Origin of the sequence: Enterococcus avium ATCC 14025 (assembly GCF_000406965.1) — a bacterium.
Classification (GTDB): Bacteria; Bacillota; Bacilli; order Lactobacillales; family Enterococcaceae; genus Enterococcus_A; species Enterococcus_A avium.
In genome coordinates this window covers 57,672-173,014 of sequence record NZ_KE136368.1, presented here as the reverse complement: position 1 = coordinate 173,014, position 115,343 = coordinate 57,672, and the positions used below count along the sequence as shown (strand labels likewise).

Annotated in this window: 125 protein-coding genes and 1 tRNA gene (2 of these 126 cut by a window edge); 23 read left to right on the top strand and 103 right to left on the bottom strand. The window is 39.0% G+C overall.

Features of this window, described 5'->3' with window-relative positions; genetic code table 11:
* The 3 genes in view from OMU_RS21730 to zapA are tightly spaced (at most 60 nt apart) and all read right to left on the bottom strand, a layout consistent with a single transcriptional unit that may run on beyond the window.
* Positions 1-2,150 carry the 5' portion of an endonuclease MutS2 gene (locus OMU_RS21730; RefSeq protein ID WP_016182000.1) on the bottom strand. The gene continues 211 nt to the left of window position 1, outside the view, so 2,150 of the gene's 2,361 nt are visible here — the first part of the coding sequence; its start codon is at positions 2,148-2,150; its stop codon lies off the left edge, out of view.
* 60 nt (positions 2,151-2,210) lie between these two features.
* Complete coding sequence (locus OMU_RS21725; RefSeq protein WP_016181999.1) at positions 2,211-2,759, bottom strand: CvpA family protein; 549 nt, start codon at positions 2,757-2,759, stop codon at positions 2,211-2,213.
* Positions 2,760-2,771: 12 nt separating this feature from the next.
* A complete protein-coding gene (gene zapA, locus OMU_RS21720) occupies positions 2,772-3,206 on the bottom strand; it encodes a cell division protein ZapA (RefSeq protein WP_016181998.1) in 435 nt (144 codons plus the stop codon).
* A 138-nt stretch (positions 3,207-3,344) separates the two neighbouring features.
* Between zapA and rnhC the strand changes: the two genes are divergently transcribed.
* Positions 3,345-4,247 (top strand): ribonuclease HIII, encoded by a 903-nt coding sequence (gene rnhC, locus OMU_RS21715; RefSeq protein ID WP_016181997.1) that lies wholly within the window; start codon positions 3,345-3,347, stop codon positions 4,245-4,247.
* 52 nt (positions 4,248-4,299) lie between these two features.
* Here the strand turns inward: rnhC and OMU_RS21710 are convergent, their stop codons facing one another.
* The 12 genes from OMU_RS21710 to OMU_RS21650 form a co-directional block, all read right to left on the bottom strand.
* Positions 4,300-5,490 carry an amidohydrolase family protein gene (locus tag OMU_RS21710; RefSeq protein ID WP_016181996.1) on the bottom strand — a complete coding sequence of 397 codons (1,191 nt, stop codon included), beginning with the start codon at positions 5,488-5,490 and terminating at the stop codon, positions 4,300-4,302.
* A 103-nt stretch (positions 5,491-5,593) separates the two neighbouring features.
* Positions 5,594-7,057, bottom strand: coding sequence for an amidase (locus tag OMU_RS21705; protein ID WP_016181995.1), 1,464 nt, complete (start codon positions 7,055-7,057; stop codon positions 5,594-5,596).
* A gap of 377 nt (positions 7,058-7,434) precedes the next feature.
* Positions 7,435-9,909 carry an ABC transporter permease gene (locus tag OMU_RS21700; RefSeq protein WP_016181994.1) on the bottom strand — a complete coding sequence of 825 codons (2,475 nt, stop codon included), beginning with the start codon at positions 9,907-9,909 and terminating at the stop codon, positions 7,435-7,437.
* Complete coding sequence (locus tag OMU_RS21695; protein WP_016181993.1) at positions 9,906-10,598, bottom strand: ABC transporter ATP-binding protein; 693 nt, start codon at positions 10,596-10,598, stop codon at positions 9,906-9,908. Before OMU_RS21695 ends, OMU_RS21700 begins: the two co-directional genes overlap by 4 nt.
* Before the next feature lie 80 nt (positions 10,599-10,678).
* Positions 10,679-11,581: a sensor histidine kinase gene (locus OMU_RS21690; protein WP_016181992.1), complete on the bottom strand. Its 903-nt coding sequence runs from the start codon at positions 11,579-11,581 to the stop codon at positions 10,679-10,681.
* Between the two features lie 6 nt (positions 11,582-11,587).
* Positions 11,588-12,268, bottom strand: coding sequence for a response regulator transcription factor (locus OMU_RS21685; protein WP_016181991.1), 681 nt, complete (start codon positions 12,266-12,268; stop codon positions 11,588-11,590).
* Positions 12,269-12,398: 130 nt separating this feature from the next.
* A complete protein-coding gene (locus tag OMU_RS21680; protein WP_016181990.1) occupies positions 12,399-13,061 on the bottom strand; it encodes an amino acid ABC transporter permease in 663 nt (220 codons plus the stop codon).
* Positions 13,061-13,897, bottom strand: coding sequence for a transporter substrate-binding domain-containing protein (locus OMU_RS21675; protein WP_016181989.1), 837 nt, complete (start codon positions 13,895-13,897; stop codon positions 13,061-13,063). The genes OMU_RS21680 and OMU_RS21675 overlap by 1 nt, the downstream gene beginning before the upstream one ends.
* A 473-nt stretch (positions 13,898-14,370) precedes the next feature.
* Positions 14,371-15,474 (bottom strand): alpha-hydroxy-acid oxidizing protein, encoded by a 1,104-nt coding sequence (locus OMU_RS21670; protein ID WP_016181988.1) that lies wholly within the window; start codon positions 15,472-15,474, stop codon positions 14,371-14,373.
* A 514-nt stretch (positions 15,475-15,988) separates the two neighbouring features.
* Positions 15,989-16,309 (bottom strand): DUF1292 domain-containing protein, encoded by a 321-nt coding sequence (locus tag OMU_RS21660; RefSeq protein ID WP_016181986.1) that lies wholly within the window; start codon positions 16,307-16,309, stop codon positions 15,989-15,991.
* A 15-nt stretch (positions 16,310-16,324) separates the two neighbouring features.
* Positions 16,325-16,753, bottom strand: a complete 429-nt coding sequence (gene ruvX / locus OMU_RS21655) for a Holliday junction resolvase RuvX (RefSeq protein ID WP_016181985.1) — start codon at positions 16,751-16,753, stop codon at positions 16,325-16,327.
* A complete protein-coding gene (locus OMU_RS21650; protein WP_010739601.1) occupies positions 16,750-17,019 on the bottom strand; it encodes an IreB family regulatory phosphoprotein in 270 nt (89 codons plus the stop codon). The genes ruvX and OMU_RS21650 overlap by 4 nt, the downstream gene beginning before the upstream one ends.
* A gap of 247 nt (positions 17,020-17,266) precedes the next feature.
* On the opposite strand from OMU_RS21650, the gene OMU_RS21645 reads away from it, so the two are divergent.
* Positions 17,267-17,734 (top strand): TspO/MBR family protein, encoded by a 468-nt coding sequence (locus OMU_RS21645; RefSeq protein WP_016181984.1) that lies wholly within the window; start codon positions 17,267-17,269, stop codon positions 17,732-17,734.
* 36 nt (positions 17,735-17,770) lie between these two features.
* Here OMU_RS21645 and OMU_RS21640 read toward each other — a convergent pair whose 3' ends face one another.
* The 3 genes from OMU_RS21640 to OMU_RS21630 form a co-directional block, all read right to left on the bottom strand.
* Positions 17,771-18,343 carry a GNAT family N-acetyltransferase gene (locus tag OMU_RS21640; protein WP_016181983.1) on the bottom strand — a complete coding sequence of 191 codons (573 nt, stop codon included), beginning with the start codon at positions 18,341-18,343 and terminating at the stop codon, positions 17,771-17,773.
* A gap of 187 nt (positions 18,344-18,530) precedes the next feature.
* On the bottom strand, positions 18,531-19,871 hold the full coding sequence (gene glnA, locus OMU_RS21635; protein ID WP_016181982.1) for a type I glutamate--ammonia ligase: 1,341 nt from the start codon (positions 19,869-19,871) through the stop codon (positions 18,531-18,533).
* Between the two features lie 48 nt (positions 19,872-19,919).
* Positions 19,920-20,300: a MerR family transcriptional regulator gene (locus OMU_RS21630; protein ID WP_010744471.1), complete on the bottom strand. Its 381-nt coding sequence runs from the start codon at positions 20,298-20,300 to the stop codon at positions 19,920-19,922.
* Between the two features lie 193 nt (positions 20,301-20,493).
* Here OMU_RS21630 and OMU_RS23510 point away from each other — a divergent pair, with 193 nt between their 5' ends.
* Positions 20,494-20,667 (top strand): KOW domain-containing RNA-binding protein, encoded by a 174-nt coding sequence (locus OMU_RS23510; RefSeq protein WP_016181981.1) that lies wholly within the window; start codon positions 20,494-20,496, stop codon positions 20,665-20,667.
* A 28-nt stretch (positions 20,668-20,695) separates the two neighbouring features.
* Here OMU_RS23510 and OMU_RS21625 read toward each other — a convergent pair whose 3' ends face one another.
* The 5 genes from OMU_RS21625 to OMU_RS21605 all read right to left on the bottom strand — a co-directional run bounded on the left by OMU_RS21625 (position 20,696) and on the right by OMU_RS21605 (position 25,532).
* Positions 20,696-21,952 (bottom strand): methionine gamma-lyase family protein, encoded by a 1,257-nt coding sequence (locus tag OMU_RS21625; RefSeq protein ID WP_016181980.1) that lies wholly within the window; start codon positions 21,950-21,952, stop codon positions 20,696-20,698.
* Positions 21,936-23,180, bottom strand: coding sequence for a GTPase HflX (hflX, locus tag OMU_RS21620; RefSeq protein WP_016181979.1), 1,245 nt, complete (start codon positions 23,178-23,180; stop codon positions 21,936-21,938). The genes OMU_RS21625 and hflX overlap by 17 nt, the downstream gene beginning before the upstream one ends.
* Before the next feature lie 87 nt (positions 23,181-23,267).
* Positions 23,268-24,206 carry a tRNA (adenosine(37)-N6)-dimethylallyltransferase MiaA gene (miaA, locus tag OMU_RS21615; RefSeq protein WP_016181978.1) on the bottom strand — a complete coding sequence of 313 codons (939 nt, stop codon included), beginning with the start codon at positions 24,204-24,206 and terminating at the stop codon, positions 23,268-23,270.
* Positions 24,203-24,937, bottom strand: coding sequence for a glycerophosphodiester phosphodiesterase (locus tag OMU_RS21610; protein WP_016181977.1), 735 nt, complete (start codon positions 24,935-24,937; stop codon positions 24,203-24,205). Before OMU_RS21610 ends, miaA begins: the two co-directional genes overlap by 4 nt.
* A 79-nt stretch (positions 24,938-25,016) precedes the next feature.
* Positions 25,017-25,532 carry a hypothetical protein gene (locus OMU_RS21605; RefSeq protein WP_016181976.1) on the bottom strand — a complete coding sequence of 172 codons (516 nt, stop codon included), beginning with the start codon at positions 25,530-25,532 and terminating at the stop codon, positions 25,017-25,019.
* Between the two features lie 308 nt (positions 25,533-25,840).
* Between OMU_RS21605 and clpP the strand changes: the two genes are divergently transcribed.
* The gene (gene clpP, locus OMU_RS21600; protein ID WP_016181975.1) at positions 25,841-26,434 is read left to right on the top strand and encodes an ATP-dependent Clp endopeptidase proteolytic subunit ClpP; all 594 of its coding nucleotides are present in this window, start codon (positions 25,841-25,843) and stop codon (positions 26,432-26,434) included.
* A 256-nt stretch (positions 26,435-26,690) separates the two neighbouring features.
* On the opposite strand, the gene OMU_RS21595 is transcribed toward clpP, so the two are convergent.
* From OMU_RS21595 to OMU_RS21575, 5 genes are all read right to left on the bottom strand, one after another.
* Entirely contained in the window at positions 26,691-27,152 is a 462-nt protein-coding gene (locus OMU_RS21595) for a lactate utilization protein (RefSeq protein ID WP_016181974.1), read from the bottom strand.
* A gap of 84 nt (positions 27,153-27,236) precedes the next feature.
* Positions 27,237-27,698: a DUF3788 domain-containing protein gene (locus OMU_RS21590; protein WP_016181973.1), complete on the bottom strand. Its 462-nt coding sequence runs from the start codon at positions 27,696-27,698 to the stop codon at positions 27,237-27,239.
* A 127-nt stretch (positions 27,699-27,825) separates the two neighbouring features.
* Positions 27,826-28,533, bottom strand: coding sequence for a DNA/RNA non-specific endonuclease (locus OMU_RS21585; protein ID WP_034876696.1), 708 nt, complete (start codon positions 28,531-28,533; stop codon positions 27,826-27,828).
* A gap of 46 nt (positions 28,534-28,579) precedes the next feature.
* Complete coding sequence (locus OMU_RS21580; protein ID WP_016181971.1) at positions 28,580-29,524, bottom strand: SPFH domain-containing protein; 945 nt, start codon at positions 29,522-29,524, stop codon at positions 28,580-28,582.
* Complete coding sequence (locus OMU_RS21575; protein WP_016181970.1) at positions 29,511-29,741, bottom strand: hypothetical protein; 231 nt, start codon at positions 29,739-29,741, stop codon at positions 29,511-29,513. Before OMU_RS21575 ends, OMU_RS21580 begins: the two co-directional genes overlap by 14 nt.
* Before the next feature lie 117 nt (positions 29,742-29,858).
* Between OMU_RS21575 and OMU_RS21570 the strand changes: the two genes are divergently transcribed.
* Entirely contained in the window at positions 29,859-30,548 is a 690-nt protein-coding gene (locus OMU_RS21570; RefSeq protein WP_016181969.1) for a CPBP family intramembrane glutamic endopeptidase, read from the top strand.
* Between the two features lie 20 nt (positions 30,549-30,568).
* Here the strand turns inward: OMU_RS21570 and OMU_RS21565 are convergent, their stop codons facing one another.
* From OMU_RS21565 to OMU_RS21550, 4 genes are all read right to left on the bottom strand, one after another.
* Positions 30,569-30,916, bottom strand: a complete 348-nt coding sequence (locus tag OMU_RS21565; protein WP_016181968.1) for a DUF1648 domain-containing protein — start codon at positions 30,914-30,916, stop codon at positions 30,569-30,571.
* A 625-nt stretch (positions 30,917-31,541) separates the two neighbouring features.
* Positions 31,542-31,850 carry a hypothetical protein gene (locus OMU_RS21560; RefSeq protein WP_016181967.1) on the bottom strand — a complete coding sequence of 103 codons (309 nt, stop codon included), beginning with the start codon at positions 31,848-31,850 and terminating at the stop codon, positions 31,542-31,544.
* A gap of 89 nt (positions 31,851-31,939) precedes the next feature.
* Positions 31,940-32,365, bottom strand: coding sequence for a universal stress protein (locus OMU_RS21555; RefSeq protein ID WP_016181966.1), 426 nt, complete (start codon positions 32,363-32,365; stop codon positions 31,940-31,942).
* A 307-nt stretch (positions 32,366-32,672) separates the two neighbouring features.
* Positions 32,673-32,743 (bottom strand) — tRNA-Gly (locus OMU_RS21550).
* Between the two features lie 197 nt (positions 32,744-32,940).
* Here OMU_RS21550 and OMU_RS21545 point away from each other — a divergent pair.
* On the top strand, positions 32,941-33,615 hold the full coding sequence (locus OMU_RS21545) for a methyltransferase family protein (RefSeq protein ID WP_016181965.1): 675 nt from the start codon (positions 32,941-32,943) through the stop codon (positions 33,613-33,615).
* A gap of 37 nt (positions 33,616-33,652) precedes the next feature.
* Positions 33,653-33,997, top strand: coding sequence for a thioredoxin family protein (locus tag OMU_RS21540; protein WP_016181964.1), 345 nt, complete (start codon positions 33,653-33,655; stop codon positions 33,995-33,997).
* A 92-nt stretch (positions 33,998-34,089) separates the two neighbouring features.
* Here the strand turns inward: OMU_RS21540 and OMU_RS21535 are convergent, their stop codons facing one another.
* Positions 34,090-34,728, bottom strand: coding sequence for a redox-sensing transcriptional repressor Rex (locus tag OMU_RS21535; RefSeq protein ID WP_016181963.1), 639 nt, complete (start codon positions 34,726-34,728; stop codon positions 34,090-34,092).
* A gap of 203 nt (positions 34,729-34,931) precedes the next feature.
* Between OMU_RS21535 and OMU_RS21530 the strand changes: the two genes are divergently transcribed.
* Both OMU_RS21530 and OMU_RS21525 read left to right on the top strand, forming a co-directional pair.
* On the top strand, positions 34,932-36,851 hold the full coding sequence (locus OMU_RS21530) for an ABC-F family ATP-binding cassette domain-containing protein (protein ID WP_016181962.1): 1,920 nt from the start codon (positions 34,932-34,934) through the stop codon (positions 36,849-36,851).
* 67 nt (positions 36,852-36,918) lie between these two features.
* Positions 36,919-37,581, top strand: a complete 663-nt coding sequence (locus OMU_RS21525; RefSeq protein ID WP_016181961.1) for a C39 family peptidase — start codon at positions 36,919-36,921, stop codon at positions 37,579-37,581.
* A 233-nt stretch (positions 37,582-37,814) separates the two neighbouring features.
* On the opposite strand, the gene OMU_RS21520 is transcribed toward OMU_RS21525, so the two are convergent.
* The 9 genes from OMU_RS21520 to OMU_RS21480 all read right to left on the bottom strand — a co-directional run bounded on the left by OMU_RS21520 (position 37,815) and on the right by OMU_RS21480 (position 45,442).
* A complete protein-coding gene (locus tag OMU_RS21520) occupies positions 37,815-38,453 on the bottom strand; it encodes a bifunctional 4-hydroxy-2-oxoglutarate aldolase/2-dehydro-3-deoxy-phosphogluconate aldolase (protein ID WP_016181960.1) in 639 nt (212 codons plus the stop codon).
* 27 nt (positions 38,454-38,480) lie between these two features.
* Positions 38,481-39,548, bottom strand: coding sequence for a mannonate dehydratase (gene uxuA / locus OMU_RS21515; protein ID WP_016181959.1), 1,068 nt, complete (start codon positions 39,546-39,548; stop codon positions 38,481-38,483).
* Positions 39,549-39,596: 48 nt separating this feature from the next.
* On the bottom strand, positions 39,597-40,040 hold the full coding sequence (locus tag OMU_RS21510; protein WP_016181958.1) for a PTS sugar transporter subunit IIA: 444 nt from the start codon (positions 40,038-40,040) through the stop codon (positions 39,597-39,599).
* Between the two features lie 17 nt (positions 40,041-40,057).
* Positions 40,058-40,930 (bottom strand): hypothetical protein, encoded by an 873-nt coding sequence (locus OMU_RS21505; protein WP_016181957.1) that lies wholly within the window; start codon positions 40,928-40,930, stop codon positions 40,058-40,060.
* A gap of 20 nt (positions 40,931-40,950) precedes the next feature.
* Positions 40,951-41,457, bottom strand: a complete 507-nt coding sequence (locus OMU_RS21500) for a PTS sugar transporter subunit IIB (protein ID WP_016181956.1) — start codon at positions 41,455-41,457, stop codon at positions 40,951-40,953.
* 22 nt (positions 41,458-41,479) lie between these two features.
* The gene (locus OMU_RS21495; RefSeq protein WP_016181955.1) at positions 41,480-42,334 is read right to left on the bottom strand and encodes a PTS system mannose/fructose/sorbose family transporter subunit IID; all 855 of its coding nucleotides are present in this window, start codon (positions 42,332-42,334) and stop codon (positions 41,480-41,482) included.
* 25 nt (positions 42,335-42,359) lie between these two features.
* The gene (locus tag OMU_RS21490; RefSeq protein ID WP_016181954.1) at positions 42,360-43,202 is read right to left on the bottom strand and encodes a PTS mannose/fructose/sorbose/N-acetylgalactosamine transporter subunit IIC; all 843 of its coding nucleotides are present in this window, start codon (positions 43,200-43,202) and stop codon (positions 42,360-42,362) included.
* Between the two features lie 124 nt (positions 43,203-43,326).
* Entirely contained in the window at positions 43,327-44,430 is a 1,104-nt protein-coding gene (locus tag OMU_RS21485) for an iron-containing alcohol dehydrogenase family protein (RefSeq protein WP_016181953.1), read from the bottom strand.
* A 13-nt stretch (positions 44,431-44,443) separates the two neighbouring features.
* Positions 44,444-45,442, bottom strand: a complete 999-nt coding sequence (locus OMU_RS21480) for a D-isomer specific 2-hydroxyacid dehydrogenase family protein (RefSeq protein WP_016181952.1) — start codon at positions 45,440-45,442, stop codon at positions 44,444-44,446.
* Between the two features lie 294 nt (positions 45,443-45,736).
* Here OMU_RS21480 and OMU_RS21475 point away from each other — a divergent pair, with 294 nt between their 5' ends.
* Complete coding sequence (locus OMU_RS21475) at positions 45,737-46,585, top strand: MurR/RpiR family transcriptional regulator (RefSeq protein WP_016181951.1); 849 nt, start codon at positions 45,737-45,739, stop codon at positions 46,583-46,585.
* Between the two features lie 133 nt (positions 46,586-46,718).
* On the opposite strand, the gene OMU_RS21470 is transcribed toward OMU_RS21475, so the two are convergent.
* From OMU_RS21470 to OMU_RS21305, 34 genes are all read right to left on the bottom strand, one after another.
* Positions 46,719-47,351: a YczE/YyaS/YitT family protein gene (locus OMU_RS21470; protein WP_016181950.1), complete on the bottom strand. Its 633-nt coding sequence runs from the start codon at positions 47,349-47,351 to the stop codon at positions 46,719-46,721.
* Complete coding sequence (locus OMU_RS21465; protein WP_016181949.1) at positions 47,344-49,239, bottom strand: BglG family transcription antiterminator; 1,896 nt, start codon at positions 49,237-49,239, stop codon at positions 47,344-47,346. Before OMU_RS21465 ends, OMU_RS21470 begins: the two co-directional genes overlap by 8 nt.
* Before the next feature lie 54 nt (positions 49,240-49,293).
* On the bottom strand, positions 49,294-50,736 hold the full coding sequence (locus tag OMU_RS21460; RefSeq protein WP_016181948.1) for a glycoside hydrolase family 1 protein: 1,443 nt from the start codon (positions 50,734-50,736) through the stop codon (positions 49,294-49,296).
* Between the two features lie 29 nt (positions 50,737-50,765).
* A complete protein-coding gene (locus OMU_RS21455) occupies positions 50,766-51,107 on the bottom strand; it encodes a PTS lactose/cellobiose transporter subunit IIA (protein ID WP_016181947.1) in 342 nt (113 codons plus the stop codon).
* 33 nt (positions 51,108-51,140) lie between these two features.
* The gene (locus tag OMU_RS21450; protein WP_016181946.1) at positions 51,141-52,406 is read right to left on the bottom strand and encodes a PTS sugar transporter subunit IIC; all 1,266 of its coding nucleotides are present in this window, start codon (positions 52,404-52,406) and stop codon (positions 51,141-51,143) included.
* A gap of 3 nt (positions 52,407-52,409) precedes the next feature.
* Positions 52,410-52,715: a PTS sugar transporter subunit IIB gene (locus tag OMU_RS21445; protein WP_034876709.1), complete on the bottom strand. Its 306-nt coding sequence runs from the start codon at positions 52,713-52,715 to the stop codon at positions 52,410-52,412.
* A gap of 246 nt (positions 52,716-52,961) precedes the next feature.
* The gene (gene hemC, locus OMU_RS21440; protein ID WP_016181944.1) at positions 52,962-53,858 is read right to left on the bottom strand and encodes a hydroxymethylbilane synthase; all 897 of its coding nucleotides are present in this window, start codon (positions 53,856-53,858) and stop codon (positions 52,962-52,964) included.
* Between the two features lie 16 nt (positions 53,859-53,874).
* The gene (locus tag OMU_RS21435; RefSeq protein WP_016181943.1) at positions 53,875-54,699 is read right to left on the bottom strand and encodes a formate/nitrite transporter family protein; all 825 of its coding nucleotides are present in this window, start codon (positions 54,697-54,699) and stop codon (positions 53,875-53,877) included.
* Positions 54,700-54,703: 4 nt separating this feature from the next.
* A complete protein-coding gene (cobA, locus tag OMU_RS21430) occupies positions 54,704-55,663 on the bottom strand; it encodes a uroporphyrinogen-III C-methyltransferase (protein WP_016181942.1) in 960 nt (319 codons plus the stop codon).
* 2 nt (positions 55,664-55,665) lie between these two features.
* Positions 55,666-55,980, bottom strand: coding sequence for a nitrite reductase (NAD(P)H) small subunit (locus OMU_RS21425; protein ID WP_227150577.1), 315 nt, complete (start codon positions 55,978-55,980; stop codon positions 55,666-55,668).
* Positions 55,973-58,411: a nitrite reductase large subunit NirB gene (nirB, locus tag OMU_RS21420; protein WP_016181940.1), complete on the bottom strand. Its 2,439-nt coding sequence runs from the start codon at positions 58,409-58,411 to the stop codon at positions 55,973-55,975. Before nirB ends, OMU_RS21425 begins: the two co-directional genes overlap by 8 nt.
* A 388-nt stretch (positions 58,412-58,799) precedes the next feature.
* Positions 58,800-59,486, bottom strand: coding sequence for a sirohydrochlorin chelatase (locus OMU_RS21415; RefSeq protein WP_016181939.1), 687 nt, complete (start codon positions 59,484-59,486; stop codon positions 58,800-58,802).
* Positions 59,487-59,539: 53 nt separating this feature from the next.
* A complete protein-coding gene (locus OMU_RS21410; RefSeq protein WP_016181938.1) occupies positions 59,540-60,172 on the bottom strand; it encodes a response regulator transcription factor in 633 nt (210 codons plus the stop codon).
* Positions 60,169-61,152 (bottom strand): sensor histidine kinase, encoded by a 984-nt coding sequence (locus tag OMU_RS21405; RefSeq protein WP_016181937.1) that lies wholly within the window; start codon positions 61,150-61,152, stop codon positions 60,169-60,171. The genes OMU_RS21410 and OMU_RS21405 overlap by 4 nt, the downstream gene beginning before the upstream one ends.
* On the bottom strand, positions 61,145-61,585 hold the full coding sequence (locus OMU_RS21400) for a GAF domain-containing protein (RefSeq protein WP_016181936.1): 441 nt from the start codon (positions 61,583-61,585) through the stop codon (positions 61,145-61,147). Before OMU_RS21400 ends, OMU_RS21405 begins: the two co-directional genes overlap by 8 nt.
* Before the next feature lie 198 nt (positions 61,586-61,783).
* Positions 61,784-62,866 carry a helix-turn-helix domain-containing protein gene (locus tag OMU_RS21395; RefSeq protein WP_016181935.1) on the bottom strand — a complete coding sequence of 361 codons (1,083 nt, stop codon included), beginning with the start codon at positions 62,864-62,866 and terminating at the stop codon, positions 61,784-61,786.
* Between the two features lie 157 nt (positions 62,867-63,023).
* Positions 63,024-64,145, bottom strand: a complete 1,122-nt coding sequence (locus OMU_RS21390) for an aminotransferase (RefSeq protein WP_016181934.1) — start codon at positions 64,143-64,145, stop codon at positions 63,024-63,026.
* A 319-nt stretch (positions 64,146-64,464) separates the two neighbouring features.
* The gene (locus OMU_RS21385) at positions 64,465-65,331 is read right to left on the bottom strand and encodes a class II fructose-bisphosphate aldolase (RefSeq protein WP_016181933.1); all 867 of its coding nucleotides are present in this window, start codon (positions 65,329-65,331) and stop codon (positions 64,465-64,467) included.
* Positions 65,325-65,768 (bottom strand): hypothetical protein, encoded by a 444-nt coding sequence (locus OMU_RS21380; RefSeq protein ID WP_233421633.1) that lies wholly within the window; start codon positions 65,766-65,768, stop codon positions 65,325-65,327. The genes OMU_RS21385 and OMU_RS21380 overlap by 7 nt, the downstream gene beginning before the upstream one ends.
* A 92-nt stretch (positions 65,769-65,860) precedes the next feature.
* On the bottom strand, positions 65,861-67,330 hold the full coding sequence (locus tag OMU_RS21375) for a xylulokinase (RefSeq protein ID WP_016181931.1): 1,470 nt from the start codon (positions 67,328-67,330) through the stop codon (positions 65,861-65,863).
* A gap of 19 nt (positions 67,331-67,349) precedes the next feature.
* On the bottom strand, positions 67,350-68,393 hold the full coding sequence (locus OMU_RS21370; protein ID WP_016181930.1) for a zinc-dependent alcohol dehydrogenase: 1,044 nt from the start codon (positions 68,391-68,393) through the stop codon (positions 67,350-67,352).
* Positions 68,394-68,481: 88 nt separating this feature from the next.
* Positions 68,482-69,312, bottom strand: a complete 831-nt coding sequence (locus OMU_RS21365; RefSeq protein WP_016181929.1) for a PTS system mannose/fructose/sorbose family transporter subunit IID — start codon at positions 69,310-69,312, stop codon at positions 68,482-68,484.
* On the bottom strand, positions 69,305-70,069 hold the full coding sequence (locus OMU_RS21360; protein WP_016181928.1) for a PTS mannose/fructose/sorbose/N-acetylgalactosamine transporter subunit IIC: 765 nt from the start codon (positions 70,067-70,069) through the stop codon (positions 69,305-69,307). The genes OMU_RS21365 and OMU_RS21360 overlap by 8 nt, the downstream gene beginning before the upstream one ends.
* A gap of 454 nt (positions 70,070-70,523) precedes the next feature.
* Positions 70,524-71,000 (bottom strand): PTS sugar transporter subunit IIB, encoded by a 477-nt coding sequence (locus OMU_RS21355; protein WP_016181927.1) that lies wholly within the window; start codon positions 70,998-71,000, stop codon positions 70,524-70,526.
* 31 nt (positions 71,001-71,031) lie between these two features.
* Entirely contained in the window at positions 71,032-71,445 is a 414-nt protein-coding gene (locus tag OMU_RS21350; protein ID WP_016181926.1) for a PTS sugar transporter subunit IIA, read from the bottom strand.
* Between the two features lie 167 nt (positions 71,446-71,612).
* Positions 71,613-73,514 (bottom strand): BglG family transcription antiterminator, encoded by a 1,902-nt coding sequence (locus OMU_RS21345; RefSeq protein WP_016181925.1) that lies wholly within the window; start codon positions 73,512-73,514, stop codon positions 71,613-71,615.
* 24 nt (positions 73,515-73,538) lie between these two features.
* Complete coding sequence (locus OMU_RS21340) at positions 73,539-74,375, bottom strand: class II aldolase (protein ID WP_016181924.1); 837 nt, start codon at positions 74,373-74,375, stop codon at positions 73,539-73,541.
* Between the two features lie 415 nt (positions 74,376-74,790).
* Positions 74,791-76,323, bottom strand: a complete 1,533-nt coding sequence (locus OMU_RS21335) for an FGGY-family carbohydrate kinase (RefSeq protein WP_016181923.1) — start codon at positions 76,321-76,323, stop codon at positions 74,791-74,793.
* Entirely contained in the window at positions 76,316-77,716 is a 1,401-nt protein-coding gene (locus OMU_RS21330; RefSeq protein WP_016181922.1) for a PTS galactitol transporter subunit IIC, read from the bottom strand. The genes OMU_RS21335 and OMU_RS21330 overlap by 8 nt, the downstream gene beginning before the upstream one ends.
* 1 nt (position 77,717) lies before the next feature.
* Entirely contained in the window at positions 77,718-78,005 is a 288-nt protein-coding gene (locus tag OMU_RS21325) for a PTS sugar transporter subunit IIB (RefSeq protein WP_016181921.1), read from the bottom strand.
* Between the two features lie 17 nt (positions 78,006-78,022).
* Positions 78,023-78,505 carry a PTS sugar transporter subunit IIA gene (locus tag OMU_RS21320; RefSeq protein WP_016181920.1) on the bottom strand — a complete coding sequence of 161 codons (483 nt, stop codon included), beginning with the start codon at positions 78,503-78,505 and terminating at the stop codon, positions 78,023-78,025.
* A 2-nt stretch (positions 78,506-78,507) separates the two neighbouring features.
* Complete coding sequence (locus OMU_RS21315) at positions 78,508-79,356, bottom strand: class II aldolase (protein ID WP_016181919.1); 849 nt, start codon at positions 79,354-79,356, stop codon at positions 78,508-78,510.
* Positions 79,357-79,359: 3 nt separating this feature from the next.
* On the bottom strand, positions 79,360-80,100 hold the full coding sequence (locus tag OMU_RS21310; RefSeq protein WP_034876718.1) for a GntR family transcriptional regulator: 741 nt from the start codon (positions 80,098-80,100) through the stop codon (positions 79,360-79,362).
* A 470-nt stretch (positions 80,101-80,570) separates the two neighbouring features.
* Positions 80,571-81,662, bottom strand: coding sequence for a hypothetical protein (locus tag OMU_RS21305; RefSeq protein ID WP_016181917.1), 1,092 nt, complete (start codon positions 81,660-81,662; stop codon positions 80,571-80,573).
* Between the two features lie 803 nt (positions 81,663-82,465).
* Between OMU_RS21305 and OMU_RS21300 the strand changes: the two genes are divergently transcribed.
* From OMU_RS21300 to OMU_RS21270, 7 genes are all read left to right on the top strand, one after another.
* Entirely contained in the window at positions 82,466-83,320 is an 855-nt protein-coding gene (locus OMU_RS21300) for a helix-turn-helix domain-containing protein (RefSeq protein WP_016181916.1), read from the top strand.
* A 110-nt stretch (positions 83,321-83,430) separates the two neighbouring features.
* On the top strand, positions 83,431-84,540 hold the full coding sequence (locus OMU_RS21295) for an ABC transporter ATP-binding protein (RefSeq protein ID WP_016181915.1): 1,110 nt from the start codon (positions 83,431-83,433) through the stop codon (positions 84,538-84,540).
* A 121-nt stretch (positions 84,541-84,661) separates the two neighbouring features.
* Positions 84,662-85,420, top strand: coding sequence for an IclR family transcriptional regulator (locus OMU_RS21290; RefSeq protein ID WP_016181914.1), 759 nt, complete (start codon positions 84,662-84,664; stop codon positions 85,418-85,420).
* A 207-nt stretch (positions 85,421-85,627) separates the two neighbouring features.
* Positions 85,628-86,275 carry a bifunctional 4-hydroxy-2-oxoglutarate aldolase/2-dehydro-3-deoxy-phosphogluconate aldolase gene (locus tag OMU_RS21285; RefSeq protein WP_016181913.1) on the top strand — a complete coding sequence of 216 codons (648 nt, stop codon included), beginning with the start codon at positions 85,628-85,630 and terminating at the stop codon, positions 86,273-86,275.
* A 57-nt stretch (positions 86,276-86,332) separates the two neighbouring features.
* Positions 86,333-87,343, top strand: a complete 1,011-nt coding sequence (locus OMU_RS21280) for a sugar kinase (RefSeq protein ID WP_016181912.1) — start codon at positions 86,333-86,335, stop codon at positions 87,341-87,343.
* 71 nt (positions 87,344-87,414) lie between these two features.
* Entirely contained in the window at positions 87,415-88,254 is an 840-nt protein-coding gene (gene kduI, locus OMU_RS21275) for a 5-dehydro-4-deoxy-D-glucuronate isomerase (RefSeq protein ID WP_016181911.1), read from the top strand.
* A gap of 38 nt (positions 88,255-88,292) precedes the next feature.
* Positions 88,293-89,081, top strand: a complete 789-nt coding sequence (locus tag OMU_RS21270; RefSeq protein ID WP_016181910.1) for a gluconate 5-dehydrogenase — start codon at positions 88,293-88,295, stop codon at positions 89,079-89,081.
* Positions 89,082-89,256: 175 nt separating this feature from the next.
* Here the strand turns inward: OMU_RS21270 and OMU_RS21265 are convergent, their stop codons facing one another.
* The 8 genes from OMU_RS21265 to OMU_RS21230 form a co-directional block, all read right to left on the bottom strand.
* Positions 89,257-89,565 carry an RpnC/YadD family protein gene (locus OMU_RS21265; RefSeq protein ID WP_016181909.1) on the bottom strand — a complete coding sequence of 103 codons (309 nt, stop codon included), beginning with the start codon at positions 89,563-89,565 and terminating at the stop codon, positions 89,257-89,259.
* A gap of 36 nt (positions 89,566-89,601) precedes the next feature.
* Positions 89,602-89,811: a hypothetical protein gene (locus OMU_RS21260; RefSeq protein ID WP_016181908.1), complete on the bottom strand. Its 210-nt coding sequence runs from the start codon at positions 89,809-89,811 to the stop codon at positions 89,602-89,604.
* Positions 89,812-89,916: 105 nt separating this feature from the next.
* Positions 89,917-90,477 (bottom strand): PD-(D/E)XK nuclease family transposase, encoded by a 561-nt coding sequence (locus tag OMU_RS21255; RefSeq protein WP_016181907.1) that lies wholly within the window; start codon positions 90,475-90,477, stop codon positions 89,917-89,919.
* A 297-nt stretch (positions 90,478-90,774) separates the two neighbouring features.
* Positions 90,775-91,737: an L-lactate dehydrogenase gene (locus OMU_RS21250; RefSeq protein ID WP_016181906.1), complete on the bottom strand. Its 963-nt coding sequence runs from the start codon at positions 91,735-91,737 to the stop codon at positions 90,775-90,777.
* 70 nt (positions 91,738-91,807) lie between these two features.
* Positions 91,808-92,062, bottom strand: coding sequence for a hypothetical protein (locus tag OMU_RS21245; protein WP_227131788.1), 255 nt, complete (start codon positions 92,060-92,062; stop codon positions 91,808-91,810).
* Positions 92,047-92,469, bottom strand: a complete 423-nt coding sequence (locus tag OMU_RS21240) for a DUF4809 family protein (protein WP_016181904.1) — start codon at positions 92,467-92,469, stop codon at positions 92,047-92,049. Before OMU_RS21240 ends, OMU_RS21245 begins: the two co-directional genes overlap by 16 nt.
* A gap of 29 nt (positions 92,470-92,498) precedes the next feature.
* Complete coding sequence (gene rfbD / locus OMU_RS21235; RefSeq protein ID WP_016181903.1) at positions 92,499-93,326, bottom strand: dTDP-4-dehydrorhamnose reductase; 828 nt, start codon at positions 93,324-93,326, stop codon at positions 92,499-92,501.
* A 177-nt stretch (positions 93,327-93,503) separates the two neighbouring features.
* Positions 93,504-94,472 carry a TDT family transporter gene (locus OMU_RS21230; protein WP_016181902.1) on the bottom strand — a complete coding sequence of 323 codons (969 nt, stop codon included), beginning with the start codon at positions 94,470-94,472 and terminating at the stop codon, positions 93,504-93,506.
* 148 nt (positions 94,473-94,620) lie between these two features.
* On the opposite strand from OMU_RS21230, the gene OMU_RS21225 reads away from it, so the two are divergent.
* From OMU_RS21225 to OMU_RS21200, 6 genes are all read left to right on the top strand, one after another.
* Positions 94,621-95,460 (top strand): LysR family transcriptional regulator, encoded by an 840-nt coding sequence (locus OMU_RS21225; protein ID WP_016181901.1) that lies wholly within the window; start codon positions 94,621-94,623, stop codon positions 95,458-95,460.
* A gap of 389 nt (positions 95,461-95,849) precedes the next feature.
* Positions 95,850-96,053, top strand: a complete 204-nt coding sequence (locus OMU_RS21220) for a DUF1659 domain-containing protein (protein WP_016181900.1) — start codon at positions 95,850-95,852, stop codon at positions 96,051-96,053.
* A 22-nt stretch (positions 96,054-96,075) separates the two neighbouring features.
* The gene (locus OMU_RS21215) at positions 96,076-96,288 is read left to right on the top strand and encodes a DUF2922 family protein (RefSeq protein ID WP_016181899.1); all 213 of its coding nucleotides are present in this window, start codon (positions 96,076-96,078) and stop codon (positions 96,286-96,288) included.
* Positions 96,289-96,356: 68 nt separating this feature from the next.
* On the top strand, positions 96,357-96,743 hold the full coding sequence (locus OMU_RS21210; RefSeq protein WP_016181898.1) for a hypothetical protein: 387 nt from the start codon (positions 96,357-96,359) through the stop codon (positions 96,741-96,743).
* A gap of 48 nt (positions 96,744-96,791) precedes the next feature.
* Positions 96,792-97,400 (top strand): DUF2922 family protein, encoded by a 609-nt coding sequence (locus tag OMU_RS21205; protein WP_016181897.1) that lies wholly within the window; start codon positions 96,792-96,794, stop codon positions 97,398-97,400.
* Between the two features lie 81 nt (positions 97,401-97,481).
* The gene (locus OMU_RS21200) at positions 97,482-97,895 is read left to right on the top strand and encodes a phage holin family protein (protein WP_016181896.1); all 414 of its coding nucleotides are present in this window, start codon (positions 97,482-97,484) and stop codon (positions 97,893-97,895) included.
* Between the two features lie 313 nt (positions 97,896-98,208).
* On the opposite strand, the gene OMU_RS21195 is transcribed toward OMU_RS21200, so the two are convergent.
* From OMU_RS21195 to OMU_RS21105, 19 genes are all read right to left on the bottom strand, one after another.
* The gene (locus OMU_RS21195; protein ID WP_016181895.1) at positions 98,209-98,472 is read right to left on the bottom strand and encodes a hypothetical protein; all 264 of its coding nucleotides are present in this window, start codon (positions 98,470-98,472) and stop codon (positions 98,209-98,211) included.
* Between the two features lie 396 nt (positions 98,473-98,868).
* On the bottom strand, positions 98,869-99,246 hold the full coding sequence (locus tag OMU_RS21190) for an alcohol dehydrogenase catalytic domain-containing protein (protein ID WP_016181894.1): 378 nt from the start codon (positions 99,244-99,246) through the stop codon (positions 98,869-98,871).
* Between the two features lie 195 nt (positions 99,247-99,441).
* On the bottom strand, positions 99,442-99,651 hold the full coding sequence (locus OMU_RS21185; protein WP_016181893.1) for a winged helix-turn-helix transcriptional regulator: 210 nt from the start codon (positions 99,649-99,651) through the stop codon (positions 99,442-99,444).
* A gap of 216 nt (positions 99,652-99,867) precedes the next feature.
* Complete coding sequence (locus OMU_RS21180) at positions 99,868-100,413, bottom strand: hypothetical protein (protein WP_016181891.1); 546 nt, start codon at positions 100,411-100,413, stop codon at positions 99,868-99,870.
* Between the two features lie 301 nt (positions 100,414-100,714).
* Positions 100,715-101,257, bottom strand: coding sequence for an LbetaH domain-containing protein (locus tag OMU_RS21175; protein WP_016181890.1), 543 nt, complete (start codon positions 101,255-101,257; stop codon positions 100,715-100,717).
* Positions 101,258-101,397: 140 nt separating this feature from the next.
* Entirely contained in the window at positions 101,398-103,077 is a 1,680-nt protein-coding gene (locus tag OMU_RS21170; protein WP_229078695.1) for a MucBP domain-containing protein, read from the bottom strand.
* A gap of 804 nt (positions 103,078-103,881) precedes the next feature.
* A complete protein-coding gene (locus OMU_RS21165) occupies positions 103,882-104,736 on the bottom strand; it encodes a GRP family sugar transporter (RefSeq protein WP_016181887.1) in 855 nt (284 codons plus the stop codon).
* A 71-nt stretch (positions 104,737-104,807) separates the two neighbouring features.
* Positions 104,808-105,266 (bottom strand): PTS sugar transporter subunit IIA, encoded by a 459-nt coding sequence (locus tag OMU_RS21160; protein ID WP_016181886.1) that lies wholly within the window; start codon positions 105,264-105,266, stop codon positions 104,808-104,810.
* A 13-nt stretch (positions 105,267-105,279) separates the two neighbouring features.
* Positions 105,280-106,608: a family 4 glycosyl hydrolase gene (locus OMU_RS21155; protein WP_016181885.1), complete on the bottom strand. Its 1,329-nt coding sequence runs from the start codon at positions 106,606-106,608 to the stop codon at positions 105,280-105,282.
* Positions 106,609-106,622: 14 nt separating this feature from the next.
* Positions 106,623-108,038 carry a PTS transporter subunit EIIC gene (locus OMU_RS21150; RefSeq protein ID WP_016181884.1) on the bottom strand — a complete coding sequence of 472 codons (1,416 nt, stop codon included), beginning with the start codon at positions 108,036-108,038 and terminating at the stop codon, positions 106,623-106,625.
* An 18-nt stretch (positions 108,039-108,056) separates the two neighbouring features.
* The gene (locus OMU_RS21145; protein WP_016181883.1) at positions 108,057-108,821 is read right to left on the bottom strand and encodes a carbohydrate deacetylase; all 765 of its coding nucleotides are present in this window, start codon (positions 108,819-108,821) and stop codon (positions 108,057-108,059) included.
* Positions 108,822-108,932: 111 nt separating this feature from the next.
* Positions 108,933-109,754, bottom strand: coding sequence for a PRD domain-containing protein (locus OMU_RS21140; RefSeq protein ID WP_016181882.1), 822 nt, complete (start codon positions 109,752-109,754; stop codon positions 108,933-108,935).
* 347 nt (positions 109,755-110,101) lie between these two features.
* Positions 110,102-111,019, bottom strand: coding sequence for a ribokinase (rbsK, locus tag OMU_RS21135; RefSeq protein WP_016181881.1), 918 nt, complete (start codon positions 111,017-111,019; stop codon positions 110,102-110,104).
* Between the two features lie 53 nt (positions 111,020-111,072).
* A complete protein-coding gene (locus OMU_RS21130) occupies positions 111,073-112,020 on the bottom strand; it encodes a nucleoside hydrolase (RefSeq protein ID WP_016181880.1) in 948 nt (315 codons plus the stop codon).
* A gap of 27 nt (positions 112,021-112,047) precedes the next feature.
* Positions 112,048-113,496, bottom strand: coding sequence for an MFS transporter (locus OMU_RS21125; RefSeq protein ID WP_016181879.1), 1,449 nt, complete (start codon positions 113,494-113,496; stop codon positions 112,048-112,050).
* A gap of 52 nt (positions 113,497-113,548) precedes the next feature.
* Positions 113,549-113,911 carry an ATP-binding cassette domain-containing protein gene (locus OMU_RS23610; protein ID WP_016181878.1) on the bottom strand — a complete coding sequence of 121 codons (363 nt, stop codon included), beginning with the start codon at positions 113,909-113,911 and terminating at the stop codon, positions 113,549-113,551.
* Positions 113,908-114,363 carry an energy-coupling factor ABC transporter ATP-binding protein gene (locus OMU_RS23605; RefSeq protein ID WP_016181877.1) on the bottom strand — a complete coding sequence of 152 codons (456 nt, stop codon included), beginning with the start codon at positions 114,361-114,363 and terminating at the stop codon, positions 113,908-113,910. Before OMU_RS23605 ends, OMU_RS23610 begins: the two co-directional genes overlap by 4 nt.
* Positions 114,353-115,195 (bottom strand): energy-coupling factor ABC transporter ATP-binding protein, encoded by an 843-nt coding sequence (locus OMU_RS21110; protein ID WP_016181876.1) that lies wholly within the window; start codon positions 115,193-115,195, stop codon positions 114,353-114,355. Before OMU_RS21110 ends, OMU_RS23605 begins: the two co-directional genes overlap by 11 nt.
* A gap of 12 nt (positions 115,196-115,207) precedes the next feature.
* Positions 115,208-115,343 carry the 3' end of an energy-coupling factor transporter transmembrane component T gene (locus OMU_RS21105; RefSeq protein WP_016181875.1) on the bottom strand. The gene runs 629 nt beyond the window's last position, so 136 of the gene's 765 nt are visible here — the last part of the coding sequence; its start codon lies off the right edge, out of view; the stop codon is at positions 115,208-115,210.

Here is a 115,343-nt window from a genome sequence, read left to right as displayed (position 1 = left end):
CGTTTTCCACGTAAATCCAGCTCTGGTTTTACTTTGGAACTAGCACCTCGTTGAATACCAGTGATTACACGCTGCTTTGGTTCTTCTATCGGGGTAGTCAAAGTCATATCATCTTCAGAGACAGTCATCTTTAAAATCCCTAGTTGGACTTGCCATTCATTATCGCTGACTTTTTTAATCAGTGTTCCACGTTGACCATATGTTTCAACGATCACTTCATCGTTGGGTTTAAATTGTTTCTTTGCTTTAGCTTTTTGCAATACTTTATTTTTCTTAAGATTTTCATCTTGTTTAAGATCAGCCAACTGGGTCTTTGCGTCAATCAATTGATGTTCTTTTACATTTCTCTGGCCGTCCAGTTGCATCTGACGGATATCCTTAATGATTTTTTCTGCATTTTCTTCAGCTTCACTAACAATCTTATTAGCTTTCTTACGAGCTTTCTCCATTTCTTTTTCTCGTTCATCGAAGAAATAGGAATAGGCATTTTTCAAATCTCTATATAATTTCTCAGATTCATCTACATAATGACGAATCTCCAAATATTCTGTTTCCGTCGCCTTTCGTTGATTCTCCAAATCAGAAATCATTTCGTTCAGGTCTTGACTTTCTTCATCAATGATTTGTTTAGCATTTTCGATCACTAATGGATCTAATCCAAGTCGACGAGAAATTTCAAAAGCATTACTACGTCCAGGTACACCAATCAATAGTCGGTACGTTGGACTTAATGTATCAACATCAAACTCCATACTTGCATTGATCGTATTTGATCGATTATAACCATAGATCTTTAGTTCTGGATAGTGAGTGGTTGCCATTACATAGGAAGACTTTGCCCCAACTGCATCCAAAATTGCGATTGCTAATGCCGCTCCTTCTTGTGGATCTGTTCCTGCACCTAGTTCGTCAAACAACACTAAACTATGCTCATCAATTTTATCTAAAATTGAAACAATATTCGTCATATGAGAAGAGAAAGTCGATAAGCTTTGTTCAATTGATTGTTCATCACCAATATCCGCAAAAACTTCATCGAAGATCCCCATCTCGCTTTCCTCGCCAACAGGCAGCGGCAGACCCGCTTGTCCCATCAGCTGCAAAAGGCCTAAGGTTTTAAGAGAAATGGTCTTCCCACCAGTATTCGGACCCGTAACAACGACAGCCTGAAAGTCTTCTCCAATCATAAGATCATTAGCTACCGCTTTTTCTTGATCTAATAATGGATGACGTGCTTGTTTGAAAAACACATGATTTTCTTGATTAATCATTGGTACGACTGCTTTTAGAGCTTTGGCAAAGCGTGCTTTAGCGTTCATCAAGTCAAAACGTCCTAATACATAGGCGTTGTGTAAAATGTCTTTACGAGGGGCCACCAATTCTGCAGATAACTCAGCTAAAATACGCTCGATCTCAGTCCGTTCTGCAATTTGCTGCTGTCGTAACCGATTGTTTAACTCAACAACTTGTTTTGGCTCCATGAATAAGGTTTGACCAGAAGCGCTCTGATCGTGAACTACTCCACCAAAAACACCACGGTATTCTTGCTTCACAGGAATCACATATCGATCATTTCGCATTGTGATCAAGCTATCGCTCAAATACTTTGCGTTTTTCCCACGAATTAATCCATCTAATTGTTCACGAATTGTTTGTTCGCTACGCCTTATTTGACTGCGGATTGTACGTAATTCGGGTGAAGCCTCATCTCGTACACGTCCATCTTCTTCCACCGAACGACGGAGTTTTCCACTCAATTCAGGTAAGGTGGTTAATTGGTCTTCCCAGAAATATAAACGCAAAAATTCTAATTCACTATCTTTCAAATCTTCAATAAAACGCACCAATTCACTTGTAGTAGAAAGTACGCGCGAGACTTCAGCCAGCTCTAATCCATTTAGATTAGCTCCGATTTCAATTCGCTTCATATGTGGCTTGATATTGTTTAATTTGGGAATTGGTAATCCTCCGCGTAGGCGTTGAACCTTCATTCCGTCTTCCGTTTCATCCAGCCATGCCTGGATAGTATCCTCATCATTAGAAGGTGTTAATTGACGGATTTCTTCTTCCCCTTGTTCAGTTGTTAAATACTGTTGAATCATTTTTTTTACTTGTTCGAACTCTAACGTTTTTAGAATACGTTCATTCATTTTTTCACCTTCTGTACATAAATAAACCGAAACCTGTCAAACAGCGTCCCGGTTTTTCATTTATCCAATAATATTTGTAACCCATAAATTATTAAAATAAGAACTTAAGAACAGCGAATGTTCGATCATAAACCGAGCATACCAACTTCCTTCGATGTGATTTTGAATTAAGGCCATGGGTACGAAACTTGCTAACTTCAAAATCAGAAAAATACTAACATAGCAAACAATTAATTGTAAGACGCCTGCTACGATGCCATCATATTGAGGAATTAGCACTTTGAATAGTAAATCTTTAAAAAAGATTGCGAACAGATGCGTCACCAACCAACCGATGACTAAAATCATGACAAACGCCACTCCAGCATAAAAAGCTTTATCTAAATTAAAAGCTTGTTCGACAGAGTAATAGACCATTTTTGATTCATTTGTAACGGATGGATAAGGTACAAATAAATCCAAGTGAGATCCTAATTGCTGATAAAACATCCGAGCAACTACGAAGGATATCAAATATCCAATCGAAAATACTATCTGGTAGGCTGTACCGCGACGATAACCCACGTAAAAAGATAGTAATAATGCAAATAAAATTACCAATGTTAACATAGTATCCCTCACTTATTTATTTGCCGCTCTTTTTTGAATCTCACGTTTTCGGTTTTCGTTAACGATTTGCTGCGCTTCTACGTGATTTCGGATTGGAACATTTTCTTTCCCATTTTTCCGCATGATTTCTTTGGCTTCGGCTTCAATTGCTTCGATTTTCTTGATACGATTTTCTAACTCTAGATTATGGGCTGCTTGCCCTTCAAGCGTATTTTGTTGTTTTTCCAACTTCATCAACGCTTCTTGCTTTTTCAATTGATCTGAGACCGCATTGATCGCCAATAACATCGTGGCTTTTTCTTGCGTAATCCCAGGTGATAACGACATGATCTCATTTAACTGTTCATTGACCAACGCGGTAACCATATCCATATGTTGCTTGGATTCTTGTCCAATGATAGTATAAGTCTGACCGGCAACGATTGCCTTATAGCGATTTTGCGCCATATCGATCAACCTTCCTCAAACAATTTTTATAAAAAATATTCTGATAACAAAAACACTAATATATTATATGCTAAAATCTTTCGTATGTACAACTTTCATCAATTGAAAGCCAATTAACTTAAAGAAAAGAGAAAAAATATGAGTTCTGCTGTACTTAAATTATCAAAAACTGAAATCAAAAAACTGAAAAACTACTATGCTGACTATCTTCTAAATAAGAAAGTTCCTTACAGTGAATTTTCTGCTAAAAAAAATGGCACCAGTATTACCGCCTACACATCGGGAAAAGTCCTGTTTCAAGGAAAAAATGCTGAACAAGAAGCCGCACGTTGGGGAAGCTCAGATCCTTCAGCAGCAAAAACAAGCAGTAGCCTACCTAAAAATTTCGCCTCATTAGCTGTGCTTGGCAGTGATGAAGTTGGAAATGGCAGCTACTTCGGTCCATTGTGTGTTTGTGCCGCCTATGCTGATAAAGAACATCTTGATGCTTTAAAACGCTTAGGAGTAAAAGACTCAAAAATGCTTACTGACGATCAAATCCGAAAAATGGCAACAGCGATCAAAGAACTGATTCCTTATCGTTTATTAGTCGTGAGTCCAGAAAAATATAATGAGATTCAACCGAAATATAATGCCGTTCGAATGAAGGTCGCATTGCATAATCAAGCAATCCGTCTCTTGTTAGATCAGATTGCACCAACAAAACCTGAAGCAATCCTTATTGATCAATTCACTTCCGAAGCTAATTACATGAAATACGTTAAACAGGAGTCTCAACGCATCGAGCAAAAAATCTATTTTGTTACTAAAGGAGAACAATATCACCTTTCTGTTGCAGCAGCTTCTATTATTAGTCGTGCAAGCTTTCTTGATGAACTGGACAAAGCTTCATTAGAATTAGGGACAAAAGTTCCTTCTGGAGCAGGCAAACCTTCTGACGAACTTGCTGCTAAACTATTGCGACAGGGTGGAATAGATTTATTAAGCAAGTTTGCAAAGCTCCACTTCGCCAATACAGAAAAAGCAAAAAAAATGATGTAAAGAATTGCCTCGCCAAAATTTCCATTTAATTTGACGAGGCGATTACTTTTTCTTAAACTTCTGCTCCAGCTAAAAATACCTGTCGAACATTTCGTAATGCCTCAATATCTGTAGTTGCATCTCCATCTACAACAAGTATATCTGCCTGTAACCCTGTTTTCAATTCACCTGTAACTTCGGATAAATCAAATACCCGCGCAGGATTTTGTGTAGCTGTTTGAATTGCTTCGATTGGTGTTAATCCATATCTTACCATTAATTCCAACTCTTCCACGATTGGAACACTTGGCGCTTCTAACATCACCATATCGGTTCCGGCAAGAATCGTTACTCCTTCATCATAAATTGCTTTGAAGTTTTCCGAATACGCTTGAACCGAGCTTTCAAAGAAATCTAAGTGATGTGAATAGGTTTCAGTTGACTGATTCGAATGATCGATCCCGACTTCTTGAACCTTTTGGTTATATTCTGCCAAAAAATGATAGGCATACATTGTAGGTGTCCAGGATTGTCGATTTTTCACCATTTGTTTAGCCTGTTCAACAGTTAAAAAGTTTCCGTGCTCAATGGTATCGAATCCAGCATCAATACACATTTGAATCCCTGGCTGTGTCCCTGAATGAACCACACATTTCATTCCAAGTCGATGTGTTTCCTCGACACCTGCATTCAATTCTTCTTGAGTAAACTCGCAAATATCATCGCGATTTGTTGTCAATAGCTTAATCCAATCTGCTCCATCTTTCTTTTGACGACGAATTGTGTGGCGAATATTTTCTGCACCATCAACCTCTTCAATACCATCCTCATGTCCGTGTCCACCGGTGATACAAATTCCTCGATCTGTGTGTAGGATGCGCGGTGCTTTCACAAATCCTTTTTCAGCTGCTAGTCGTAATGTTTCTAACAGAAATTGTGGTCCACAACAATCACGGATCGTCGTTACACCTTTGGCTAGACAAGTCTCGGCTTGTTTTTGCGCATAGTAAGCGATCATAAAATCATTGTACCGATGCAGATCAGGTTGCGTCCAATAATAGCCAAGGTGGATATGAGCATCCATCAATCCAGGGAGAATCGTACCACTGCCATAATCACGAACCTCTGCTTGCGGAAAATCCGCCGATAACGCCTCTGCTTTTCCGACGGCTAAAATTTTGTCCGCAGCATAAACGATACCGCCATCTTCAATAATGGTCTTTCCATCACCAGTAATTACTTTCTGAGCCTTTAACAAAATCATTCTAGTATCCCCTCCGATTATGAAACGTTTTCACTCTATTAGTGTAACAAAAGAACCGACAAAATTGATAGCTAATTTTGTCGGTCTGAACAAATAGTTCTATTTATTTTTCTAAATAATACTCTGGTAAACAGAAGCCATATTCTGTTTCGAACAATTTTCCGATTTGTAACAGCAAGTCTTCGCGGCCTCGTGCTGCCATAAATTGAATTCCTAAAGGCAAATTCTTTTCAGTTAAATAAGTCGGAAGACTGATCGCGGGTTGTCCCGTTAGATTTGCCAATTGGGTATAAGGTGTGATCTCAAGGCTTTTCTCAAACATTTGATTAATCAAATGATGGAGCTCATTTTCGGTTAAGTTTGCTGATGTTTCCAAAGCATCCCGGATCTCAGGACTTTGTAAATCGTCATTTATTTTCGGAGCTGTCGTCGCAACTGTAGGAGTTAGTAATAAATCATATTCAGTAAATAATTGCTCCATTATAAAAGCTGCTCGATCCCACACATTCAGAGCATGAATAAAGTGACTAGCAGGAATTTTTTTACCATACTGGTAAATTCCCCATGTCATCAGCTCCATGTCATTTCTTTCAACCGGACGTCTTAACCCTTGCTCGATTCCAGCAAACATGGCGGCTGTCTCGGCACCGTTCATCATATAATAACTCGCTATTAGCTCTTTTCCGTCTATAGGATAGGAAATCATCTCGATCTGATGACCTTGTTTTAATAAAAAATCATGTGCTTTTTCAACTGCGCTGGCGGCCTCATGAGATACATTTGAATGAATTGGAGAATCAATAACCACCGCAATTTTTAGTTTCTTTTTTTGGGAAGCCTGTTCATGTCTCCATGCTTTTTCAGGAGCTTGATACGGTGCTGCACTATCAATTCCACGCATTCCATAAAAAAGTTTTTCCGTGTCCCGCATCGAAACTGTTAATGCGAAATCAATCGCTGCTCCTTGCCAACCGCGCCAACCGCTTGGCCCTACAGGCATCGTTCCGCGAGTCGGTTTCAAGCCAATCAGACCGCAAAAAGAAGCGGGAATACGAATTGAGCCGCCTCCATCACTAGCTCCTGCTATTGGAACAATACCGGAAGCAACAGCACTGGCGGCTCCACCACTTGATCCACCAGAGTAATAATCAAGATTCCATGGATTCCTAGCCGGACCATAAAGCTCGGCGTCGGTGATGTTTTTAAAGCCAAACTCTGGCGTATTAGTCTGAGCAAATGGCACCAATCCATTTTCTATTAGTTTATTGGTGAAATGACTGTTGCGACTTGAACGATGGTCTCTCAGTAGCTTAGATCCCGATGTACTCAACCAACCTTTTTTCTCTTGACCTAACATTTTCAGCGGGATTGGCAAACCGGCGAATGGACGTTTTAACAGGTCAGTATCTTTTTGATGCTCTTCTCGCGCTTCATTGCCCATCAGAGTAACAAAAGCATTAAGCATCGAATTTTGTTTACGTGCTTTCTCCTCAAAATTCGTTAATAGCTCCTGAAAACTGACTTCTTTCTTACGTAATTTTTCTGCCCAGTACAATCCATCTTTCACCGCAAACACCTCTTCTTTTTTTTATTTTATTATCACAAATATTCTTCTAGAAGACCAGCCACAGACGATTATCCTTCACAAATAAGAGGTTGTGACAGAAGTGGTCAGCTTCAAGAAATAAGAAGGAATTTCCGAAAATTGTTTCTCAAATTTTTGTGAAATTTCGGCTTATTTCCGAAGAAGCTACTTCTGGAACACCGTTTATTCGGAAAAAGAAGCTATGACAAGTCTTTTGTCACAGCTCCTTTCTTCATCTCGTTTTTAAGTTATAATTTTTTAATATGTGCACATCTTCTGATCGGATATTCAGATAGAACACTTACAAAATAGTACACTTTTGAAGATTCAAAATGTTTCATATACTTGAGTTTTTAGAATTATTCTTTGATTCTTTCGGCCAAACTTCGCTTTCCCGAAGACCTCATCACTAAGTATGGGGTCAGTAAACAAATCATGAGCATTAGTAATAACGAGACACTGATTTCTACTATTGGCAAATCAAAGCTAGCGTATGTAGCTGATCGTTTAACAATCGAATACAAAGCATAGGTAATGCCTAGGCCGAAAGTCAGCACGAGACCTCCAACAATCAATGCATAATAACTCCCTTCAAACATTAAAACCTTATTCGTTTGCTTACGAGTCATACCGATACTTTCTAAAGTTGCAAGTTCTTGTCTTCTTGCCAAAATACTAGTAGTAATAATATTGACGAAATTCAACAAACCAATCAAGGCCAAAACTATAGCCAACGTATTGCCCATCATCCTCATTATGCTAATTTCCTCAACTGCTCGATTTCTCATTTCTGTTTTTGTCATTATTCTATAAACGGATTGTTCATCAATAAAACGTTGAAATTGATCAGAGGTCAAATCAGCTGTTTTTTTATTTATATTAATGTTAGCACTCCATAAACTAGCATGAGGAGAAATTTTATCCAAGTATTGTTTTGAGACAAACATTGCTGGAGCACCGCCGGTCTGAAACTCCAAATAATTGTTAGGCACAAAACCAGCAATCTTAACCTGATGTGTTTGTTTATCACTTGTAGAAAATTGTATTTCTGGAATATGTGAAAAATCTTCTGGATGATCGGATTGAATGTAAGCAATGTTTCCGTTTTCAAAAGCCGTTTGATCAAATGATTTTTCTTTGTTTTTTACCAATAGTTTAGCCAACTCATCGGTATCAATGCTGATTAAATCTCCGCTAAAACCATCTGACTGAATCTTTTTTTGTTCAATTTTTGCATACTTAAAATAGCTATTATAAGAACGAATATATGGAGCGAATTTTTGTTCGTCATAATTCACTAAAACCGGTTCTGAATAATAAATATCTGCTGAAGTTACATTTTCATTTTTATTTATTAATTGAACTAATTGCTGACTCACCTGTTCCTTCTCTGTTCTTTTTGAATCAGATTCTTTGTTATCGGTATTCGTAGGGCTTGGACTAATCATAATGTCATAGTTCATCTCACTCAAAACAAACTTTTCAAAATCCATACTTTTGACGATGGTATTAACCGCGACAAAAGAGGTGATTCCCAAGGTCATAGAGATAATAACAATCAGAGCCCGTTTTTTATCCCGAAAAATATTTCTCCAAGCCATTAGATAAAGCTTTCCGCCATTTTTTGAACGAATATCCCCTTTTTTAACCTTGGACTCCGTAAAATTGATTGCTAAGACAGGTGAAACCTTAGCAGCATAATTGGCTGGTTTAATCGAACTCAACAGCATGATCATCAAAGCGAACAAACCTGCGCCAAAATAAATTATTGGTTGGGTCGATACCACTATTGCTTCAGAAAAATTTGTGGCCTTCATAACAAAGGGAATCAGCACATGAGAAATACTGAACCCACCGATTAACCCAATCGGAATACCAATAACTGACAAGAGAATTGATTGATAAAAAATGATTTTGCGCAATTGTCTTTTTGTTGTTCCCAATGCTTTTAATAATCCATAAAAACGAATGTCATTGGCAATTGAAATATACAAAACATTATAGATTAACAAGCCACCCGAGATTAAAATGATTGCTAAAAACATCCCTATTCCTAAAATCAATGTAGTTACACTTTGTTTAGACTCTTTCAGTGTCGTCTTTATTTCTTGCGTCTCACTAAGCTTCAATTTTTTCGCAAGCTTCTTATTTTGCTGTCCTAGGTTATTGCTATCCTTATACTTGATCGAATACGTTTTACTGCTGGTCGATGAGCCGTATTTTTCTGCAAATTGATCAGATACTAACACGTAACTAAAATCAACGACTCGAGCAATCACGTATTCTTTATAATAACCTGATAAAACAAATTCTTTTTTAACGTTTTTTCCATCAATCAAACACGGCAAATAAATTTTCTGGCCTGCTTCTGGTTTTAAAATTCCTAATTCCTTCAACGCCGCCAGCGGTGCCATAATTTCATTTTCTTTCTCAGGAAATTTACCAGTGAAATCGTTGATTGCTTCTTTTCTTAGCCCATTCCATTCTGATTTATCATACCAATGTAATGCCATTTGTATCTTTGAGTTCTTTAATCGCTGACTATCAACAGAGCCAATTGTTTGCTGTGTACCAACCGTTTTAATTGATGCGTCTTTTTTTAAAATATCAATTTGCTGTTTCGTTAAATCATTAAGATTTGCATCAGCTGTCGTTCCTACTCGTTGAACCGTTTGTTTGTTACTCGCTTCAATGAAACTCATCCCTAAACCAATAACTGATGAAATTAATAACGTTGTCAGCGCTAGGGCTAATACAACAAAAAAATTCCGTCTTCGATTGCTTTTGAAACTATTTAGCCATAAGTTATGAATTGCTTGTCGCTGTTCTTTCATGACCAGTCACCGCCTGTTATCTGCACATCAAAAAGTTTGCCATCCTCGATACGGATTACTCGATCTGCCAATTGAGCGATTTGATCATTATGAGTGATCATAATAACAGTTTGATTGAATTTCTTTGCAGATTGTTTCAATAAACCAAGAACATCTTGACTACTTTTGCTATCTAAATTCCCTGTTGGTTCATCTGCCAAAATAATTGCTGGTTTGGCTGCCAATGCACGAGCGATCGCAACTCGCTGCTGCTGTCCCCCTGAAAGCATCGACGGTAAGCGACTCTCACGGCCTTTTAAACCTAATGTTCTGATTACCTCATCGACAAAGGGTTCATCTACTGTATTACCATCTAATTGAATTGGCAGTACGATATTTTCATAAACACTTAGAATCGGCACTAAATTATATTGTTGAAAAACAAAGCCGACATTTCTACGTCTGAAAATCGTTAATTCTTCTTCGCTTAAATGCTTCAATTGCTTTCCAGAAATTTCAATTTCTCCGGAGGTTGGTCGATCTAAACCTCCCAAAAGATTTAATAATGTACTTTTTCCAGATCCGGAAGTCCCAACAATCGTCACAAACTCATTGTCTTCAATTGTCAAATTTACATTATCGACTGCGTGAACCTGATTTTCCCCTTCACCATAAGTTTTTGTTAGATGATTCGTTTTAACTACGTTCATACCAACAGCCTCCCTTCTTGATACTTTAACTATAGCAAGGGACCCTTACAGTAAAATGTCAGTCGCTGCAAACAAATCTGTCAGTTCTGTAAGAATAGAGAAATCGTCGTCTGTTCTGCTTGAGAATCCGCCAAAACATAGCCTCCTTGTGCCTCACATATCAATTTTGTTAAGTAAAGACCGATCCCAAACCCTTCGATCGTATTTCGATACTGAGACCCACGATAGTATTTTGCAAAAAGCTGAGGTAATTCCTCTTTAGAAATGGTTTTTCCAAAATTTTTGATTGAAATTCTTGTATAAGAAATTAGACGATCGACCGATATCTCTATTTGTGAGTCTTTATAGGCGTACTTTATGGCGTTTTCTAACACATTCCCAATTGCTTCACGAGTCCATTTTATATCATGAGTAATTTCAACATCTGCATCTTTTACTACAAAACGTTTCTGCTCATCCTCAGCTCCACTGCTTTGAAGAATTGCTTGTTGGATTGTCTCACTAAGATTTTGGCGCACCTTTGTTAACTCCATCGATTCCGTTTCGAATTTTGACATGTGTAAAAATTCTTCTACCAACCAATTTAGACGTTGAGAGTCAAAAGACAAGCGTCTTAAGAATTCTTGCGACTCACTTAATGGTAATTGTTTATTTTGCAATAGTTCTGTGAACATCAGCATGCTCGTGATGGGTGTCCGCATTTGATGAGCGGCATCAACCATTAATTCTTGAACACGTTGCTTTTCGCGCGCAGCTGTTTCTTGATAAAGTTGATTTGCTTCTGCGATTCGTAATGTTTTGAAAATCAACTTGCTTTCTTGCCCTTCTTGGTAAGAATCAGCATTTTTCGGAAAATCTCCCTTTATAACACTATCTAAAACTTTTTCAATAGTAGATAATTCCTTTTCATGCTGCTTTCGCATTTGGAAGAAAAAAATCAATAATACGCATATAGAAAATAAAACTGTTATGCTATAGAGCACTCTTAATCACTCCCTTCGCTTCCAGAGGTATCCAACCCCTCGAACCGTTTCAATATATTTTGGTTTTTTTGGATCCTCTTCAAGCTTTACTCGAATCCTACGAATATTAACCGATAGCGCATTCTCATCAACAAATTTTCCTTGATCATCCCACAATGTTTCTAACAACGCTTCTTTTTCTAAAACAATCCCAGCATTTTTCATCAAATAATTAATCAGTCGGAATTCTGTTGAACTCATGGGGATCTCTTGGCCATTTTTGAACAAACGATGAGTATCCAAATTAAGCATAAAAGGCGGTAACTCAATCTTCCTTGACTGATCCTCTTTCTTTTTAAAAACCAACGCAACTTTCGCCTTTAAAATTGCTAACGAAAATGGCTTCGTTAGGTAATCATCTCCGCCGATCGAGAGTCCTGTGAGAATATCCGACTCTAAATCATGTGCCGTCAGAAAGAAAATTGGAACAGCTGAAAATTTCCGAATTTCCTGACATAGTTCAAAGCCATTTCCGTCAGGTAAAGTGACATCTAAAATAATTAAGTCTGGTGAATTCTTTCTTATCTTTTCGATTGAACCTTGAACACGATTAATTACTATAACTTCGTATCCTTCTTGCTCTAGGTAAAAGGAGATTCCTCGACGGAGATTTTCATCATCTTCAATTAAAATAATTTTCTTTGTCATCCTATGATCCTCTTCACATCATTTATTTACATCCTCTATTATCCAATTTCTTAAGTTGTTTATCAATATTATCTATAAAGCTCGATAAAAAAGCGGAGCCGTTTAAGGCCCCGCTTGATTAAAGATGTAATTACACAATATATTTTTGCTGAAAATAATTCTCTAGCTGATGCTGAATATGGCCGATCCCCACACAAAGCAGCCAGTAAATTAATGCTACTAGAAGATACATCGACAAATAATCAAAAGTACGTCCACCAATGATTTTTGCCTTTTGAAAAATATCAGGTACTGTAATCATTGCCGCTAATGAAGTACCTTTTAACAAGTCCATCGCTACGTTACTCAAAGCTGGAATTGAAATCCGGAAGGCTTGTGGCAAAATGATATAACGCATCGTGGGAAAGAAACGATTTCCTAGTGCATAAGCTGCATCCCATTGACCAGCATTTACTCCGGCAATCGACCCGCGATAGATTTCACCAATAAAAGCGCTGCTGGTAAAACTAAAACAAATAATCGCCGCTACTACTGCATTCAGCTGATATGGAAGTCCGAAATAAAGTAAAAACAGTAAAACCAATGCTGGCGTCCCTCTTAAAAAAGATAAATAGAAACGAACAAATAGTTTTACTATTCGAAAAGGAACAAATCCTAAAATGGTCATAAGTATACCTAACAAATTACCAAAGAAAAATGCCGCCAAACTGATTCCAATAGTATAGCCCAATCCACTTAATAAAAAAGGAATCGATTCTAACATTAGGCTTAAATCAATAGTTGGTATATACATTAATCCGCCGAGACCTTTTCAGTTACTTCTTGCTTAGGTTTTGTTGAAACATCCGTACCGAAATACTGTTCAGCTATTTCCTTTAGCGTTCCATCCTTCTTCAACTCTTCAAGTGCAGTATTCACTTTTGTTTTTAACACCTGATTTTTCTTATCGAATAGGAAGCCAGTAGAATTCGCATTAAAATAAACATCTTCTAGAATTTTTACTGGAATATCTGGCAAAGCTGCCAGAGACATCTTTTGCAAGTAATAGTCATTCAAAATTACGTCCGTTCGTCCATTAGCTACGTCAGTCAAGTATTGATCATTTGTAGCGTTATCGTAGGTCACTGCTTTTGCCCCGTATTTATCGGCAATTTTCATATAACTCGTATTGGGTTCACCAGCGGCTTTTTTACCTTTTAAATCCTTTAAGGAATGAATTCCAGAATCATCGCTTTTTCGAACTATCATACTGTCGAAGGAATATTTAATGGGAGAAGATAATGAAAATTTCTCAGCCCGATCCTTTGACATACCAAAATCATTCGCTGCAAAATCAGCTTCTCCGCGATTAACAGCGGTAACCTGCCCGTCAACATTGTATTCCTTAAACTTGATCTTTAAATCTAATTTCTTTGCAACAGCCTTTGCTACATCTACATCATAGCCGCTCAACTCGTTTTCATCATTATAATAAGAAGACGGGAAAAGTGTCCCAGACGTAGCAACTATCAGTTCATTTTTATCCTTAACTTTTTTCCAGCTATCATCCTCACTTGATTGTGTGCTCCCACATGCAGTTAGAACGAATCCCGTTGTAATCACCATTAATCCCATCAACCATTTTCTCACTGTTGTCATCTCCACTTCTTTTTTAATAAGTTAATTAAACGATGCCTCATTTATAACATACAAAAAACCAAAACATATAGTAAAGCGCCTATGAAAAACAGCTATTAACACAGAATAAGCTACTCAACATTGTGTAATAGAACAAACTTTAAATAACAGATTTTATTTATTATTTTTAGAATGTACTCTATTTGAAATTAACTTGATCTTTCAAAAATAGATAGGATAATGGTATCCCTTTCGATAAAAAAATGTTCTTATTCTACCAAGTTTGATAGAAATAAGAACATTCGATTATGCTTTTATTGTGTATTTTTCGAAAGGATTTCTAAACTATCCTATTTCGACTGTTTGAAAAACTCTATGCAACTTATTGAAGTCACTGAGTTTGAACTTCCGACTGGCTATTTATCATTTAGTCACAGAGAAAATTTTACATCTAAAATGCAAGTTATAGATGTAAACGACTTCTTCTATAAATAACGATTCTCTCTTAAAACAATTTTTTTAATATCCTCTACTGTTTGAGTACCGGCTAATTGCATTACCATTTCCAATTCCTTTTTGAAGAAATCAAAGACTTGCTGTACACCAGTAGAACCGCCTAACGCCAGCCCATAAATCACCGGTCGACCAATTGCAACTAAATCAGCGCCCGAGGCAAGTGCCTTAAAGACATGCTGACCGCGGCGTACACCACTATCAAAAACGATTGGTGCTCTTCCCGCCACTGCTTCGGCAACATATTGTAATGAATCAAAAGATGCTGGCCCACCGTCTAATTGACGTCCACCATGGTTGGAGACCCAAATTCCTGATGCTCCCGAACCAAGTGCTCTTTCAACATCTTCTTCAGACTGAACTCCTTTAACATAAACCGGAAGATCAGAATAGCTGGCAATAAATTCGACATCTTGAGGGCTTAATTTTTGTTTTGATGAGCCATAAACTGCATCCATTGTCTGTCCAATTCCTGATTGATACGCTTGGACAATCGGCATTGCTAAAGGAAAAGTGAAGCCATTGCGCCGATCCGTTTCACGATTGCCGCCAACAGTTGCATCGGCAGTCAACACAATTGCTTTTGCTCCATTGCGCTTAGCCATAGATAAAATATCTTGATTGATTCCATTATCTTTACTCATATAAAACTGGAACCATTGTGGTGCATCTTCTCCGCCAGCTTCACGGATTTCTTCCAAAGTACAAGAGGCATAGGAACTAGCCGTATAAATGGTCCCAAAACGGGCAACACCTTTGGCTGAAGCTCGTTCGCCTGCCACATTTGCCAATCCATGTGCGGCGATTGGAGCCATAATTATAGGAGCTGTTAAATCCTCGCCATCAAACTTCGTCCTTGTATCCGGCAGTTCAACATCTCTTAATACATGAGGGATTATCAGCTTATGATTAAAAGCCTTTTCATTTTCCTGATACGTAAAAATATCTCCGGCACCGCTGCTTATATAACCATATCCGCCTTTTGGTATGACTTCTTTTGCAGCTTCTTCTAAATCAAACATATTTATAAAATCGATTGCACCTTCTGCTGTACTGGCTTGATAAATTTTCTCCATCTGATTTCCTACCTCCAAAGTGATAACGTTTACAAAACTAATGTTACGCTTTCCTTTGATGGGTGACAAATGATTAGCTTATATAGTCTTTTTGCTTATATTCCATAAAAATAATAATAGAATCCGAGTATAAAACTATCTTTTTGCCAACTAAATCTTCTAAATAAATCAACCAGACAGAGCCTTTTGATTTATCATTTAAGCAAGAATAAACAATTATATAATTGACACTCAAGTTCTAAGTTCATAATCTTTTGAAAGAGAGGAGGGATGAATGAAGAAATCTCTGAAAAACATTCTAAAGAGTGCGGTTACTTTAGGGTTTTTATATTTCATCGCTTCATTTTGTGCTTATTTAGCTAGGGAGCAATTAAATTTATTCACATTCATTCACTTTATCCTACTGACATTTTTTACTATCAGCCTCCTCATCTTTGTGATGGAGATAGTACAAAATAAATAAATTCTGTATTATAAAAGCGGAATCCTTTTTAACTGGATTCCGCTTATTTCTCTATTCTTCTTCTGCCATGAATGTATTGAAGACTTCTTCAATCATATCCCATTCAGCGTCTGTTTCAATTTGTTGTAGTTCGCCTTCGCTACCGTCTTCGTTTTCAACATATGCATAGGCTTGCAATTCAACATCTTCATCTTCAGGCGCACCCGCTGGATAAAGCAATACATAATTGCGATTAAATTCTTCTTGACCATCAATTGTCAAAAGAATTTCGTAGAGTGTTTCATTTCCTTCATCATCCACTAAAGTAATTACTTCATGTTCGTGGTCATGATCGTGCTCGTGATCATGGTCATGTGTGTGTTCATGTGCCATATCTATTCCTCTTTTCTAAAGTTTGTTACTCGTTCGATCAAGATAATTTTGTAGAATCATGACCGCAGCAAGTTTGTCGATTACTTTTTTTCTTTTTGATCGCGAGACATCCGCTTGTTCCACCAACATTCGTTCAGCTTGCACTGTCGTTAGTCGTTCATCCTGGAATTCTACTGGTAAATCAAAAAGTTCCTTGATTTTTTCGGCGTAAACCATCGAAGCTTCTGCTCTAGGACCAATCGAATTATTCATGTTTTTAGGAAGCCCCACCACAAACTTAGTAACTTGGTATTCTTTGACCAATTCACCTAAGCGTTCAAAGCCAAACTTCCCTTTTTCTTCATCAATTCGGATGATCTCGACTCCTTGAGCCGTCCAGCCAAATGGATCGCTGACCGCAATTCCGACAGTTTTTGAGCCGACATCTAATCCCATTACTCTCATCGAATATCTATACCATGATCCTTCAAGTAATATTTCACTAAAACTTCCATCACTTCATCGCGCTCGTGACGACGAATCAAGTTTCGTGCATCTTGATAACGAGGAATATACGCAGGATCTCCTGATAATAAATAGCCGACGATTTGGTTGATTGGATTATAGCCTTTTTCAGCTAAAGCATTGTAGACAATCGTTAATGTTTCGCTAATCTCTTTTTTACGATTGTCATCAAAATCAAAACGGACTGTTTCATCTGTGTATCCCATTTTCTCACACCTCTCCTTGGAATTATCAACAATTACATTTTACTAAAAGAAGACAAAACTTACAAATTTTGCAAGTTGCCAATCTCTTGGCTTTAGAAAATCTTCCGAATTATTATAACATGCTTTTACTAAGTTAGATTGTTTTTCTTAAGCATCTTTTTTTCTTTTAAGGATAATCCTCGTTATACTGAATAAGTAGAGAGTACACTTGAGTACAACAAACTTCAAGTAATAAAGGAGGTAAACCATGTTAAATCGATTTTTTAAACTACTCGCTTGTATCATTGGTGTAGAATTAATAGGTTCTATATCAGGATTTTTTGCTGGTGATATTCCCGCTATCTACGCCCAGCTAAACAAGCCATTTTTAGCACCGCCAGGAAATATCGTCGGAATCATTTGGACTGTACTTTACGCGTTGATTGGTCTAGCGTTATTTCTTGTGATTGACAGTAAAGAGCCAAAAAGTAAAACGCTCGCGTATTTTCTTTTTGGTATTCAGCTAGTGCTTAATTTTATTTGGAGCATTATTTTCTTCGGCGGATCACACTTCTGGATTGCATCATTCATCAGTCTTTTTCTTCTGATAACGATTATTTTCAGTATTCGTGAGTTTCGCGGCATATCTAAAGGAGCTGCAATTTGCTTTATTCCTTATCTGATTTGGATCGCTTATGCAACCTATCTTTCCTTTGGATTGGCCATTTTAAATTAGCTTTTCGTAAAGGACTTCCGTTTGTTCGGGAGTTTTTTACTTTGCAAAGCACTTTATCAATATTGCTGTTCCTGAAACACCATAATCGCCAGCGCCATAAAGCGATTGATAGTCCTTTGAAAGAAAATCAGACATCATTTTATTTGTACGCTCGAAACCTGATTTTTCATAGGATTTAATTGCTCGACTATTTTTATTGGAGGGTGCGAGAATTAGAAGTTTAATGGCTAACTGTTGATTTAAATAATTACTCAAGGCTAGAATTGCATCATTTCCAAAGCCTTTTCCACAATTTGCTTCATCTTTCATCCAGATATCCAGCTCCGCAGAATGTGGTTTCAAATGAAAAGCCGAATAACTAATGAATCCCACAGCTTCTTGATCATTCATGATGATAAAGCCCTGGCCCTTCTCTGGTCGGGTTCCATTAAAATAATATTCCTCATAATAATCTTCGTAAAACTCTTGAAAAGTCGCAATCTTTTTTTCAGGATAATCCGGCGGTCCGCTATGGGATTTGGTCGTTTCTGATTGAAAACACCAATCGTATACACGCTGGCGATCTGCTAAAGTCGCCGCCTTCAGTATTGTTTTATTTCCTTTTATCATAGATACTCTCCTTTCTACATAAATACTGTCTACTACTTATTATTATACGTTACTGTACGAGAATCTGCTTTGTTGATTTGACCTCTATCAAACCCACACGAGAAGAGCTGGCGCTCATTATAAGATTCTTTTTTCGGATATAAAAAAAAACTCTTGAGGAGTTCCTCAAGAGTATTGCGAGTTAGGATTAATAAAGCTCTAAGTATTGATCGCGTTCCCATTCTGAAACAGTTTGACGGAAAGCTGCCCATTCCATACGTTTTGCTTCATTGAAATTCGTATAGATATGACTTCCTAAGGCATCAATCATAATTTGATCCTCACGTAGTGCTTTGATCGCATTGTGGATCGTTGAAGGTAAATCGTAAATTTCTGCTTCTTTACGTTCTTCTTCAGTCATCACATAGATATTGCGATCAACTGCTGCTGGTGGAGTCAAGTCATTGCGAATACCATCTAAGCCAGCTTCTAACAGAACCGCCATTGTTAAATATGGATTAGCAGCTGGGTCAACTGAACGTAATTCCAAACGTGTAGATAAACCGCGAGACTCAGGAATACGAATTAAAGGAGAACGATTACGTCCGCTCCAAGCCACATAAACAGGAGCTTCAAAGCCAGGAACTAAACGTTTATAAGAGTTAACAATTGGATTACATACTGCCGTGTATGCACGCGCGTGTTTTAAAAGACCTGCTAAAAATTGGTACGCTGTTTTACTTAATTTCATTGGGCCATCTTCGTCATAGAAGACATTGCCTTCGTCATTGAATAGTGACATATTGCAGTGCATACCAGAACCATTAATACCATACAGAGGTTTTGGCATAAATGTCGCATGCAGACCATGCTTACGAGCAATTGTTTTAACCACTAATTTGAATGTTTGAATATTGTCACAAGCTTCAATAGCATCCGCGTATTTGAAATCAATCTCGTGTTGTCCCGGAGCTACTTCATGGTGAGAAGCTTCTACTTCAAATCCCAAGCTTTCAAGCTCTAACACGATATCGCGACGGCAATTTTCTCCTAAGTCAGTTGGCGCAAAATCGAAGTAACCACCCTTGTCATTCAAGTCCAATGTAGGATCACCATTTTCATCCATTTTGAATAAGAAGAATTCTGGTTCAGGTCCCAAATTAAATGATGTGAAGCCAAATTCTTCCATTCCTTTTAGGACGCGCTTTAAGTTTCCACGCGGATCGCCTGGGAACGGAGTGCCATCTGGACTGTAAATATCACAAATTAAACGACCGACTTTTCCGTGATCACTTTCCCATGGGAAAATCATCCATGTAGATAAATCTGGGTACAGATACATATCACTTTCTTCAATACGGACAAATCCTTCAATAGATGAACCGTCGAACATCATTTTGTTATCTAGGACTTTTTCCATTTGACTAACTGGTACTTCAACGTTTTTGATTGTCCCCATGATGTCTGTGAACATCAAACGTAAAAAACGGACATTTTCTTCTTCTACAATTCGTTTAATATCCTCTTTAGCTAGATCTTTTTTCGGCATAATATCTAATCCCTTCCTCGCACTTCATTTTTTTATATTCCACAACCACTACAGCTTAGGACCTTGTGATTGATATGGATTTTGTTGTTGAAACCCGCCTTGAGTTAACATTTCGTCATAAAAAATTCGACGAACATCTTTATCAGTCAATGGTGGTTTCTCTTTGGCAGCTTTGACTTCTTCTTGTCGCATTTGATAGACACGCTTGATCCCTGCCATGTTAAGTCCATCAGATAAATAATCTTTGATTTCTAGCAGTACATCAATGTCATTTAGAGAATACATCCTACGGTTACCTTCACTTCGTTCTGGGTGGATCAATTCTTGCTCCTCATAGTACCGTATCTGTCTTGCAGTCAAATCTGTTAACTTCATAACTGTACCAATTGGAAAAACAGCAAGCGAACGTCGCAATTCTTTTTCCCGCATAACATCTCCTCCTTGTTTTTTGATGTTGGAAAAAGAATACCACCCGATAGACCAATCGTCAAGGGCTAATGTTAGATTTTCTTACATAGAATTTAGTAATGTTCGCTTTTTGCGGAAAAAGTGCAGTATATCAACCTTTTTAAAGAACAGTTTTTTTTGATATACTGATCAAAAAAAGGAGACTGGGAGAAAAGTGCAAAAATTTGACATCGGTACGTGCGTCAAAATTAAAAAAGGATATCCAATGGCTGGCTATATCGGTCTCATCTATGATTACTTTATGGAGAACCATACCTATTTAGTTTATTTTAACCATGATCAAAAATTATTTTTTGTGGAGAAAGCATTGGAATTGACTTCCATATAAAAAAACCGAAATCGCTAGGACTTCGGTTTTATGATTCATGATAAACTTCATTTACAGCATTGGTCACTGCGACTTTAACATGTTCGAAAGTTAAACCACCCTGTAAGTAGAGTGAATAAGGTTCTCTTAATGGTCCGTCTGCACTTAACTCAATGCTTGCTCCTTGAATAAACGTTCCTGCAGCCATGATAATGTCATCCTCATAGCCTGCCATATAAGAAGGTATCGGGGCAACATACGCATCAATTGGCGAATATTTTTGGATTGCTTGGCAGAATTGAATCATCTTTTCACGATCACGAAAATCAATTAACTGGATCAAATCCGTTCGTGGTTGATCCCATTTGGGTGTCGATTCCAACTGATATTCAGCTAACAACGCCGAAGAGAAAATCGCCCCTTGAATCGCTTGACTCACGACATGCGGTGCTAAAAAAAAGCCCTGCAGCATATCAAAGACGCTGCCCAACATAGCCCCTCCTTCGGCACCTACGCCAGGAGTGGTTAAACGATAAGCACATCGCTCAATTAGCGCTTGTTTCCCAGCAATATAGCCACCAGTTTTAGCAATTCCACCACCAGGATTTTTAATCAAAGAACCCGCCATAAGATCCGCACCAACTTGGGTAGGTTCCAATAGCTCCGCAAATTCACCGTAGCAATTATCTACAAAAATTACGATATTTGGCGCAATACTTTTGACAAAATCACACATCTCTTTGATTTTTTCAATGGTAAAGGATGGACGTGAAGCATACCCGCGTGAGCGTTGAATCGCCACCACTTTCGTTTTGTCGGTAATCTTTTCCTTTACACTGGCAAAATTGACATTTCCATCTTCTAAAAGATCTACCTTTTCGTAACCAATATTGTATTCCTTAAATGATCCGATGCCATTGCCTTGAATGCCAATAACCTCTAATAACGTGTCATAAGGAGTCCCCGTGATATACAATAAATCATCACCAGGACGCAGCACACCAAATAGCGAGGTTGCAATTGCGTGGGTTCCCGAAACAATTTGAGGACGAACTAAGGCAGCTTCAGCACCGAATGTCTGCGCATAAACAGACTCCAAAACATCTCGTCCTAGATCATCATTTCCATAACCAGTTGAGGGCAGAAAATGACTTTCCGACACATGATTCTCACGAAAAGCCGTTAATACTTTTGCCTGATTCGACAAAGCAATTTCTCGTACTTCTTGTAGCCGTTTTGCAATTTTTTGATCGATTTGATCAATTTTCTCAACCAGCTCTGGTGCTAGCTTAGTCGTCCAGTTCATCTTCCATTCTCCTAATCCAAAGAGATTTTTTCTTCGCAAATCCTCGAATGATATACTGCTCATTTTCTTCATCAAAGTTTTCACTTAGAACAAGAGTCTCTCGTTTCATTTCGCTCAAAGCCTGCCCCTCATCTGCATTCAAAGTCAGTATATAGGGTTCCAGTAGATTCATAATTTCACGTTTGATCGCCTCAGCTAATAGTTCCTTGCCTTTGTTGGTCTTCGCAGAAATCAACACGCTTGGGAATAAAGTCGGCGCAAAAGAAAATTCATCGATTCGATCGGCTTTGTTGTATATCGTCAGCATGGGAATATCATCCATTTCAAGTTCCTTCAATAAATCAATCACTGTCTTTTCCTGCTGCTGACGATCTTCCGCACTAGCATCTACAATATGCAATAGAAGATCCATTCCCTTGCTTTCTTCTAAAGTCGATTGAAAAGCATCAACTAATTGTGTCGGCAAGTCTTGAATAAAGCCAACCGTATCTGTGATCGTAGTCTCCATCCCTTGAGGCAAATGCCAACGCTTCGTTAATGGATCTAAGGTCGCAAACAACTTATCTTCAGAATACGTGTCAGCATTCGTCAACAAGTTTAAAATAGTCGATTTACCAGCGTTCGTATAACCGATCAAACCCATCTGGAAAATACTAGATTGTTGACGTTTTTGGCGACTCCGTTCACGGTGAGCTTCGACTTCTTTTAACTCTTTTTTTATCGCGGTAATACGACGACGAATGTGACGACGATCTGTTTCCAGCTTTGTTTCCCCAGGTCCACGCGTTCCAATCCCGCCGCCAAGACGAGATAAGCTTTGCCCCTGTCCTACTAATCGCGGTAATAAATAGTCTAGCTGAGCCAACTCAACTTGCAGCTTTCCTTCCTTTGAACGAGCCCGCTGAGCGAAGATGTCTAAAATCAGTTGGATACGATCAATTACTGGGACACCTACCTGCGCTTCGATTGTTTGACTCTGTCTAGGAGATAAGGAATGATTAAAAATCACTAATTCAGCCTCATGCGCATCCACCAGTTGCGCCAGTTCTTCCAATTTTCCTTTTCCAATAATCGTTTGCCGATCTACTTTAGGACGCTTTTGAGTTAATGAAAAAACAATTTCACCATGAGCTGTTTTGGTTAGTCCGGCCAACTCATGCATTGATTCTAAATAATTATATTTACTCTCGTCTGTCTCGACGCCGACTAATATGACTCTTTCTGACAAACCGTTTCCTCCTAATTAGTAATACGATATTTTTCAAAATGAAAAAGTCTTGCTCTGAATGCTTCCTATGAATCAACCCATTATTGCTTATTTCTCATTAGAAATTGGATTGTCTTTTGCCAACCAAGTAGCAATCTCTGTTTTGATCTCATCAATTTTTTCCGGCTGTTGAATCAAGTCATACCAACGAACGGACATACGATTGCGAAACCAAGTCAGTTGGCGCTTAGCATAACGTCTTGAATGTAGCTTTACTTCTTCCAGCGCCGCTTCCAATGAAGAACCGCCCGATAAATAAGGAAAAAATTCCTTATAGCCAATCCCCTGCGCAGCTTGAACAGTTGGATTTTTTGCTAAATTCTTGGCTTCTGCTAACAGCCCCTGTTCTACCATGAGATCCACGCGTTGATTGATCCGTTGATACAAAATCGACCGGTCAGTATTTAAACCGATCAGAAAACTATCATAAAGTTCCTTCGGCTGTTCCTTCGGTTCTAAAATTGAATGTCCGGTTAACTCGAAAACCTCTAATGCTCGAATCATTTTCTTACGATTATTGCAGTGGATCTTCTCAGCGGCCAATGGATCGGTTAGCTGTAACTTTTCCCATAAGGCCAGATTTCCATTTTCTTCGGCAAAAGCTTCATACTTCGCACGAAGGGAATCATCCTCAAGCTCACCTTCATTGCCAAGCTTATAATCCCATAGCAAGGACTGTATATAAAGACCCGTCCCGCCAACAATAATTGGCAATTTTCCACGGTCGCTAATTTCTTGAATCGCTTTTCTGGCGGCTTTTTGAAAATCCGCCGCAGAATAGCTTTCGTCAACATCACGTACATCAATCAAATGATGGGGAATTCCCTCCATCTCTTCAGCTGTAACTTTAGCGGTGCCAATGTCTAATCCGCGATAAACCTGCATAGAATCACCACTGATAATTTCTCCGTTGAATTGCTTTGCTAATTCGATACTTAAACTCGTTTTTCCAACAGCTGTTGGCCCTACAATTGCGATCACTTTCATTGCTTGAACCTGCTTCTCGTTCGAATAGCTTTTTCTGGAAAATCAGTAATGACACCAGCTAAATTGTTTTCAAAACACATCATCAGCGTTTCGTATAAGTTGGGTGTCCAAGGTCGAATCGACTTTTTGAAGTTTTTGACAATCTCCGGATGCTGTTTTACCCAATCAGAACTTGGATGAAGCCCTTCAATAAAATTACTGTCCAAAACAATTTGGTATTTTTCTAAATCATTTTTTTGAATCAAATCATACTGTGCATCTGGTTCATACTCGTGCATAATCCGTAAAGAATCATAATTGAAGCTGGCATACCAATAAGTAAATGGCCATTCCTTGCTAGTCATGACTTGAGAAATTTTTTCCTCAATTCCTGGATAGTGAAATTTATTAGTCTTAATCTCAATGCATAAAAAGCCCCGAAACCGCATTTGTAATAGTAAATTCAATACCTCTTGCAGTGTCGATATTTTAGTCGCTTGATATTTTTTATCAAACCAGCTGCCGGCATCTAATTTCTTGATTTCTTCTAGTGTTAATTCACGAATCAAACCCTTACCATTTGTTGTGCGATCAACGCTCTCATCATGGATAACTACTAATTGCTGGTCTGCCGTTAGATGCACATCCAGCTCTATCCCATCCGCACCTGATCGTACTGCCTCCATGAACGCAGGCAACGTATTCTCTGGATGAGTCCCTGCACTCCCGCGATGAGCGATAATTACTGTCATCTAGTATCACCTCGTCCGTAGTTACAAATTATTATAAAAATAATCTGATTTAAATTTGTTTTATGTTTTATGAAAAACACTATTGCGCTTTGAAATAACTTAAGGGTTGTTTCGTTGAACGAGATAGCTTTTGTCTTTTCTCGTCTAAAATTTCAATCAATTGTTCAGAAAAAGTTTCCATAACGATCCGTCCGCCCTTATAAGTGTAGCCGCCGATTTTGACCGTTTCTTCAGGAGATAAAATAACTTTTCGATGCGAAATATTTTTAAAGAATTCCTCAATCAAATAATTTGGTAAATAAAAATTATTTTGTGCGGTAAAAGAATTCAAGTAAATGAAATCGTCTATGGTGATGTAACAATCGTCAAATGAATTAAATGATACATAATCTTGCATCAAAACATTCCGTTTAGATAGAATTTCGTTGATTTTTTTATTCAAGAGATTAATTGTCTCAATTTCTTTGACTTGATGCTCCAGCTCTCTTTCCCGTTTATGGCGTAGATCAATATACTTAAAAACAAAGAAAACAGCAATCCCTGTAATACCTGCTCCAATCAATACGCCGATTAGTCCAATAAATGCGATTTCCACATTTTTTCCCTCCTGTTTCATAATATTAGTGGAATTATTTTTTCAAATAAAACCAGTTCTCAGTCCATATATCTTTCCACCAAAATGTTACTTTCTCGAACTTTGGAAAAGTGAAAATGATATCCGCTTGTCTGCGCTATTAATAGTACCATATTTTCATGTTTCTAGGATAGTTTGAGCCGTTTAAAAAAACGAAGCCTTCTATTTGACCAAAACTGACCAACGTTGTATACTTTCTTTATGTTTTAGCAATCCAACCTCGTTTGTGCTAAACTAATTTACGAATACTATTTTAAGGAGGATTCACTATGAATTTAGTGCCTACAGTCATTGAACAATCATCTCGTGGCGAACGTGCTTACGACATTTATTCCCGTTTATTAAAAGACCGCATCATCATGTTGAGCGGTGAGGTAAACGATGATATGGCGAACACTATTATCGCCCAATTACTTTTCTTGGATGCCCAAGATTCTGAAAAGGATATTTATCTTTACATTAACTCTCCAGGTGGTAGCGTATCTGCTGGCTTAGCCATTTTTGATACCATGAACTTTGTTAAAGCTGACGTTCAAACCATCGTACTTGGTATGGCAGCTTCAATGGGAAGCTTCCTATTGACCGCTGGCGCGAAGGGGAAACGTTTCGCTTTGCCAAATGCTGAAATCATGATTCACCAACCTCTAGGTGGTGCGCAAGGTCAAGCTACTGAAATTGAAATTGCGGCTCGCCATATCTTGAAAACACGCGAACGTTTGAATAATATCTTGGCTGAACGGACTGGACAACCCATCGAAGTCATCGAACGTGACACAGATCGCGACAACTTTATGACTGCCGAAGAAGCCAAAGCTTATGGCTTAATCGATGAAGTAATGGAAAATAGTAGTTCATTAAGCTAGACTATTAAGAAAACAACCGGAGAATGAATTATCCGGTTGTTTTTTTGTTTGCTTCTTCATTTTCATTCCAATCAGCTACAAACCCACATCATCAATAATTAAATAGATAAAAATCCGATCCTTCATCATTGAACGTCGCGTAATTGCGATCGTATTGCAAATGCATTCCATTTGTAAACAGTCTCCACATATTCCCTTTTGGATACAAGGTGTCTTTTTCAATCCTAAACGGTGCGCATTTAATGGTGCAGTATTTTTACGTACTATTTCGAGTGTTGTCGCTAAATCTCCATACATTTTTTTTAATACTAACAAAAGCGGGGACTTTATTAGGTCCATAAGTAATTGCCGCAACTCGGTTTCCCACACTGTCAACATTCACTAACTCGCCCTCTTCCGTTATTCCATTGATACTCGTTAAGAAATAATCGGCCGTTAATGCTTGTTTCATCACTTGCTGTCGTTCTTCTAACGTAGTTGTTTTTTCACGATCAATCATTTTTTGATTTCGACTGTACAGTGCTTCAATAATTCCAGATTGTTCAACTGTGATTGAACCCCCAAAACCGACTGACTTTTTTGGATCAATCAATTCCAAAGCCTGGGCTCTAGCTTCTTCTAGATTTTCACAAATAATAGGATGAAAGTTTCTTCGTATTAGTTTTTTGCTAAGCGTCATCGCTGCGACTGTGTATCGTTCTTTCTGGTACTCTTCCATTAGTCTCCTCCTCGAATTTCTTCTTTTCATTTTCTCGGATTTTGAAGGTTAGCGCAATCGCAAACAAAAAGCCCAAGAAAATTCTTAGGCAATTGATGATCGTATTTTTTTCGTTGATGGTGCGCGGAAAGCAGCTAATTCTTTGATATCCGCTAAAATTCTTTCATTCGTTACCTCAAAAGAAATTGATTTGCCAAGCTTACTAGCTTTAGCCTCTTGGTATTTCTCCTTCGTGTAGTCCTCACACATTTGGATCAACACATCTGCGTCATCTAACTCCTTAGCACTAAAGGAAATCATAGCTACAAAAAAACCTTGTTTTGGGTAGACTGTACACAATGATTTTCCGCTCTTTTGAAATTTTATATTCCAGCCCATCCAATATCCATCTCCCATTGAGCATCTGCTATAGGTTTTTTTTGGTTTTATCCGGTAAGTCTGCGTTAAATGATCTGACAAGTCCTGCCAAAGAGGAGTCGCAATAAAATCTTTAATTTGTTGTTCTGTCGGTTCCTGATCGCCATGAAATACCTCGTGCCATTGCATGGTAACACCCGCTTTCTTCCATTTATTGATAGTTACTATAGATTTTACCCAATTTCAGAATCTTACGCTTGTCACACAGTGCTCTTTTTTCAAAAAAGAAGCCATCCAACACGGATAGCTTTCTTTCTTATTCCTTTTGCGAGTATCCATTTTGATAATCAATTTTAATGCCATCTTGAACATTGTAGATAAAGAGATTGAATGAAATCTGGTCGTCTTCAATGCTTTGTGCTTCCATTTGCACACCCCGAGCGACTAATTCCTCCCCCTTAAAGAAGGGCGTCACACGATAACGTACGTGATGATTGGTTTTTCGAATATAGTTGCCAATTTCTTTTTCATGATCATTCATGCCAGGATCGTTCAGTGAAGCCGTTCCAGTCATTAAATTTTTTAGATTATTATTCTCTCCAGAAAACTGATAAGCAATTAAATGCGCCCGATTATACAAAGGCTCATCATTATAAAATTTTTGTCTCCAGCCAGTCGGTTTTACGTATAAACGCTCCCGCTCTTGATGGGGCATTATCTCTTTTCCCAGCATTGCATTTGCAGTACCGACACGATTCAGCTGATCTAAGTCAGAAAATCTAGTCCATGCTCCCTGCTCCAACGAAAGATCTTTTGTAGTAAAATTGGGACGATTGTGATTCAGTTCGATCGTTTGATGTTGCCCGTCATAATCTGGAACCTCTGATAACTGACTGACTGTTACTTCTTTTATTGTGTTGCTCTGCTCATTATCTGGCTTTAGTTGCGAATAAACGCCATAAATCCCCGCTAATAGTACAACAACTGCCGAAACTATTTTGGGTGCTTGTCTCTTTGCTGCGATGGTTATTCAACTCCTATAGAATCTTTTTTCCATCACGCTGATCCTACTATTTGGTTTGCTGCCAAATTTCTTTGATTGCCGGAACATTGCCAAGCTCAGTCAAATTACTTGGCATAATGACAGTGTTGCCATTATTTTCCACTACGTGTTTGAAGGCTTCAATCCCAAGGTAGGCGATCATTTCATCTGTTAAGTTGCTTTCAGCAATTGCCTTATTGATTTCTCTGATTCGAGCTGTTTCTGCTTCAGTCAGCTTGGCGATCCGGTCTGCTTCTGCTGCAGCATCGATTCTTGTACGTTCTGCTCGAGCATCTGCATCGATCTTTGTTTGTCTCGCACGCGCTTCCGCATCAATCTGCATTTCAGATGATTTCGCTTCTGATTCTAAGATCACTGATTGTTTTTTCCCTTCGGAAATCGTAATCAATGATTCTTTATCGCGGCTGGCTGTAATCAATTTATTCATTGAATTGACGATTTCATTTGAGACTGAAATCTCACCGATGTTGATTCGGTCGATTGATAAACCATATCCAGCTGTAATGTCCTTCACGCTTTCGTAAAGATTTACGTTAATTTCTTCCGTTCCGTTTAATACTTCATTCAGTTCCATCTTACCGATAATACCTCGTAAGTTGGATTGGCAATCTTGGATCATTGACGTGACAGAATCCTCATTATCATACACAAAAGCCCGGGCATCTGTCACGTGATACTTAATTGCTTCATCGATTTCAACGATTACGTTATCACGCGTGATCACACTTTGTGGTTCGATTTGGATCGGTGTTTGCTTTAATGAAACCCGACGACGAACAACATATAAGATTGGAATCAAAAAATGCAGCCCTGGTTCCAGCGTTTTTACATATTTACCGAAACTCTCGACCACTTTTACTTCCCCCTGCTGCACGATCACGACCATTTGACTGACGATGAATAAGAGAACAATGATCGCAAGTACAATTAAGATGATATTAAATATTAACAATATAATTCACATCACTTTCTTCTAATTTATTATTGATAACGACTAACAACTCTCGACTGGTAAAGTCGATAACCTCCAGCATATCACCAAGCTCGGGCGATCCATTAATCACCTTGTAGTCATACCAACTACCAAAAATTCTGATGAGCCCAGTAATGCTGTTTCCTTTGCTGCGAAAACATTTCCCCATTGTTTTCTGCATTTGATAATCCAACACAATCTCCCTCCTTCACTCTAGTATACCAAAATCTTCACAAACATATTTTTCTTTATTTCATATTGCTTTACACATCTCACCTATTTTTTTAAACTTAGGAAAGAATGGGGGATAAAAATGCTTAGAAGTAAAAAACAATGGTTAGGTCTTTTCGTCATTCCTTTAGAATTATTGATCGGAAACTATCTTTTTCCGCTCTTTCACTTAACAAATAATCCAAAGGTTGGACTGATAGCGTCTACCTTACTTTTTTTAGCTGGATTTTTAGTAATGATTTATCTGTTCGGTGATTTTTTAAAAGCAGAATGGCACTTATACCGTCAAAAACTTTTTCGCAGATTGTTATTGAGCATCGTCTTGGTAGCAGGTACGTTTTTATTGCTGCGGGTTGTTCGTGGATTGATTCCTAGCCAACTACTTGAACTTCCTTCTTCAAACAGCGATTCTGCGCAAATACTTAGTCCAAGCTGGGCCGTTCTGGCTACAGTAGCACCGTTCCTCGCTCCTTTTGCAGAAGAGCTTACCTTCCGCTACTTATTGCTGGGAAAAGTGACGAATAGGGCATTACGTCTAATTATGCTATTCGTTCAAGGAATTTTATTTGGTCTCATACATTGGAATAATTTTAATGGCAATATCTATGCCATGATTCCTTATATGGTGTTAGGCGTTTATTTGGGGTTGATTTATCTGTTTTCAAAAAACATTTGGAGCCCCATTATGGTTCATTGGATGCTAAATACGATGAACGCTATGTTACCGGCGCTTCTACTATTAATACTTAGCTTATTTGGTATCAAAGTGTAATCCTCCTCGCGAGGATTTTTTTATTCTAGTAACGCTGCGTAAATGAAAAACAAATAGATTCCTACTCCCCAAACCAGCAATAAACAGCCTATTAATGCTATTTTGTGTAAACGATTCTCCCTAGTCATGACTGGATATTTCGCGTCAACATATTTACTGCGAGTAGTGAATGTGACACCTAATAAAAGTGTAGGAAAAAGAAAGACAGTCATTTTGCTGCCCCAGCTATTCACGCCTCCGTCAAATCCAAATTGGATCGGAACTTCAGCTGGTAATCGGGAATAGAAAAAAATTCCTAAACAATAAAGCACTATTGAGATTATAAAACTGATTCGAATCACCCAACGAAAAACTCTTTCAAAAATCATTTTCCTTCCCTCCCTTCGTGATTAGCACATAGTATATGCCTAGGTTCAATGGAACTCTAGTAAATTCAAATACCAAAAACACTATTTTTAAACAAAATAAATTCCTTCATTAAAGAACTATTTCTTTTAAATCGAAAAGAAACCCAAAATATTCTTTTTCGCATAATCCGCTTTCACAGTAATACAAAAAAACCAACGCTCAGCCACAAACGTTGGTTTCATCAGGATATAATACCCTAAACGGAAGTTCCCTCCCGCAACACCTTTAGCATACATCAACCATAGATTGAATAGCAAGAGTACATTAAAAGAAAAGTAATAAATACCAAAAATAAAAACACCGCAGCTAATCAAAAGCTACGATGTCTTATCCGTCTATGCAGATGACGGACTTCTAATCAATTTTCGACAAAATCAAATAATTTGTGCGAATAAGCAGAACGTCACATAATTTTTTTGGATGCTTTTTAAGGAATTATTCTTTCTACGAACAATCCATACGTAATACGTGAAGGAAGGACTGCTTGAAACATCAACAGCTACTAGAACGATCTATGTTGGGATTCTACTATCACAACCTCAGCAATCTTCTTCATAACCATAAAGAAGGTGCTAAATGTATCGTTTATTCACTATTATCGGTTATCAAAGAATCAATTCGAGAATCGATATCTCTTTGCACAATTAAAGATTTTAAATAAGGATACGCCACTGCTTCAGGCAAGATGAACCATGCAGCTTGATACCCTCTTCCTGTAGTAGGAAAGCCTTTATCTTCTTCGTTATCACCATCATACCGTATGCCATATGCTTCTGTGTTTTTCCATCTTAACTTTGCTATGGAGTAACCTTTACCCGTTTTGGTACCATCTTCTATAACATGTAATAGTTCAAGTTTTTCTTTGGGACTGGTAACTTTTTTTGGTGAGACCACTGTAAATGCCCCCTTTTATTTACAACTGAGGAATCTATCACGTGACATTTCATTTCTTGCAAAATCCACCCATGAAAACTGAAACAGTCTTACTTTACAACTAAAACATTGCAGGGTGCGTGACTAACAACGTAAGATGTGGTAGAACCCACTAAAGTTCTCTCAATTGCTCCTTTACCTGTCGCTCCCATAGCAATCAAATCAATTCCTGTTTCTTTCGCAAATTGCACAATTGAAACTTTTGGCGTTCCTTCTACTTTACGGATCGTGTAATTAATGTCTGATGGTAAATGCTGTTCTATCTTCTCAGTAACTTTCTTTGATTGTTCATCTGCTAATTCCCGCATATACTGAACAATACGTGCATCAGCTATTGCAATAGACATATCAGTAACCGTTAAAATATACAGCTGAGAGTCGTTTCGTCGAGCGATTGCGAGTGCTTCCTTTAGGGCCTTATACGATTGTTCAGAGTCATCAATAGCAACTAAAATTTTTCCATAATTGTCTTCCATTGAAAACGCCTCCTTTAATTGAGTATAAAGGAAATTACTTGTTTGGGGAAATGATATACAAAAAAGACCTTAGCTCTGTATGACACACATACAATCATACTTAATAGTGAAGCTGTGGACTCTTAAAAACAATCTTCTCAGCCCTTCGACTAATGATAAAACTCTCGATATCTATACAGTTATTTATAAAGAGAAGAAAGAACGCGATCGATTTATTGGCTAACACTAGATTCGCATGAAGCTGACAGAGGACAAAAAAATACCGCCATCCTCTACAAACGGCGGTAAATCAAGCTTTGTAAGACTAAGCGGGTGACGAGAATCGAACTCGCGACGGAAGCTTGGGAAGCTTCTGTTTTACCACTAAACTACACCCGCAGTACATAAGAGAGTATAACGCTTTTTATTCAATCAAACAACTATTTCTTCCAGACAATAAAATTGACATTTTGACCAATACTGACTATCCTTACGCTAACTGCTTGTTCTATATCTTCTGTTACATGGTTGACACTCAAATTTACGCATTAGATAATCAAAGTAAGAAATCTAATTCAGATCGTGGGGAATGACCGATGAAGAAGGGAAAGCTACTTTTGCGTGGAAGTATAAAAATGTTTTGTGGTTTTATACTCTTAGGATTGCTATTATTCGGCACTGCAGGAACCTATTATTATTGGAATGCATGGATTTTTCTTCTGACTTTAGCGATTTTGATGATTTCAATGGGCGGTTTTCTTTATAGAAAAAACCCAACTTTGTTGGAAAAACGACTCAATGGAAAAGAAGTAGAAAATTCTCAAAAAAGATATGTGGGATTCATAGGACTTTCGTTTATTCTTTCCTTCAGCCTTGCTGGGTTGGATCGACGTTTTGAATGGACACAGCTTTCAGTAAATGTTTCATTGATTGGTCTTTTCATTATGATTTCAGGCTATGCTATGTATGCACTGGTGATGATCCAAAATTCCTACGCTGCACGTGTTGTTAAAGTTGAGGCAAATCAAGCAGTTATAGATACAGGGTTGTATGCAGTAATTCGCCATCCTATGTACACTGCCTCCTTACTTTTATTTTTATCGATGCCTATTGTTTTAGGTTCAGTAGTTGCTGTATTTCCTATGCTGCTGTTCCCAGTAGGTTTAGTTTTACGGATTAGAAACGAAGAAGCTTTACTGATCAATGAACTACCTGGCTACTCGGAGTACACAAAAAAGACCAAATATCGATTGATTCCATATATTTGGTAAATAGATTTTTTTTAATAACGGAATGGGGGGAATTTCATTGGAGTCATTGAAGAACGTCAAACAAGCCATCACGAACAACACCAATAATATCGTATTTATTTCTTCAGAAACGTGCAGTATTTGTCATGTGGATGAACCAAAAGTAAGGAACCTTGCCGAAAGCTATGATGTTCCATTCTATCATTTGGATATTATGCACGAGCCTGAGTTAGCGGGCTTCTTTGAAGTTTTGACAGTCCCAGCGGTCTTAGTCTATCACGAGGGCAAAGAAGTTGGGCGGCAAGCTCGTTTTATTGATTTTCATACATTGGAAAATCTATTGCAGCAGTTGCCCAAAGAGGAAGAACAAATCGATTATCAAGCGCTGTTCGACGAGCTATAAACATTTTTTTATAAACGCAAAAAAGACTATAGATATCATCCACAAATCGGACTGTATCTATAGTCGGAGACTGAGCTCGCGCTCAGTCTTTTTTACTTGCTGTCATTATTATGATGCAAGAAATAGATTAAGGTTTGTAATTCGTTGGTCAAGTCTACGCTTTGAATGATGACATCATCCGGCGCAGTTAGACGAGCAGCAGTAAAGTTCAAGATTCCCTTGATTCCTGCATCAGCCAATTGATCAACCACTTGTTGCGCTTGTTGTGCCGGCAAAGTCAAGATTGCGATCTCGATTTGCTGTAATTTGATTTGCTCCACCATATTGTCTAATGGATAAACGGGGATTCCATCCACGATACGGCCTACAATGTCTTCTTTGACATCAAAGGCACAGCTGACACGGATACTATTGCTTTGATGGAATTTGAATTTCAACAAGGCGCTTCCTAAATTACCGACCCCAACCAATGCTACGTTGGTCAGTTGGTCATCATTCAAGATTTTCCCGAAGAAATGCATCAAGTCTTCAACGTCGTATCCATATCCACGTTTGCCAAGTTCTCCGAAATAAGAAAAGTCACGGCGAATCGTTGCACTATCGACCTGGATCGCCTCACTTAGTTCTGTAGATGATACTTTGGTTTTTCCAGCATTATTTAAAATACGCAAATACCGATAATACAACGGCAATCGTTTAACAGTCGCTTTTGGAATTGAATGTTCTTTCACAATAACTCTCCTTTATAAAAAAATTTCGTAAATGTTGACTACTGAACTATAATAGCAAGAATCTCTGTGAAATTGCAACGCACTTGCTCGAAATTTTGTGAAAAAATCACGATTTATTGAAATGGTCGCTTCCAATCGCAACGACTTCAAAAATATGGTAGACTAAATCCATTCGGAAAAATAAATTTAAGGAAGATTATCCAATGATTTTATTACAAGCAAATCAAATTGCTCGCTATTTTGGTGCCGACACTTTATTTGAAAATATTCATCTTGAAGTTGCTAGTAAAGCAAGAATCGGTTTAGTTGGACGAAATGGTGCGGGCAAATCGACATTATTAAAAATAATCGCCAATATCGAAGCGCCAGATGTGGGACAAGTGATAAAGAACAAACAAGCCACACTGGGCTACCTCGCGCAAGATACTGGCTTAGATTCAACTGAGACCATTTGGAATGAAATGTTGAAGGCTTTTGACACGGTTCGCCAGATGGAAGCTCGGATGCGAGATGTTGAAGTGGCGATTGGCGAAACACCTGAAAGCGATAGTCGTTACACTTCTCTTCTGAAGGAATACGATCAGCTGCAGCATGACTTTAATGAACAGAATGGCTATGGCTATGAAAATGAGATTCGCAGTGTTTTACATGGATTTAAATTCGATGAGAGCTTTTATGATAAAGAAATCAGTACATTATCCGGTGGTCAGAAAACCCGTCTTGCCTTGGCACGAATGCTATTAGTCAAACCTGATATTTTGATTTTGGATGAACCGACGAATCATTTAGATATTGAGACATTGGCTTGGTTGGAGGATTACCTTCAAGGCTACTCTGGTGCGCTCTTGATTGTTTCCCATGACCGCTATTTCTTAGATCGCGTCGTCAATGAGATTTATGAAATTTCTCGTCATAAAATCCGTCATTACACTGGAAATTATTCCCGTTATCTTGATTTAAAAGCCGCCCAGCTTGCTAGCGACTGGAAGGCTTATGAAAAACAGCAGGTTGAAATCGAAAAATTAGAAGATTTCGTTGCACGTAATTTGGTTCGTGCCTCCACTACCAAACGTGCACAAAGCCGTCGAAAAACATTAGAAAAAATGGATCGACTAGATCGACCAGACGGCAAGGAAAAATCTGCGAAATTCATGTTTGATATCGATAAGGTTTCAGGAAACGTCGTCTTACAAGTCGAAGAAGCTGCTATCGGCTATGAGGAAACACTTTCTGAACCCATTGATCTGGATATTCGTCGTGAAGATGCGATCGCCCTTGTCGGACCAAACGGGATTGGAAAGTCTACATTATTAAAATCGTTGATCGGTCAAATCCCCTTCATCAAAGGCACCCCGCATTTTGGAACCAATGTCACGGTCGGCTATTACGATCAAGGACAAGCTGATCTGCACGGCAATAAGACGATTTTAGCTGAATTATGGGATGAACACCCGACGACTCCAGAAAAAGATATTCGCAATGTATTAGGTGGTTTTCTTTTCAGTGGCGAAGATGTTGAAAAAACGATCCCGCTGCTTAGCGGTGGTGAAAAGGCTCGTGTCGCATTAGCGAAGCTTTCTATGAATAAGGAGAATTTTTTGATTCTCGATGAACCGACGAACCACCTAGATATTGATAACAAAGAAGTATTGGAAAATGCCTTGATCGATTATCAAGGAACGCTGCTATTCGTTTCCCATGACCGCTACTTTATTAATCGTATCGCCAACAAAGTGATCGAGTTGTCTCCTGAGGGCAGCAAGTTATATCTTGGTGATTACGATTACTATTTAGAAAAGAAAAAAGAAGAAGAAGAAATCGCTGAATTACAGGCAAAAGAAGCAGCACCTGTCGAAGCGCCTAAAAAAAAGTTTTACCAAGATAAGGAACAACAAAAGCTGATTCGCAGCTTACGTCGAAAGATTGAAGCAATCGAAGAAACACTTTCCACTTTGGATGAAGAGATCGCCGAACTTGAGATCCAAATGAGTCAGCCGGATATTTTGAATGATCACGTTCAGCTATTAGAATTGACAAATGACTTGGAAGCAAAAAAGGCTGAGCAGGAAGAACAGCTTTCAAGTTGGGAAGAACTTAGCTTAGAGCTGGAAGAATTCGAATAACTTACAACTTTTGACCGATGACACCTCACCCTTTTTTCGTTTTAATAAAAGAGTGGAGGTGTTTTTTATGCGACGAAAAATTCGTCCTTTTTCGATTTTACTGGGAAGCTTTTTAGTGATTTCTAGTCTGGTAATCCTCTCTTCTCGAGTTTTCCACTTTAATAATAATGTTAATAGTCAACAGGATTTTTCCGCTAATGCGAATCAATACCTACAGGAGCATGGACAAAATTTTCCTTTACTAATACAAACTGATTCTCGTTGGGCCGACAAATCCTATGGCAGCGGCTCTGCGCAAAATGATTTAGCCACTAACGGTTGTGCGATTACTTCTTTAGCAATGATTCTTTCTTATTGGGAGCACCGAACCGTCTATCCAACTGAAATTTTACAATGGAGCGGCAACCAGTATTACCAAGCAGGGCAAGGAACCGCCTGGTCGATTTTTCCTGCCTTTGCTCAAAACTATGGATTGACTGTTGAAGACCTCGGCAAAGATCAGGCAAAAATTCAGGAGCATTTGAATCAAAATCAGCCAATCGTAGTTTCCGTTAATCCCGGTGAGTTTACCGATGTTGGCCACATTATGGTGATTAAAAAGGACTTGCAAAGCGATCAGATTATTGTTTATGATCCTAACGACGGTCCCGATAAAGAACACTACATGAAAAAATACTCGATTGATGAGCTTATGTCGCAGCTGGCAAATGCTTGGGCATACACAAAATAAAGCTGATGCGCACGCATCAGCTTTATTTCTGGGGGTTCCTGCTTTCACAGGGGAAAAAGAATTATTTTTAGGGTTAAGTTCATCTTACGCTACATATTTGAAAAACCTATGAGCTTTTTAAATAAAAATAAGAAAAAAATGTGTCGTATTTATGAAGAGTTCTTCTGTGATGATTCTATCTAAACTAAAAGCATTCGTGAGGCAAAAAGCCGGCCTCATGAATGCTTTTTCTACTAATTTATTTGTTGGACCAATGCTTTGAGAATATCCTTCATCTTCTCTCCATTGTCTTCCATAATGACCTTCTCAGAAAGAATGAATGAGCCACCTACTCCGATTACATGTGGATTTTCTAAATATTCGACAAAGTTTTCTGCGTTAATTCCACCGGTTGGCAGGAATTTCACATCGTAAAAAGGTCCACTCAAGGCATTTATCGCCTTTAAGCCTCCATAAATGTCTGCCGGGAAAAACTTTACAACGTTGATCCCATATTCAGTTGCTGTTTGGATGTCTCTAGGTGTTGCAGTTCCTGGAAATACAGGAATCTCTTGCTCCAAACAATACTCAATGACCTCAGGAACAACTGCTGGAGACACGACAAACTGTGCGCCGTTTTCAATCGCGATCTTAGCCTCCGTTAGTGTTCGGACAGTCCCTGCTCCAACCATCAGCTTACCAGATTTGGCTAAGCGTTTGATTGCTTCTCCTGCTAGATCACTTCGGAAAGTTACTTCAATCAACGGGACATTATTTTCCAATAGAATCTCTTCTACTTTAGCCAAGTAGCTCAAATCTGTTGCTGTATATAGTGGTAAAAGCTTTGTTTGCTTTAATTGCTCATAGATCTTATGCTCCATATTTGCAGGCATTATTTTTTCTCACCTTCTATCGGATTTCTAGTCTTTACGTTTGGTAATGGCTTCGTGCAGTCCTTGCATATAGGTAATGCCCATCGCTCGATCGTATAGGCCATATCCTGGTCTTGCTACTTCACCCCAAAGTGTCCGACCATGATCTGGACGAATGACACCGTCAAAACCAACTTCGACTAAAGCTTCCATAATCGCATACATATCAAGAGACCCCTCTGTTGATAAATGAGCAGTTTCTTTAAACTTGCGATAGCCTAAAAATTCCACATTGCGGAAGTGAACAAAATTGATCCGATCTCCAATTGCATGAACGATTTCTACCATATCATTATTCGGATCAGCACCAAGCGCTCCGGTGCACAACGTAATACCATTGTAAGGAGAATCAACCATGCTGATAATACGTTGCAAATCAGCCAGATTTTTTGTGATCCGAGGGAAGCCAAAAATCTCCCAAGGCGGATCATCCGGATGAATCCCCATTTTAACATCGGCCTCTTCACAAACTGGGATAATTCTCTCCAAGAAATATTTCAAGTTATCAAATAAAATTTCTTCTGTCACACCTTCGTACATTTCAACTAGAGAATTGAACTTGTTCAGGCGTTCTTCTTCCCAACCAGATAGCTGAAAGCCTTTGGACTGACTGCTGATTAATTTGTACATATCTCCTGGTTCCATATTATCTACCACTGCTTGATCGTACAATAATGCTAAGCTACCATCTTCATTCTCGTAATTCAATGTTGTTTTTGCCCAGCCAAAAATCGGTTTGAAGCTGTAGCAAATCAAATGAACGCCACATTCAGAAAGATTTCTAATTGTTTGAATATAGTTATCGATGTAATGATCGCGTTCAGCGGTTCCTGCTTTGATCGCATCATGGATCGCAACACTTTCAATTCCTAATAATTCTAACTCTTCTTTTTCAATTGATTCTTTTAAAGCGCGTATCTCGGAAACTTCCCAAACATCACCTGGCATTTTATTCAGTAATGTACCGACTACTCCATTGATACCGGGAATTTGTCTTACATGATTTAAAGGAATGGAGTCGCCTTTTTCTCCATACCATCTAAAGCCCCACTTCATTAATCTTAGTCTCCTATCCTGCTTCTATTTGTACTTTGACTTCACAAACTAAAACCCGTCCTCTTCATCGTCCTCTTCAATATCTGATGTATGCCAAACAGCTAAGCTATCTGTTCCTTGCGTTAATATCGCTGGCACGGCTTCTTCAACTGGTGTACTTAGAATTTGATGATTGATCGCTTCCAGCAGCATGGGCAAATTAACACCGCCGACTACATATACCTTTTCCTGCAGCTCCGGCTCCAACCCATTCGTAATTAAAACCGATTGATTGTACGGACTAGCACTTACTAGGTCTGTTAATACGATAACGCCAGTAGCCTGATTAACCTCTTTGATAGCTGATTCAATCGTTGTTCCTAATTCTTGAACATCATCTCCGGGGTTTAGATTGACTGTGGCGATATTATTCGTTGTTCCCACGATCACTTCCGCGGCGTCTTTCAAGCCATCACTTAGTTTTCCATGTGTGGCAATGACAATTCCTAACATAAGCCCCTCCATTTCTCTCACTGAAACAAATTCGTTACAGCGACAATATTTTCCATGTTTAAATGTTTCTCTTTTAGATCGGCCTGATTTAAGTAATAGGCTGCGTTCGTTTGATCTTTTCTAGCACTAAAAAGATAACTTACTTTTTGATCTGATTCTTGATAGTCGACGTAGTCATCAATTTTTCCGTTATGCGGCGACTTGCCTACCAAATGCAACGGAGCCGAAGCACCAACGCTGTCTAGGTAAAAAATTTCGCAGTGCCCATTGACCTGTCTTTGCAGTTCCTCTAGACCCTTATCGCCATAGCTGCCTTCGTCTAAAAAAGCATACGCAACGTTCTTTTGTTTGTTTTCTGCGATCATTTTCAGCATCGCTAATAATGACGACGTATTACGGACTAACGTTTTCCGGTTCGATAAGCCCTTGGTAATTTTTCCCAGCAAAGCGAAATAGCCTGCATAAATCACCATAATCACAAGGGTACTGACCGAATTGAATTGAAACGAGTTTGGTGATAACCGCATATAAATGATCGTTCCTATAACTCCTAGAAGAATCGCAATAAGCGTGCTAGTCAAAATAAACATCGTTGTCTTTTTCGCCTGATCCTTCCTATCAAACAGCTGATAGGAACCGATACTTTCAGGAGGAGTATCATAGAAGGTGCAAATCACACGATCTGCCTGCTTGATATTGCCCACATAGACATTTCGCGAAGCATATTTCTTTTGCTGATCATATTCAATGACACGAACGTCTTCACGTATTTTTGCGATATCCGTCACCAAGGCTGCCAGAAATCGTTTCTTACTTTTTTCTGTTCGACGCAGCCGATAAACATATTGGTAACGAAATAGCCAATCTTTGAATACCTCTGATTGCTCCATCTGATCTTCCTCCTGTGTTTTTATAGATTAAATTGCTTCAATACATCTTTTAAACTAGATTTTGGTGCCGATGGTGTGGCTTGGAAATAAATATCTTCAACACCATAATTCTCATGCATATCCTTTAACCGTTCCGCGTCTTCTTTGTTCAAGTAAACAGATTTTGTCACTAAGATATCTTTATCGGGATCTTTTTGAGCGATCCCTCCGATATTCAGTTCCTTCATCGGCACACCGTGTTTAACTAAGTCATAGATAACACTGACTGTTTTCGTGATCAAAATACAGTTGTATTCTTTAAAATTGAATTCATCCCAATAAAACTTCGCTTTTTCTGGTGTGATCACAATCGTCTTTTGTCCGGTTCGACTTCCAGCATTTTTATATAGATCACGCATGAATTTATCTTTTGCTACTACTTCATCAACCACAAAAATTGAATTTACTCCGCTTTTTTGTGATAAGGTCATCATTACTTGTCCATGGATTAAACGCTCATCTACTCGAGCTAAATTAATTACGCCCATTTCACACACTTCCTTTTTAAAATTATAAGATTCCGACTCCGGCTAAAATGATTAGGATTAAGGTCAGCCAGAGCAATGCTTGCGTTACTTTCAGACCTTTTTTCGTATAGAACCAATAAACACCCATAACAACTGCTAACGGTAAAATACCTGGAACGATCTGGTCAAGAATTTCTTGAATAACGAACTTCCTTCCTGAGATCGCAAATTTTAGTGTCGACTCTACTTTTACATAGTTACCAGCTAAAATCCCCATCATGAACAGCCCTAATACGGAAAGTGCTTCAATAGCTGTTTGAACACCGGTACTTTGCATTAATCCAGTAGCGTTACGTCCCATCGTGAATGATTGTCTCGCAAAGAACACACCCAACGCAGCTTGGTAAATCGCAAAGAATACAAATGGGAACAACGCACCTAAAGCACTTCCCTGTTGCGCCCAAGGAACAGCGATGGCAATAAAAATATATTGAACCGTTCCTGAGTCAATCGCATCACCGATTCCAGCGAGTGCGCCCATCAAACCTGCTTTTGTGTTATACATTAAATCATCTTGCATCAGAATTTCTTTTTTCTCATATTCTTCTTGCGCTCGTTGTTGCTCCATCGATGACATCAAACCAGTGATAACACCGCCGCCCCAGCTCAATTGTGTGTTGAAAAATAACAGCTGGCGCTTATAGGCTGCTTTTAAGGCATCATCGTCTTTATATAATTTCTTCAAGATCGGCATCATCGCATAAAGTAAGGACGGTGCCAAATAACGTTCAAAGGAATGAGGTATTTCATTGGCAAAGTGCCATCTTAGATACGCTTTTGTGACATCTTTACTGGTAATTTCTTCAGGTGCTAAACTTTTATTTGTTACTTCCGCCATGTGTTTTCCCTCCTATTTCTCTTCATTAAAATCCGTCATCATAATCATCGTCATCATCAAAGGTAGCTCCAGAGCTTGGCGCTGCAGATTCAGCTGCTGGTGCTGCGCCTCTTCCCTTTTGCGACTGTACAAAGATCAACGCAATCAAGATCCCAAAAATCGCGTAAGTCACCATTGTGATTTCTAGAGACTTCAATACTACACTCATGAAATAAGCAAGGAAGAAAAAGACCATGTAGTCTTTACGACCGATAACATAAACCGTCGTCGCAATACCAATCGCGGCTAATCCGCCACCCACTACTTCAAGGATGTGAATGACCACGGTTCCTTCTAAGGCATTGATGACATCTGCAATGACTGGTGCTCCTAAATAAAGAGCGATAAATACTAGCGGTACGAACAAGACAAATGATGCAATTGTCGGGTATAAAATAATTGAACGTTTAATCGCATTCGCATTCAAATCTTCCACTGCTTTATCAGTATATTTTCCTAAGAATGTATTGATAAAGAAACGGAATTGATACAAATAGCTTCCTAATAATCCAACTGGCACAGCAACCGCGATGGCCGCTTCTGGTTTCAAATTCCCTAATAATGCGACTGGAACAGCAATAGCTGCAGCGATCGATGGTTCAGCAGGCATTGATCCCCCTGGTGAGAAAACCCCCATATAAATCATTTGCAGGGCAGCAGTAACAATCATCGCTTGAGCAACATCGCCCATAACAATTCCAACAACTAATCCTGTCATCAAAGGCGAGAAGCGCAAGGTCAGTGTTGCTCCTCCTCCAAGCCATCTGGACATAACCGCAGCGACCCATAACGCAATCAATAGACTCTGCATAACACTTAAAGTATCCATAAGTTCCTCCTTATTCTATCGAGTATTCTTCCTGTTTTTCACAAAAATACTTAATATTCTTATCTGTATCGTATCCAACTAATCGACTATCCAGCTCTAACGTCTGGATAAGCAAACAGCTTTTTTACCGTTCATTAATATATGCTTCTAATTCAAAAATCGAATCCTTCAATAAATCCACTGTAATTGGTATTGGCAGTAGATGAACCTTTTCCTTTGAATCAATGAATTCTACGATTTGATCTAGAACACTATCCTCTTCGGGGAAAAGCTGCATTTGCTTCAAGGATGTTGGTAGAGAAAGCTCTTGATAAAATGGTAATAAATCATCAATTTGCTCCCACTTTTTCTCAACAGCCAGCTGATAAAAAATTCCATAAGCGACTTTTTCTCCGTGCAGAAACTCATGACTTTCAGGAATATACTTGCTCATCCCATCATGCATGGCATGAGCGATGGCATTTCTCGCGTATTTGTCACCTAACTCGCCGACCAAACCGGCAACGGCGAAGACAATTTCAGATAAATGAATGAATTCTTCTGATACTTCGCCCGCCTCCATATCCTTGATTGCCTTTGCAGAATGATCTAAAATGGCTTTTTTACATAATTCCGATGTATAGCCGGCAATTTGTAAGAAGGGTTCATTTTTTAAATGCTCTTGTTGTAAGATTGCATCTGACTCATACCATTTCGCGATTGTGTCAGCCAAGCCTGCCACAAAATAGTTAACGGGCGCATCAATGATTAATTTAGGATCAGTGATAAAAAAGGCCGCCTGTCGTAGAAAATGTTCGCTTTTCCCTTCTGATTCACCGCTTTCCTTATACATCACTGAAAGTGGTGTCCACGGCGCGCAATTACTTGCAAGCGTCGGAATCACACCATACTGAATGTTTAAGGTATGAGAGGCATAGCCGACTAGATCCGTCAGCTTTCCGCCGCCGACACCAATGATAAAATCAATTTCCTGCTCTTTTACTACTTTGGCAATTCGTTCTGCTCCATAGTAGCTGCACTCGCCAGTGTACTGTAGAAAATGGAAGTTATACGTTCGTTCATTTAAAAATTTCAAGAAAGGTTTGGCCTTTTCAAAGGAAATCTGTCCATGAACGATTAAAACATTTTTCGCTGAAAATTCTTGTAACAAATCGGAAACAAAATCAATCGCTCCCACATGGTACCGATAAAACTGCGGGCCTACTTTAACCTTCAAATCAGTTAGCATTTTCCGCTCCTTTCTAACTTAAAACATTGCTTTGAGCTTGAACTGAACGCTCAGGGACCTTCCCAGCAACGACATCTTCAACATCTCGCAGACATTTCGCTCCCATTTCTTGCAAACATTCCATCGTATAAGCGGAAGTGTGCGGCGTCATAACCACATTGCGAAAGGCAAGATACGGATGATCCTTACGTCCTGGCTCTTCTTCTAAAACATCTGTCGCTAAACCAGCGATTTTTCCAGATTTTAAAGCGCTGACAATTGCTTCTTCGTCTAATAATGCTCCCCGAGCGCTATTGGAAAGATACACATTGTCCTTCATTTGCGCAATTTCAGCTGTAGAGATCATATGATAGTTTTCTTCATTTAAACTAGCGCAAAGGCAAATGATATCTGACTCTTTTAGTAAATGCGGCAGGTCCACTTTTTTTGCACCATAGCTTTCAATATGCAGTGCTGATTTATACGGATCGTAGGCTAAAACATTGCAACGAAATCCGTTTCGTAAGGTTTCTACGACACAGCTGCCGGTATTTCCGACGCCAATAACTCCAACGGTTTTATTAAACAGTGTTCGACCGACAAACTTTGCTCGATCCTCCCAGCTATCGTTTTTGACGCTTAAATCTGCTTCAACTGTTTTTCTTAAGAGGGCTAACAGATTCGTAATATTGTTTTCTGCAACTGCGTCTCTTTCCACTAAAGCTGGAATAATTGAAACAAGTGTCCCGTGCTTACGTGCTGCTTCAATATCAATATTGTTGTAGCCGATTCCATGTCTTGTTATTAAAATGAGTTCATCCTTATGATCAAAAAATTCCTGTGTGAAAAATGGGGTGACACTCGCAATAATGATATTGTAGCCCTTTAATAATTCTGCCAGCTCACGTCCGCCGATCTCTCCATCAACAGTGAATGACTGAACCTCGCCGATCTTCTCCAAACGCTCCAACTGCTCATGGAAGATTTTTCCAAAACTACTTGAATTGACGATCGCTATTTTGTATTTTCCCATGTTTAAAGCTCCTTTTAGACTTGCTTTGCAACTCATGATGCCAATTTCTCTGCTCTATCTAGACCTTATCTACCTTTTTTTATTCCGTTCATCTCCTTTTTAAAAAAAACAAAGCATCCTACAAATCGAATGACGATAAGTAAACCGATTTCTGATAACGCATTCAATCTTATGTCTCCATTATACAAAAAATATTTTTTTGTAAATAGAAAAAATAAAAAATATTTTTGTTGATTTTTTATTTATTTCCTAGTATCTTATGAGTAACTACTACTGAATGAAGGAGGAACGCTGATGTCTAGCCCTATTCACTTACAAATTAAATCAATGTATAAGCATTTTAGTCCGAAAGAACAAGCCATTGCCGATTACATATTGAAAAATCCAAACAAAGTTAGTCATAGCTCTATCAGTGATCTTTCTGCTGAACTGGGAATCGCTGACTCTACTTTCTTTCAATTCACCAAAACTTTAGGCTTTAACGGCTTTAAGGATTTTAAAATGGCTTTATTGAAGCAAGAAAATGATTTAACGGCTGTGACGATTCACGAAAATGTTCAAAAGGACGATTCTGAATTAACGATGGCCCAAAAAGTTTTCGATTCAAACATGACTACTTTGACCGACACGAAAAAATTACTAAAGGAAGAGGATTTAAAAAAGGCGGTTAAAATGATCTCCGAATCCAGGCGGCTGTATTTCTTTGGCGTCGGCGGATCAGAAATCGTAGCCACCGATGCCTACCATAAGTTTTTACGTTCTCCTATTTCCGTTGGGCATAGTACGGATTACCATATTCAGTTAATGGAGGCCTCTTTACTTACGGATGAAGATTGTGCTCTGTTTATTTCCCATTCAGGCAAATCAAAGGAAACCATCCATATGGCCGAAGCTGTCAAAAAAGCTGGAACAAAAGTCATTATTATTACTAGCCAGGCCAATTCACCCTTAGCTAAATTAGGCGATGTCGTCTTTATCTCCATCTCTGAGGAAATCGAATTCCGCTCTGAAGCATTGGCTTCCCGAATTGCTCAATTGAGCATCATCGATTCCCTTTACGTGATTTTGATGTTCTATAACAGTAAAAATGCGCAAGAAACGATTTCCAAAGTTCGAAAAGTCATCTTGAGTTTAAAGGAATAAAAAAAGCACTACGTCAATTAGTTTTGGAATCACCAACTAATTAACGTAGTGCTTTTTTTATTAAACGGTTCTCTTCTTCTCGCTCTTACGAAAAGGATGCGCAAGACTTTGTACATCCTTTAAAAGACCAATTTTATTTTGATAATTGCTTTTTACTGCGAAACGTTGTGCTACTTACAGCAACTCGTTTTAACAAAGATAAGCAAAGCTGGATCATAGGACCTAAGAGAAAAATAGCAAAGGCTGTGCCAACGCCAAAGGTACTGCCTAAAAGTATTCCACTAACGACAATGATAAAATCTAGTATGATTCTGCCCTTTTGCAGAGAAACCTGTAAACAATCGCAGACACAAAACATCATTCCCTCCAATGGACCTGAACCTAAACCACCTGTTAAATAGATCGCTGTGCCTAGTGCCATTACACAAAAGCCTAAAACAGAACTTCCCATACTGTTCTGAAAAAAATCGATGGATTGAAAAATATTTGCCGTTCGATTGATGGTCTCACCAACTAGGAATGTATTGATGAGACTGCCGATTCCTAAAATCCTGCGATTATACAAAAAAGTCATCAATAAAAATAGGAAGCTTATCAATTGACTCCAGCGTCCAAAAGGAATCGCTGTATGTTGCATTAAGCCTAAGATCAACGTACTAACAGAATCAAAGCCTTGATTGGCCACCACGATCATTTCGATTCCAAGACCCATCAAGATCGTACCAAAAATCACTAAGAACAACCGGCCTAGAAAGTTTTTACTCATCGGCCTCCACCATCGCCTTCAAACGTAAAATAAACGCCTCATAATCTTCGCTCATACTCAACTGCTTGGTATTGATCGGTTCTGAAACAATCTCAATAAATTTCTCAAAAAAATCATTGAATTCATTTGCTTCTTCTTTATTAATAGCAATATAAGCGATTAGCTTAATCGTATGATCAGCCCAAACCAATGGTTCTTGCAGCGTCATGATTGCCACTCCGCTTCTTTTGGCTTCCAGCTCGACAGAATGGGGGACTGCGATTCCTGATGGAAAGCTGGTTGGAGACATCCGCTCACGCTTTTCTACCTTTTCTAAGAAATGAGCGTCCACAAAGTGTTCATTGACCATTCGTTGATTGATTTGACTTCGTATTTCCATCGGCGTTAATCCAGCAGGATCAAACTGATTGAAATACAATTCTGGCAAAATGAATTTTTCGATGGTTTGATACATGCGTCTTTTTTCCCGCTGTGATTTTAAGGCATCAATTCGTTTTTCAATTTTTTTAACATCTTTGTCGGTTAAAAAAGGATGGATAAAAACGGCCCCTTCGTTTTTAGAAGCTGTTTCCCGATCTGTCGTTAGCAATAAATCATAATCAGCATTCGCAGCTTTCCATTTTTCCGTCACTATGACGTTGATATTTTCTCCGAGGCGTTCTTCAATTTCTTTCCTTAGATTTCTGCCAATATCATGATAATCGTTCACTACTAATTGAATGGTAATCTGATTACGAAAATGCTTTTGCGTTTCAAGAAATGACCCAATATGTAAAGCAATGAATGAAATTTCGTCATCATTGAACCAGATAGCTAAGCGATCTTGAATTAAAGAAGAAATGTACACGGCTAGATCATAAATCAACGGATAGGCTGTTTTTAAATCCAACAAGCTGCTATTGCGAGTAAAGGTTTCGTAGTGAGAACGATAATACAGACTTTGTAGATGAATCGCTAATTTATTGAAAAATTCCTCATCGTTCAATTCGACTAAATAGGTCCGCTCTACCTCGGCTAAGACATCCTTTAAGGCGCTGATGATTTTGGGATCAACAAAGCTGGAGAGCTGCTGATTCTTTTCCTTTGCTAAGTTTTCATTTTGCATGCCAATAAATAATAATGACAATTGCTCTAATTCTGCATGGGAAAAATGAATACCGTATTGCTGTGCCAATTGATTGCTGATTTCTTCTGCGATTAAGAATTCCGGACTGTTTTGTGCGGGATTTTCATTCAAGCTTTTCTTTAGGCTATGCCCTTGGCGAATACGTTCAATACTGATAGCGAAGTGGAGTACGATGTTATTCAGCGAGTATTGATTGATCTGGATATTGTTTTCAGTCAACACGTTTTGAATCGTCTGCTGCAGCTTTTCCAGCGAAATATACCCAATCATTTGCTGAATACTGACCTTCAGCTTTTCCTGCAGGTCACTTTCATTGTATAAAAGTGAGATAAGATAACGTCGCTTTGCCCGTTCTGGTCCCGTCAGCTTAATATAATCTTGTTCGAAAACAATTTGAATCGCATCGTTGGTGATTTCTTTTTTTAATTGCTGGATATCATTTTTTAACGTAGATTCAGAGATGAAAAGCTTCTCCGCCAATTCATAAAAGTCGACTCCCTCCGACGAATGCTTCAACAGCTCCAAAAAGATTCGAGATTTGCGATCCTCGGTGCCGCCTGACTCGATACCTACTTCCCCATTCAGCTGGTAGCCGCGATGACTGGTTAAAATAAGCGCTGGATTGTTTTGATTGATCTTGGCAATACGATTACGAATCGTACGAGTGGTGCAACTGCTAAATTCAGCTAGTTCATCTGAGGTTACCCAACGAGCTTTTTTATTTAAATAATCAATCAGCTCTTTTTCTTTTTTAGTCAGCACATTTACACCTCCATTCAAAGAAAAGTTGATCACAAAGATCAACTTTTCAATTGATTATAATGTCTCGCCGTTTGAAGCAATCACCTGTTTGTACCAGTCAAAGCTATCTTTTTTGATTCGTTGACCAGAGCCTTTTCCTTCATTATCCAGATCGACATAAATGAAGCCATAGCGTTTTTCCATCTGGGCAGAAGAACAGCTGATAATATCAATCGGGCCCCAAGCACAATAGGCGATCACGTCAGCGCCGTCATACATAGCGCGTTTCATTTGGGCAATATGCTCAGATAGATAGGAAATACGATAATCGTCATGAACCTTTCCATCCTCCAATTTGTCATACATGCCAAAACCATTCTCCGCAATGATAATGGATTTGTGATAGCGATCCCAGTATTGGGATAATGAATTGTACAGCCCCTGCGGATCAACCGCCCACCCCCACGGATTAGCCTTCAAGTTCGGATTTGGTGTCACAGAAGATGGGCTCATCGTATTTTTTGAAGCGTCGACCATTTGCGAGTAGTAATAAGACAGGGCTAAATAATCCATTGGATGATCCTTCAACAATTGTTTGTCCTCATCAGTAATTTCTAGGTGGATGTCATTTTCAGCAAAGTAATTCAAGGCATATTGTGGATAGGCTCCTTGGAATTGAACATCAGTATAGAAATATTGCATACGATTTCGACGCAAGGCCAAGTTCACATCGTCAGGATCGCAGGAGTAAGGATACGCCGTACAATCAGCCATCATTGTACCAATCATCATATCAGGATTGATTGTTTTGGCATAGGCTGCCAATTTAGCACTTGCTACAAACTGATGATGAACCGCTTGAAAGCTGGCTTCCTCATAATTATCTACCGTATCATAAGGAATCGCCGTTGAGTTAAAGGGCTCAAACTGAATCAGATTGACTTGATTAATCACGATCCAATATTTTACCTTTGTTTGATAGCGTTCTAAGACTACTTTTCCATATTTAACAAATAAATCAATCACTTTGCGATTGTTCCAGCCGCCATATTTCAACGTAATTTCAACAGGTGTCTCGTAATGTAAAATAGTAATGATCGGCTCCATTCCCAGTTCAATTATCTTATCAATCAACCGATCATAGTAGGCCAATCCCTCTTCATTGGGCTCCGTTTCATCACCAGTCGGAAAAATTCGAGTCCAGTCAATGGATGTACGAAAGGTCTTGAAGCCCATTTCGCTGAGTAATTCCAAGTCTGATTCATAGGTATGATAAAAGTCAATCCCATGACGTTTTGGATAATAACCTTCCGTATCCGCTAGGTTAGCCTTCACATCTGCCAAAGACATCCCCTTATGCTGTTCCTCTGCAATCTCAGCATTGCTTTTATCTGGATAATACTTGTGCAAGTCCGCAAGACTGACGCCTTTTCCATCAACTTTATAGGCGCCCTCTGCCTGATTAGCCGCGATGGCACCGCCCCATAAAAAGTCTTTTGGTATTTGATATTTTTCCAATGAAATTCCTCCTTGAATAATTGTACTGTTTATTTTTGACTAAATGCTTCAAACAAGCGAACCAAATGTTCACCGATTAAGATTTCACTTTGCGCTGTCATTAAGGTATCTTGTGCGTGGCAAAACAAGGTTGAATAACGAATCTGTTCACCTGAGGCTTCTAATTGCAGTGTATCTGTCTGCAAACCGTGAGCAATCACTACCTCTTTACGTGCGGCCTGAACCTCTTGCTTTGCTGTAGTAAAATCCATTGCTTCTAAACTTTCCAAAGAATGAACGAGATGATCACGTGCGTTTCCCGCATGAACCAAAATGTTCATCGATAATTGATTTAATTGATCATTCTCCTCTAAATGCTTTGTCTCTTCCATATGCGACCTCCTGCTAATAGCTTATAGTTATTTTTAATGAACGGCTTCTGCCTCTGCTTCCTCCATGGCCTCCTGAGCTTCTTGTTTTACCAATGAATTGTCATAGGCCTTAAAGAACGGCAGGAATATCAGCCACGTAATGGCAAAAATCAACACACATACAACAATCGCTCGCCAATCCTGCGTCGCCAAGTAAGATGTAAATGGATATAGCATATACCACAACAGAAATGTGCTAGACGGTATGTTGACTAATCCTAGTGACATTGTTACATAAGCAATCGTTGGAACAATAATACTATTGATCCACATTGGCACCATCAAGTAAGGATTAAAGGCGATCGGTGCTCCAAATACCAATGGTTCATTGATGTTAAAGATCGAAGGAATGATGACTGCTTTACCGATTGCTTTTAATTGCGCAGATTTACTCAACAAAAGCATCATCACAGATAAAGCCAATGTTGTTCCGATCCCACCCATCAACGAAAAGGCGTAACAGGTTTCTTGAGTAGCGATGTTGATTGCTTGTCCACCATTTGCCACAGCTTCAGCATTCGCTGCCAAACCTGACATGTAAACCGGATAAACCACAGGCATCATTACCCAGCCAGAAATCCCGAATGTATATAGAAATACAGGAATGAAAACGGATAACACAAAGCCCGGATACGATTGGACAATGCTTGCCAATGGACTGAAGACTAGCAAGACAACATCAAAGAAATCGATTTTGAATTGGAATGTGATCAGCCAGCCTACCAGTAAGATAAAGGTGATTGGCAGTAAACTATTGAACCAACCTACGACAAAATCGGGAATCGGTGTATCTTCATCAAAGAAGGAATACTTCACAGCAAAATTCATGACAAAACCGACAAATAGTCCAGTAATCATTGATAAAAACATACCTGTAGCACCGAAGCGAGAAAGAATGAAGACCGCCTCACCGTCGGCTGTCATTGTTGGAAAAAGCAGCATCATGAATAATACCAGTGAAGCTGCACCAGAAATCAGCTTCTGACCACCATAGCCTTTTTTCTCCATCAAGTAATAAGGAATTAAAAACGCTACTACTAATGCGTACATCCCAAATGAAAAATTGCTAATCATGGAAAAATCAGGCATGCCGCTGAAAATATTTTTTAATAGTGACACCACGGTTACTAATGAGCCGACAAAAACTAGCGGCAATGCCACCATGATCGAATCCTGAATAGCGGAAATCCAAGGATTTTTTACTACTTTATTCACTTTAGGAGCAAAGGAATTCGTCATAAAATTCATAATTTTATCCATCAGTTAACCCTCCATTTTTAAAATCAAATCCAACGCTTTCTCTCCATTCAACGTCCCATAAACTGCTTGCGGAATCACTGCCGCCTTGACATTTTTGTCTTTGGTTTGCTCTTGAAGATCATTTAGCATATAAGACAAATGTGGTCCTATCAGCAAGTAATCGATTTCATTAATCCGATCGTCCAATTGCGATTCGCTGGCAGCCTTAACTGTTACTTCAACCTTTCTTTTTTTGGCTGCTTTTCTGATCGCCGCTGCCATAAAGCCACTTGAAGCACCTGAACCGCAAATTAACAAGATGTTTTTCATTTTCTTCACCACTTTCATTTATTTACAAGCTTATTATAGGAAAATCTATGCTGGCCTCACAAACTTACTTTTTTCCTAGCAATGGGAAATTCAAGTATTCCTAATTTTGCCAAAGCTAACTCAAGCATACGATTTGGCTAACCAACTTGTTCTATTTTTGGTTAAAAACGACATCTACATCTCAACCTTAACAAATCGCAAAAAAAGACTCCGTGATCCTAATGACCACGAAATCTTTCTTTCATATCAACAATAGGTTTTTTGAGAAAATAACTCCTTGACCGCCTGTTCCGCTAAGGATAGCGGATCGTCTCCTAACAAGTGAAGCTGTCTGCCTGTAGCATCCATATTCTCGGCCAAAAAAGCATAGAAATCCCATACCTGCCCATTTTTCTCGGCGAAGGCCCCGATCGGAAGGTCGCAATTGCCATTCATTTGACGTAAAAAGAAACGTTCTGCCGTTGCCGCTGAAGATGTTTTTTCATCCGTTATTTGAACTAACAAATCAAAAACCTCGCGATCTTCTTTTCGACATTCAACACCTAAAATCCCCTGACCAATTGCAGGGACACATAATTCTGGAGGCAATATCTTATAGCTAGATAATTGATCAAAATAGTTCATTCGTTCTAATCCAGCGCAAGCAAGAACAGTCCCGTCCATCTTTTCTCTTACCATCTTCTCCAAACGGGTTTCTATTTTCCCACGGATCGGAACAAATCGCATATTAGGATACTTCATCGCTAACTGTTTTGCTCTTCGCAGACTACTTGTACCAATCGTTACCTCTTTTTCAGCTTCAAGTACAGCGTCATTCTTCAAAATCAGACAATCCCATGGCTGTGCACGTTTAGGCGTAGCTGCTAGAATGAGGTCGTCAGGAAGGTTGGCGGGCATATCTTTTAAGCTATGTACGGCAAAATCGATCTTTTTTTGTTGCAGCTGGTATTCGACTTCCTTAACAAAGACACCTTTTCCTCCAATTTGAGTCAAAGGTGCCTGCTGCAGTCGATCGCCTTTAGTAGAAAGTCCGACAATTTCGATTTCCAGCTGTGGACAGTGTGTCATTAACAAATTTATCACAATTTGTGTTTGCTTCATGGCTAAGGGACTCTTTCTTGTCCCAACCTTTAATTTTCTCATCGTATTCCTCGATCAATTATTTTTCCTCCACTATTATAGAGGAAGTCTTCGTACTTTCCAATCCTTCGGTGTTTTGTTTCATCCCCACTTTAAAGGCAAGGAAGTACATGCCAGCTAGAATAACGCCGCCGCCAACTAGATTTCCCGTCCAGACGAATACCATATTTTCAATGAATTGGCCAATCGTTAATCCACCTGCTAACACTCCAGCAGCTACCAAAAACATATTCGCCACAACATGCTGATAGCCTGCGATGACAAACCCTGCGACAGGCAGCCACGTACCGAATATTTTACCAATAAAATCTCGAGAGGCCATATTCATATAGACCCCTGTGCAAACTAAGATGTTACATGCAATTCCTGATAAAAATGCCTGTAACGGGCCATCTGCCACACGCCCTTGAGCCACCGCAATCGTCCGACCGACAAAATCTCCCTGCAAGGTGTTCGAAAAATAGCCAAAAAATACAGCGACTGCTAAAGCGCCAACCAAATTAAACACTGTAACAAAAAACATATTACGTACCCATTGCTTCAGCGTGATTTCCTTTGCATATAAGGCCATGCTGACTGCCATCATATTTCCTGTAACCAATTCGCCGCCAACTAATAATAAGCAAATGAGACCAAAGGGAAAAACAACTGCTCCCAGCAAATTCACTAAGGTGCCCCATTCCTTTGGCATTGATCCCATCGTACGGATCATTGCAACTCCGGCTAAGCCAATAAAGATTCCCGCCATCGTTCCTAACACAGCGATAGTTAACAGACTGTAATTCGCCTTGGCCTTTCCTCGCGTAATCGCTTCATCTACTAAATCCTTCGGTGATAATGACATCCTTTCACTCTCCTTTTTTTAAAGAACAAAACAGTTTTTCTGAAGTCGAATCTATGAATTTGACCTCTTCGAATTGCTGTTCTGATAAATAACGTTCACTGATAGGATCGAAGCGTTTGTCGCGCATTTCTCCTACCTGGTGCCACCAAATATCCGCTCCGACACTTGTGTAGTGAATCAGTTCGTCGATAGTCGGCGAACGTGTTGAAACAAGCAGATACCGTTTGCCAAATGCTGGCAGCTGTTCAAACCAATTGAATCGGCGTTCGTTTGAAACCACTTCGCCAATTAAAATCATTGCCGGATTTTTAACCCTTTCTTTTGCGATAAGGCCTTCAATCGTTGAAAATGTCCCGCACACTTTCTTTTGTCTTCCATAGGTCCCCCAGCTAATGACTGCAATCTTCGTATTCGCAGAAAAACCTTGGTTTACCAACTGTAAAATGAGCTTTGGCAATGCCTCGATCCCCATGTAGATACAAAGCGTCTGTTCAGGAGGATGTTCAGGCAAGAGAACTTCCTCATTCATTTTTAAATGAGCAGTCATAAAGGTAACTGCTCTTGCCTGCCCCCGTTCAGTTAGGGGAATACCGTTATAGGCTGCTGAGCCACTAGCAGATGAAATACCGGGAATTATTTCAAATGCGATATTATTACCGGTAACTACTTCCAGTTCTTCTGTTAAACGGCCAAATATTTCGGGCGTTCCTCCTTTTAAACGAACAATTTTGCTGGGATTTTTGTGTGTATCCAGCAATAATTGGTTGATTGTCTCTTGCTGCATACTTGACTGATACGGTGTCTTCCCCACATAAAGAAACACACAATCTGGTTTGCAGTAAAACAGCAGCAAAGGATTGACTAAGCGGTCGTAGATCACCGCATCGGCCTCCTGCAGACGCTTTTTTCCTTTGAGGGTCAGTAATTCAATATCACCCGGACCAGCTCCAACAAATGAAATCATCACTAAACCTCTATATAAATGTCATCATCAATGATTTCTACTGGAAAAACTCTTAGCTGTCCCTCATCAGGCTCTTGAATCTTTCCATCAATCAATGAAATCTTATATTCACGCATTGGTTCGTACAAATATTCCCCCGATACAATTCCTTCTAACACAGGTCCCTGCGTTAACGGACAGTAATCTTCGATCGCACAGACTCGTCCATCGGAAAGCTGAAAAAGAGCGATTCTTTCTCCCTGCAAATCAATCAAGCGGCCAATTCGCGGAATTAACTTCGCTTTTTTTGTTGCTAATAATTTTGTCAACTTATTCACCTACTCCCACTAATTCTGGCCGTTCAATGGTATACATTTTTTCTCTTAAATCCACGTCCTTGGTAATTGGTCCCCATGAATCCTGGCGGGCTTTAGCCGCAATCGCTTGATTAAGACTGTCCCAAAGTGTTTGACGTTTCTCAGCATCCAACAAAACAGCCTTAACATTTTCAAACCCTATTCGCTCCACCCACGGCGCTGTTCGTTCACCATAAATTCCAGTTTCTCGATAGTATTGCAGCATTGCGCCACATAGTTCTATGACTTCCTTTTCCGTTTCAACGGTCACTAAATGCTGCGCTTCTACTAGCTCAGTCCCGCCATTTCCTCCAATTAGGATTTGGAAGCCATTTTCAACACCGATGATTCCAAAGTCCTTGACTGCTGATTCCACACAGCTTCGCGGACAGCCAGAAACACCTACCTTGAATTTGTGTGGTGTATCAATATACTCAAAGTTTTCTTCGATTTTAATTCCTAGTTCCATCGTCTTCTGGGTGCCAAAGCGACAGAAGCTTTGCCCGACACAGGTCTTAACCGAACGGAACACTTTTCCATAAGCTTGGGCAGCGACCATATCTAGCTCTTCCCAAATTTTAGGCAAATCTTGTTTCGTCACTCCGTATAAGCCGATACGCTGCGAACCCGTTACCTTTACTAATGGAACATTGTAGCGCTCCGCTACTTGAGCCAGTTTAATTAGCTGTTGCGGGGTCGTTTGTCCGCCGCGCATTCTTGGGATAACTGAGAAAGTCCCGTCCTTTTGAATATTGGCGTGCATTCGTTCATTGACTACTCGTGAATCTCGTTCATCTTCATGCTCCGCAGGCCAAGCGACATTCAGATAGAAATTGACCGCAGGACGGCATTTAGAACAGCCCTCAACGTTACGCCAATCTAGTTCAGCAAAGACCGCTTGCGTACTTGTCAGATGCTTAGCATAGATTTGTGTAACGACCTGATCACGATTTAAATCTGTACAAGGACAGATACCCGTTGCCGTGGTAACGGCATCCCCCAGTTCATATTCTAATAAGGTTTGGACCTGCGGCTTACACTTTCCACAGGAGGTACCAGCTTTCGTGACCTTTCCAACTTCTCCGACACTGGACAAGCCCTTTTCACGAATTGAACGCAAAATCGTGCCCTTATCAACGCCATTACAGCCGCAAACTGTTTCGTCATCTTCCCATTCGACAACGTCCGTCCCCATGCCTGCTCCTTCACCAATTGCTTGAAGCACAGCAATCGTCTGCAGATCCAGCTCGTTGATTTCTTGACCTTTTTTCATCATATTGTAGTAGCGACTACCGTCATCTGTGTCGCCATAAAGCACGATTCCCTGAATTTTCCCATCCTTCAAGAAAATTTTCTTATATTTTTTTGAGGCACTGTCAAAGGCTTCGATACTGTCCATACCCTCAGTATTTAAAATGTTGCCGGCAGAATAAAGATCTGCACCAGAAACCTTTAATGAGGTAAAGGTCTTTGAACCTTGATAAGCTTTAACTTCTGGCTGCTCCGTAAGCAGATCTGCCAATATTCTTCCTTGCTCGAACAGCGGTGCCACAAGTCCGTAGCAAATACCATTGTGCTCGACACACTCGCCGACTCCGTAGATATTCGGAAGGCTGGTCTCCATGTAATCATTAACGACGATCCCGCGATTCACTTCTAAACCAATTTCCCGGGCCAGCTCCACCGCTGGACGAATACCGATCGACATCACGATCAAATCCGTTTCGATTTCTGTACCGTTTGAAAAACGCATACCTGTCACGCGCTCATTTCCTAAAATCTCTTCGGTACTATGCTCCATCAAGAATTTCAGGCCTTGCTCTTCAAGCTCTGCCTGCAATAACTTTCCGGCCTTCTCATCTAATTGTGTTTCCATCAGCCATTTTGCCAGATGGACAACCGTGACATCCATCCCTTGCTCCTGCAATCCCTTTGCCGCTTCAAGACCTAGCAAGCCGCCGCCAATAACGACCGCCTTTGAATATTTTGCTGCCGCAGCTAACATTTCTGCCGTATCGTCGATTGTTCGAAAAGCGGCCACCCCTTCCTTATCTGCTCCAGGAATTGGCAGAATAAAGGGATGAGAACCGGTAGCGAAAATAATTTTGTCATAGGCAACAACTTCCCCTGATTCAGTTGTGATCGTTTTCACTTCTGAGTTTATACCTACCGCTGGATCTGCATTTTTCAGAATAATTTGATTTTCCAGATACCATTCGGTTGGGTTTGTAATGATTTCATCGACTGTCATTTTTTTTTGCAATACATTCGAAAGCATAATTCGATTGTAATTTGGATATTGCTCGCCTCCAATGATCGTAATCTCATACCGATCAGGATCGCGCTCCAAGATTTCTTCTACTGTACGAACGCCTGCCATTCCATTCCCAATTACCACTAACCGTTCTTTCACTATCTCCACCTCAGCTTCTATTTGTTCACATAATCACAATAAAGGATATCAAGTGTTTTTTATATTAGGGAATCCCCTAATTATTTAAGGAAGGCTTCGCAAACTCGCTCAGCTTTTGCTTATTGCCGATATGCTAGTTCTGCTTAATGGAGTTTAGCAGTAACTGTATGCATAGCTTGCGTAGAAAAGCTAGTTCGTGAAGCCGGAAATGGATATGCTTGCTGTAAAGCGATTTATTCATGTGAAAATTTTATACCTTCTTTCATAGTCAAAAAAGCAGATGTGACCTAAGTAATAGTCACACCTGCTTTTTCAAATAATTAATGTTACAGAGGCAGAAGCTTAAAAATAATCCGAAATTTACTGAAGCGACCACTTTCAATCACGATTAAATGTAGGGCGTTAGTCTTTCAAGAATCGCTGAAACTAATGCTGCGCTATCTTGCATAGTAGGCAGCAGAATATCCTGTGCACCTCTGTGTTCAATAATATTATTTTTTATTTTTCTCGCCAGATACCCCTCCGTTAAAAATAAACGTTGAATAATCATAGGTTCGCTGTGCTTCTCCAAAATAGGCAGATACGGATGCTCCCCATAATAATCAGCTGGATAGACCCTTCGTCCAAGTTGCCTTTCAAGCTTACTAGCGATTTGCGCTAGCTGCTTAAACGGTTCCTGATAATGGGGTGTGCCGTGTGCGATCAAAAGTACCTCTGCCCTTGAATCCTTCACCGAGGTCACTTGCTGCAATAAGAATTTCTCAACTGCATGCGTTGTTCCCAAAGTAGGCAAGATTTGATAGGGCACCTGCTTATTAAGCGCTTTTTGGGCACGCTTCGGTAAATCCTCATTTGCGTGGGTGGCTGGAAAAAGCAGCACCGGCAGAAAAATAATCTCGCTTACCTGTCGCGATAATAAGGATTGAATAGCCATCTCTAAGGTTTGATGTTCACCTTCCAGCAGCCCTATTTCATAAGGGAGCGTAAGGTGTTTCGTTGCTGCTTCAATCCCTGAAAAATTTGCAACTGAAAGCTTGTTTTTGCGACCATGTAAAACAAAGATAATCCCGATCATTTCTCTTCTCCTAACTAAATCAGCTTACGCAGGCTCCAAACAATTCCTTTTTTTTAGAAATCAATCAAATGATTTTTTAAGCTGTATTGTAATAGACTCGCGTAACTTTCCAATTTCAGTTTTTTTCGAATATTTGCCTTATGGACCTCTACTGTCTTTACGGAAATGAATAACCGTTCGGCGATTTGCTTATTATTATTTCCTAGGGCGATCAGTGGCAAAATCTCCTTCTCACGCTTAGACAAGCTGGCGTACAAAGGATCTTCTTTCTCTAACGTAATCTCGCCTAACTCCTGTTCCGTGTAGCCATCATAGTATCGCTTGCCAGCATAAACGCTTCGAATCGCTTTTGTCAAGGTCTCGTCATTTGCTGTCTTTAAAATAAATCCATCAGCCTTCGCCTTCATCGCCTCTTGCACATAGGAACGATCATCATACATGGTCAAAATAATCACCTTAACCTGCGGGAAGGTTTCCTTGATGCGTTTAGCAGTCAATAAACCGTTCTCACCAGGAGGCATGCTGATATCCATTAAAAGAATATCAATTGGGTTGTTTTCAACCAGCATAAAGGCCTCGTGTCCATCTGCGGCATCTGCCACCACATCCATATCCGGCTGAGCATTCACTAAAAATGCCAAAGCATTACGAATCATCGCATGGTCATCCGCAATAAGAATTCTCACTTTATCTCCTCCTTCAGAGGAACATGAAGTTTGATACACGTTCCTTGGTTTGGCCTAGCGTAAATGGTTAACTTGCTATTAATTGAATGGGCACGCTCCTTCATATTTGCCAGACCAAATCCCTTTTCCTTATGCTCTCCTTCAAATCCGATTCCGTGATCCTTTATTTCAACTAGCAAATCTTCAGTCTGAAACGAAAGCCGAACAGTCATTTGATTTTCACCTGAGTACTTCATCGCGTTGTTGACTGCTTCCTGAATAATTCGGTAAATGGTTATTCGCGTGGTTTCATTCATGGTTTGCTCTTCACCTTCACGCAACAGATTTATTTCAAAACCGGTCATTTCACTGGTTCGCTCAACAAACTGCTCCAATGCGTGAACAAGTCCAAAGGCATCAATCGCCATTGGCCGTAATTCACTAGCCATTTCTTTAATTTCAGTTAGAACCTCTGAAAAATGACGATCGATCCCTTTTAATTTCTCCATCTGGGCATCGGAAGACAACCATTTTAATCCTCGCGTTTCCAGCATCAAGCTGTAGACACTTTGAGCAATACCGTCATGCAAATCTTGAGCAATTTTCTTTCGTTCATACTCACGCGCATTATTTAAGTAATCAAAAAAGGAGGTCTCGGTAGAAATAGTTGGCCGTGCTTGAATTTGCAAAATTCTCTGCTTACCATCAGATTGTAGGCTTCCCCAGAACTCTTCTTGTTTTCCATTGCAATCGATTAAGACAAACGGAAATCCGGACGGAGATATTTTTCCTGGCAATGAACAATTTAAGCACTCTTCTTTTGTGCTATGCAGCGCGCACCCTTCCCCTCGACTAATTTCCAATATTGCTTTTAAGCTAAATCGATAATTTGTTTCAATCTGCTTGGCTAATTGTGTAACCGCCAACACCTGATCGGATTGATCTAAAAGCCATAGCGCTTCTTGGATACGTTGAAACAATGATAAAGGAAATTCAATCATCCTGATCCTCCTCGAACAGTTCGCTCAATTCACTTGCCAGCTTTTCCAATTGTTCTCTTTCAGTCCTAGTAAACTGATGATTTTGGCGATAGCCCAGCAACAAGACCGCCACCACTTCTTTGCGCTTGATTACCGGAGCTGCTAAGGCGACCTGTAATTTTTCTAGTCTGGCAATTGGATAATCAATCAGCTTTTCTGGCTGCTCTAGTATATTCTCATCTAATTGTGTTCGTGCTGTTTTCCAAACCAATCCAGCAATACCTCTGCCGATTTGCAATCGAATCTTTTTATAGGCCTCACTTTGATTCCCCGCTACATAAATCCAGCGAATCTCCTTTGGTTTATCGTCTGTCGCTACATTACATGCAATCCCAGCAAAATCACACGCTAGTCGCTTCTGATGCGTTTGCAGCCATTTTTGAATGGTGTCCATAGTGATTACTCCAATTCCTTATTTTTTCTTCCTTTTAAAATTCGCTCATAATTTCACTATTATCATACCAAAGTCTTGGCAATAACCCTATATCCAAAATGATTATTCGACTAAGGAGGCGATACTTTGAAAGTGATAGGATTTTTAGTACGTTAAAAAGAATGGATAATTAGTTATCCAACCCTCCAGATTCGTAATCTATTCCTTCAGCATTCTCAGTTCAGTTAATAATGCTGAAAATCGCAGGTCTTCCAACAATGGATAAAATTCCTCAGATTGTTCAATTAAATCAGCCATTCGTTCTGCGATATATTGGGTGGAAACGGAGGAGTCCTTCAACGCAATTTGATTGAATAGAAGGTCGTTTCTTGGATTCTTCAATGCAAAGGCTGTTTTTAAAGCAGGGATAAATTTTTTTAATTCCTTTAGTGCTTCATCGTTTTTTCCTTGAATCGCTAAAATTTCAGCTTTAAACAAATAGTAATTGGCATTGGTGCCAGAAATCTGATCAATATGAAGCAGTTTATCCATTTCGATACCAATTTCAACAATTTCAATCGCTTTTTCATACTCCTTCTGCTTACGCGCGACTTTTGCTATGTGATAAAGATTCAGACTAGCATCTCGTAATTCTTGGAATAGACAAAGCTGACTCAGCTTCAAAGATTCCTCATAGGCTTCCCTTCTATATAGAATAGTTGTCTTCATCATTCGAGGATCTTGATTTACTGGTGGTAATTCCTCGATCACCACTTCAGCCTTGGCTAACTGCTCATCCATCAAATAGAGGCTTGCCAAAACATGCAGAGAGGCTTGCTTCAATTCAAGATTTTCCGATGTTCGAAGCCCCTCAAATGATTGAATTGCTTCATGAAGTTGATGCTTCATCTGACTCTCCTCAGAAGAAGCGTTCAGATAGAAGATATACACTGAAGCTAGGCGAAAGCGTAACAGGTCATCACTAGGATAGGCTTTCAGCAGCGCGTCGCAAAAGTCCATTGCCTGTTGACTATCACCTGTTTCAAAAATAGCTCGGGCTTCTTTTTCAAAATTCGCTACTTCCAGCTCGCTCAATGCTTTCTTAAAATTGACTAGCTGATCCACATTCGTCTTCAACAATCGTGCCAACGGGCCTAATAAGGAAATGTCTGGATAGGTACTGTCTGTCTCCCACTTCGACACGGCAGCAGTTGTGACTCCTAAAGCTGCTGCTACCTGCCCCTGTGTCAAATTCTGTTCTTTTCTAAGCTTCTGGATAATCCTTCCCATTAACAACGTCATGTTAATCGCCCCTCTCTGATCACCTTTAGTGTACCATTGCTTGTCGTAATTGATAATGGAGCAGTTGTTAACGAATTGTAGGATTTTATTAACCAACAAGATTATTTCTACAGCAAAAAAGCGTAAGACCTTAGAAAGATCATTACGCTCTCAAATTTTAAATCGTCGCCAAGTATTCAGAAAATTTGTTCAAACCGGCAATCAATTCTTCTGTACTACAGCCATACCCGATCCGAACACAGTTTTCAAATTCAAAACAATCTCCAGGAGTAAACAGCAAGCCATAATTATCGATCAGCTCAAGACAGAGTTCTCTGCTTGGAAGATCAAAATCATAATAAAGCAGTGTCACGGTACCTGCCTGTGGTTTTACATAAGAGATGTGGGGTTCTTTTGCTACCCACTCATCTAAAATCTTCAAATTGTCACGTACGATTTTTAGATTCCTTGCCAAGATTTTTTCTTTATTTGCTAAAGCGATCGCAGCTAGTTCCTCGTCAATCATGCCGCAGCTGATAGTATTATGATCACGGTGAAGCAAGCACTGCTCTAACGCTTCGACATTTTTTGTCACAATCCAGCCTAATCGCAGTCCAGCCAGCGACCACACCTTCGACATGCTGCTAACACTGATGCCTTTTTCATACATATCTGCAATTGAAGGGCTCTCCACCTCTTCTTGAGTCAATCCGCGATACGTCTCATCTGAAAGAATATAAGCATCTGCTGCTCTAGCAATCTCAATAATCTCCTCCAGCATCCCACGATCCATTAAAGCACCAGAAGGATTGTTAGGATTATTAATGATGATCATTTTCGTTTTTGAACTGACCTGATTTCTCAATTGCGTCAAGTCAGGCAAGAAATTATTTTCAGGTGTCAGCACATGCTGCTTCACCGTTGCTTGGAAAGAAGCCGGAATCGAATACAGCTGCTGATACGTTGGTAGTACAGCTACTACCTCATCCTCAGGTTCAACCAATGAATAGAGCACCAAGTGATTTGCGCCAATCGCGCCATGGGTCGTCGTGATATCCTCTGCTTGGATTGTTTCGTAAAGGGAAGCAATCCCTTCTTTAAACTTTGGATTGCCAAAAATATGTCCATAAGTCAGGCGCTTTTGCGTCAGTTCGTTTAACACTTCCTGCTTATTTAATCCAGCAATCGCGAATAACTCATCCATGCTGATGGAGTCAACGCAGGTTTCTCCTGTATTATAAATTGCTTTGTCCTCATGTTCATTCATCCATAATTCTACTTTGAATGGCGCTATTTTCATTCGATCGCTCCCTTTTCCTCACATTCGATGATTTTTTTATCAGCAAAATTTCATCATCTTTTTATTATAGAGGATATGGTTCAGGGGAGCTAGAGAGAATTCATTTTTTCAGTAAAGATAGCTGTTTTTTGCTTAATCTAAAATGTTCTTTGTTAGCCCATTACTTCAAAAAATCAGAACAAATGTATTAAACGAGCGGCTGGATATCTGGCGCCGTATTACTTTTACTGTGGATGCAGAATAATTCGAAATCCTCATCACTCAAGAAAAACGGTGCATAATCACCTTTCCTGATTACGCACCGTTTCATCTTCTCATTCTATTTTCCGTTAAAAATCTTCAACGCTTCCATATAATCTTCTCGCAACCCTTTTGTTGCAACCTCAATACAATCTTCCAAGAAATAATCCTGATTATCCGCCTTCAGGTAATCCCTCAATGCAGCGGCGCCCGCTTGATTCGCATAGGTATAGTAATTGATTTTAGCGATGCCGTTTTCTATCGCGGTTCGATAATCACTAGCTTCTACCCCTGAGCCGCCATGCATAACCAGTGGAATTTTCACTTCGTCATAAATTTTCTTAACTCGATCTAAATCTAATTTCGGCTCCTTCAAATAAACACCATGAACCGTACCAAAAGCCACAGCTAAACAATCCACAGTAGTCGCATCCACAAAATCCTTGGCTTGCTTGGGATCAGTATAAATATCTGTTTCGCCAATTTGATCATCGTCTGGAGTGCGTCCTTCGCCACCGCCCAATGATGAGGTAAAAACATGACCCAACTCTGCTTCAACACTGACGCCTAAACTATGGGCAATTTTAACAATTTCTTTGGTGCGAGCAATGTTTTCTTCAAAAGGTAAATCTGAGGCATCGATCATGACTGAAGTAAAGCCCAGCTTCATCGCCTGCATAATCATCTCAAAGCTTTTTCCATGATCCAAGTGAACAACTACTGGAACTTTGCTGCGTTTAGCATATTGGAGCATGATCGGACCAATCTCTTCTAATGAGATCAATGAACCATGGCCCTCAGCATGCTGCAAAATCACCGGCGTATTTACCTCTTCGGCCGCTTGAATTGCAGCTCGAATCATTTCTAAATTGGGTACATTAAAGGCTGCGATCGCTTGCTTTTCTGCTCTAGCTTTGACTAACACCTCTTGCAATCCGACTAACATGCCACGACCTCCTTCGATTGATTGACTTCGACAACAATATTTTTCGCCAATGAACGCATCGTTTTATAAGCCATGCTATCAATATTGATGTAATTTGGGATCAGCCAAATATCCCGGCTCTCGTTTTGGAAAGTCAAAACAACTTTGATACAGCCTAATTGCTGCGGCTTTTTCTTGACCACTCTTTCAATCTGTTCCTCCACAAGCTGGCAATCTACAATCGCAGAAAAGGGATAGACTTCTGGTTTTAACGTTTCCTTGGTATATTTTTTATGATTTGGCAGACAAATCTGCTGGTTGTAATCATCGAAGAAAATTAATTGATTGATCCTTCGTGAAATTTCAAATGTCTCCTCTTTGTTTTCTTCAAGAGGTGCTTTCATAATTTCCAATAGCTCTGCTTTGGTTTTCCTTTTGATTGTCTGAGAAAAATTCATACTGGCTTTCTCGTAACAAGTTTTGCAGACGTGCCCTTCTGCACACTTGAATTTAATTAGCTTTAATGGGGCACTGCAAAGCAAACACTCTTTCATGATTCTTCACCTCCGAAAAGTCGTAAATGTTGGGATAGTTTTAGATAATTTTCGTAACGCTGGTTGTACTTTGCGCTAATCACTGGATCAGGAGGGATCACCTGAGCATCACTTTTCGGAAAAACAAAGCTTCCTTCCACACCCATCATTGCTAAAATCGCCGCTCCGTGGACGGCCTCTTGCGAAGTCTGTATCCGCTTGATTGGATAGCCTAAAACATTGGCAAAAATCTTAATCCACAGTTCGCTTTTGGCACCACCGCCAACGATGGTAAAATATTGCGGAGCTTCGTCATTTTTCAGTGAAAGAAACAATTGACGAATACCAAAAGCCAATCCTTCCAGCACGGCCAGATACATTTCCGCTCTTCTTGTCTCCAATCCCAGTCCGATAAAAGCACCCTTCAAATTGGGATCGGCAAAAAGTGTTTTTTCACCATTCATATGGGGAAAGAAGAGCACCTCGTTTTCTCCCAACAGCGTTAACGGAATTTCTTCTTGTTCCTTTGTGTAGTTCTTGGTTCGTAAAATTTTTTCCATCCACCAGCTATTGATTTTCGCTCCAGATTGGACCGTTCCTTGCGTAATGATTGCCTCATCCTCATCAGTCAGTTTGGCCACAACATTTTTGCCTATCTGCTTTAATTGATGATGAGCATTTGGAATTACCACCACTCCTGAAGTCCCTAATGAGACCAGCGGCTGCATATTTTCGAAGCCTCCAGAAATCAACACGGAGGCCACGTTGTCGCCGGTTCCAGAAACCACTGGTATGGTGCTCTCGATATTCAACTCCCGACATATTTCCTTCGTTAACTCGCCAATAATCGTCGATGCTGGTCGAATATCGGGAAAGAAACTCCTCGGTAAATCAAACAATTCTTGAACCTCTTCAGACCAACAATCCGCATGTAAATCATAAAGAGAGGACGTAGACGCATCGCAATAGTCCGTGGTATAGGTGCCGGTCAATTTCAATTTCACATAATCTTTTGCAATCAGAAATTTATTGATCTGCTGATATTGCTCTGGTTCGTGTTCTTTTACCCATAATAAGTTAGCTAAAGGACTGCCTGTCGAGACGATTTTAGCAAGATGAACCGTCTCCGCTTTACTTTCCAAACGCTGCTTGATTTCTGATAAACTGCTCTTTGTACGATTGTCGTTCCACATAATGGCTGGTCGAACGGAAAGACCGTGTTCGTCAACAAACACGGTCGTGTGCATCTGTCCGGTAATTCCAATTCCTGCGACCGTTTCGGCAGGAACCTGTTGGAACAGCTCTTTTAAGCCTTTTATCACGAGTTCGCCCCATGTATCTGGTTTAATCTCCGTCCAGCCTTTCTGAGGGACAAGGTAGTCATAGGCATACTGCTTTTCAAAAACCGTTTCTAATTGCTTAGTTACAGCAGCTACCTTAATCGATGTGGTGCCGATATCTAATCCAACATAAACAGATGCACTCATTTTCTTCTCCTGCTTTCTTCTAATCAAAGGTAATCATTGTTTTTAATGTATCTGGTCTTAACGCATATTCAAAGGCTTCAACTGCCTCCGTGTAATCAAAAGTCTTCGCTAATAATGGTGTTACGTCTACGATTCCTTTTGCAATCAATTGAACCGAACGATAAAAGGTTGGTATTTTAGGACTGACTGTTCCAGTAATCAACTTTTCATAAGAATGGACCGCCCCCATATCGGTCGGCACGGGCTCATTCGGATGCAGCGAGCTGAACATAAAGGTTTGCCCCCCAGTTGCTGTAAAATCCATTGCCTGTTTCGCAATTTGCGGAAGAGCCGTAGTATTGAAAACAACTTCCGCGCCGCGTCCTTCTGTATGTTCTTTGACAAAATTCACAGCATCGACCTTGGTTGGATCAAAGGTGAGGTCCGCGCCTAATTCCTCCGCCAATTTCCTGCGTTCAGCATTGGGTTCACTGAGAATCACACGCGTTCCTGACAATTTCGCCAAAACGACATGAAAAAGTCCCATCACTCCGCCACCAATAATCACCACGTCCTGTCCGAACATCAGCTGGGCCCTTTCAACACTGTTTACCACACAGGCCAACGGTTCGGTAAAGGCACTATGGGTAAAAGGAACCTCTTTCGGATATTTGTAAAGATCGCGACTTTTTACGGCGATGTATTGCGACATCCCTAAAAAGCCGGAAATGCCATCAAGGTTTTGGAAGGTCGTTGATTTTGACACCTCGATACATAGATTCTCACGCCCTGTTTTACAATAATGGCACTCTCCGCAGGCTGGAATAATGTATTTAACGACATGATCTCCCACATCAAAATGTTCAGGATTTACATCGCTGCCGATTTCAACAACTTCTCCGCTAAACTCATGACCGCCAATTCTTGGATAGGTATATTTCATGTCGCCTAAATAATCGCGCAAATCATTGGTACAAAGGCCATTTGCTCTAACCTTCATTAGTACTTCATCCTTTTCGATCTTCGGCATTGGCAGCTCTTGAATCTCCAGCTGCTTGATTCCTGTTTCAACAATTGCTTTCATTTCATAGCCTCATTCCTATTAAGGTAATATTTTCATCTAGTTAACCAGCCCAAACCACACTTGCTGATAGTTTGAGCTGGTCGATAGCTTAGCCTAAAATTCCAAAGAAGCCCGCAACTACTCCGACAACGACGATCAGACCAATGATTTTTAATGAAGACCAGCCTTTTTTCATTAAGAAATAAATCAGCATAGTAAAGGCAAATGGTAAAATATTCGGCATCACGGCATCCAGGAACTGTTCCTGAACTTTAAAGGTTGTGGTGGAGCTGACGATCTTCAAGGCAACGTGCATTTTTACATAACTAGAAATCAGACCGCCCATTACCATACAACCCATGATTTCGGCGCCGCGCAGAACCTTATTTAACAGACCCTTCTCGAGAAAGTCCATGACGGCATCTGCTCCGGCTCGATAGCCGAACATGAAGTTGGCATAACTCATTCCCCAAGCGATCGCGATAATAGCAACAGCGTAAATGATCGAACCCCAGATTGTTCCTTTTAATGTCAAATCAATACAGATCGCTAACAAGATTGGGATCAAAACTCCTTGGAAAATCGTATCGCCGATCCCCGACAGCGGCCCCATCAATGATGTCTTCAAACTCGTAATAAACTCACTTGGAATCGCAACACCTTTGGCTTTTTGCTCCTCCAGCGCAATGATCATCCCGATAATACAAGAACCAAATTCGATATGCACATTGAAGAATTCAATTTCACGCTTCATCATTTCTTTTTTCTTTTCCGGATCATCGTTATACAAACGTTTCGAAATAGGAACGAAAACATGTGCAACCGCTTGGCCCATCATCCGTTCATAGTTGTAACAGGTTTGCGGTAAATTTTCCCAAATCAGCCAAGAGCGAATTAGATCCTTTTTGCGAATAACACTTCCTTCTACCTCTTTACTCATAGATTTCGTCCTCCTCTGAATCAGATTTATTGCTTGTCGCTTGTACATAGATCAATGCTGTTAATCCGGCGATCACACCTAATGGTAATAAATCCAAACTAGAATAAGTCGCTAAAATAAAGCCTAAGAACAAGAAGACACGCGCCTCTCCTTTAAAAATATACTGCAAAGTGATCGCAACCCCTAAAGCCGGCATCATTCCGCCGATAACTGTGAAGATCGTCAGAGCCGTTCCGCTCAATGCCTCAATGAATCCTGAGATGTAGCTCGCTCCGAAGTAAGCCGCCAATCCACAAGGAATGATCGTGATTACTGCGGTCAAAAGCTGCGGAAAGAGGACATTGGCTCGCCAAATTTTATTGTATTCACCATTTTCGATATAATTATCTGCCACGTGAACAAAGATTGAACCAAAGGTCATTCGCCCATACCAGACGATTGTTCCTAACAAACCGATCGGTACAGCAACTGACAAAGCTGTTTTGGCATCGAGTCCACCTGTGATGGCGAAGGCTGTTCCTAAAATTCCCGCCAATGCCATATCAGCAGGCATTGATCCACCAGCTGAAATAAAGCCTAGATAAACTAAATTGATCGAAGCGCCTGTCATTGCCCCCGTCAGCGGGTCACCCAAAATAATTCCTGTAATAAGTCCGCATACCAATGGTCTTTGTAATGACCATAATCCAACAAAGGGAAGATTTCCTATCGCTAGAAAATAAACAACCCCACATAGAAAAGCTTGAAAAACTGACATACATTTTTCCTCCTTATTCTTAATAATGTATCTATTTTTTTCAAAAATAGGTTCGATTTTCATGCCGTATATCATCCAACTAAACTTCTCGACAAGTTAATTTACTCAGTTTGTTTTTTCTTCGTTGCATTTTAATCCTGCGAAAAGTTGGACTGACATCCTTATTCTTAATAATGTATCTATTTTTTTCGAAAATAGGTTCGATTTTCATGCCGTATATCATCCAACTAAACTTCCGGACAAGTTAATTTACTCAGTTTGTTTTTTTTCGTCGCATTTTAATTCTGCGAATAGTTGAACTGACATCCTTATTCTTAATAATGTATCTATTTTTTCAAAAATAGGTTCGATTTTCATGCCGTATATCATCCAACTATACTTCTCGACAAGTTAATTTACTCAGTTTGTTTTTTCTTCGTCGCATTTTAATCCTGCGAAAAGTTGGACTGATATTTTATAATAAATTTGTAATCTCAATTAACCGTTGTTCAGGTACTAATTGATAGAAAACATGGACCCCCTTATCAACCATCTGACGGATCGCTTCCACCTCCGCTTCATCACATGCTACATTTTTGATAAATGGTTTTCGTTCATCGCGAATCCCCATTCCGCCAAGATTTACTTGCGGCAAATCAATCCCGCCTTCAACCAATTTGGCATACGTGATTGGTGTCTTGGTTAAGAGTAAAACACGTTCTTTTTCATTAAATGGTTTTTTCAGCTCTTCGATTCCCTCTTCAGTCGTAAAGGCATCCACTCTGACCTTCGTCGGTGCTAACGCTTTCAATATTCTTTTTTGGAAAGGGTCGCTGGCTACAATGTCATCAATAATGATAATATGGTTAATACTGTATGAAGGCGTCCAAGCTGTAACCACCTCCCCATGAATCAATCGATCATCTACTCGCGCAAAAACAATGTTTTTCATATTACTCGCTCCTTTTTTTCAGTTTTTTGTATTAATCTTCTAAATTTACGTCTAAATAATTATTGACATCGATAAATGTGGCAGGAGCTTCACGTAGCAGCTTGGCACAGATATCCTCGGCTGAATTCGTTTCATTCATTCTAGCCATAAAAGCTTCTAGCACCATCGGCAAGTTCATTCCGGTAATGTGACGAACCGGATACTCGCCCATCAATCCAACCACCGCATTAAATGGACTGCCGCTGAATAGATCGGTGAAACAAATAATATCCCCTCCGCCGCCAAATTCTTCAATTGCTTGTTTGACTTTAGCCTTCAGACCGCCGATATCATCCTTTGGGTACAAGCCAAAAGCCTTAACCTCTGTCTGTTCCCCAACGATCATCTGGGCACTTTCTAAAATACTCTTTGCGAGATCACCATGTGACACAAAAATATATTTCATGTTCATCCTCCTACTTCATGTCTAATGTACTTATTTTTTCAAAATAAAAATTGAGTTTCACCACGTAGATCATTCTGCTAAATCGCTGGTACAACAACTCTTGTAACCAAAGATTTCACTTTCTTTTGTCGCAACCTGCAAAAGCAGAACGGATATCCTAGTCTCTACTAAATGTATTCATCCAAGAGCTGAGAAAGATTTTCTCGGAAATTCTCAAAAGTCGGATTTTTGATGACGCGATCAACAAATCCTTTTTCCTGAATGATTTTTGCTAGATAGTTCCATAATTGAAACACCTTGGCATTATTTTTTTCAATCGCAACTAACATGACCAAATGCACCTTGTTCCCATCTGAATCCCAATCAAGTTCATTCTTCAGTAAAATGACTGACACAAACGTTTCCGCAAGGATTGGATTGATCGGATGGGGCAATGCAATACCATTTCCAAAATAACTGCTGCCGATCTCTTCCCTTAGTTCAACTGCCTCTCTTAATTGAAAAACCTTATCGCCAACTTTTGAAACAGAGATAGAACAAATCTTATCCAAGACTTCCTTCTTGTTGGTAAAATGACCATATCGAAAAAGTGCTTCATCAAACAGATTGACGATTTCAAATTTGTCATTGAAGCCATCGATGGCTAATTTGATTTTGGAGTATTCTTGTTCGCTAGGGAAAAAGCTGATCAAAATCGCCCCCATTTTATCAGTCAATTCAGTTTGCTCCGTCGTAAAAATGACATCATAATCCTCAATATCCAGAAATCCAACCTCATGGGTGTTCACTAAAGTCAATATCGTAATTTCATTTGAGAACCAGGTAGCGAAGCGCTGCCTCAGAAGAATACTTTCACTGCGTTTTAAGCTAGTGATGATCAAAATCCGCTTCTTGCCGGAAATATCGTTGTATTTGGCTAGATATTGATTGAAGTAAATTGCCAGATAAGCAATCTCGCCCTCTTCAATTTTCTTGTCGATCGTATTTTGCAGCAGCATACACATATAGGCAGCAATATCAAATCCTAATGGGAAGGATTGCTTGATTTGATCCAGTAATTTATTTTCATTTTGAATATTATATTCAATTCTTGTGAGTAATGGCATCAGGTGTAAAGCTAATGAAATTCGTAAATCAATTTCTTGACGAAAATCAATATCAAATTTTTCATTGATTTCCTTCAACGCATGAAGAATGAAGGTATTGACCTCTTCAGAGATATAGTCGTCATTTTCATAATCACTTTTACCTTTGATATAGATCGCCAGATTAAGAATTTCTTCTTGCGAAACCTTGAAATAGGAACGTTCAGCCAAACGCTGGAATATTTCTGTCGAAACCTCCATCTCTGAGTCAAAGTCCGTGATTCCTCCAAATTCATCTGAACCGATATAGAAGCCGCTTTTCATTCGTTTGATCGCCATTTCGATATGGACGATCAAGTTTTGGAAAAGCGTTTCGGAAATATGAAAATGATGCTTTAAAAGAACACTGACTAAAACCATCTCAATCTCTTGCCGGAAGGATTCTTCGGTTTCCATATTGCTTTGACCCTGATGGATATCCAGATGACCCAATTTTAATAAGCATTTTCTTTTATCGTATTCATTTCCACTGATAAAAATCCCTGAATTTCGTTTTCGCTCCACACTCAACTGATAATTACTCAACAGCTTGTCTGCTTCCTTTAAATCCATATTCAACGTTGACGAAGCAATAAATAGCTGATCAAGAATTTTTTGACGGTTGATCGGCCTTTTCTGATTCAACAGTAATACACACAATTTTCTTACTCGATCTGATTGATTTGATTCACTTATGATCTCTTTTTGCTGATTATTTACTTGAAAAGCCGTATAATCCTTGATGATCAACTGACTGCCCTTAGATGCCACTGAGATCAGCTCAGCATATCGGGTAGTCGCTAGATGCTCTCGTATTTTTTTTATATCTGATTGCACTGTACGCATGCTTACTTGAAATTTTTCTACAAAATGGTCAGCAGTTAAAAAAGAGGGGCTGTGTCGTTCAAATTCTTGAATCATTTCTTTTTGTCTCTTTGTTAACACGTTATCTCCCTCCCTGTTTTAACCTTATTTCTCATTTACCTCGGTGATGATGGCTTTTACTCGATCTTCGACGTTGTCGATTGCCAGTTTTGAAAGCGACATAATATCAAATTCATTATGATTTCTTTCATAGGCTTGACCAAAGGTTCGGATAAAGGCCTGACGAAGATCGGAACCATAATTTACTTTAATCAAATTTTGCTGCTTCGCTCTTCTAACTTGATCAAAAGGAATTCCCGAACCACCATGCAAGACTAACGGAACCGATGATCGTGCCGCAATTTTCTCTAACAATGGAAAATCTAGATTCGGAGTCAGATCCATCCCATGCACATTTCCAATCGATACCGCCAACAAATCACAGCTGGTCCGCTCAACAAACTCTTTGACATCTTCAGGATTGGTTTTCGCATCTTCTTCAGAAATATGATCATCTTCTTTACCACCGATCGCTCCTAGCTCCGCTTCCACCGGTATTCCATAAAAATGACAATACTCAACCGTTCGTCGAACTTCTTCAATATTTTCTTCAAATGGCAGGTGTGACGCGTCTACCATAATCGAAGTGAATCCCGCTTCAATACACGCCTTCACGTCTTCAAAGCTCTTTCCATGATCCAAATGCAAGGCAACTGGAACAGATGCTTCTTTCATTGCTGATTTAACCATGTCAGCGATAATCTTTGGATTAGAAAGCTTCAAATTACTCGATGAAATAGCAATGTATCCTCCTAAGCCTTTTTCCTGATAGCCGCGAATGATTCCTGCCGTAAGCTCATAATTGGTTGTGTTGAATGCAGTTAAGACTAAACCATTTTCTTTTGCATAATCCATCAACTTAAAACCATTTACTAATTGCATGTTGTGTGCCCTTCTTTCTCTCTTACTACCTGAATCATATAATGAAAGAAGAGAGCTTGGAGCCGAACTTTCTGCAGGATCAATCATGCAATTAATTGTACAAGTCAATCCCTGCGATCCAGATAATCATGACCATTACTTATTTATCCAGTTTTTTAGCATCTTCCACAAAAGTTCGCGCCATTGGTAACAAAAAAGTTGCAGGAACGATCATGCAATTATCGTTGCTAAAGCAAGCTTCAATTAATGACAACTATGAATAGTTTAAAAAATCTCTTTTTTTACTGTTGACCATAACAGTAGGCGTACCATTTGATTATCTCAAAATTATAGTGCCGTGAATATTCATTACGAAATTCCTTGATATGAATTGAAACAAAATAGCTAAAAAAAGGAACTCAACGAGCTCCTTTTTTTAGCTAAAGAAAAATTCCTTTGTATCACTGTATCGATTCTGAATGTCTCTACTATCAAAATAACTTTGAGGAAAATTATCATCGACCAGAAAACGTTTCGATTCATACAAATAAGAATACTTATCTAATAATTGATCAAATGCTTGTACTTGATTTGGATTTGCCGACACAACTTGATAATCCAGTTCATAATCAAAATCTTTGTAAGTCGCCTTCAATGCCCCGAAAGAAACCGCCTCTTCAATTTTTACAACAGATATATCCTTATTTAACGCATCTGCCTTCAACTGGACCCATAAAGGATTCTTTACAACAGGTCCGATAGCAACAACACGTCTCACTTGTTCTAGTGGAAAACAGGTTGCTACATATTTCATTTCAAGACAGAGACCTAAAATAATTCCCAGCAAAACATCCTCTCGGCGTGTCTCCAAACTAATACCATACATTAGCCCACGGGATTTTCCACTTTTAAATGGTGCTCCCGATCCATTTAAATGGGGAATCAAGATCACTGGATCCTTCAAAGAAATTTGATTCAATAAATATCGTTGATACAATTTCCGACAATCTTGTTCAAACTCCTTTTGATCGATTGAAAAGAATTTTTGATACCATTCAAAAGCGTTGCCGCCCGTTGGCATCGAGGAAAACAACGTGTAATAGTTAGGATTAGTAAAAATGCCATTTGACAAAGATTCCTGAAACGATTTGTTTTCTAAAAAAGGATGATCATCAATCAGAAGTAATCCTTCGGTCGTTCCTGTAGAATTCAATAAATCTTTATCATGAAGGTTGATTCCTAGCGCACCGACCATATGATCGTGCCCTGCGATTCTTACAGAGATGTTCTCCTTGTTCAATTCACTTATCGTGCTCGTTGTCGTATATCCGATGATTCCACCTGATTCAATAACTGGCGGGAATCTGATCAATTTCTGTAAATCAAACATTTCCAAAATCTCAGTTGACCACTCACGTTTTTGCAAATCAAAGCACATCGTACGACTTGCCATCGAAAATTCTGTCTTCATCTGATTCGTTAAAAAATAGCTAATTAAATCAGGCACATTTAGCCAAGTATACTTTTGACCAATCAATTCAAGCCGATCTATCAACCATTTAATTTTCGGAATGCTGTAATTCGAATGAGCTGGTAAGCCAGTAATCTGGTAAATCGTTTGCTTTTGTTCTTGCGTCAACTCAGAAACATAGCTTGCCGCCCGTTTATCATACCAGGCAATCAAGGGTGTCACTACCTGTCCATCGGTATCAACTAAAACTCCAGCCTCGCCAACACTGGAAATATTGATTGAATCAATATTTCCAGAATTAGCAGAAACAATTTTGATTAAGATTTCCAACAATCGATCCCAGATTTCAGACAAGTCGAACAGTTCTCCATATTCATCGACTTTCTTGGTTGTTTGAAAGCTCTCACGGAAAACTAATTTCCCACTAGCTATTTCAAAAAGTGACACTTTCGAATTCGTCGTTCCGATATCAATTGTAATGGAAAGCTCCTTAGCCATTCAATGACTCCCCTTCTGGTGCAGAAGTCTCATCGATTAAATGAGTTTGCTTGAAGGTCACTTTGTAAATCCAGAACAAGACTATTCCTATCACAGGAATCAGAATCAACGCAATGAGATTGCCATTAAAGATCTGTAAAATCCAATATCTTAAAGGATTTCCGCCATCTAAGAAGCTTGATACCAGTCCGCTTGATCCTTCTGGGAAACTGAAATTTACATCCTTAGCCATGCCTGTAATAAATGGAGCAACCGCTGAGGCAATATATAGATCCCCAATCATGATCGGAATGGCGATCAATACTGCTCTAAAGACATTTCCTTTAGTGGACAAAACCACCATTGAAGCCATTACCGCTAAATTCGCCAAATCACCTAAAGGTAACACCGTATTTCCTGGTAAAACAAATGCCAAAATAACTGCGATTGGTGTTAATAGCAACGCTGTAGAGATAATCGCTGGATTTCCGACAGCTACTGCGATATCCAGTCCGATGTAAAGATCATCACGATCCGGATAGCGATTATTCAAGAATTTTTTGATCGCTTCTGAAATCGGCAACAATCCTTCCATCAAAATACGAACCATTCTTGGCAGGATAAACATCACTGCTCCGATACTGATCCCCATTGTCAGAATTCCTTTAAGGTCGTATCTAGCTGCCACACCTAATAGTAAGCCTAAAATCGTTCCTACCATCATTGGTTCACCAAAAATACCAAAACGTTTTTGAATACTGACAGGATTGATATCGATTTTTCGGATTCCCGGAATCATATCAATAATTTTATTTCCAATTAGTCCAATTGGGAAAAAGGTAATCGAAGAAACAGTTGGCAGAGAAATTCCTTCTAAACCAAAGTATTCTTCCCCTAATGGTGCTGCCCAGTCTGCCATTTTTAAGACAATAATAGCGATTAAAGCTGAGGCTAGAATTCCCAACCAGAAACTACCTGTGCTATAATAAACAAGTGTCCCTGCAAGTGCAAAATGCCAGTAATTCCACATGTCGACATCGACTGTTTTTGTTTGGTTAATTGCCAACATGATAATGTTGATGAGCATCGTCATTGGAATAACAAATGGTGCGATCGGTGATCCCCATGTAATTGCTGATAAAGGCGGCCAACCTAAGTCAACTACTGGAAGATTGATCCCCGTTTGTTCTACCATGGCTTGCGCTGCGGGGCCTACATTATTTGTTAAAATATCAAAAATTGCATAAATCCCGACAAAACCGATCCCGACTGTGAGAGAAGAGCGGAGCGCTTTTGCCGGTTTTATTTTGAAGATCAACGCTAAGACAAACAATACTAATGGCAACATAACAGTTGGTCCAAAACCTAGAACATACTGTACAACGTCATATAATGTTTTTGTCATATTCTCCATATTATTCTCCTTTTAGCTGCTCATAAATTGCGTTCAATACTTTTTCTTCGTTGATGCCTGTGATTAATGGTAAGCCATTGATGACGGGCGTTTCTAATTCATAAGGAATTTTAGTTGTTGAGACAATTAAATCAGCTTCGTCAGAATTTTGTTGAACAGAAGCAACATTGGTTTGTGAATAATTCACATCTGTCATATTCTTTTCTTTTAAAAACTCCATTACCTTCTCCGTTACCGCTGTTGAAGTCGCAATTCCCGTCGCACATACAAATAATAAATTTTTAGCCATTTTTCTTCCTCCTATTTCTAAAGTCCAATTTCATCTTTTGCAAGTTGATAGATTTCTTCTTTAGTGCCGTTCTTGATTTTTTTCAATAACTCAGCATCCGGCAAAATACCCATTAATTTCTTTAAAATGTTTAATTGCTTGTTTGATTGTCCTAATGCTAATAAGAAAACAATCGATACGTCGATTTTCTCGTCATCCATGCCACCCATCACTTCCATTTTGATTGGATTCTTTAACGTAGCAATCGTCACGCGATTATTCTTCACATATTTTGCATCTGTGTGAGGGATAGCCACACCAATCGGTTCTGTAGGCAAGCCTGTTGAGAATCCTTCTTCTCGTTTGATAACCTGTGTAGGGAACTCAACGACCACGTCCTGATCTTCAATTAAGGGCTGAGCGATTTTATGGATGAGTTCAGGAAAATCCGCCACTTCCATATTCACAAAGATATTCTTTTCATTGGTCAATGATTCTATATTTGTTAATGATTCAGTCATTCTTAAACCTCCACAGTGGCAGCGTTCATACTCAAAATTTTGGCATAAACAGTCTCAAAAACAGCATCCTCGGCATTTTGCAATACTTTGATCAAATTTGCTTCATTATTGTTTTCTTCATAGGCTTTTCCAACGCTCTTGATATAGCTTTGACGTAAGTCACTGGCAATATTTATTTTAGCAACATTAAATGCTACCATTCGTTGGATGTGTTCATCTGGAATCCCCGATCCGCCATGAATAACTAAAGGCACTGGTGAAACTTCGTTGATTTTTTTTAATAAGTCAAAATCAATACGCGGTTCATCCTCTAATCCATGAACATTACCTACTGAAACAGCCAGCATATCGCACCCAGTTCGTTCCACGAACTCTTTGACTTGGGCAGGATTTGTTTTCGAATCGGCTTCGCTAACATGATCGTCTTCTTTTCCTAGTATGGCGCCTAATTCTGCTTCGACCGGAATTCCATATCCTTTAGCAAAATCAACCGCCTTCTTAGTAAAAGCAATGTTCTCCTCAAAATCATACGAGGCACCATCAATCATCACCGAAGTAAACCCAGCACGTGTGGCCATTTTTACATCCTCAAACTTCTTTCCGTGATCTAAATGCAGAGCCACAGGAGTATCCATATTCTCTGCATAGCGAGAAACCATATCGACAATATATTCATAGCCCGCTAACGTGATATTGGTTGGGGCAACTTGAATGAATGTCGGAATCCCACTTTCTTCAATCGCTTTTAAAATTCCAACAGTTGTTTCGAGATTGGTCGTATTGAACGCTCCCGCAATTACTTTTCTTTCTTTAATAATGTCTAATAATCTGTAACCATTTACTAACGGCATATGCTACATTTCCTCCCTTTGAAGTACCGTTCCAAGGTAGTACTTGTTCGCTTTCAGCCATACATTTCCGAATTCTACTGGTAAACCTCCTTCTAAATAGACTAATTGTTCCAGATGCAATACTGGAGAATCAGGGGAAACTTCTAATTCTTTTCCACGCTTCTCACCTACTACTCTGGCTGCGTATCTACTTTCAGAGTAACCAATCCGTTTGCCGCTGATTTCTTCCATCACTTTAAATAAGCTTTCTTTATTAAAGTCATGTTCCTCAACACCTGGGCACAAGCGACTGTTGATCCTATTTTCAATCAACATGACTTTTTCCCCTTCAACAAACCGAATCCGTTTCATGTACAAATACTCTTCACCAACAGCAATCTTCAACCTTGAAGCGATCTCTTTTGTTGCCTTACGAAATTCAGAAGTGATGACCTTCGTTTCATAAGCTAATTTCTGTCCCTCCAATGATTCTGCAAAGGATAGAAGACCTTTACCCAATGAATAAGAGATGTTGTCTTCTGTAACATAGGTTCCCTTTCCTTGAATCTGGTATAACAATCCCTCTTCAACCAACATGTTAACTGCTTTTTTCACGGTGCCTCGACTTACTTCCAGAGACTTCATTATCTGGTTTTCTGACGGTATCTGTTCCCCCTTTCCCCATTCTTCAGAATAAATATTATTCCGCAAATAATCTGCTACCTGAAGATAAACCGGCTTTGAAACTTCTCTATTAATGATCATTTGATCACCTCCTGCATTCATTTGTACAACTAGAAACAAGAATGTACAAGTGTAATCATCAATGTACAAGTTTGGACTAGCGTGTACAAGTAGGTACAAGTTGATTGTAACCGGTATCACTGAAATTGTAAAGTTCTTTTTAAAAATAAAGTTAAGTGAAAATAAAAAAATGCGGAATTGCCTTATCATAGCTAATTCCGCATCTTTAATATTTATCTAAAATTTCGTGAATCTTTATGTGTAGGAAAATCAGTCGCCTAATTCTTTAATCAGCAAAAGCTGTAATCTCAGGATCTGTCAGATTTTCATGCTGGATTATCCAATGAATATTCGACTCTTCATTTGCAGTTCTTTTTTTGACACACTTCTCCTTAAAATCCCAAAAGCAATACAATCAATCTTTATTACCATAACTGAAATCGCTATGTCCATGACAAATAACCCTTGAAAAAAGGATATAAAAATTTCTTCTATACCTTGCTAAATCTTTTCAGTAGCGCCCGCTCCGTTTTTGTATACTTCTTTTTGGGTGCGCTGTTGGATTTTGGTGGTTTTTCAGTAGGCTTTTTGAGAGATGGTTCCATCTTGGCTTCAGCTGCCACTAAAGCCGATATTTCTTCGCCTTTTTCTGGTTCAGATTGATTAGACTTAGATGATCTCCGCTCTTTATCAGAAGTATCCGGAACAATTCGATCATTTAGTCTCGTTTTCTGCGAGATTACTTTATTGTAAGGTAACATGTCAAAATCTTCTTCACTTACCTCACCGAGCTCCGCTTCATGCATTATCGCTTCTGCTTCCTTTAGTAAGCTTTTGATTAATGTAATCAGCTGTTCCTTATTCAGCAAATGAAGGTCGTAGCCCTTCAATAGATCTGACTCTGCATCTGTAACCGCTTTTATTTTTTGAGGTTCAACAACAACTTCTTTTGCTTCTTGCTCTTTAGGTGCTCGTGTACTATAAAGCGTAGTGGTCCCTCGGCATTCGCAATCTAAGAATTTTGCAAATTGGCGTATATCTCCCTTTTTAAAAATTGTCATTTTTGTCAGAATGCCAAGCATGCGCTTCGTCTCTTCAAGAGTATTACTTGGATCAACGTCTCTCAATTTCCAGGTATGTTTCTTCCCACTTTCATCTTCAAAGTAAGAGATAAGTGTAAAGCTATCGTATTTTTCAGTAATTTCAGCAGTCCCTTTGTTTTTCAAGTAGCTCTCATAGATTCGGATCTTTTTGGTTGCTTTATAATAATTTGTTTCAGTTTTAAACAGACGTTTAATAACCGTGATCCATTCAGATTCTTCCACATAATCCTTCAAGAATGGACAAAACTTTTTAAGCGTTTCACTCGGCTCAGCATGAAAAAGCAGCTCACGAACAAGGTCTTTGCAAGGTAGTGAAAAATCACTAACCACCAATGCATTTCTTAAGATGATCGCGATAATGTATTCTATTACTAGATCTACATTTCCGGTCTCTTCCCAGAATTTGCACACTTTTTTCTCTAGGTTTTCTCTTTTTTTGACTGTAAAAAGTTGTCTCCTTGTCAGCTGCTTCATTTCCATGTATTTCGCTTCCTTTCCACTCACCGAGTATCCGTTTTCTTAGTCATCATAATTATGAAACAAAATGAAGAAAAATGGAAATCCAGCTTGCTTTGACAAAGAAACATTATTAGTAACTTGTCATTCTTATTTAAGTCGACTTATTATGATTGCTAAAACAGAAAACGAGATTTCTCAGATAACTTCTAAAAATAATCAACAAAGAACCAGTCAAAAATTTTGAAAACGGATTATAAAATATGAAAAATCAAGTTGAAAATTATTACTTTTTGAATACTATTCTTTTTTTTAATTTTTTTATTTGTCCTGAATTCTTATGCGTTCTAAACTTCTCTAAACTATAGAATTACATGAAGATAATCGCTATTTCTAACCCAAAATGACCACAAAAAAAACCGTTGCAAGTTACACGATGATTCTTCTTATAGTGTTCTCTCAATCAACATATAGATCAGTGTTGCTAGAATCAGAATAATTCTGATATGGATACTGACTCTAAATTTGAATATCCAAACTAACGCCGATGTCTTTTGCTCCATGCGCGGTTACTAGCGTAGTTCACCAACATTTGTTTTACCCATCCTTTTTCATAAAAAGACCAGTAACAAAATTAAAAAGAACGAACACCCGAAACTTTTTCATGCTTTTCCTTTTAGAAATCATTAGGTAAAAGACTGCCTACATTACTTTTAGAACCTACAGATTGAAATTGACTTTTCAAAATATACCTTCTACTCTTAAGATAAATGACGAATTATAAAGCTTGAACGCTGCCGATCATTTATTATAAAGGAGCTGCTTTTATGAACTATCAAGAAATCAAATCATTGTTCCCCTCCTCTTCATTGCAGACCACAAACGATCATAGTCCTGATGATATAGCTATTCCCGTAGAAGCTGGATTCATTCGGATACCGAAGAAAGAATTAACTGCCCGTGAAGAAGAACTCTTAACTCTTCTCTTTGGTAAAAATAAAATTGATAAAGAAAAACATTCTTGGTATTCATTTTTATTCGAAAACAAATCAATTGACCAAGAAGGCCATTACCGAGTGATTCAAATAAAACTTAGCACCTCTGATTTCCCGCTAAAAGAACTTTGGATAGAAGAAATCAAACAAATTTTTCCGAATATCGTAGACTTCTTTTTTACAACCGAAACTACCGCCTTTCTCGTTGAAAAAGAATCTGAGGACTATTTGAGTACCAATGAACTTGATGGCTTGTTTCTAGCTCTTGATACAGATTTCAATGTTTCGACAAGATTATTTGTGGGGTCCTTTCATTCTAGCCAACATAAATTTGCTGAATTTTTTTCTGAAGAGCAAACAGTCTTTTGGGAAACGACGACAAACTTAAAATGCAAAGATATCTCCAATGTGGCGATGTCCTTCTATTCAAACGAGAACATAAAGGCCAGCGTGCTTTTATCGGAGCTTTATACAATGTGGCTTAAGAAAAGTGAGATGTGTGAGATTATTCCGGCACTTTGGAACAATCTAGGAAATCTCAGCTCGACGGCAAAAGATTTGTATATGCATCGCAACACGCTGCTATATAAAATTGAAAAATTTTATTCTGAAACAGGACTTAATTTGAAAGAAGCGAATGCTTTATTTCTTGGTTATCTTCTTATCTTGAATTTTCATCATTCCTAGGATTTCGGCAAACTATGCAAAAATTGGCATTTTTCTTGTGTACATTCACGTTGAGATAAGAAAGCGCAATCATGTATAGTTTGAGTAACAAATCGAGGAGGGAACAAAACATGGTTGAAATCGCTTTAAATGGTATCCACAAGAAATATGAGAACAATGAGAATTACTCGGTCACGGATTTTAATTTACATATCAAGGATCGCGAATTTATTGTATTCGTTGGACCATCAGGTTGCGGGAAATCTACTACCTTAAGAATGATCGCTGGATTAGAGGATATTTCTGAAGGTGAATTTCTGATAGACGGCAAACTGATGAACGATGTTGCGCCCAAGGACAGAGATATTGCGATGGTTTTCCAAAACTACGCACTCTATCCGCATATGACAGTCTTTGACAACATGGCTTTCGGGCTTAAGTTGCGAAAATTTGATAAAAACGACATAAAAAATCGAGTTGAAAATGCTGCTGAGATTTTGGGCTTGACTGAGTATCTTCACAGAAAACCTTCTGCTTTATCTGGTGGACAAAGACAGCGTGTTGCCCTAGGACGAGCAATTGTCAGAGATGCTCAAGTCTTTCTGATGGATGAACCTTTATCCAATCTTGATGCCAAGCTGAGAGTCGCCATGCGAGCAGAGATCGCTAAACTTCATCAACGCTTAAATACTACCACCATTTATGTTACCCATGACCAGACTGAAGCCATGACTATGGCGGATCGAATCGTCATCATGAAGGATGGCTTTATCCAACAAATAGGCTCCCCGCAAGAAGTCTACAATACGCCTAAGAATGTCTTTGTAGCTGGCTTTATTGGCTCTCCGGCGATGAACTTCTTCACGGTTAGACTATCAAATGGCTGTATTACCAATGAGCATGGTCTGAACTTAAGAATTCCGCAAGGGAAAAATAAAGTCTTAGTCGAAAAGGGCTATGAAGGCAAAGAAATGATTTTTGGCATTCGGCCTGAAGATATTCATACCGAGCAAATTGTCATAGATGCGACACCAGAAGCTACTGTAAGATCAGAGATTGTCGTTTCCGAATTACTTGGTGCAGAAACCATGCTTTATTCAAAAATTGGCGATACAGAATTTGTCTCACGTGTTGATGCCCGCGATTTCCATCAACCAGGTGAGAAAATTGATTTAGCCTTTGATTTAAATAAGAGTCACTTTTTTGATAGTGACACGCAAGAAGCGATTACACTGCCTTAAAATTAAGCAAATTTGTATTAAGGACCGCCCATTTTCACAAGGGTGGTCTTTTTGCTTTACTTGAGCAGTTGATTTTTCTTATTTATCGTATATAATTTCCTATATAGAAAGGATGAGAGAGATGTCAGAAGCAAAACCCTACGGAACGGTACTCATAAAAGCAGCCAAAATCATGGATTTTTTAGCAGAGGAGCCTGATCAATCCCTTCAGGAAATTACAGCTGCTACAAAGATGACACCTTCAACAACTATTAAAATACTAGACACCCTAGTCCTAATTGGCTATGTAAAAAAAAGTGAGCATAAAACCTATCGGCTAGGTTCAAAATTAATTCGCTACGCCAACCAACGGCTTGAACAAATAGATCTGGCAGAAATCACTCTTCCCTATCTAGAAAAGCTCCAGCAAACGATTGACGAAACCATTCATTTAGGAATTTTGAGCGATAATGAAATTCTCTACATAAACAAGCTGGAAGCGAAGTACCAAACGATTCGCATGTCGTCAAAGATTGGGATCACACGTCCGTTATACAGTTCTGCTATGGGAAAGGCTGTCCTAGCAACCTTTTCTCAGGAGGAATTTGATCAATATCTGGCAGAGCATACGCTGGTTCCTCATACAGAAAATACGATCACCAATCCTCTGAGATTGGCAAAAGAGCTGAAGGAAATCCGGCATTCAGAGATTGCCTTTGACGATGAAGAAGTCGAATTAGATATCTTTTGTGTTGGGGCTTCCTTAGAAAAAGATGGAAAAGCGATCGGTGCTTTTAGTGTCAGTATGCCTAAATACCGACTAAACGATGAGAAAAAACAATTGATTATTCAAACAATTCTCCAAACCAAAAAAGAGCTGGAACAGCTGTTAAACAAATAAAAAAAGATTGCTTAGCTGATTGGACACGTATCTGTCCAATCAGCTTTTTTCTATTTGAAAGCTGGTGTGCTCTTTCTTCAAACAAAATAGAAAGAAAAACAATTTTCTTCATTAAACCGTTTGCAATTTCTCCTATTCCATGTATAATGAAACTATAAATTTCCTTATAATAAAATATGGTTTCCAAATAAGAAAAGAGTGATAAATGTGAAAAAGATTGAGATTCTACAGCGATTAGAAAAGGCTGGCGTTATTGCGGTCGTCCGCAGGAAAACAAAGGAAGAAGCATTACAGGCTAGTCAAGCGATTGTAAAAGGCGGCATGCATGGGCTCGAACTAACCTTTACTGTTCCACAGGCAGACGAAGTAATCCGAGAACTATCTGAGGCCTATCAGGATTCACCAGAAGTAGTTGTTGGTGCTGGCACTGTGCTAGATGCCGTGACTGCCCGATTGGCAATTATGGCTGGCGCTGATTATATTGTCAGCCCTACGTTTGATCAAGAAACAGCAGAAATTTGCAACCTCTATCAAATTCCATATTTACCCGGTTGCATGACGATTACCGAGATGAAACAGGCGCTGAAGAGCGGCGTGGACATCATCAAGCTCTTCCCAGGAAGTGCATACGGTCCATCGATTATTCCAGCCTTTAAAGCGCCTCTGCCTCAGTTGAATATTATGCCAACTGGCGGAGTCAGCCTAGACAATATGGCTGATTGGTTTGAAGCTGGAGTCATTACGGTCGGTGTTGGCGGTAATCTGTTAGCTCCTGCGGCAACTGGCGATTTTGAAAAAGTAACCGAGGTAGCTGCCCAATACATGACGAAGTTCCATGAAATAAAAGGACACTAATCTCACATTCAATCGTTAAATAGAAACTTGAAAATAAACTCATAAAGGAGGCTAATCATGGGAAAGGTTGTTACTTTAGGGGAAATCATGCTGCGGCTTTCAACCACAGCTGGTACACGACTCGCACAGGCTGAAGATTTTTCTGCTCATTATGGCGGTGGTGAAGCCAACGTCGCAATTTCCTTAGCAAACTATGGGCATCACGCGGTTTTTGCCAGTAAGGTACCCACGAACGAACTTGGACATGCTGTGAAAAAGCATCTGAATCGCTACGGCGTTGATACCTCTCAGCTTCTGATGGGAGGCCCTAGACTTGGAACCTATTATCTTGAGGCTGGCGTCGGCGAACGTGGCGCAAGTGTGGTCTATGATCGTGCGGGCTCAAGCTTTGCTGTGATGGAAAAGCTTGAATGGACACTGGAGGAATTATTCCAGAACACAGATATTTTCCATTTATCTGGCATCACCCCTGCTCTTTCAGCTAGCTGGCGAGAACTGACCGTAACACTTTTGAAAGCGGCTAAAAAAGCGGGCTGCAAGATCAGTTTTGACGTGAATTACCGCGGAAAATTATGGACACCGGAAGAAGCGGGAAAATCAATCCGAGCTATTTTACCCTATGTAGATTATTGTTCGGCAGGCAGCTTGGATGCCCAGCATTTTCTAGGCATCCCCCCTTATACTGGTGAGTCAGATAAAGAAGAAACAATTTATTACTATCAAAAAATGCAGGAACCCTATCCGAATATTTCTGTTTTTTATTCTACAAAACGGACAGTCCATTCCGCCAGTGTGAATGAACTGACTGGAACATTATGGGCTGATGGTGCCTATTATGAATCGCAATGCCATCTAATCGATCCGATTATTGATCGGGTCGGCGGCGGAGACGCGTTTGCTGGTGGTATTCTTCACGGCCTTTTAATGAAGGATTCGTATCAAAAGGTGGTTGATTTCGCGACAGCGGCCTCAGCCTTGAAGCATACCGTTCATGGCGACTGCAATCAGTTTAGTCAAGAAGAGGTAGAAGCATTTTTAGCCCTTGGATCAGGAAAAATTAGGCGATAAGAAGTTACAAGCTACGAAAAAATACTATTAGATAAAAACAGTTGGTTCATAACACAAGGAGGAATTCAGCAATGCAAAACATGGAAACACGCTACACCCATAGCCCCGAAAATATTCGTCATTATTCAACAGAACAATTAAGAGATGAATTTTTAGTGGAAAAAGTTTTTGAGCCGGGAACCATCACCTTAACTTATACCCACAACGACCGGATGATTTTCGGCGGTGTTGCCCCTACAAAAGAGCCCTTAGAAATCGTTCTGTCTAAAGAACTAGGTGTGGATTATTTTCTAGAACGCCGCGAGTTAGGAGTTATCAATATTGGCGGGCCTGGATTTATTGAAATTGACGGAAAAAAAGAAGAAATGAAAAAACAAGATGGCTATTACATTGGGAAAGAAACACGTCAAGTCATCTTCTCTTCACAAGACGCGGACAATCCAGCGAAGTTTTACGTTAGTTCTGTGCCAGCGCATCATAAATATCCCAACGTGAAAATCAGTATCGATCAAATCAAACCGATGGAAACTGGCGAACCTTTGACCTTAAATGAACGCAAAATTTATCAATACATTCACCCGAATGTCTGCGAAAGCTGTCAGCTGCAAATGGGCTACACCATTTTAGAGCCCGGCAGTTCTTGGAATACGATGCCGTGTCACACCCATGAACGTCGCATGGAAGCTTATGTCTACTTTGATATGGAACAGGATACGCGCATTTTCCATATGATGGGCAAGCCAGATGAAACCAAGCATTTAGTGATGAAGAATGAACAAGCGGCTATTTCACCAAGCTGGTCGATTCATTCAGGAGTAGGAACAAGTAATTATTCCTTTATCTGGGCGATGTGCGGGGAAAACATTACTTACACTGATATGGATATGGTACCGATGGATCAACTGAAATAAAACTACAACAAAAAAATAAATTAAAAAGGAGTTTTATCATGACATTTAGTATGGATAATTTTCGATTGGACGGCAAGGTAGCTTTGGTTACAGGCGGCGTATATGGGATTGGTTTTGAGATTGCCAGTTCATTGGCAGCTGCAGGAGCGACCATTGTTTTTAATAGTATCAATCAGGAATCAGTGGATCAAGGAAATGAGAACTATAAAAAAGCTGGAATCAAGGCCACAGGCTATGTGTGCGATGTAACCGACGAAGAACAGGTCCAAGCGATGGTTGCTAAAATCAAAGAAGACGTTGGTTCGGTTGATATTTTGGTAAATAATGCCGGGATCATCAAACGGATTCCAATGGTTGAGATGGCGGCTGAAGACTTCCGCCAAGTCATTGATGTTGACTTAAATGCCCCATTCATTGTATCTAAAGCAGTCCTGCCAGACATGATTGAAAAGAAAGCTGGGAAAATCATCAATATCTGTTCCATGATGAGCGAGCTTGGGCGTGAAACTGTTAGTGCTTACGCTGCTGCAAAAGGCGGACTAAAAATGTTAACGAAAAACATTGCCTCTGAATATGGGCAATACAACATTCAATGTAACGGCATCGGCCCTGGTTATATCGAAACACCTCAAACAGCTCCATTACGTGAGGAAGGCCATCCATTCAATAACTTCATTTTAGGAAGAACTCCTGCGAGTCGCTGGGGTACTACCACCGATCTAGCAGGCCCAGCAGTCTTTCTAGCTTCTGAAGCTTCTGACTTTGTTAACGGACATGTACTATACGTTGATGGTGGTATCTTAGCCTATATCGGCAAACAACCTTAAATCCTTCAGCCCCCTAGCTGAAACGACTAAGAGTGAGCCAAACATCTACGGGTGTTTGACTCACTCTTTTTGTCTTTAAATCAATACTTTTTGGATACGATTTGTAAAATTTTTTCAGGATACCAACAATCAAGTATCTCATCGCTTTAATCAGCTATTATGATCACTTTTTAAATTACTTCTTAACTGCTAACTCTTTAACAGTATCAACATCTAGTTTGGTCATCTCAGAAATATCTTCGATGGAATAATCTTTCGTTAATAGGTATGTCGCAGCCTTAATTTTCACTTTCCTACTTCCGATTTCTACCCCTTCTGCATATGCCTCCTTGTATGCTTGTTCATATGCTTGTTCATATGCTTGTTCGTATTTTTCTCTAAGTGCCTCTTCTTTTGCTTGTCCAAGTCCGGCTGTTCCTCCATACAGTTGAGAGATGGCGGCGACAGCGTCGTTAATGACTTTAGTTTTTTTATCAATTCCCATTGACATCTTTTCCTTTCAGGAATAGTAGACAAAGTATCAATCACCATGTTGAGTTTGCAGTTGCTTAACCGTATCAAGCTCCAAGCCAGTAGCTTCCACAACCTGTTCAAGCGGTATTTTCATTTCGATGAGGTTACGCGCAATCAAATATTTCTCACGTTCACGCCCTATCCTCTCACTCTCTAGTCGAACAGAGGAGATGACTGCATCGTTTATTGCTTTGGATTTATCGATTTTCATAATCATCTCTTTTTCCTCCCTTCCAAGTTTGTAATAGTCTATTTTTTGTTTCGCTTCTTTGATGTAATCTGGGGCGTCAGCGTGGACTGTACCGCTTTTGAAAAAGTATTGTCAATGATAAGCAGCGCTTTGTTGTTCGATTGTTTCGTTTTTTAAACTAAGGAAACAGGCGATCAGCAGCTCTTTGCCAGTGGTTCCGAGAAAGGGAACCGAACTTTCTTCATTTAGTAAACGGAAGCGTTGCAGAGCGGGCTGTTTTTTGTCAAACAAGTGAAAATCGATAATATTGATTCCATATGCGGGACGTAATGCGGAAAAATTGTTTCCTTTAATAAAATTAGCGGTTTCTAAATTTCCGAAGGGACTGCAAAATGCTTCCGCCAGATAAAAAATGGTTCGTTCGCGAAAGTACATATGCGGCTGTATCTGACATTCAATCGTGGTGTGACTGCCATCCTCACCGATCGCTAAGATATCCACTTCGGTGCGGGTGATATCCAACTTGTCAAAAGTCTTTTTGTAACTATCGATGTGATACGTTTCTTTTGGCTTCAGTTGCTTGAATTCAATACCGAGTAAATCTTTGACAAATGCCTTTAGTATATGAAGGGAATCTTCAGAGGTAAAACATTTCTTGAACAGTAGATCGTTTGTTGGTAAGTATTTTTGCATCGTTCTCACAGCCTTTCAGATAGGACACGTTTCCACATTGAAAGGCTGTTCTCGCCTACATTATAGCATGGAAATTTGTGTGCCATCTATATTCTTTTACTCTAAAATACGCAAACAAGTAGAGAAGGTTGCGAGAATATCGAAACCACAAAAAAGATTAAACAACTAAATAAAGGGAGCATACTTCGCAAATAATTGCGTTGCATGCTCCCTTTACTTATGAAAAATTATATCTACCGCTCAAGCAATGCTACAGCTATACATTCAAGCTTCAGCGGTATTTTGTATTATTTACTCTTATTCCTCACTCTTTTTAGTATCCAAGGAACGAATGACCTCTCTAAGCTGCTTGCTTGATGCGGCGAATTTCTTTCTTTCCTCTGGATCGATATTTAGTTCGATGATTTCTCGTACACCGTGTTGATCTACGACTGATGGCACTCCAGTAAATAGATCCTTTTCGCCATACTCTCCATTGAGATAAGCAGATACAGGCAGCACCGCTTGCTCATTATTCAAGATGGCTTTCACGATTCTCGCGACACTCATCCCGATGCCGTAAAAAGTCGCTTGTTTTCTGTTTATGATTTCATAGGCGGTGTTTTTTACACTATCAGAAATCGTGGTTAGATCATCTACTGTTAGCCGATTGTTCTTTACGATAAATTCCAACAATGGTTTTCCGCCAACTGTGGTATGGGACCAGACAGCTACTTCTGAATCACCATGTTCGCCAATGATATAGCCATGGATACTTCTTGGATCAATTTGTAATTTTTCGGCCAGCTCTTTACGAAATCTGGTGGTATCAAGAGTAGTTCCTGTTCCTACGACTCTGCTGCTTGGTAGGCCAGATGCTTGCCAAGCAACGTAGGTCAAAACATCCACTGGGTTTGAGGCGATTACTAAAATACCATCAAAGCCTGATGCCATGACTTCTTTCACGACACTGGTAATGATTCCGGCATTGATATCAATCAGCTCCAAGCGTGTTTGACCAGGTTTTTGATTAACACCTGCTGTGATAACGACAATATCAGCATCCTTACAGTCCGTATAATCGCCGGCCCACACTTTAATATTTTCTTGTGCCCAGGACATACCATCTAACAGGTCAAGCGCTTCTCCTTCTGCCTTTTCTTGATTGACATCGATTAAGACCAACTCATTGATAATTCCTTGATTGATCATAGAATAAGCTATACTTGTCCCGACAAAACCTGTTCCCACTACGGCAACTTTTCTACTTGTACGTTTCATATGAATTCACTCCATTTTTTTATTTTTCTAGTATTTATCACTGATTTCACGCTTCAGTGGATCATCTGCATTACGCGCTCCGATATTTTGAAATAGTGAATTCCGTCTTCCCGATGATTGGATCGCTTATTTCTTCTATCGAATCACCCATTTGATATATCTCTTTCTTACAGACAAGCTGCGGAGTTGTTTGACTCAATACTAAAACAGAGTTCGCGTAAATTTTTTTGATTTCTCCAGAGATTATTTCTCCATGGACATTCTTCGCAGTGATCGTATCCCCTATGCCAACCATTCTTGTCATCCCTTCTAATTGCTTAAACATTTCTTTTTTCTTAGCTTTATTAAATAGCCCTCAACATCGAAGATCGTCTCTAATATCTCATTTACTTGTTCAAATAAGCGTTTTGTATCTTCAAATTGTTTCGGACTTTCGATGCGTCGCCACTCTTTTTTATAGCAGATTTCATGAGCGGTCTCATCCATCGACACTACCTGTGAATTCTTTACAAGATGTACTCGCTCTTCACCTATCCCAATTATTTCTACCCATTCTCTCCAGCCATTTTTTATCGCGATGGTCCGAACCAATGACGGCAAATCCAACGCGTCTAGAGCCGCACTTCTTCCATCTTCGAAATGAATGGTGTAGGTGATACATTTCACAAATCCACAGGCGTTACACCCACCTTCAGTTATTCGCTCTTTGCTTGTAATTATCGCTTTTTCCATTAATCACATCTCCAATGAATAATCTTTGTTCACTTGAAATTTGATAAGGCTTCCTGCCAAGTTGGAATCTCAAAGCCTAGTGCCTTTGCTTTACTTAGATCCATGATTGACGTTCGCGGACGTGCTGCTTTTTGCGGATAATCTTTTGATGCTACTGGGATGATCTCTACATCCGTATCTTTTAGGATTTCCTTGGCAAACTCATACCAAGAACAGCTATTTTCATTCGATAGCTGATAAATACCAAAGGGCGCTTCCTGTTCAGTCAAGAAATACATGAATTCGGCCAATGTACGTGTCCAAGTAGGCCGTCCAAACTGATCCTCCACCACGGCTAGGCGTGTCTGTGTCTCCGCCAAATTACGCATCGTGGATACAAAATTGTCTCCAAATCTTCCAAATACCCATGAGGTGCGGATAATGTAATACTCAGTCAGTAATTCCTCGACGATTTTTTCGCCTAGATACTTCGTACGGCCATATTCATTAATAGGGTTGGGCAGCTCTTCTTCTTGATACGATCCAGCTTCTTTCATCCCATCAAAAACGTAATCCGTACTGATATAGACCAAAATAGAACCGGCAGCCTTGGCTGCTTCTGCTACATTACGTGTTCCTCCGACATTGATTTTTTCGTTTAATTCTTTGTCGACGCCTTCTGCTCTATCAACAGCGGTGTAGGCTGCGCAATGATAAATGATGGCAGGCTTCAGTTCGGTGATGAACTGGTAGGTCCTTACTCTATCGGTAACATCCAGCTGATCAGAACCAGCCGCCACGTATTCCACCGCTTTTTCATCTAGTAGATAACGCAGCTCCGTTCCTAATTGACCTTGACCGCCTGTAATTAGAATCATTGAGTTCCCCTCCTTTTTTCGTATCCTCTGTGTATCCAATCACACGTCTTAGTATACGTTGATGATCAGTAGTTTCCTTTTATTGGATTGCGCCGCTGATTTCCAAACGATCGCGAGAAAAATTCTGTTATTTATTTTAACTCCTATAGTAATGAAAGCACCAGCGATTCACTCTGTTTAAAATTCCCGATTTACCTTTAGGACCTTTGTTTGATCATATAGATGAATCACATACTTCACTAAGACATAGCAAACAACGAGAATTGCTAAAAGCGTTTCTAAAATACTTAACGCTTTAGTAACTGTCAGTAAAATCGGAAGCTCTTCAAAAACTTTGGAGGCTTTGAAGATCGCCGTCGCTGAGATAACTAAAGGAAACGTGAACGCCGCATAGCTTGGATAGAAGCCGACCTTTAGCATTCTTTTCATATTAAAAACGATGCAAAGATAAATCAACTGGGATAAGATCAGCAGCCCGATAACAAATGGAAAAGAGACTTGATTGCAAACAGATAGATAACCAGCTAAACAAAGTGAGCCTGGCGCTGTCAGAATCGTAATCAAAGGAATCGCTGAATCCTCAAATATTTTCTTATGAAGGATTCGTTTAACGATGATTGGTAGCAGAATTAAATACAAAGCTAAAGCGATCCAAACAGCGACCTGCCCTAATTCCTTGATAAACACGGTCGAGGTATTCGGAATGACGCCTATTCCAACAAAGGTAATAAACCAGCTGGGATAAACATATTCAAGCGTGACCTCCACAGGCAGAATATGCACGGCAATGAAATAGCCCATCAAAGCCAGATGCAATATGATCGCCGTTACCCATAGCGCGTTATTCATGATTTGATTAGGAAACAATCTGTCTAAAAATACGGAAACGACCATTAACGCCATCGTAAATGTCGGAGCTACAGAGGCAATAATCGGATTTCTCAATGCAGCCATCGTATCATTAAAGGTAAAAACGATTTTTAAAAGAAATACAAGGATCATCAAAAGACCTGTATAACAAAAAATATTTCCGATCCCTTCAAATCCCTCAGAAAATAATAGATTCCCCAGTGACTCCGTTCCTAAGATCAGTCCGCAAATCGGTATTGGTATAGCCTTCAGAAAATTCTTTAGTGTGTTATTCATAGGTATATCCTTTCTAAACGATCAAATTATTTGATAGCACTTGATATATATTTTTTACACCCCTATAATAAACACCAGCGAACTATTTGTAAAATAATGATTTTACATATCCGTTATAAATTTTATTAATAGAAAAGAGGTCATTCCGTTGTTAGAATTATTGCGAACGTTCATTATTGTGTATGAAACGAGAAATTTCAGCACCGCAGCCAAACTCATGTTTAAAACACAACCAACCATCTCCGTGCAGATCCAAAGATTAGAAGCAGAACTAGGCTTCAAGCTGTTTGATCGAAAAGGAAAGCAGCTGATCCTGCCTACGAAACAAGCCGAATTTTTATACCCTAAAGTCGTCGAAGCGTTACACTCCCTATCTAATGTATTTGCCCAAGCAAAAAATTCTAAAAACTTTAAAACTGACTGCATCCTTGGCTGCTCCAACACCACCGCCGTACACCTATTACCCAAAATTATGGAGCAGCTGATTGCTGAATTTCCATTAATAGCTTTTGAAATCAAGATTATGAACTCGCAAGAAGTCATCGATGCCGTTGAAGGAAACAAAGCCCATATCGGCTTGATTGAAAAATCCATTGTTTCCCCATTGATCCAAAAGGAGTTCGTTTATAAAGATGAGCTCGTTTTAGCTGGCAATATTGATTCAGATTATTGGATTCTTAGAGAGCATGATTCTGGGATGTATCTTATCAACGAGACCTATCTGTACTCTAATCATCTAAACCCGCAAATCATCAAAGCAAATAACAGTGAAGTAATATTGTCTCTATTAGAAAACAATATAGGCAAATCAATTATCTCCAAATTAGCACTAACAGATTCCTTGAAGTGGCAGGAACTAGACGATGAATACAGATACAGAGACCTCTTTATCATTCAAAATATCCAAAGCCCGATCCCTGAAACAGCTGACGTTTATGATCGGATCAGAGCATTACTCACCGAATTATATAATCAGTCAAGTGAGTAAGTACGCATTCAACTAAAAAACTCTGCGAAAATCATGTCCTGATTCATTCGCAGAGTTTTTTGGTGAACAATATTTGAAATTCCTATTAGACCAGCTGACTTAATATACCGATGATTACAACTTTTCTTAAGGGGGAAACTCAGCTACAGCTATGATTGTAACCGTTTTATAAAAACTTTTTATTATACTACATTTCTATTCCATTTGTAAAATCGCAAATTGACCATTATACCTCCAATTTGACCGCTTTTTCATCAAAAACAGCACTTTTTACCCAAAAACAGGTCAAATTGACCCCCTTTTGGTCAATTTGCGATTCGCACTTTTTTTAGAAATCGTTTATCTTTTAGTCACCGGCCGGAACCAAAAAAATTTAGGAGGAAACAACCATGATTCAAACGATCGGCAATAAACTACAAGTAGAAATCGATGCAGGCGGAGAAAAAACTAAGAAGATCACCTTTACAAATGTAATGGATGAGCCTAGCGAAGAGAAAGTCCTTGAACTGGGAGAAATTATGAAAGCCTTGTCAGTCGAAGGCAGTGAATTAGACGGCGTGATCCTAACCAGTCAATCACGTTATACCAAATAAATCATAGAAAGGAAGAGAAAAAATGCTAAAACTCGTCGCAACCTTTAAAAACAGCTTAGGAAAAAATCATACCTGGAGCTTCAATGATCCCGATACTCAAAAGACCGACACAGAGATCAAAGGATTACTGCAACGCATGACCGACGTCAAACTTTGCCATAAAGATGGCGCAGACCTCTTCAACACTGTCGAAACCGCGAAGTACGTCGAAACGATTGAAACAATTATTTTTTAAGTAAATCTTTTGAGGAGTAGCGGTGCTATCACCGCCATCCTCTACTATTAATGAAAGGATGAGCATCAATGAATGTTATACAAACACTGTCGTTTCGGCAGTTATTCAACTTAAAAGCCAAAACACTCGAACAACGAATCACCAATTTCTACCATGAAACACAAAACAGCAGTGTCACGATTAAATATATTTTAGCCTTAAAAGTTCGCTGCCAATTAGGAGCGGCGGAGTTTGATCACTTTCTAAAGGATCTTGTCCGCGAAGTTTTTATGCACACTAAAGCCACACGTACCATGAAACGTCTTTTTTATTATTTTGAAGACTACTTTATGGCACCGGAATGGCGGACTTTAAAATTAAGAGTCTTTCCAGTAAAGAAATTCGGTGAGAAGGTTGTCTCTGTTGCTCGCTCCCTTGTGTCATTTGTCCGACCAAAAGAAACCGGCGAACCTTGATAAAAACAACCTACGCAGATTAAACACGAAAAAGAAAGGAACAGAACAATGACCAAGGATTTAATTGCCACCTTTGGAAAAAGCGATGGCGGAACCCACAATTGGAAATACAGAGATCTTGATCCCAACTTAACGGCGCCACAGATCAAAGAAGCTTGCGAATTATTGACGAACTTAGACATTTGTACACAAAACGGCGTAAAACTATTTGATTCTGTAGTCACTGCCAAGGTCTTGACCTATAAAGAAACTCTGATATTTGATCCAGAACATGAGACGAGAGGTGTTCGTTACGATGGAGAGCCCGTTGAGGAAACAACCTGTGAAGAAGTTCGTTGCTTTGAGGTCGCGGAAAAACAGGAGAAACCCACGACAGTGGCGACTTCAAAATCCTCCGTGCTCCCAGCAACACCACGTGGTCGCTATTTTAAACAACTAACTACGATTGAAACTTTAGATAAACCAGCGATCAAAGTAGAAAAAGAGTCGCTACCACAGCCAAGCTACCGTGAGAAACACGAACAGAACCAACCTGCTTTGCCCTTAACTGAAAAATCATCTAACCAAGACACGATAGAACGAAGCAAAGTTCTTCAATGGCTTCACAGGATCAGGAAGAAAAACAAGGAAGGGCCGTCTGATCCACCGCGGGAATAAATTTTTTCGCCATCACATCCGATCATTGAAAATTAAATACTGCGTTGAAAAAATTATTATTTTAGAAAGTGAGGAATCTATATGATACAAATTCCAATAATCAATTATCTATTCGGCGGAAGTTTGCCGATCATGGGCGTTTTTTTGACCATGGTTGGACTCGACCTTACCACCGGATACGTCAAAGCGTTGAGAAGCCATACCTGGGTATCATCGATTAATCTTCAAGGTTTACTTACGAAATTCATCACCTTTTCCACAATTATTTGCGCCGCTGCCTTAGATAAAATCGCGCCAACCGTAGGGGTCACGCTGCCAATCAATGTAGCCTTAATCTGGACAGCACTGTTAATCATTTACGAGATCGGTTCGATTTTAGAAAACGCTCATGAATTTGGCTTGAAGATCACTTGGCTGCAGAAATGGCTTAGGGTGTTCGAACGAGACGTTGGAGAAACGCCTGATAAAGACGATCAGGAAAACAATGCTCGGTAGATGGCCGTTTCTTTTTTCGCAGACCGCATATGTTAAACTACTAGATAAAATCCTGAATTCAACATATGTCTGCTTTAAAGGAATGATGTGCGGATTGAAAATAAACTAACAGGAAAAAGAGAGAGAAATCGAAAATCGAGCGAATTACTCTATCCCTTCCGTTCAGCCAAATAGACCAGTACCAGGAAAATGAAAATAGCAGCGTGTTCTTAAAAATCATAAGGATGTGTACAAGAATTCCCCGTACACATCCTTATGATTCGATCAACTTCTAAATCTCTCAACACTTACTCGCTTTTTCAGTTCATTTTCTTCATTGTCTTTTTAAAACAATACCAATAATCATTCCTATCAGCATGCCAAAACTGGCACCATAGGATAAAGGGATGGTTGTAACCGTCGTGCTCAATACAATTCCTACACATAAGCCAAGACACATACCGTACACCTCTTCATTTCCTATTTTTTCTTGATTTTTGGTACCTTGACCATCAAATAGGACATATTTTGAACTGATAATTGCTAAAGTTAGAGCCAATACTATCCATGGTAGTGCAGTTGAAAAAAAGTCATACATCCAATCACCCTTTAACATTAAAATTTTTTTGTTGACTCATCATTAAATTCAATTTACCGCATATACATTTGTAGTTGTATTCATAATAAAACTACATATTTCATTCTATTTTAAATATGATAAACAATAGTTATCCAATCGAGTTCACATTCTTGTCACAAAGATCTTTTAACCTTGTTTTACTTTCTTTTGAGACTATTCCACAAGCGATAGTATCACACATTTATACGAATATTCCTTCGTCTTTATTCGTATAAATGTAGCATATCTAAAATAAGATTGTCAATATGCTTCAAGAATAAGCAGTCAATTGATCGTTTTTTAGATCCATATCCGATACGAGATGTATAACATCCTGTGTTTGATAAACGATGGTTTCATCTGCACCTAACGATTTTATATAGTCGCTCTGCGCGGTCGTTCCTGTAGCGTAAACATATGCTCCAGCAGTTGCGCATCCAAGATATATACCATATATGTATTCATATTAGAAAAAACAACGACATGATCGACTACTTTAAAACGCGTTACCGCTTCTCCAATCGCAGTCACTACACCAGAAAAATCTTCATCCAATGAGTGAGGAAGCGGAGGAAATGTATCTTTAGGCATAGTTGGTGCAGGTCCAGCTTGACGAATGACAATATCAGGATCATTCACACCGATTACCGCGGTTTTAATTACTAGTTGCTGCGCAGAAGGGCTAGGAATTTCTACATCTGCCATTTTCATAATATCTACTGAGCCATATTCTTTTAATATCATTTTTTTCATAAGCGTACTCCCCTCAATCTTTCTGATGATTAGCATAGTCTTTTCTCATCTATCTGAATAGTACGTTATTTTTTAGAAATACTACCCTGTAAGATAGAAATGAATGAAATCAATGGTAGATTTGAAAATAAAAAAACTAAAGCACTAATGCTCTAGTTTTGTTTGATCGTATTCTTTCGCAAATTTTTCCAGTTCCTAAATGACAGGCAAGAATTTCTCACCCATTGGTGTTAGCGAATACTCCACTTTAGGAGGCACCTGCGGATAGACTTTCCGACGAATCATCTCATGACTTTCTAACAGCTTTAGATTTTTTGTTAAATTCGCTTGTGTCACCTTTGGCAATTTCCTGCTTAATTCACCAAAGCGCAATGTCTCTTTACTTAGAAAGTATAGAATGACCATATTCCCATTTACCGTTCACGATCTTTTGAATATTAGAAATTGAGCAAGATTCAAAGGTTTCTGTTTCATCAAACTCTTTCATATTAACTCCTCCCTCAGTTTCACGAAGGTCTCTTTCTAACTATATGCTCTTTCCATCCAAGTAATAAATCCGCAAGAGAAGGATTTTAAGATTCAACCTTCTTCCTTGCTAAGCACTTTCTTAATAACAACAGATCATCGTTTGAGGCTGGGTTCTTCGTAAATATAGTTCAGCCAAAATTCTTCTACCTTTTGATTAAAATCTTTAGTAGGATACTTTCCTCTCAAATCAAATGTATGAGGCAAGTCATCAGAAAACTTTATTTGGTAATTGTATACAATACTAGATTTCTTCGATTCTTGCTTAAACAATCCGACATCCGAAATTTCTGACCATACTTTGGTCTTTAACAGCCAGCCTTCTTGATAAGTAATTCCTTTTTGATCCAGACGGTAAAGTATGCCGCCATATTTCAATACAAAAATAGAATCCTTGATACCTGAATAGATCAGCAAAGAAGCGAAATAAATAAGAAACCCAAAAAAGAAAATAACTCCTGTCATTAGAGCTATCCCGAGCAAGGTTAAACTAAATAATATATTTAGCCCGTTAGGATTATTAAAATAAGGGAATAAAAACCAAAAAGAAATTCCGAGTACTAGCAGTAGGATCATCGCGCCCGCACAAATTAGCAGGGCAGCATCTCGCCAGGTGATTTTTAGTTCAAAAATTTTATCCATTTTTAGCTACTCCTACTATTGTTATTTCTTCCTTTGACTGATTTCGAACAATAATAATGCTAACGAAGAGCACGTTAATAGTCAATAGTAGGATAATCTTGTAGTTGCCTGACTTCTCCACGCAGGTAATCATTCACTGCCTTTTGTATCGCTCTTTCTACAAAAGCTAGCCGTTCTTCTAGGCTGAGCTTCATTTTTCTAGAAGAAAAATAAACTCCCCCTATACTATTATAGGGGGAACATGTCATGAATCTCTGAATAATTTTTTGTGAACTCCTAAATATATTTCATAGAGTTACTATCATCTGGCTTTATGGGCTTTATCAAAAGCAGTCACTCGCTCCGCATCAATTCGCATAATTTCTTCACCAGATATATTATTTGAATTAATCACAAGATCATAATCCGGATTTTTAGGTTTGTATTGATTCACTCCATAGGCAACGCTATTTGCCGGAATGTCCTTTGTAATGATGGCACCGGCTCCAATTACAGTGTTTTCACCAATTATTATAGGACCTAAAAGCTTAGCCCCATCGGCAACGATAACATTCTCTGATAGAATGGGGGTTCCGATATTCTCCCACTCATTAAGAATCTTATTAAACCGCTGATTTGAGCCAATAGTAACATTCTGAAAAATCACTACATTTGCACATATTTTTGCAGCAACAATCGTGCAGCCACGTGCATGATGTGCGAAAAGCACACTTTTATCCATATCGGCACATCGAATCTCACAGCAATACCGCTGTTCCAATAAATCGGCAGCTTGTTTTCTTTTTTCTGCATCTTCAGAAAAACAGTTTTCATTTAAAAGCTCTTCAAAAGTCATATCTATCATATTTTTAGCACTCCTCATTTACATTATATTTTTTAGTTCCAATGAATTCAACGATAATGTGGAATGGTTCCATCATAACTAAGATGGAATTTTTTCTGAATCAGATCCTTCAATTCGGATTTATTTTCGATCACATTATTTTATTTTTTTCTACTTCTTCTCCAGAAAAACAGACCTATTGCAACTAGGATTAACCCTGTTCCTAAAATTAACAGTGTCTTAGACTTCTGCTCCCCCGTCTTAAGAAGCAGTTTGTGATCCACCAATTTATTTGAAGTAGCAACAATCCCTTTGCTCTTACCTGATGCGATTGAATCTGTTGATATTGAATTTGCTTTCTTATAGACATAGGTAACGGTGATATCTTCATTGGTGTACGATCCTTTTGCGTTATCTGGCAGTTTTTCTTGATCTAATGTGTATCCATCTATAGCGATTGCTTCTGTAGAATAGGTTTCACCTACCAGACCAGTCTGTTCCTTTTTAGGTGCGATCTCTTTGCCTGATTCATCAATAAATTGTGTAATAACCTTTGACGTTTCCTGACTAGGCGCTTCCACCTTCTTGTACACATAGGTGACAGTGATGTCCTCATTGGTGTACGATCCTTTTGCATTTCCTGGCAGTTTTTCTTGATCTAATGTGTATCCATCTATAGCGATTGCTTCTGTAGAATAGGTTTCACCAACTAAACCAGTCTGTTCCTTCTTAGGTGCCAGCTCTTTGCCTGATTCGTCAATAAATTGTGTAAAGACCTTTGACGTTTCTTGACTAGGTGCTTCTATTTTTTTATAAATATATCTGACAATTTGTTGTTGTTCTCCCAACGTTCCCAAAGCATTAGAAGGCAGCTGCTCTTGATCCAACGAATATCCGTCAATTGTTAATTTGTATTGATCGGTAGATGCGTCGTAAGCGTCTCCAATATAACCACTGATTGTTTGTGTTGGATGAATTTCATTGTTAAACTGGTCCACATACTGTACGATTACATCTTCGGCTAGTTGCTTTTTATTAGCATAATTTAGAGTTACGCACAGATTGATGTAGCCAGATATGTTGGAATCAGACGAGCTAGTAATACCTATTTGTGAATAAGGACCGTCTGGAAAAACCGTAGATTCTGAAGAGTTAGAGAAACTTTTCCCTTCAAGTTCAGAGTAGTCAAGATCAGAAGACGGATTTAAGGTGAACTTGATCCCTCCAGGTTCTAATGAAGCGGTGTAATAAAGTTCTAAACCTGAATCATAAATAGCTATGCCCCCAACATTTGTTAGCATTTCAGGGTTAATGTTATACAAAGCAGCTTGCTCATAACTAATAGAGAACTCAGAATAATTATCCTCGTTCAAATTGATAACCACATTTGGTTGATAGACGTTATGAGGATCAAACCCGACATTCGCAAAGTGTTTCAATAGATCAAAATCAATTCCGGTCGGAAAAATAGTGGTCAGATTTCCATCAAAGGACAACGACGTCTTTTTCATTACTTCGGGATAGTTCAGAAAATTTACAGAAGAAAAAATATTTTCTCCACTACTTTGTATAGTTATTTCGTTAGCGTATTCCAATCCAGTAAGATTTGACACCGTTAAAAATGAGGTATCTTCTGGAGTAACATCTATATGTATATCACTAGAAGACAATAAACTTTTGGTTATCTGGTCAGGACCTGTTAACCCAAGAATAGAGACAAGAACATTTTGTAAATTAACGTCAGGCATCCAAGAATTAATTGGTTCGTCATCTGCAAGCTTATTTTTCCCCACCACTTCGTTTAGATGAGAAGGCGACTCGACTTCGGTTGCTTTTATCATAGCAGGGAACACCAGAGATGATAAAGTAAGGGACAAGACTAGTAAAACCTTTTTTTTCATAAACATAATCATTCCTTCTATATATTTAGATTACTCAGTTACTCCAACCATTCTTATTTAATTAATTGTTGGTTAACTATAAAGCCTCAATTCAAAATTGTAAACTAATAATAACTACAGTCGCTTTTAACGAATAGCAATGATACTTTATCTATTATATGTTCGTTAGCTTGTCCCAAATTAGCCTACATATCTGAAAAATATGAGTATAGCAAGGTTATGGTAAAATGCTGTACGATTAAAAAGGTTCGGTCACTTTTTAAAACTAGGATCGTTGGCTCTGGATGAATAGTCGTATTCTCTTTTGATTAAACACTATGATTCTATCCCTTAATTTCTTCATCTCACAATTCACAATCCAGTAGAGCTAAATTTGAAAAACTACTAGATTCGATCAATAGTTCCGATAGATGGGTTGATCTTATTTCATTAATACAACAAATGTTTCTAGAAAAGATTGATGATAACAATAATTAGTATAGATTTCTTGCATATTTGGAAAATGACAAAAAATAAGGCTTTTAGTAGCGCTATTACGCCATTAAAAGCCTTATGTAAAAGTTGAGATAAGGGTTGTCACATATCCTGCGGGGGAGTTGCATCGCGGTTTAAAGTACACTCTTTTTTAGACGATTGATAAAATACGGAATAATCCTAAAACATCCCGGGTTTTTGTCAATTCGTTCGATTATCCCTGCTTCTCCTGTATCTACTCTAAAAATTAACATTGAACAGATTCCTCACTTATTTGATTGATCCAATCAAGAATATTCCTAGTGTAATTACTGCTGCTCCAGCACTGATCATGCATAATTCCTTCTTAGTCTTTCGTACCTTCAAAATAAAGATGCCCGCATAAATAGAAATCAATACCGCCATCTGGGAAAAGGTAAAACTTTTTGCTACTCCAATGATTGGCATGGCAAAAAATAAACTTAAATTAGCGATACTCCAAGCAACCCCAGTTCCCAAATTCTTTACAACCTCTGACCAAGCGAATTCTTCTCGTTTAATAATCGTTAAGCATAGTGAAGAGAACCACATCCCGATCGACTGTGGAAATAATACCACTGCTCCGCTAACTAGAAGAGCTTGCGGCAATGTCACATAAATTGTTAATGCAGCTGAGGATAGTAATAAAAGAGTGATAGCTTTGCGTTTTATCGTGTTCGATTGCTTTTTCCCCTGTTCTTCTATATAAGAGGTTAAACGAATTCCTAAAATGATTAACAAAATTCCAGTCATTCCAATCATTATCATAGTAAGATTGGTCCATTCTTTAAAAAAAATTGCCGCGATAAAGGTTGTCCCAATTAATTGAGTTCCATTTGAGATAGGCATCGCCTCAGACACTGGCAGTAATTGAAAGGAATTGAATTGCAAATATTGTCCAACAGACCAGAAACAGCCTGAGAGAAATGCTGCTGCAAAACTAAGCCAATCATACGTAGGCTGAACAATAACGGTAAAGATAATTCCTAGTAAGAGTGCCGTCGTAGAAGTTCCCAGCAATTGATTGATTGGCTTCGCCTTCGTTAAATTCGCAATAATCGGCATAAGCCCCCACCCAAGAGCGGGTAATAAATATAAAATAGCCATTAATTTCTCCTAAACACAAAATAATTTGCTCAAGAAAAGACTGAGCGTAAAACCCAGTCTTTGCTCTTGGTTTAAAATTTAAATAGTCCATCTTGTATTGTCACGATTTGATTTTCGATTAGCAGCTGTCCCTTAGTCATATCCGGAAAGACCACGATGATCGTGTCATCTTTTCCACTTTTTTCTATTTGGTGTAGATCCATCGAAGCCAATAGAGTACCAGCTTTTACCTTTTGTCCCTTTGTTACTTTGACTGAAAAAGGCAGCCCCTTTAGTTCCACCGTGTCCAATCCCATATGGATCAAAAGTTTTTCACCGGACTTACATTCAATTGTAATAGCGTGCAGCGTCGGAAAAATGCTCTCAACAATTCCTTCAATCGGAGCATAGACATGGCCATCATGTTGAGCGATTGCAAAGCCCTCTCCCATCATTTTTGAAGAGAAAACCTCATCTTGAACTGCTTCTAAAGGAAGAACTCGTCCATTTGCTACAGATTTTAGAATATTTTTCATTTTAAAAAAGAGCATCCTCTCATCACCTCTATACTAATTCTGGCCAGTATTCTTTATTGGCTTCAATCATTTCATCTAAAATTTTCTTTGCTACGCGAGCATTTGGTACTGTTTGATTCAACGTAAATGCTTGCAATGCTTTTTGATAAGAACCTTCAAAATAGGCATCAACTAATAATTTTTCTGCTGCTACTTGTGCCTCCATCAGTCCTTTATGGAAATCAGAGATCGGTTCCCTTAGAGAAATCGGTTCTACACCTGTCGCTCCTACATAAGCAGGCACTTCCACTACCGCATCTGCGCGCAGATTCGGAATAGCTCCTTGATTCGGTACAATCAGCATAAAACGGCGGCGTTCGTCATTCAGTAAAGAGGTTGCCATGTCTACGATGTACTGGCCGTGCTCCCCAAAGTTAAAGTTCAGGATATCTTCTGTTACGCCTTCCCGAATCTTTTCCGCCATCTCCTTCGTGTTCTTTTCTCGGCCTTCCATTACCATATTGGCGCGCGTGTAATTTTTATCCGTATGTTCCACGACCATATCTGGATATAGATAATACTCTAAATAATTATTCGGAATATTTTGCGGAAAATTTTTTGTGATAACAGACATCATGCTGAAAGCCTCCTGCCATGTTTTATCTCCAGCATTAAAATCCGCTACTTCCATTTCCTGAGTCGTTAATTTTTCAATGATTTCCGGCACCACATCACGCTTCAGATCTTTATCATAAATCGAGGTATACCAGCCAAAATGATTCAGTCCATAATAAGTTGGAATCCAATTTTTTCGATCATAGCCGTAATTAACTGCAATTGTTTCTTCGATTGAAATCGTCATGTCGCAGGCATTGATCATTTTTGCTTTTGGATACTGTCTGCGAACAGCCTCTGAAACAATTGATTCCGGATTTGTATAATTTAAAATCCATGCTTCAGGCGCATACTTTTGAACATAGCCAACGATTTCTAATAGGCCATTCATTGATCGCATACCATAAGCAAACCCGCCTAATCCGCAGGTTTCTTGTCCGACTAAGCCATGACTTAAAGGAATTTTTTCATCCTTTTCACGCATCTTCATACCACCGACACGAATCTGTGAAAAAATGAAATCACAGCCGGTAAACGCTGTTTCAGGATCTTCGGTTGATGAAATGACCACATCCTTAAATCCTTCTTTCTTCAACATGTATTGAATAATCAAATACATATCGGCATTTCTCTGAGCATCAATATCGTATAAACGAATCTCTGAAAGCGGTAAACGATCTGCATTGTTTAGCACCGCTTGAATGATTCCTGGTGTATAAGTACTGCCTCCGCCGGCAATCGTAATAATTTGTTTCTTTGTCATTATTCTCTTCCTTTCTACTGCTCCAATAATTTATTGAATTCAGCCATTACGTAAGTAACCTCTAACCCAATAATAATTTGATAATTTTTTTCTGTTGGTTTGATCACACCGCTGACACCTAACTGTTTGATTCGTTGTTCATCGACGATCGTTGGATTTTCAACCTCAACTCTCAAACGTGTATTACAACTGAAGGCATCTGAAACATTCTCTTTTCCGCCAAAGGCCTGCAGCATTTTCTTTGCCATATACTCATAATTCTTGCTGGCTAATCCGAGTTCCTTTTCTTCTTCTACTGCTTCAATTCCATATTCTGTAGTTGCTTCTCTGCCTAACGTTTGAATATTACGTTTCTTGATTAGGTAATAGAAAGTAAAGTAATACAGGGCGAAAAATACGATTCCGACTGGAATGATGAGAATAGCGTTGGTCGCGATTCTAAAATTAATTAAATAATCCACGATACAAGCACCAAATGTAAAACCAATCCGAATATTCAACAAGTAACACACGATTCCGGCAAGCCCAGCAAATAATGCATGTACGACATAAAGCATTGGAGAAAGAAACATAAAACTGAATTCGACTGGTTCAGTGATATTGGAAATAAATGACGTTGCCGCCCCACTACCCATGATTCCTTTGACCATCTCTTTGTTTTCTTTGAATGCCGCACGATAGATAGCAAAACAAATTGCAGGGACGCCAAACATCATGATAACGAAGAAGCCTGATAAAAATAATCCTGCTTGTGGATCACCGTTGATAAAGCGTGTCATCTCACCACGGAATACTTCGCCACTTGGCGAGGTGTAACTTCCTAAGTCATAGTAAACGTATGTGTTCAGTACATGATGGAGTCCAAAAGGAATCAGCAGCCGATTAAGGAACATAAAAATTCCCACTCCTAAAGCCCCCATATTAACTAATAAGCGCGCAAAGCTATCAATTCCGGCTTGGGCGAAGGGCCATAAAAAGCCAAACACCACCGAGGTGACTGTCTGTAATATCATCACCATCGTCAACGGAAACTTTTCCCCTGCAAAGTAAGAGAACACCATTGGTAATTTTTGTTCCTTGAAACGATTGTACGTCCAAGCTGCGATAAGCCCTGAGATTATCCCACCGAAGATCCCCATATTGACAGCCGGATTCATAATTTCTAAACCCTTTTTCAATGTTGCAATTGCTAGAAATCCTGTTAGTGCAGGAATACCTTTGTCTTTGGTCTTAGCAAAGCCAATCGTTACTCCGATGGCAAATAGAATATCCAAATTTCCAAATACTGCATTTCCCGCAGCCCCAATAACAGGAATATTCAACATGTCGTCTGCTGAAAGACGCATGATCAATCCGGCCAAAGGCATCGCTGCCACTGGAAGTAGCATTGCTCTACCTAATTTTTGTACATTTGCTTTTAAACTCGACATTTTAAACTCCTCCTCATTTTAAATTTCCTTGTAAGTTACCAACTCAATCAAACAATCCCTTTTAACCTGCAATGCAAACTCTGAATGGACCAGAAATTCCACCTGATTGACCCTTGGATAAACAAAACTTGACCCCTCTAATAATTGCTGATCAAGATATGCTGTGTGACACATAATTTCGATGGTTTTATCTTCGCGTAAAAGCGTTAGTAGCTGTTCTAAATATTGTTCGATTGAACAATCAATTTGCCTTTTATCCTCAATTGTTTCGCCAACATCATCAAAATATGGTTCAAAATAATCGACGTGTCGAACCTCTGATTTTCTCTCGAAGTTCCCGCGAACTGGCAGATCATATTTTTTAGCCAATGCAATGACAACTTCCTGATTATTATCAAAGGTGTGCGTATGATGGTGACTATCTAAGTGGGTTGGGATAATTCCGGCTCGATAAACCTTTTGAATTTGAGCATTCCACTCTTGATATAGCTGATCGTTGTCAATTTCAAAGGGCTTTGTATAAAAAGATAATTGCTTAAATTGATCGCCCTCCACCAAACTATCGACATTTTCCAATAAAGGTTTCCCACAGGTCAGTGTCAGATGAACACCCACACCTAAATCTGGTAATTCTTTTTTCAGCTTTACCGCATGTTCAAATCCCGGCATATTTGCCATCAAAGTCGTTGAAGTTAATATTCCTCGTTGATAAGCATCAACTATGCCGTAATTCACACCATGGCTGTAGCCAAAATCATCTGAGTTAAAGATTACTTTTCCCATTCTTTACATCCTTTCTTTTTTATACTAAAAATAGACGCAACCTAATGATCGCAGAAATGAATGCTCGCTCTGCATCAAAAGGTTGCGCCTACCGAATAGTTACGCCCTTGATTATTGAATTCTCGCTAAATGAATGGCCAGATAAACAACTTCGTTTTCCTGCACATCCAACTGAAATTTCTCTTCGATCATTTTTTTGATCGCTGTTGCGGTCTGATAAGGTTCACTTTCTTTAAAGGTACTGGTGAAAAATCCAATGTTTTCAGTTGGTGACTCTTCTTGATAAATCAGACGTTTCACTAAAAATTTGATATGAATCATCATACGATGATAGGTTAATGAGTCTTTATCAAAATGATAATCATAAGATTCCTCCAAATCCTCAAGAATCGTCTTTGTCATTTCTAATATCTTTAAGCTGTTTAAACTATTTCTTTCGCCTAGTTCCGCATTGATAATATGCATGGTAATAAAACCAATTTCATTTGCTTCCAACTCTGTGTTATAGCGTTGATTAATTAACGCCACGACTTCATTCGCCGTTTCATACTCTTCCGGATAGAGCAATTTCATTTCCGGCAACATGATTGCTGTCACCTGACTGTCTTCTTTCTTACGCTGAATCGCAAAATAAATGTGATCCGTCAAGGCAATGTAAATGTTTGAATCTAACGGTGTAGAGATTCTTTTCGAGATAAATTGAATGATCTCCTCGGAAAAATCAATGAATTCGATAGGGATTTGAGCGGCCATCTCACTAAACATCTTGGTCTTCTCTTTGGTATCCAAAGTAAAAAACTTATCCGCCAGTGCTGGATCAAATACCTGATCAACGAAAGCAGAAAATCCAATTCCCTTACCCATAGCGATTTTTTCAATTCCCTCATCATCAATTAAAATCACATTATGACTGATCTTTTTAACAACTTTCATTAGTTGCACCGATCCTCTCTGAAAAACATTCAAATTTTTATTTAAAAAACAAAAAAACGACCCAAGGAAAGTGTCTTTCCTAGGTCGTGCCTAATTTAATAGTTGCACCCTATCTGTTTACACGCTCAATATAGCAAATAAAAAAAGCGCTGTCAACGCTTTTTTTATTTATTTGTTTTCTAATTTTAAATTCTACCAATTGCGAAGTGAATGATTATTGATAGATATTTCAACACTTTTTCTTTAGAACTAACAGTTTCTTAAATAGTTTGAAAAATCCTTTTAAGATCATGCAAAACACTTCCCCAAAAAAATGGGAAGTGCTTTTTCATTCTTTCGCTACTTTTTTATATTTCTATAGCTAACTCTGCTTCATAGGGTATAGAAGGTTGAGCACCATACCGTTGGACTGTCAAAGAGGCCGCTTTGCTTGCATACGTGATTGCTTCTTCGATATTTTGTAAATCATGAGATAATTTTGATGCAAACGCACCAATGAATGTATCTCCTGCAGCAGTTGTATCCACTGCAGGAACTTCAAAAGCAGGTACCAATCCTGATTTACCTTCTGCGATAGAGTAGAATGCTCCTTTACTTCCTAATGTGACAATGAGAACCTTAACTCCCAACTCGTGAATTTTATTTGCTGCACTAACTAAATCACTTTCACTAGTAATTTTAACACCAATAATTGTCTCTAATTCTATTTCATTTGGTATTAAAATATCTGTCGCATGAATAATTTTTTCAGGCAACATTTCAAGTGCAGGAGCAGGATTTAAAATTGTGGCAGCAGAGCCTTTTTGAGCAATTTCAAAACTTCTTTCAATACTCTCGAGATTGGTTTCCAGTTGAGCAATTACATAATCACTCGAAGAAATCGTTTCTTGATTCTTTAAAATATGTTCATTAGAAATTTCTTGGTTGGCTCCTCCATAGATTACAATACTATTTTCTCCACTATAATCAACGGTAACATAAGCACTTCCTGTTCTTACGCTATCCAAATGAGCAATCCCTACTGTATTGATTCCATCTTGGTCAAGCAAATCGACAAGCGTTTTTCCACCATCATCATTTCCTACGGCTCCTATAAAATTCACAAGAGCACCGCTTCTGGCTGCAGCAATTGCTTGATTAGCTCCTTTTCCACCACCGTTTGTAAATACTTCTTTTGAATGAATCGTTTCACCCGGTTTCGGGAAATTCTCTGTACGAATCGTTGTATCTAAATTAACACTTCCTACTACTGTAATCTTATTCATTTCTGCACTTCTCTCCAATTGTCTTCACATACATGTATTCGATAGTAATTATCTTATGAAAAATACTTGATCGTATCCATCGTCAATTCTCTGAATTTTTCTAAATCAAGATTAAAAGCAACTTGAACATTTTTTTCTTTCTTATAGACGTCATCATAATCAACTACGGTACTGCCTAATGCTAATGTATCACTGGTCTCTACCTGTACATTCATTGGATATACAGTAAACATATCCGGATCAATAACATAAGCGACAGCACATGGATCATGCATATGGATACCCTCAACATGCGTTTCATCAGCCCAGAATGGTCGTGTAGTTGTTAAATTGAAAAAATCTAATAGATCAGCCATTGTTGTGGCTACTTTATTCCCAATATTACGAATTTCTTTGATATCGTCTTCAAATAATTGAGCTTTTAATGTCACATCTAAACCAAACATAGCAACTGGAACACCTGAATTAACAACAATATCTGCCGCTTCAGGGTCCACATAGATATTAAATTCCGCGTGAGGCGTCATATTCCCGCCAAAACATGCGCCTCCCATAAAGGAAATCAGTTCGATTTTCTCTTTTAGTTCAGGATGTGATAATAAGAAAATCGCAACGTTTGTTAACGGTCCAGTAGCGATCAGAGTAATCTTCTCATCTGATTCTCTCAAAATTTTTGCTATCAGATCGTTCGCCGAAATATCCAAATCCGCAATTTTAGATTCTGGTAGTTCGGCACCATCTATACCAGATTCACCATGAACATCATCTGCAATAATCAATTCACGACGCAACGGCTTTTTCGCGCCTCTAGCAACAGGTATTCCTTCACTTTTTGCCAGTGTTAATAATCTCTTCGCGTTAATATATGTCTTTTCCGGAAGTTGATTCCCAGCTGATGTAGTAACTGCTAATAAATCAATCTTCTCTGAAGCAATAGCCATTAATAACGCTAATGCGTCATCATGACCTGGATCACAATCTAAAATCACTTTTTTTGCCATTTTGAATCCTCCAATACTTTATTATTCCTATTTATTTTGTTGAATTTTTTCACCGTGAGTGTAAATCATTTTTTTAGTGACAATGAATATCACAAGCGCTGCTAAAACTATTACACCGCCAATTAAGAAAATATTTGCATATGTTGAAGCCGCTCCTGCTGCTGAACCGACAACACTACTACCAGACATAACACCAGAAGACATCATCCCTCCAAATACGGCAACACCAACTGACCCAGTGATAGCTTGTACCAAGTCATTGACACCTAATACACGACCAGATTCCTCAGGAGCAACTGTCAAGGTTGCTGTATCTACAATTGGTGAGTAAAAGAATGAAGTTCCAAAATAATAAATACATGGTGCAAATGCTAACGCCCAAACTTTACCGTGAGGAATAGCAAAAGCAATAGCTAACAAACCTAGACCCATAAAAGATAGCGCCATGATAATAGCAGCTGAACGACCAATTTTTTTAACAACCGGCCCACAAACGAATCCTAAAACCGCTGCCAATAAAATTGAACCAACCAACAACAGTGATACTTCTGCTGAATCAATCCCAAAAACATTTAGTCCGATGGCATTAACACCCGCGTTTAATGTGTAGCTGAAGAAGTATCCAATGAATATAACTGACATTGTTGCTATCAATGCAGGATTTTTCAAAAATTCTGGTGTGATAAAAGGATTTTTTGCTTTATTAATATAAACAATAAATAGTACTAACGTTACAACAGATGAGATAGCCCAAAACGCGTTCATATCAGTGAAAAACATCGTCATCGCACCAGCGAATGCACCAATCAAGATGAAGCCAATCCAATCAATATTTGCTCCTTCTGCACGTTCATCAGGTAAATTTTTCGCCAACGACGGAATAAATAGAACAGAAATAATTGGAACAGCGAACAACCAACGCCAATCAATTTTTGTAATGTAGCCAGCGGCAACAACACCTAAAGCTGCTGAAAAACGAAAGACAGCTACAAAAATACCATAATAGATTACGCGATTTTCTTTTGCAATATACTTTGAAACTAGAACTAAAAAGACAGAACCGGCCACTTGTCCACCAGCAGATTGTAAAACTCGAGCAATAACAACTGCCCAAATACTACTAGGTCCAAACCCAAAGCCAATGATAGAACCTAAAACAAAAATAATTACTCCAAATAATGTCATTTTTTTCAATGAAACAAAGTCACCCAGCGCTCCATAAACTACGCAGACAATTCCTAAAATAATTCCTGGAATTGAAGTGATTAAAGGAGCTAAGTTGGTGGCTCCCAACTGTTGTCCAATATTGACAAAAATCATACCAAAAGCCTGTTGTTCCAAAATACCAAATGTGAATATCAATAAAATCAATGGGATGGCTTTTTTAGCCATTCGATTCATTTTTTCAAACTCTTTACTTCCCTCTTCTGGTATTGGAACACCTATAATTTTCTCATTTTCTTTTGTTGCATCCATATTTTTATCCCCGCTTTCTTAATATATCTATATAAAGGGTGACTTCACCCATTTATCTTTGTTGAAATCTCTTTTTCTCAAAAACCTGCTGGAATTCATTCTTATTAAAAACAGGTTCTGAAAATCCTAATTTTTGTCCCACTCTTGTAATTGGCGGAGGACTTACATAACTAGCTTCTAATACTTCTGGCGAAGAAAATATTACTTCTTTTGTTCCTCTTTTTAATATTTTCCCATGCGACATAACGACGATTTGATCAAAATTTTTTACAACAAATTTCATATCATGAGTAATTGTTAGACAGAGTTGATGATTTAATTTCAATGCTTCAATAATCCTAGTTAAACGTTGATTTCCTATGATATCTTGCCCACAAGTAGGTTCATCTAATATGATTACTTCAGGATTCATCATGAGAATAGATCCGATCGTACAGAATTTTTTTCTGTCGTATTTAAATCGAATGGATGGACGGAAAGTTTATCAGTTAAACCTACTAAATCAGCAATCTTTTCTAACCTTTTATTGATTTCTTTTTTCGATACGCCTTGTTGTTTTGGACCAAATTCAAATTCTTTTTTTACACTTTCCAAAAACAATTGATTATCTGGGTTTTGAAAGACATAACCGATTTTTCGAGACCAAAAAGCCGTCGTATGTTTCTCGATGTTTTCACCATTGATTAGTACCTCTCCCTCAGTAGGTCTCAATAGACCGTTTAAATGTTTAACAAAAGTTGTTTTTCCAGCACCATTTTGACCAATAATCGCGATTGGTTCTATTCCTTCAAATATCGTATTAAGTCCATTTAGGGCAATATCTCCAGAAGGATATTTATGTATGAGATTTTTTATTTCAATCCTCATTCATCAACACCTCCTGCAACCTTTTGACAGCCTGTTCCTCAGTCAAAATAGTCGTATTGGAAAAATAGTCTTTTGTTATTTCATAAAAATCAGGAGCACTCACGCCATATTCCATTAGTCGTGGATTACTAAAAACTCCTTCTGGGGTATCATTTAGGACTAATTTTCCTTCTTTCATCACAAGAATTCTATTTGCCAAACTAGCTATTTTCTCCATGTCATGATCCACCATTATGATTGTCATGCCATTTTCATTCAACGTTTTAACCGTTTTCATAATTTGATGGCTACCCACAGGATCTAGTTGAGTAGTGCATTCATCTAAAATCAAAATCTGAGGCTCTAAAATAATTGCAGCAGCAAGAGCAACTCTTTGTACTTGTCCTCCTGAAAGCTCTAACGGATTTCTATTTAATAAGTCAGTAATCTGAACTATTTCAGCTACTCTATTGATTTTTTCGATCATAGTTTCTTTGGTTAACCCTCTATTTCCCAACCCAAAAGCTAATTCCTCACTTACAGTATCAGCTGTATAGGATAGTTGATTAAACGGATTTTGAAAAACTAGACCGACTGTTTGTGATAACTCACCGACTCCAATTTCCGAGATACTTTCTCCCTTAACCCTTATTTCTCCATCTGTATGACCAATAAAATAATTTGGAATTAATCCTGATAATGCATTACACAAAGTTGATTTTCCAGCACCATTTGCTCCTATTATTGCAACAAAATCTCCTGATTGAACTTCGAAACTTATGTTCCTTAAAGCTGCATTTGGAGCTTCATTGTAGCGATAAGAAAAATCTATTGATTCAACTAAGTTATTCATCTAATCACCTCACTAATTCCAAAATCGAACAATCAAACATATTAATAAGAAAAAAATGGAAAAACCTTTTAGAAAGGTATCGCTAGGTTTATGTTTCACTTCGATTAGTGTTGTTGGTTTGATTCCTTTAATACTAAAGCCCCTTGTC

What these genes read in the sequence shown, in the direction of transcription:
- OMU_RS21725 (WP_016181999.1), bottom strand. Translation starts at nt 2,759, where the DNA reads ATGTTAACATTGGTAATTTTATTTGCATTATTACTATCTTTTTACGTG.
- zapA (WP_016181998.1), bottom strand. Translation starts at nt 3,206, where the DNA reads ATGGCGCAAAATCGCTATAAGGCAATCGTTGCCGGTCAGACTTATACT.
- rnhC (WP_016181997.1), top strand. Translation starts at nt 3,345, where the DNA reads ATGAGTTCTGCTGTACTTAAATTATCAAAAACTGAAATCAAAAAACTG.
- OMU_RS21710 (WP_016181996.1), bottom strand. Translation starts at nt 5,490, where the DNA reads ATGATTTTGTTAAAGGCTCAGAAAGTAATTACTGGTGATGGAAAGACC.
- OMU_RS21700 (WP_016181994.1), bottom strand. Translation starts at nt 9,909, where the DNA reads ATGAAAGAACAGCGACAAGCAATTCATAACTTATGGCTAAATAGTTTC.
- OMU_RS21695 (WP_016181993.1), bottom strand. Translation starts at nt 10,598, where the DNA reads ATGAACGTAGTTAAAACGAATCATCTAACAAAAACTTATGGTGAAGGG.
- OMU_RS21685 (WP_016181991.1), bottom strand. Translation starts at nt 12,268, where the DNA reads ATGACAAAGAAAATTATTTTAATTGAAGATGATGAAAATCTCCGTCGA.
- OMU_RS21680 (WP_016181990.1), bottom strand. Translation starts at nt 13,061, where the DNA reads ATGTATATACCAACTATTGATTTAAGCCTAATGTTAGAATCGATTCCT.
- OMU_RS21670 (WP_016181988.1), bottom strand. Translation starts at nt 15,474, where the DNA reads ATGGAGAAAATTTATCAAGCCAGTACAGCAGAAGGTGCAATCGATTTT.
- OMU_RS21660 (WP_016181986.1), bottom strand. Translation starts at nt 16,309, where the DNA reads ATGGCACATGAACACACACATGACCATGATCACGAGCACGATCATGAC.
- ruvX (WP_016181985.1), bottom strand. Translation starts at nt 16,753, where the DNA reads ATGAGAGTAATGGGATTAGATGTCGGCTCAAAAACTGTCGGAATTGCG.
- OMU_RS21650 (WP_010739601.1), bottom strand. Translation starts at nt 17,019, where the DNA reads ATGGGATACACAGATGAAACAGTCCGTTTTGATTTTGATGACAATCGT.
- OMU_RS21645 (WP_016181984.1), top strand. Translation starts at nt 17,267, where the DNA reads ATGTTAAATCGATTTTTTAAACTACTCGCTTGTATCATTGGTGTAGAA.
- OMU_RS21640 (WP_016181983.1), bottom strand. Translation starts at nt 18,343, where the DNA reads ATGATAAAAGGAAATAAAACAATACTGAAGGCGGCGACTTTAGCAGAT.
- glnA (WP_016181982.1), bottom strand. Translation starts at nt 19,871, where the DNA reads ATGCCGAAAAAAGATCTAGCTAAAGAGGATATTAAACGAATTGTAGAA.
- OMU_RS21630 (WP_010744471.1), bottom strand. Translation starts at nt 20,300, where the DNA reads ATGCGGGAAAAAGAATTGCGACGTTCGCTTGCTGTTTTTCCAATTGGT.
- OMU_RS21625 (WP_016181980.1), bottom strand. Translation starts at nt 21,952, where the DNA reads ATGAACTGGACGACTAAGCTAGCACCAGAGCTGGTTGAGAAAATTGAT.
- miaA (WP_016181978.1), bottom strand. Translation starts at nt 24,206, where the DNA reads ATGAAAGTGATCGCAATTGTAGGGCCAACAGCTGTTGGAAAAACGAGT.
- OMU_RS21610 (WP_016181977.1), bottom strand. Translation starts at nt 24,937, where the DNA reads ATGACAGTAATTATCGCTCATCGCGGGAGTGCAGGGACTCATCCAGAG.
- clpP (WP_016181975.1), top strand. Translation starts at nt 25,841, where the DNA reads ATGAATTTAGTGCCTACAGTCATTGAACAATCATCTCGTGGCGAACGT.
- OMU_RS21595 (WP_016181974.1), bottom strand. Translation starts at nt 27,152, where the DNA reads ATGGAAGAGTACCAGAAAGAACGATACACAGTCGCAGCGATGACGCTT.
- OMU_RS21590 (WP_016181973.1), bottom strand. Translation starts at nt 27,698, where the DNA reads ATGCAATGGCACGAGGTATTTCATGGCGATCAGGAACCGACAGAACAA.
- OMU_RS21570 (WP_016181969.1), top strand. Translation starts at nt 29,859, where the DNA reads ATGCTTAGAAGTAAAAAACAATGGTTAGGTCTTTTCGTCATTCCTTTA.
- OMU_RS21565 (WP_016181968.1), bottom strand. Translation starts at nt 30,916, where the DNA reads ATGATTTTTGAAAGAGTTTTTCGTTGGGTGATTCGAATCAGTTTTATA.
- OMU_RS21555 (WP_016181966.1), bottom strand. Translation starts at nt 32,365, where the DNA reads ATGGAAGACAATTATGGAAAAATTTTAGTTGCTATTGATGACTCTGAA.
- OMU_RS21545 (WP_016181965.1), top strand. Translation starts at nt 32,941, where the DNA reads ATGAAGAAGGGAAAGCTACTTTTGCGTGGAAGTATAAAAATGTTTTGT.
- OMU_RS21530 (WP_016181962.1), top strand. Translation starts at nt 34,932, where the DNA reads ATGATTTTATTACAAGCAAATCAAATTGCTCGCTATTTTGGTGCCGAC.
- OMU_RS21525 (WP_016181961.1), top strand. Translation starts at nt 36,919, where the DNA reads ATGCGACGAAAAATTCGTCCTTTTTCGATTTTACTGGGAAGCTTTTTA.
- OMU_RS21520 (WP_016181960.1), bottom strand. Translation starts at nt 38,453, where the DNA reads ATGCCTGCAAATATGGAGCATAAGATCTATGAGCAATTAAAGCAAACA.
- uxuA (WP_016181959.1), bottom strand. Translation starts at nt 39,548, where the DNA reads ATGAAGTGGGGCTTTAGATGGTATGGAGAAAAAGGCGACTCCATTCCT.
- OMU_RS21510 (WP_016181958.1), bottom strand. Translation starts at nt 40,040, where the DNA reads ATGTTAGGAATTGTCATTGCCACACATGGAAAACTAAGTGATGGCTTG.
- OMU_RS21505 (WP_016181957.1), bottom strand. Translation starts at nt 40,930, where the DNA reads ATGGAGCAATCAGAGGTATTCAAAGATTGGCTATTTCGTTACCAATAT.
- OMU_RS21500 (WP_016181956.1), bottom strand. Translation starts at nt 41,457, where the DNA reads ATGGGCGTAATTAATTTAGCTCGAGTAGATGAGCGTTTAATCCATGGA.
- OMU_RS21495 (WP_016181955.1), bottom strand. Translation starts at nt 42,334, where the DNA reads ATGGCGGAAGTAACAAATAAAAGTTTAGCACCTGAAGAAATTACCAGT.
- OMU_RS21490 (WP_016181954.1), bottom strand. Translation starts at nt 43,202, where the DNA reads ATGGATACTTTAAGTGTTATGCAGAGTCTATTGATTGCGTTATGGGTC.
- OMU_RS21485 (WP_016181953.1), bottom strand. Translation starts at nt 44,430, where the DNA reads ATGCTAACTGATTTGAAGGTTAAAGTAGGCCCGCAGTTTTATCGGTAC.
- OMU_RS21480 (WP_016181952.1), bottom strand. Translation starts at nt 45,442, where the DNA reads ATGGGAAAATACAAAATAGCGATCGTCAATTCAAGTAGTTTTGGAAAA.
- OMU_RS21475 (WP_016181951.1), top strand. Translation starts at nt 45,737, where the DNA reads ATGTCTAGCCCTATTCACTTACAAATTAAATCAATGTATAAGCATTTT.
- OMU_RS21470 (WP_016181950.1), bottom strand. Translation starts at nt 47,351, where the DNA reads ATGAGTAAAAACTTTCTAGGCCGGTTGTTCTTAGTGATTTTTGGTACG.
- OMU_RS21455 (WP_016181947.1), bottom strand. Translation starts at nt 51,107, where the DNA reads ATGGAAGAGACAAAGCATTTAGAGGAGAATGATCAATTAAATCAATTA.
- OMU_RS21450 (WP_016181946.1), bottom strand. Translation starts at nt 52,406, where the DNA reads ATGGATAAAATTATGAATTTTATGACGAATTCCTTTGCTCCTAAAGTG.
- OMU_RS21445 (WP_034876709.1), bottom strand. Translation starts at nt 52,715, where the DNA reads ATGAAAAACATCTTGTTAATTTGCGGTTCAGGTGCTTCAAGTGGCTTT.
- hemC (WP_016181944.1), bottom strand. Translation starts at nt 53,858, where the DNA reads ATGAGAAAATTAAAGGTTGGGACAAGAAAGAGTCCCTTAGCCATGAAG.
- OMU_RS21435 (WP_016181943.1), bottom strand. Translation starts at nt 54,699, where the DNA reads ATGTCATTATCACCGAAGGATTTAGTAGATGAAGCGATTACGCGAGGA.
- cobA (WP_016181942.1), bottom strand. Translation starts at nt 55,663, where the DNA reads ATGATTTCATTTGTTGGAGCTGGTCCGGGTGATATTGAATTACTGACC.
- OMU_RS21415 (WP_016181939.1), bottom strand. Translation starts at nt 59,486, where the DNA reads ATGATCGGGATTATCTTTGTTTTACATGGTCGCAAAAACAAGCTTTCA.
- OMU_RS21405 (WP_016181937.1), bottom strand. Translation starts at nt 61,152, where the DNA reads ATGATTGAATTTCCTTTATCATTGTTTCAACGTATCCAAGAAGCGCTA.
- OMU_RS21400 (WP_016181936.1), bottom strand. Translation starts at nt 61,585, where the DNA reads ATGGACACCATTCAAAAATGGCTGCAAACGCATCAGAAGCGACTAGCG.
- OMU_RS21395 (WP_016181935.1), bottom strand. Translation starts at nt 62,866, where the DNA reads ATGACGTTGTTAATGGGAAGGATTATCCAGAAGCTTAGAAAAGAACAG.
- OMU_RS21390 (WP_016181934.1), bottom strand. Translation starts at nt 64,145, where the DNA reads ATGAAAATAGCGCCATTCAAAGTAGAATTATGGATGAATGAACATGAG.
- OMU_RS21385 (WP_016181933.1), bottom strand. Translation starts at nt 65,331, where the DNA reads ATGTTAGTCGGATTGCAAGAGGTGTTAGTCAAAGCTAGAGCAGAAAAG.
- OMU_RS21380 (WP_233421633.1), bottom strand. Translation starts at nt 65,768, where the DNA reads ATGAATTTTTCTCAGACAATCAAAAGGAAAACCAAAGCAGAGCTATTG.
- OMU_RS21375 (WP_016181931.1), bottom strand. Translation starts at nt 67,330, where the DNA reads ATGAGTGCATCTGTTTATGTTGGATTAGATATCGGCACCACATCGATT.
- OMU_RS21370 (WP_016181930.1), bottom strand. Translation starts at nt 68,393, where the DNA reads ATGAAAGCAATTGTTGAAACAGGAATCAAGCAGCTGGAGATTCAAGAG.
- OMU_RS21365 (WP_016181929.1), bottom strand. Translation starts at nt 69,312, where the DNA reads ATGAGTAAAGAGGTAGAAGGAAGTGTTATTCGCAAAAAGGATCTAATT.
- OMU_RS21360 (WP_016181928.1), bottom strand. Translation starts at nt 70,069, where the DNA reads ATGTCAGTTTTTCAAGCTTTTCTATGTGGGGTTGTTTATTTTCTAGCG.
- OMU_RS21355 (WP_016181927.1), bottom strand. Translation starts at nt 71,000, where the DNA reads ATGAAAAACATTGTTTTTGCGCGAGTAGATGATCGATTGATTCATGGG.
- OMU_RS21350 (WP_016181926.1), bottom strand. Translation starts at nt 71,445, where the DNA reads ATGAAATATATTTTTGTGTCACATGGTGATCTCGCAAAGAGTATTTTA.
- OMU_RS21340 (WP_016181924.1), bottom strand. Translation starts at nt 74,375, where the DNA reads ATGCAATTAGTAAATGGTTTTAAGTTGATGGATTATGCAAAAGAAAAT.
- OMU_RS21335 (WP_016181923.1), bottom strand. Translation starts at nt 76,323, where the DNA reads ATGGCTAAGGAGCTTTCCATTACAATTGATATCGGAACGACGAATTCG.
- OMU_RS21330 (WP_016181922.1), bottom strand. Translation starts at nt 77,716, where the DNA reads ATGGAGAATATGACAAAAACATTATATGACGTTGTACAGTATGTTCTA.
- OMU_RS21325 (WP_016181921.1), bottom strand. Translation starts at nt 78,005, where the DNA reads ATGGCTAAAAATTTATTATTTGTATGTGCGACGGGAATTGCGACTTCA.
- OMU_RS21320 (WP_016181920.1), bottom strand. Translation starts at nt 78,505, where the DNA reads ATGACTGAATCATTAACAAATATAGAATCATTGACCAATGAAAAGAAT.
- OMU_RS21315 (WP_016181919.1), bottom strand. Translation starts at nt 79,356, where the DNA reads ATGCCGTTAGTAAATGGTTACAGATTATTAGACATTATTAAAGAAAGA.
- OMU_RS21310 (WP_034876718.1), bottom strand. Translation starts at nt 80,100, where the DNA reads ATGATCATTAATAGAGAAGTTTCAAAGCCGGTTTATCTTCAGGTAGCA.
- OMU_RS21305 (WP_016181917.1), bottom strand. Translation starts at nt 81,662, where the DNA reads ATGGAAATGAAGCAGCTGACAAGGAGACAACTTTTTACAGTCAAAAAA.
- OMU_RS21300 (WP_016181916.1), top strand. Translation starts at nt 82,466, where the DNA reads ATGAACTATCAAGAAATCAAATCATTGTTCCCCTCCTCTTCATTGCAG.
- OMU_RS21295 (WP_016181915.1), top strand. Translation starts at nt 83,431, where the DNA reads ATGGTTGAAATCGCTTTAAATGGTATCCACAAGAAATATGAGAACAAT.
- OMU_RS21290 (WP_016181914.1), top strand. Translation starts at nt 84,662, where the DNA reads ATGTCAGAAGCAAAACCCTACGGAACGGTACTCATAAAAGCAGCCAAA.
- OMU_RS21280 (WP_016181912.1), top strand. Translation starts at nt 86,333, where the DNA reads ATGGGAAAGGTTGTTACTTTAGGGGAAATCATGCTGCGGCTTTCAACC.
- kduI (WP_016181911.1), top strand. Translation starts at nt 87,415, where the DNA reads ATGCAAAACATGGAAACACGCTACACCCATAGCCCCGAAAATATTCGT.
- OMU_RS21270 (WP_016181910.1), top strand. Translation starts at nt 88,293, where the DNA reads ATGACATTTAGTATGGATAATTTTCGATTGGACGGCAAGGTAGCTTTG.
- OMU_RS21265 (WP_016181909.1), bottom strand. Translation starts at nt 89,565, where the DNA reads ATGGGAATTGATAAAAAAACTAAAGTCATTAACGACGCTGTCGCCGCC.
- OMU_RS21260 (WP_016181908.1), bottom strand. Translation starts at nt 89,811, where the DNA reads ATGATTATGAAAATCGATAAATCCAAAGCAATAAACGATGCAGTCATC.
- OMU_RS21255 (WP_016181907.1), bottom strand. Translation starts at nt 90,477, where the DNA reads ATGCAAAAATACTTACCAACAAACGATCTACTGTTCAAGAAATGTTTT.
- OMU_RS21250 (WP_016181906.1), bottom strand. Translation starts at nt 91,737, where the DNA reads ATGAAACGTACAAGTAGAAAAGTTGCCGTAGTGGGAACAGGTTTTGTC.
- OMU_RS21245 (WP_227131788.1), bottom strand. Translation starts at nt 92,062, where the DNA reads ATGTTTAAGCAATTAGAAGGGATGACAAGAATGGTTGGCATAGGGGAT.
- OMU_RS21240 (WP_016181904.1), bottom strand. Translation starts at nt 92,469, where the DNA reads ATGGAAAAAGCGATAATTACAAGCAAAGAGCGAATAACTGAAGGTGGG.
- rfbD (WP_016181903.1), bottom strand. Translation starts at nt 93,326, where the DNA reads ATGATTCTAATTACAGGCGGTCAAGGTCAATTAGGAACGGAGCTGCGT.
- OMU_RS21230 (WP_016181902.1), bottom strand. Translation starts at nt 94,472, where the DNA reads ATGAATAACACACTAAAGAATTTTCTGAAGGCTATACCAATACCGATT.
- OMU_RS21220 (WP_016181900.1), top strand. Translation starts at nt 95,850, where the DNA reads ATGATTCAAACGATCGGCAATAAACTACAAGTAGAAATCGATGCAGGC.
- OMU_RS21215 (WP_016181899.1), top strand. Translation starts at nt 96,076, where the DNA reads ATGCTAAAACTCGTCGCAACCTTTAAAAACAGCTTAGGAAAAAATCAT.
- OMU_RS21210 (WP_016181898.1), top strand. Translation starts at nt 96,357, where the DNA reads ATGAATGTTATACAAACACTGTCGTTTCGGCAGTTATTCAACTTAAAA.
- OMU_RS21205 (WP_016181897.1), top strand. Translation starts at nt 96,792, where the DNA reads ATGACCAAGGATTTAATTGCCACCTTTGGAAAAAGCGATGGCGGAACC.
- OMU_RS21200 (WP_016181896.1), top strand. Translation starts at nt 97,482, where the DNA reads ATGATACAAATTCCAATAATCAATTATCTATTCGGCGGAAGTTTGCCG.
- OMU_RS21195 (WP_016181895.1), bottom strand. Translation starts at nt 98,472, where the DNA reads ATGTATGACTTTTTTTCAACTGCACTACCATGGATAGTATTGGCTCTA.
- OMU_RS21190 (WP_016181894.1), bottom strand. Translation starts at nt 99,246, where the DNA reads ATGAAAAAAATGATATTAAAAGAATATGGCTCAGTAGATATTATGAAA.
- OMU_RS21185 (WP_016181893.1), bottom strand. Translation starts at nt 99,651, where the DNA reads ATGGTCATTCTATACTTTCTAAGTAAAGAGACATTGCGCTTTGGTGAA.
- OMU_RS21180 (WP_016181891.1), bottom strand. Translation starts at nt 100,413, where the DNA reads ATGGATAAAATTTTTGAACTAAAAATCACCTGGCGAGATGCTGCCCTG.
- OMU_RS21175 (WP_016181890.1), bottom strand. Translation starts at nt 101,257, where the DNA reads ATGATAGATATGACTTTTGAAGAGCTTTTAAATGAAAACTGTTTTTCT.
- OMU_RS21170 (WP_229078695.1), bottom strand. Translation starts at nt 103,077, where the DNA reads ATGATAAAAGCAACCGAAGTCGAGTCGCCTTCTCATCTAAACGAAGTG.
- OMU_RS21165 (WP_016181887.1), bottom strand. Translation starts at nt 104,736, where the DNA reads ATGGCTATTTTATATTTATTACCCGCTCTTGGGTGGGGGCTTATGCCG.
- OMU_RS21160 (WP_016181886.1), bottom strand. Translation starts at nt 105,266, where the DNA reads ATGCTCTTTTTTAAAATGAAAAATATTCTAAAATCTGTAGCAAATGGA.
- OMU_RS21155 (WP_016181885.1), bottom strand. Translation starts at nt 106,608, where the DNA reads ATGACAAAGAAACAAATTATTACGATTGCCGGCGGAGGCAGTACTTAT.
- OMU_RS21150 (WP_016181884.1), bottom strand. Translation starts at nt 108,038, where the DNA reads ATGTCGAGTTTAAAAGCAAATGTACAAAAATTAGGTAGAGCAATGCTA.
- OMU_RS21145 (WP_016181883.1), bottom strand. Translation starts at nt 108,821, where the DNA reads ATGGGAAAAGTAATCTTTAACTCAGATGATTTTGGCTACAGCCATGGT.
- OMU_RS21140 (WP_016181882.1), bottom strand. Translation starts at nt 109,754, where the DNA reads ATGAAAGTTGTTAAAAAGATCAGTCATAATGTGATTTTAATTGATGAT.
- rbsK (WP_016181881.1), bottom strand. Translation starts at nt 111,019, where the DNA reads ATGAATAAGATTACAGTAGTAGGAAGTGTTAATTTAGATACAACGATT.
- OMU_RS21130 (WP_016181880.1), bottom strand. Translation starts at nt 112,020, where the DNA reads ATGGCAAAAAAAGTGATTTTAGATTGTGATCCAGGTCATGATGACGCA.
- OMU_RS21125 (WP_016181879.1), bottom strand. Translation starts at nt 113,496, where the DNA reads ATGGATGCAACAAAAGAAAATGAGAAAATTATAGGTGTTCCAATACCA.
- OMU_RS23610 (WP_016181878.1), bottom strand. Translation starts at nt 113,911, where the DNA reads ATGATGAATCCTGAAGTAATCATATTAGATGAACCTACTTGTGGGCAA.
- OMU_RS23605 (WP_016181877.1), bottom strand. Translation starts at nt 114,363, where the DNA reads ATGAGGATTGAAATAAAAAATCTCATACATAAATATCCTTCTGGAGAT.
- OMU_RS21110 (WP_016181876.1), bottom strand. Translation starts at nt 115,195, where the DNA reads ATGAATAACTTAGTTGAATCAATAGATTTTTCTTATCGCTACAATGAA.